The sequence below is a fragment of the Variovorax paradoxus genome (assembly GCF_009498455.1).
Lineage (GTDB): Bacteria > Pseudomonadota > Gammaproteobacteria > Burkholderiales > Burkholderiaceae_C > Variovorax > Variovorax paradoxus_H.
The window spans coordinates 5620916-5733303 of sequence record NZ_CP045644.1; the positions used below are offsets into that span (position 1 = coordinate 5620916).

General features: G+C 67.6%; 108 protein-coding genes, 5 tRNA genes, 1 pseudogene and 1 riboswitch (1 of these 115 cut by a window edge). Of the genes and pseudogenes, 56 read left to right on the forward strand and 58 right to left on the reverse strand.

The genetic code is table 11. The features are described from left to right. Positions 1-62: 62 nt before the first annotated feature. From lgt to GFK26_RS25950, 3 genes are read right to left on the reverse strand one after another with little or no spacing between them, the layout of a single operon-like run. Positions 63-893, reverse strand: coding sequence for a prolipoprotein diacylglyceryl transferase (gene lgt, locus GFK26_RS25940; protein WP_153284487.1), 831 nt, complete (start codon positions 891-893; stop codon positions 63-65). 57 nt (positions 894-950) lie between these two features. Beyond that, positions 951-1220, reverse strand: coding sequence for a hypothetical protein (locus tag GFK26_RS25945; RefSeq protein WP_153284488.1), 270 nt, complete (start codon positions 1218-1220; stop codon positions 951-953). 40 nt (positions 1221-1260) lie between these two features. Beyond that, positions 1261-2034: an SDR family oxidoreductase gene (locus GFK26_RS25950; RefSeq protein ID WP_153284489.1), complete on the reverse strand. Its 774-nt coding sequence runs from the start codon at positions 2032-2034 to the stop codon at positions 1261-1263. A gap of 150 nt (positions 2035-2184) precedes the next feature. Between GFK26_RS25950 and GFK26_RS25955 the strand changes: the two genes are divergently transcribed. Further along, positions 2185-3123 (forward strand): LysR family transcriptional regulator, encoded by a 939-nt coding sequence (locus GFK26_RS25955; RefSeq protein WP_153284490.1) that lies wholly within the window; start codon positions 2185-2187, stop codon positions 3121-3123. A 3-nt stretch (positions 3124-3126) separates the two neighbouring features. Here the strand turns inward: GFK26_RS25955 and GFK26_RS25960 are convergent, their stop codons facing one another. Further along, positions 3127-4068: a LysR family transcriptional regulator gene (locus GFK26_RS25960; RefSeq protein ID WP_099796740.1), complete on the reverse strand. Its 942-nt coding sequence runs from the start codon at positions 4066-4068 to the stop codon at positions 3127-3129. 106 nt (positions 4069-4174) lie between these two features. Between GFK26_RS25960 and ilvD the strand changes: the two genes are divergently transcribed. After that, positions 4175-5869, forward strand: a complete 1695-nt coding sequence (gene ilvD / locus GFK26_RS25965; RefSeq protein ID WP_153284491.1) for a dihydroxy-acid dehydratase — start codon at positions 4175-4177, stop codon at positions 5867-5869. Positions 5870-5876: 7 nt separating this feature from the next. Here ilvD and GFK26_RS25970 read toward each other — a convergent pair whose 3' ends face one another. Further along, positions 5877-6695, reverse strand: coding sequence for a DUF3592 domain-containing protein (locus GFK26_RS25970; RefSeq protein ID WP_153284492.1), 819 nt, complete (start codon positions 6693-6695; stop codon positions 5877-5879). 46 nt (positions 6696-6741) lie between these two features. Beyond that, positions 6742-6999: a TIGR04438 family Trp-rich protein gene (locus GFK26_RS25975; RefSeq protein WP_153284493.1), complete on the reverse strand. Its 258-nt coding sequence runs from the start codon at positions 6997-6999 to the stop codon at positions 6742-6744. Between the two features lie 106 nt (positions 7000-7105). Between GFK26_RS25975 and GFK26_RS25980 the strand changes: the two genes are divergently transcribed. Beyond that, positions 7106-7411 carry a c-type cytochrome gene (locus GFK26_RS25980; RefSeq protein ID WP_153284494.1) on the forward strand — a complete coding sequence of 102 codons (306 nt, stop codon included), beginning with the start codon at positions 7106-7108 and terminating at the stop codon, positions 7409-7411. A gap of 33 nt (positions 7412-7444) precedes the next feature. Here GFK26_RS25980 and GFK26_RS25985 read toward each other — a convergent pair whose 3' ends face one another. Both GFK26_RS25985 and acs read right to left on the reverse strand, forming a co-directional pair. After that, entirely contained in the window at positions 7445-7945 is a 501-nt protein-coding gene (locus GFK26_RS25985) for a Signal transduction histidine kinase (RefSeq protein WP_101492946.1), read from the reverse strand. 319 nt (positions 7946-8264) lie between these two features. Beyond that, the gene (gene acs, locus GFK26_RS25990) at positions 8265-10262 is read right to left on the reverse strand and encodes an acetate--CoA ligase (protein WP_153284495.1); all 1998 of its coding nucleotides are present in this window, start codon (positions 10260-10262) and stop codon (positions 8265-8267) included. A 151-nt stretch (positions 10263-10413) separates the two neighbouring features. On the opposite strand from acs, the gene GFK26_RS25995 reads away from it, so the two are divergent. After that, complete coding sequence (locus GFK26_RS25995; RefSeq protein WP_153284496.1) at positions 10414-11049, forward strand: YqhA family protein; 636 nt, start codon at positions 10414-10416, stop codon at positions 11047-11049. Between the two features lie 6 nt (positions 11050-11055). Here the strand turns inward: GFK26_RS25995 and GFK26_RS26000 are convergent, their stop codons facing one another. After that, positions 11056-11964, reverse strand: coding sequence for a LysR family transcriptional regulator (locus GFK26_RS26000; RefSeq protein WP_153284497.1), 909 nt, complete (start codon positions 11962-11964; stop codon positions 11056-11058). A gap of 108 nt (positions 11965-12072) precedes the next feature. Here GFK26_RS26000 and GFK26_RS26005 point away from each other — a divergent pair, with 108 nt between their 5' ends. Continuing rightward, positions 12073-12690 carry an NAD(P)-dependent oxidoreductase gene (locus GFK26_RS26005; protein WP_153284498.1) on the forward strand — a complete coding sequence of 206 codons (618 nt, stop codon included), beginning with the start codon at positions 12073-12075 and terminating at the stop codon, positions 12688-12690. A 65-nt stretch (positions 12691-12755) separates the two neighbouring features. On the opposite strand, the gene fumC is transcribed toward GFK26_RS26005, so the two are convergent. After that, positions 12756-14153: a class II fumarate hydratase gene (gene fumC, locus GFK26_RS26010; protein WP_153284499.1), complete on the reverse strand. Its 1398-nt coding sequence runs from the start codon at positions 14151-14153 to the stop codon at positions 12756-12758. A gap of 557 nt (positions 14154-14710) precedes the next feature. Here fumC and proV point away from each other — a divergent pair. From proV to GFK26_RS26040, 6 genes are all read left to right on the forward strand, one after another. Beyond that, complete coding sequence (proV, locus tag GFK26_RS26015) at positions 14711-15964, forward strand: glycine betaine/L-proline ABC transporter ATP-binding protein ProV (protein ID WP_099796730.1); 1254 nt, start codon at positions 14711-14713, stop codon at positions 15962-15964. Between the two features lie 21 nt (positions 15965-15985). Beyond that, positions 15986-17170, forward strand: coding sequence for a glycine betaine/L-proline ABC transporter permease ProW (proW, locus tag GFK26_RS26020; protein ID WP_153284500.1), 1185 nt, complete (start codon positions 15986-15988; stop codon positions 17168-17170). Positions 17171-17192: 22 nt separating this feature from the next. Next, positions 17193-18215: a glycine betaine/L-proline ABC transporter substrate-binding protein ProX gene (proX, locus tag GFK26_RS26025; RefSeq protein ID WP_153284501.1), complete on the forward strand. Its 1023-nt coding sequence runs from the start codon at positions 17193-17195 to the stop codon at positions 18213-18215. 103 nt (positions 18216-18318) lie between these two features. Beyond that, positions 18319-19872 (forward strand): fumarate hydratase, encoded by a 1554-nt coding sequence (locus GFK26_RS26030; protein ID WP_153284502.1) that lies wholly within the window; start codon positions 18319-18321, stop codon positions 19870-19872. After that, positions 19869-20681, forward strand: a complete 813-nt coding sequence (gene murI, locus GFK26_RS26035; RefSeq protein WP_153284503.1) for a glutamate racemase — start codon at positions 19869-19871, stop codon at positions 20679-20681. The genes GFK26_RS26030 and murI overlap by 4 nt, the downstream gene beginning before the upstream one ends. A gap of 17 nt (positions 20682-20698) precedes the next feature. Further along, complete coding sequence (locus GFK26_RS26040) at positions 20699-21487, forward strand: hypothetical protein (protein WP_153284504.1); 789 nt, start codon at positions 20699-20701, stop codon at positions 21485-21487. A 4-nt stretch (positions 21488-21491) separates the two neighbouring features. Here the strand turns inward: GFK26_RS26040 and GFK26_RS26045 are convergent, their stop codons facing one another. From GFK26_RS26045 to GFK26_RS26105, 13 genes are all read right to left on the reverse strand, one after another. Beyond that, complete coding sequence (locus GFK26_RS26045) at positions 21492-22808, reverse strand: MFS transporter (RefSeq protein WP_153284505.1); 1317 nt, start codon at positions 22806-22808, stop codon at positions 21492-21494. Positions 22809-22841: 33 nt separating this feature from the next. Continuing rightward, positions 22842-23483 (reverse strand): DUF6806 family protein, encoded by a 642-nt coding sequence (locus GFK26_RS26050; protein WP_153284506.1) that lies wholly within the window; start codon positions 23481-23483, stop codon positions 22842-22844. A gap of 23 nt (positions 23484-23506) precedes the next feature. Next, a tRNA-Leu gene (locus GFK26_RS26055) sits at positions 23507-23598 on the reverse strand. 98 nt (positions 23599-23696) lie between these two features. After that, positions 23697-23770, reverse strand: a tRNA-Cys gene (locus GFK26_RS26060). Between the two features lie 64 nt (positions 23771-23834). Then, positions 23835-23910: transfer RNA gene (locus GFK26_RS26065), tRNA-Gly, on the reverse strand. Positions 23911-23971: 61 nt separating this feature from the next. Beyond that, positions 23972-26413 (reverse strand): endopeptidase La, encoded by a 2442-nt coding sequence (gene lon / locus GFK26_RS26070; RefSeq protein WP_101492931.1) that lies wholly within the window; start codon positions 26411-26413, stop codon positions 23972-23974. 15 nt (positions 26414-26428) lie between these two features. Next, positions 26429-27697 carry an ATP-dependent Clp protease ATP-binding subunit ClpX gene (gene clpX, locus GFK26_RS26075; protein ID WP_099796720.1) on the reverse strand — a complete coding sequence of 423 codons (1269 nt, stop codon included), beginning with the start codon at positions 27695-27697 and terminating at the stop codon, positions 26429-26431. Between the two features lie 110 nt (positions 27698-27807). Next, a complete protein-coding gene (gene clpP, locus GFK26_RS26080) occupies positions 27808-28416 on the reverse strand; it encodes an ATP-dependent Clp endopeptidase proteolytic subunit ClpP (protein WP_095745077.1) in 609 nt (202 codons plus the stop codon). Between the two features lie 123 nt (positions 28417-28539). Further along, a complete protein-coding gene (gene tig / locus GFK26_RS26085; RefSeq protein ID WP_153284507.1) occupies positions 28540-29853 on the reverse strand; it encodes a trigger factor in 1314 nt (437 codons plus the stop codon). Positions 29854-29879: 26 nt separating this feature from the next. Beyond that, positions 29880-29966 (reverse strand) — tRNA-Leu (locus GFK26_RS26090). A gap of 205 nt (positions 29967-30171) precedes the next feature. After that, the gene (locus GFK26_RS26095; protein ID WP_153284508.1) at positions 30172-33336 is read right to left on the reverse strand and encodes an efflux RND transporter permease subunit; all 3165 of its coding nucleotides are present in this window, start codon (positions 33334-33336) and stop codon (positions 30172-30174) included. Beyond that, positions 33333-34535, reverse strand: coding sequence for an efflux RND transporter periplasmic adaptor subunit (locus GFK26_RS26100; protein WP_153284509.1), 1203 nt, complete (start codon positions 34533-34535; stop codon positions 33333-33335). The genes GFK26_RS26095 and GFK26_RS26100 overlap by 4 nt, the downstream gene beginning before the upstream one ends. Before the next feature lie 110 nt (positions 34536-34645). Then, on the reverse strand, positions 34646-36568 hold the full coding sequence (locus GFK26_RS26105) for a potassium transporter Kup (protein ID WP_416222574.1): 1923 nt from the start codon (positions 36566-36568) through the stop codon (positions 34646-34648). Positions 36569-36647: 79 nt separating this feature from the next. Here GFK26_RS26105 and hpnC point away from each other — a divergent pair. The 4 genes and pseudogenes from hpnC to GFK26_RS26125 all read left to right on the forward strand — a co-directional run bounded on the left by hpnC (position 36648) and on the right by GFK26_RS26125 (position 39995). Next, positions 36648-37569, forward strand: a pseudogene (gene hpnC, locus GFK26_RS26110) (squalene synthase HpnC). Then, positions 37566-38405 carry a presqualene diphosphate synthase HpnD gene (gene hpnD / locus GFK26_RS26115; RefSeq protein WP_153284510.1) on the forward strand — a complete coding sequence of 280 codons (840 nt, stop codon included), beginning with the start codon at positions 37566-37568 and terminating at the stop codon, positions 38403-38405. Before hpnC ends, hpnD begins: the two are co-directional and overlap by 4 nt. Positions 38406-38424: 19 nt before the next feature. Further along, entirely contained in the window at positions 38425-39690 is a 1266-nt protein-coding gene (hpnE, locus tag GFK26_RS26120; protein WP_153284511.1) for a hydroxysqualene dehydroxylase HpnE, read from the forward strand. After that, entirely contained in the window at positions 39687-39995 is a 309-nt protein-coding gene (locus GFK26_RS26125) for a hypothetical protein (RefSeq protein ID WP_153284512.1), read from the forward strand. The genes hpnE and GFK26_RS26125 overlap by 4 nt, the downstream gene beginning before the upstream one ends. A gap of 15 nt (positions 39996-40010) precedes the next feature. Here the strand turns inward: GFK26_RS26125 and GFK26_RS26130 are convergent, their stop codons facing one another. Then, positions 40011-40652: a LysE family translocator gene (locus GFK26_RS26130; RefSeq protein ID WP_153284513.1), complete on the reverse strand. Its 642-nt coding sequence runs from the start codon at positions 40650-40652 to the stop codon at positions 40011-40013. Positions 40653-40772: 120 nt separating this feature from the next. On the opposite strand from GFK26_RS26130, the gene GFK26_RS26135 reads away from it, so the two are divergent. Beyond that, the gene (locus GFK26_RS26135) at positions 40773-41078 is read left to right on the forward strand and encodes an NIPSNAP family protein (RefSeq protein ID WP_062475864.1); all 306 of its coding nucleotides are present in this window, start codon (positions 40773-40775) and stop codon (positions 41076-41078) included. A 12-nt stretch (positions 41079-41090) separates the two neighbouring features. Here the strand turns inward: GFK26_RS26135 and GFK26_RS26140 are convergent, their stop codons facing one another. Further along, positions 41091-41822: an HAD family hydrolase gene (locus tag GFK26_RS26140; RefSeq protein WP_153284514.1), complete on the reverse strand. Its 732-nt coding sequence runs from the start codon at positions 41820-41822 to the stop codon at positions 41091-41093. Positions 41823-41837: 15 nt separating this feature from the next. Between GFK26_RS26140 and hemH the strand changes: the two genes are divergently transcribed. After that, complete coding sequence (hemH, locus tag GFK26_RS26145; RefSeq protein ID WP_153284515.1) at positions 41838-42878, forward strand: ferrochelatase; 1041 nt, start codon at positions 41838-41840, stop codon at positions 42876-42878. Then, positions 42875-43726 carry a class I SAM-dependent methyltransferase gene (locus GFK26_RS26150; RefSeq protein ID WP_153284516.1) on the forward strand — a complete coding sequence of 284 codons (852 nt, stop codon included), beginning with the start codon at positions 42875-42877 and terminating at the stop codon, positions 43724-43726. Before hemH ends, GFK26_RS26150 begins: the two co-directional genes overlap by 4 nt. A gap of 6 nt (positions 43727-43732) precedes the next feature. Here GFK26_RS26150 and GFK26_RS26155 read toward each other — a convergent pair whose 3' ends face one another. From GFK26_RS26155 to GFK26_RS26200, 10 genes are all read right to left on the reverse strand, one after another. Then, positions 43733-44239, reverse strand: coding sequence for a DUF1993 domain-containing protein (locus GFK26_RS26155; protein WP_153284517.1), 507 nt, complete (start codon positions 44237-44239; stop codon positions 43733-43735). Positions 44240-44291: 52 nt separating this feature from the next. After that, complete coding sequence (locus tag GFK26_RS26160) at positions 44292-45164, reverse strand: alpha/beta fold hydrolase (protein WP_153286114.1); 873 nt, start codon at positions 45162-45164, stop codon at positions 44292-44294. A gap of 23 nt (positions 45165-45187) precedes the next feature. Further along, positions 45188-46255 carry a branched-chain amino acid ABC transporter permease gene (locus GFK26_RS26165; RefSeq protein WP_153284518.1) on the reverse strand — a complete coding sequence of 356 codons (1068 nt, stop codon included), beginning with the start codon at positions 46253-46255 and terminating at the stop codon, positions 45188-45190. A 13-nt stretch (positions 46256-46268) separates the two neighbouring features. Further along, the gene (locus GFK26_RS26170; protein WP_153284519.1) at positions 46269-47252 is read right to left on the reverse strand and encodes a branched-chain amino acid ABC transporter permease; all 984 of its coding nucleotides are present in this window, start codon (positions 47250-47252) and stop codon (positions 46269-46271) included. 166 nt (positions 47253-47418) lie between these two features. Continuing rightward, entirely contained in the window at positions 47419-48147 is a 729-nt protein-coding gene (locus tag GFK26_RS26175; RefSeq protein ID WP_099796705.1) for an ABC transporter ATP-binding protein, read from the reverse strand. Between the two features lie 145 nt (positions 48148-48292). After that, complete coding sequence (locus GFK26_RS26180) at positions 48293-49060, reverse strand: ABC transporter ATP-binding protein (RefSeq protein ID WP_153284520.1); 768 nt, start codon at positions 49058-49060, stop codon at positions 48293-48295. 49 nt (positions 49061-49109) lie between these two features. Next, entirely contained in the window at positions 49110-50567 is a 1458-nt protein-coding gene (locus GFK26_RS26185) for a PHB depolymerase family esterase (RefSeq protein WP_153284521.1), read from the reverse strand. 175 nt (positions 50568-50742) lie between these two features. Next, complete coding sequence (locus GFK26_RS26190) at positions 50743-51930, reverse strand: substrate-binding domain-containing protein (protein ID WP_101492913.1); 1188 nt, start codon at positions 51928-51930, stop codon at positions 50743-50745. Between the two features lie 156 nt (positions 51931-52086). Beyond that, on the reverse strand, positions 52087-52353 hold the full coding sequence (locus GFK26_RS26195; protein ID WP_153284522.1) for a hypothetical protein: 267 nt from the start codon (positions 52351-52353) through the stop codon (positions 52087-52089). Then, the gene (locus GFK26_RS26200) at positions 52350-53894 is read right to left on the reverse strand and encodes a sigma-54 interaction domain-containing protein (protein ID WP_101492911.1); all 1545 of its coding nucleotides are present in this window, start codon (positions 53892-53894) and stop codon (positions 52350-52352) included. Before GFK26_RS26200 ends, GFK26_RS26195 begins: the two co-directional genes overlap by 4 nt. 142 nt (positions 53895-54036) lie before the next feature. Between GFK26_RS26200 and GFK26_RS26205 the strand changes: the two genes are divergently transcribed. The 5 genes from GFK26_RS26205 to GFK26_RS26225 are packed head-to-tail and all read left to right on the forward strand — an operon-like array spanning position 54037 to position 61936. Next, complete coding sequence (locus GFK26_RS26205; protein ID WP_153284523.1) at positions 54037-54750, forward strand: TetR/AcrR family transcriptional regulator; 714 nt, start codon at positions 54037-54039, stop codon at positions 54748-54750. Beyond that, positions 54747-56252: an efflux transporter outer membrane subunit gene (locus GFK26_RS26210; RefSeq protein ID WP_153284524.1), complete on the forward strand. Its 1506-nt coding sequence runs from the start codon at positions 54747-54749 to the stop codon at positions 56250-56252. The genes GFK26_RS26205 and GFK26_RS26210 overlap by 4 nt, the downstream gene beginning before the upstream one ends. After that, positions 56249-57421: an efflux RND transporter periplasmic adaptor subunit gene (locus GFK26_RS26215; protein ID WP_153284525.1), complete on the forward strand. Its 1173-nt coding sequence runs from the start codon at positions 56249-56251 to the stop codon at positions 57419-57421. The genes GFK26_RS26210 and GFK26_RS26215 overlap by 4 nt, the downstream gene beginning before the upstream one ends. A gap of 20 nt (positions 57422-57441) precedes the next feature. Continuing rightward, positions 57442-60567, forward strand: coding sequence for an efflux RND transporter permease subunit (locus tag GFK26_RS26220; protein ID WP_153284526.1), 3126 nt, complete (start codon positions 57442-57444; stop codon positions 60565-60567). A gap of 16 nt (positions 60568-60583) precedes the next feature. After that, positions 60584-61936, forward strand: a complete 1353-nt coding sequence (locus GFK26_RS26225; protein ID WP_153284527.1) for a tetratricopeptide repeat protein — start codon at positions 60584-60586, stop codon at positions 61934-61936. Between the two features lie 132 nt (positions 61937-62068). On the opposite strand, the gene GFK26_RS26230 is transcribed toward GFK26_RS26225, so the two are convergent. The 3 genes from GFK26_RS26230 to GFK26_RS26240 form a co-directional block, all read right to left on the reverse strand. Then, positions 62069-63592, reverse strand: a complete 1524-nt coding sequence (locus GFK26_RS26230) for a tripartite tricarboxylate transporter permease (RefSeq protein WP_153284528.1) — start codon at positions 63590-63592, stop codon at positions 62069-62071. 13 nt (positions 63593-63605) lie between these two features. Further along, the gene (locus tag GFK26_RS26235) at positions 63606-64157 is read right to left on the reverse strand and encodes a tripartite tricarboxylate transporter TctB family protein (protein WP_153284529.1); all 552 of its coding nucleotides are present in this window, start codon (positions 64155-64157) and stop codon (positions 63606-63608) included. A gap of 145 nt (positions 64158-64302) precedes the next feature. After that, positions 64303-65262: a Bug family tripartite tricarboxylate transporter substrate binding protein gene (locus GFK26_RS26240; RefSeq protein WP_153284530.1), complete on the reverse strand. Its 960-nt coding sequence runs from the start codon at positions 65260-65262 to the stop codon at positions 64303-64305. Between the two features lie 151 nt (positions 65263-65413). On the opposite strand from GFK26_RS26240, the gene GFK26_RS26245 reads away from it, so the two are divergent. From GFK26_RS26245 to GFK26_RS26260, 4 genes are read left to right on the forward strand one after another with little or no spacing between them, the layout of a single operon-like run. After that, a complete protein-coding gene (locus tag GFK26_RS26245) occupies positions 65414-66094 on the forward strand; it encodes a response regulator transcription factor (RefSeq protein ID WP_153284531.1) in 681 nt (226 codons plus the stop codon). An 8-nt stretch (positions 66095-66102) separates the two neighbouring features. After that, positions 66103-67527: a sensor histidine kinase gene (locus GFK26_RS26250; RefSeq protein WP_153284532.1), complete on the forward strand. Its 1425-nt coding sequence runs from the start codon at positions 66103-66105 to the stop codon at positions 67525-67527. A 19-nt stretch (positions 67528-67546) separates the two neighbouring features. Further along, positions 67547-68017, forward strand: a complete 471-nt coding sequence (locus GFK26_RS26255; RefSeq protein ID WP_153284533.1) for an RNA-binding S4 domain-containing protein — start codon at positions 67547-67549, stop codon at positions 68015-68017. Positions 68018-68065: 48 nt separating this feature from the next. Further along, positions 68066-68872: a PPK2 family polyphosphate kinase gene (locus GFK26_RS26260; protein WP_153284534.1), complete on the forward strand. Its 807-nt coding sequence runs from the start codon at positions 68066-68068 to the stop codon at positions 68870-68872. 28 nt (positions 68873-68900) lie between these two features. On the opposite strand, the gene GFK26_RS26265 is transcribed toward GFK26_RS26260, so the two are convergent. After that, on the reverse strand, positions 68901-69581 hold the full coding sequence (locus tag GFK26_RS26265; protein ID WP_153284535.1) for a hypothetical protein: 681 nt from the start codon (positions 69579-69581) through the stop codon (positions 68901-68903). Positions 69582-69755: 174 nt separating this feature from the next. On the opposite strand from GFK26_RS26265, the gene GFK26_RS26270 reads away from it, so the two are divergent. Beyond that, positions 69756-70130 (forward strand): c-type cytochrome, encoded by a 375-nt coding sequence (locus GFK26_RS26270; protein ID WP_228121786.1) that lies wholly within the window; start codon positions 69756-69758, stop codon positions 70128-70130. A gap of 8 nt (positions 70131-70138) precedes the next feature. Here GFK26_RS26270 and GFK26_RS26275 read toward each other — a convergent pair whose 3' ends face one another. Continuing rightward, positions 70139-70927 (reverse strand): winged helix-turn-helix transcriptional regulator, encoded by a 789-nt coding sequence (locus tag GFK26_RS26275; protein WP_153284536.1) that lies wholly within the window; start codon positions 70925-70927, stop codon positions 70139-70141. Between the two features lie 274 nt (positions 70928-71201). Further along, complete coding sequence (locus GFK26_RS26280) at positions 71202-72227, reverse strand: AraC family transcriptional regulator (protein WP_194273957.1); 1026 nt, start codon at positions 72225-72227, stop codon at positions 71202-71204. Between the two features lie 395 nt (positions 72228-72622). Here GFK26_RS26280 and GFK26_RS26285 point away from each other — a divergent pair, with 395 nt between their 5' ends. The 3 genes from GFK26_RS26285 to GFK26_RS26295 all read left to right on the forward strand — a co-directional run bounded on the left by GFK26_RS26285 (position 72623) and on the right by GFK26_RS26295 (position 74951). After that, on the forward strand, positions 72623-73282 hold the full coding sequence (locus GFK26_RS26285; RefSeq protein WP_228121787.1) for a hypothetical protein: 660 nt from the start codon (positions 72623-72625) through the stop codon (positions 73280-73282). 158 nt (positions 73283-73440) lie between these two features. Beyond that, a complete protein-coding gene (locus GFK26_RS26290; RefSeq protein WP_153284538.1) occupies positions 73441-74151 on the forward strand; it encodes a Crp/Fnr family transcriptional regulator in 711 nt (236 codons plus the stop codon). Between the two features lie 77 nt (positions 74152-74228). Continuing rightward, positions 74229-74951, forward strand: coding sequence for an AP2 domain-containing protein (locus GFK26_RS26295; RefSeq protein WP_228121788.1), 723 nt, complete (start codon positions 74229-74231; stop codon positions 74949-74951). 13 nt (positions 74952-74964) lie between these two features. Here the strand turns inward: GFK26_RS26295 and GFK26_RS26300 are convergent, their stop codons facing one another. The 8 genes from GFK26_RS26300 to GFK26_RS26335 all read right to left on the reverse strand — a co-directional run bounded on the left by GFK26_RS26300 (position 74965) and on the right by GFK26_RS26335 (position 81112). Next, entirely contained in the window at positions 74965-75222 is a 258-nt protein-coding gene (locus GFK26_RS26300) for a hypothetical protein (protein ID WP_153284539.1), read from the reverse strand. Between the two features lie 94 nt (positions 75223-75316). Then, entirely contained in the window at positions 75317-75928 is a 612-nt protein-coding gene (locus tag GFK26_RS26305; RefSeq protein ID WP_153284540.1) for an alkylhydroperoxidase domain protein, read from the reverse strand. An 8-nt stretch (positions 75929-75936) separates the two neighbouring features. After that, positions 75937-76560: a CMD domain protein gene (locus tag GFK26_RS26310; RefSeq protein ID WP_153284541.1), complete on the reverse strand. Its 624-nt coding sequence runs from the start codon at positions 76558-76560 to the stop codon at positions 75937-75939. Between the two features lie 10 nt (positions 76561-76570). Beyond that, on the reverse strand, positions 76571-77641 hold the full coding sequence (locus GFK26_RS26315) for a putative FMN-dependent luciferase-like monooxygenase (protein ID WP_153284542.1): 1071 nt from the start codon (positions 77639-77641) through the stop codon (positions 76571-76573). 104 nt (positions 77642-77745) lie between these two features. Continuing rightward, positions 77746-78315: a hypothetical protein gene (locus GFK26_RS26320; protein WP_153284543.1), complete on the reverse strand. Its 570-nt coding sequence runs from the start codon at positions 78313-78315 to the stop codon at positions 77746-77748. A 35-nt stretch (positions 78316-78350) separates the two neighbouring features. Beyond that, a complete protein-coding gene (locus tag GFK26_RS26325; protein ID WP_153284544.1) occupies positions 78351-79109 on the reverse strand; it encodes a DUF899 domain-containing protein in 759 nt (252 codons plus the stop codon). Between the two features lie 34 nt (positions 79110-79143). Next, complete coding sequence (locus GFK26_RS26330; RefSeq protein ID WP_153284545.1) at positions 79144-79845, reverse strand: hypothetical protein; 702 nt, start codon at positions 79843-79845, stop codon at positions 79144-79146. Positions 79846-79891: 46 nt separating this feature from the next. Beyond that, the gene (locus GFK26_RS26335; RefSeq protein WP_153284546.1) at positions 79892-81112 is read right to left on the reverse strand and encodes a helix-turn-helix domain-containing protein; all 1221 of its coding nucleotides are present in this window, start codon (positions 81110-81112) and stop codon (positions 79892-79894) included. A 90-nt stretch (positions 81113-81202) separates the two neighbouring features. On the opposite strand from GFK26_RS26335, the gene GFK26_RS26340 reads away from it, so the two are divergent. The 5 genes from GFK26_RS26340 (at position 81203) to GFK26_RS26360 (ending at position 83235) form a co-directional block, all read left to right on the forward strand. Beyond that, on the forward strand, positions 81203-81409 hold the full coding sequence (locus GFK26_RS26340; protein ID WP_153284547.1) for a hypothetical protein: 207 nt from the start codon (positions 81203-81205) through the stop codon (positions 81407-81409). Between the two features lie 138 nt (positions 81410-81547). Next, positions 81548-81985, forward strand: coding sequence for a hypothetical protein (locus tag GFK26_RS26345; RefSeq protein ID WP_153284548.1), 438 nt, complete (start codon positions 81548-81550; stop codon positions 81983-81985). Between the two features lie 59 nt (positions 81986-82044). Beyond that, the gene (locus GFK26_RS26350; RefSeq protein WP_153284549.1) at positions 82045-82578 is read left to right on the forward strand and encodes a nucleoside 2-deoxyribosyltransferase; all 534 of its coding nucleotides are present in this window, start codon (positions 82045-82047) and stop codon (positions 82576-82578) included. 130 nt (positions 82579-82708) lie between these two features. Beyond that, the gene (locus GFK26_RS26355; RefSeq protein ID WP_153284550.1) at positions 82709-82984 is read left to right on the forward strand and encodes a hypothetical protein; all 276 of its coding nucleotides are present in this window, start codon (positions 82709-82711) and stop codon (positions 82982-82984) included. Between the two features lie 29 nt (positions 82985-83013). Then, a complete protein-coding gene (locus GFK26_RS26360) occupies positions 83014-83235 on the forward strand; it encodes a hypothetical protein (protein ID WP_153284551.1) in 222 nt (73 codons plus the stop codon). Positions 83236-83355: 120 nt separating this feature from the next. Here GFK26_RS26360 and GFK26_RS26365 read toward each other — a convergent pair. From GFK26_RS26365 to cysS, 6 genes are all read right to left on the reverse strand, one after another. After that, positions 83356-83448, reverse strand: a tRNA-Ser gene (locus tag GFK26_RS26365). Between the two features lie 27 nt (positions 83449-83475). Then, entirely contained in the window at positions 83476-84744 is a 1269-nt protein-coding gene (locus tag GFK26_RS26370) for an aspartate kinase (RefSeq protein WP_153284552.1), read from the reverse strand. 55 nt (positions 84745-84799) lie between these two features. After that, positions 84800-85777, reverse strand: coding sequence for a tRNA lysidine(34) synthetase TilS (gene tilS, locus GFK26_RS26375; protein ID WP_153284553.1), 978 nt, complete (start codon positions 85775-85777; stop codon positions 84800-84802). A gap of 21 nt (positions 85778-85798) precedes the next feature. Then, entirely contained in the window at positions 85799-86779 is a 981-nt protein-coding gene (locus GFK26_RS26380; RefSeq protein ID WP_101492880.1) for an acetyl-CoA carboxylase carboxyltransferase subunit alpha, read from the reverse strand. 18 nt (positions 86780-86797) lie between these two features. Beyond that, positions 86798-87469, reverse strand: coding sequence for a DNA-3-methyladenine glycosylase family protein (locus GFK26_RS26385; RefSeq protein ID WP_153284554.1), 672 nt, complete (start codon positions 87467-87469; stop codon positions 86798-86800). Continuing rightward, complete coding sequence (gene cysS, locus GFK26_RS26390; RefSeq protein WP_153284555.1) at positions 87466-88842, reverse strand: cysteine--tRNA ligase; 1377 nt, start codon at positions 88840-88842, stop codon at positions 87466-87468. The genes GFK26_RS26385 and cysS overlap by 4 nt, the downstream gene beginning before the upstream one ends. A gap of 192 nt (positions 88843-89034) precedes the next feature. Between cysS and GFK26_RS26395 the strand changes: the two genes are divergently transcribed. The 5 genes from GFK26_RS26395 (at position 89035) to GFK26_RS26415 (ending at position 92464) form a co-directional block, all read left to right on the forward strand. Then, positions 89035-89625, forward strand: a complete 591-nt coding sequence (locus tag GFK26_RS26395) for a tetratricopeptide repeat protein (protein WP_153284556.1) — start codon at positions 89035-89037, stop codon at positions 89623-89625. Positions 89626-89722: 97 nt separating this feature from the next. Then, positions 89723-90319: a peptidylprolyl isomerase gene (locus GFK26_RS26400; RefSeq protein WP_082818298.1), complete on the forward strand. Its 597-nt coding sequence runs from the start codon at positions 89723-89725 to the stop codon at positions 90317-90319. Positions 90320-90342: 23 nt separating this feature from the next. Next, positions 90343-90855 (forward strand): peptidylprolyl isomerase, encoded by a 513-nt coding sequence (locus GFK26_RS26405; RefSeq protein ID WP_153284557.1) that lies wholly within the window; start codon positions 90343-90345, stop codon positions 90853-90855. 25 nt (positions 90856-90880) lie between these two features. Continuing rightward, positions 90881-91657 carry a UDP-2,3-diacylglucosamine diphosphatase gene (locus GFK26_RS26410; protein ID WP_416222515.1) on the forward strand — a complete coding sequence of 259 codons (777 nt, stop codon included), beginning with the start codon at positions 90881-90883 and terminating at the stop codon, positions 91655-91657. A 15-nt stretch (positions 91658-91672) separates the two neighbouring features. Then, positions 91673-92464, forward strand: a complete 792-nt coding sequence (locus GFK26_RS26415; RefSeq protein ID WP_153284558.1) for a zinc-dependent peptidase — start codon at positions 91673-91675, stop codon at positions 92462-92464. Positions 92465-92548: 84 nt separating this feature from the next. Here GFK26_RS26415 and GFK26_RS26420 read toward each other — a convergent pair whose 3' ends face one another. From GFK26_RS26420 to GFK26_RS26430, 3 genes are read right to left on the reverse strand one after another with little or no spacing between them, the layout of a single operon-like run. Beyond that, positions 92549-95425, reverse strand: coding sequence for a DUF349 domain-containing protein (locus GFK26_RS26420; protein ID WP_153284559.1), 2877 nt, complete (start codon positions 95423-95425; stop codon positions 92549-92551). Next, positions 95422-95604 (reverse strand): hypothetical protein, encoded by a 183-nt coding sequence (locus GFK26_RS26425; protein WP_153284560.1) that lies wholly within the window; start codon positions 95602-95604, stop codon positions 95422-95424. The genes GFK26_RS26420 and GFK26_RS26425 overlap by 4 nt, the downstream gene beginning before the upstream one ends. Before the next feature lie 10 nt (positions 95605-95614). Next, complete coding sequence (locus GFK26_RS26430; protein ID WP_153284561.1) at positions 95615-99424, reverse strand: DUF748 domain-containing protein; 3810 nt, start codon at positions 99422-99424, stop codon at positions 95615-95617. Positions 99425-100132: 708 nt separating this feature from the next. Between GFK26_RS26430 and GFK26_RS26435 the strand changes: the two genes are divergently transcribed. From GFK26_RS26435 to GFK26_RS26505, 15 genes are all read left to right on the forward strand, one after another. Next, positions 100133-100993 carry a lytic transglycosylase domain-containing protein gene (locus GFK26_RS26435; protein ID WP_153284562.1) on the forward strand — a complete coding sequence of 287 codons (861 nt, stop codon included), beginning with the start codon at positions 100133-100135 and terminating at the stop codon, positions 100991-100993. A gap of 49 nt (positions 100994-101042) precedes the next feature. Continuing rightward, positions 101043-101169: riboswitch (ZMP/ZTP riboswitch) on the forward strand. A 38-nt stretch (positions 101170-101207) separates the two neighbouring features. Next, a complete protein-coding gene (gene glyA, locus GFK26_RS26440) occupies positions 101208-102452 on the forward strand; it encodes a serine hydroxymethyltransferase (protein WP_153284563.1) in 1245 nt (414 codons plus the stop codon). A gap of 36 nt (positions 102453-102488) precedes the next feature. After that, on the forward strand, positions 102489-102932 hold the full coding sequence (gene nrdR / locus GFK26_RS26445) for a transcriptional regulator NrdR (RefSeq protein WP_007836918.1): 444 nt from the start codon (positions 102489-102491) through the stop codon (positions 102930-102932). Positions 102933-102980: 48 nt separating this feature from the next. Then, positions 102981-104099, forward strand: a complete 1119-nt coding sequence (gene ribD / locus GFK26_RS26450; RefSeq protein WP_153284564.1) for a bifunctional diaminohydroxyphosphoribosylaminopyrimidine deaminase/5-amino-6-(5-phosphoribosylamino)uracil reductase RibD — start codon at positions 102981-102983, stop codon at positions 104097-104099. An 89-nt stretch (positions 104100-104188) separates the two neighbouring features. Next, positions 104189-104854, forward strand: a complete 666-nt coding sequence (locus tag GFK26_RS26455; RefSeq protein ID WP_153284565.1) for a riboflavin synthase — start codon at positions 104189-104191, stop codon at positions 104852-104854. Further along, the gene (ribBA, locus tag GFK26_RS26460; RefSeq protein ID WP_099796647.1) at positions 104851-106005 is read left to right on the forward strand and encodes a bifunctional 3,4-dihydroxy-2-butanone-4-phosphate synthase/GTP cyclohydrolase II; all 1155 of its coding nucleotides are present in this window, start codon (positions 104851-104853) and stop codon (positions 106003-106005) included. Before GFK26_RS26455 ends, ribBA begins: the two co-directional genes overlap by 4 nt. Before the next feature lie 6 nt (positions 106006-106011). Then, the gene (gene ribH / locus GFK26_RS26465; RefSeq protein WP_101492866.1) at positions 106012-106473 is read left to right on the forward strand and encodes a 6,7-dimethyl-8-ribityllumazine synthase; all 462 of its coding nucleotides are present in this window, start codon (positions 106012-106014) and stop codon (positions 106471-106473) included. Then, positions 106470-107000 carry a transcription antitermination factor NusB gene (gene nusB, locus GFK26_RS26470; RefSeq protein WP_099796645.1) on the forward strand — a complete coding sequence of 177 codons (531 nt, stop codon included), beginning with the start codon at positions 106470-106472 and terminating at the stop codon, positions 106998-107000. Before ribH ends, nusB begins: the two co-directional genes overlap by 4 nt. Continuing rightward, positions 106997-108184: a pyridoxal phosphate-dependent aminotransferase gene (locus GFK26_RS26475; protein WP_153284566.1), complete on the forward strand. Its 1188-nt coding sequence runs from the start codon at positions 106997-106999 to the stop codon at positions 108182-108184. Before nusB ends, GFK26_RS26475 begins: the two co-directional genes overlap by 4 nt. Further along, positions 108181-108639, forward strand: coding sequence for a tol-pal system-associated acyl-CoA thioesterase (gene ybgC, locus GFK26_RS26480; protein ID WP_153284567.1), 459 nt, complete (start codon positions 108181-108183; stop codon positions 108637-108639). The genes GFK26_RS26475 and ybgC overlap by 4 nt, the downstream gene beginning before the upstream one ends. Then, positions 108636-109358 (forward strand): protein TolQ, encoded by a 723-nt coding sequence (gene tolQ / locus GFK26_RS26485; protein WP_099796642.1) that lies wholly within the window; start codon positions 108636-108638, stop codon positions 109356-109358. Before ybgC ends, tolQ begins: the two co-directional genes overlap by 4 nt. A 34-nt stretch (positions 109359-109392) precedes the next feature. Continuing rightward, on the forward strand, positions 109393-109830 hold the full coding sequence (locus tag GFK26_RS26490; protein WP_070060386.1) for an ExbD/TolR family protein: 438 nt from the start codon (positions 109393-109395) through the stop codon (positions 109828-109830). Between the two features lie 3 nt (positions 109831-109833). Further along, on the forward strand, positions 109834-110757 hold the full coding sequence (locus GFK26_RS26495; protein WP_153284568.1) for a cell envelope integrity protein TolA: 924 nt from the start codon (positions 109834-109836) through the stop codon (positions 110755-110757). Positions 110758-110860: 103 nt separating this feature from the next. Further along, positions 110861-112108, forward strand: coding sequence for a M48 family metalloprotease (locus GFK26_RS26500; protein WP_153284569.1), 1248 nt, complete (start codon positions 110861-110863; stop codon positions 112106-112108). After that, positions 112105-112388 carry the beginning of an AAA domain-containing protein gene (locus tag GFK26_RS26505; RefSeq protein ID WP_153284570.1) on the forward strand. Its footprint extends 4933 nt past the window's final position, so only the first 284 of its 5217 coding nucleotides appear in the window; its start codon is at positions 112105-112107; its stop codon lies off the right edge, out of view. Before GFK26_RS26500 ends, GFK26_RS26505 begins: the two co-directional genes overlap by 4 nt.

A 112388-nucleotide genomic window follows, 5' to 3' on the forward strand; every position in this document is an offset into this window, starting at 1 on the left:
GGACGAAAAAAAGCGGCGCGCACCCGAGGGTGCGGCGCCGCTTTGTGCGGATGCGTGGAGGCTCAGGCCCGGGCGGTGCTGCCGGTCTTTCCGGCCCGGCCGAACCAGATCCACAGCGCGATGCCGCCGATCACCATCGGCACGCTGAGCCACTGGCCCTGGCTCAAGCTGAGTGCGCGCAGGCCCAGGAAATCGTCGGGCTCGCGGAAGTACTCGGCCACGAAGCGCAGCACGCCATAGCCGATGAGGAACACGGCGGCCACCTGCCCCTGCTTGCGCTCCTTGCGCGCGTAGAGCCACATCACGACGAACAGCAACAGGCCTTCGAGCAGGAACTGGTAGACCTGCGACGGATGGCGCGGCAGCGTCGAGCCGCTTTGCGGGAACACCATGCCCCACGGCAGGTCAGGGCTGCTGAAACGGCCCCACAGCTCGCCGTTGATGAAGTTGCCCACGCGGCCCGCGGCCAGGCCGGTCGGCACGCAGGGCGCGACGAAGTCCATCACCTGCCAGAACGGCCGCGCACGCGAGCGCGCAAACCACACCATCGCACCGATCACGCCGAGCAGGCCGCCATGGAAGCTCATGCCGCCCTGCCACACATAGAGAATTTCGAGCGGGTGCGTGAGGTAGTACTCGGGCTTGTAGAACAGGCAGTAGCCGAGCCGGCCGCCGACGATCACGCCCATGACGCCGAGGAACAGGATGTCCTCGATGTCCTTGCGTTGCCACACGCCGGCCGTGGCCAGCGAGCGGAACGGCTCGTGGCGCAGGCGGCGCGTACCGAGAAAGTAAAACAGCGCGAAGGCCGCCAGGTAGGTCAGGCCGTACCAGTGAATGGCCACCGGCCCCAGCTGCAAGGCGACGGGATTGATCTGCGGATACATGAGCATCCGACGATTGTGCCGTGGCGCGATGACGCCGCCGGCACGGGGGCATTCAGGGCAATGTCAGCGCCCGAACTTCCACCACAGCCATCCCGCCACCAGGGCCGGCACCGCGAAGACGAACAGGAAGATCGGCAGCTCCTCGGCCACCGAGTACCCGGCCTGGAGCACGCCCACGGCCATGTTGATGCCCGCGCCGACGAACCACGCCGGAATGAACCACTTGGCCGCCGCGGCCAGCGCCATCGACGAGCCGTCGCCCATGAAGCGGCCGGCCAGAAGAAACACCACCAGCAGCGCGAAGCCGCCGCCCATCACCATGACTGTGTGCATCTGCGTTGTCCTCTGAATCGATCGTGCCGATGTTGCCGGATCAGCGCGTGGTGTAGCCGCCGTTGGCGAAGATCGTCTGGCCCGTGATCCACCAACCCTCGGTGACCAGGAAGCGCACGATGGGCGCGATGTCCTCGATGTCGGTGAGGCCCTTCTTCGAGTACTTGCTGAGCGCGGCGGCGGTGCTGTGGTACGCCACGGCCTCGGGGCTTTCCTGGCCGTAGAAAAACGGCGTGTCCATCGGTCCCGGGCCGACGGCATTCACCGAGATGCCGCGCTCGCCGAACTCCTTGGAGGCCGCGCGCGTGAAGTGCTCGACCGCCGCCTTGGCCGCCGGGTAGATCGCATAGAACGGCGTGTAGGCCGCGAGCAGCGAGCTCACCAGCGTCACGATGCTGCCGCCGTCGGCCATCGTGCGGCCGGCCTGCTGGATGAAGAAGAAGGCCGCTTTGGCATTGGCGTCGAAGCTCTTGTCGTAGTCGGCCTCGGTGATGTCCAGGATCGGCTTCTTGATCACCACGCCCGCCGTGTTGATCGCCAGGTCGACCTGCCCGAAGTGCTTCACGGCCTGGTCGAACAGCCTCACGTTGTTCTCGACCACGGCGAGGTCGCCCTGCACCAGCAGCGTGTCTGCCCCCTTGGCCTTCAGCGCGGCGGCGGTCTGCTCGGCCTCGGCGCGCGAGCTGTCGCTGTTGTAGTGGATGGCGATGCCGCGCGCGCCGCCGTCGACCAGCAGATGGGCGATGAGGGCACCGAGGTTCTTGCCACCGCCGGCAATGACGGCGACCTTGTTCGTGAGCGTGCGTGCGGACATGGATGAACTCCTCTGGATGAATGAAGAACCCGAAAGACCGGGGTCGGGATGTGTGACCGAGCAGCCAGTCTATTGATCGACAAGTTGCAGATAAATCACTCATTCAAGGCTAGACTGTTCTGAAAATCACGAACAATCAGCCCCGCCGCCATGGACCGCATCGAACTCCTCCAGGTCTTCCTGCGCGTGGCCGAAACCGGCAGCTTCACGCGCGCCGCCGACCGGCTGGCGCTGCCACGCGCCACCATCTCGACCGCCATCCAGCAGCTTGAGGCCCGCCTGGGCTCGCGCCTGCTGCACCGCACCACGCGCCGCGTGGGGCTCACGCCCGACGGCGAGGTGCTGCTCGAACGGGCCCGCGGGCTGGTGGCCGACATGGAAGACATGGAGCAGCAGTTCCAGCCCGCGCACAGCAGCGTGAGCGGACGGCTCAAGGTCGATGTGCCCAGCCGCATCGCGCGCCTGCTGATCGCGCCGGCGCTGCCGGACTTCTTTGCACGCCACCCGGCGGTCGAACTGGAACTCGGTTCCAGCGACCGCGCGGTCGACCTCGTGCTGGAAGGCGTGGACTGCGCCCTGCGCGTCGGCCCGCTCGCCAGCAGCAGCCTCGTGGCCCGGCCGCTGGGGCATTTCACGCTTATCAACTGCGCGAGCCCGGCGTACCTTGCGCAGCACGGCACGCCGCGCACGCCGGCCGACCTGCCGCAGCACTTCGCGATCAACTACGCCTCGCCCACCAGTGGCCGCGCCGCGCCCTGGGAATGGCGGCTGCGCGACGGCGAGACCCAGACGTTGCGGCTGCGCAGCCGCGTGGCGGCGAACAACGCCGAGACCTACATCGCGTGTGCGTTGGCGGGGCTGGGGCTGATCCAGATTCCGGCCTACGACGTGCGCGCGCACCTGGCGGCCGGCGAGCTGGTCGAGGTGCTGCCCGACGCGCGTGCCGAGCCGCTGCCGGTGCACCTCGTGGTGCCGCACCGGCGCAATCTGTCGCGGCGCGTGCAGGCTTTCGCGGGCTGGCTTGACACGGTGCTGGCCACCTCGCTCGATGCGCCCTCTCCCGCTGGACGCGGGTCGCGCAGCCCCTGAGCCTTAGGCCGGCACGCGCCCGGCCCGCTCCCGCACGAAGGCCACGAAGCGCGCCAGCGCCGGATGCGCCGCCTGCGCGGGCCACACGAGGCTGGTCTCGCACACCGGCAAGGTCACGCGGCGGCGCCCCACCCCCTTGAACTCGTGGACCTGCCGGTAGACCACACCGGCGCGCCGGAACTGCATCACGCTGTGCGGCACCCAGGCCGCGCCGATGCCGCCCGACACGAGGTTGACGATGGTCTGCATCTGGATCGCCTCCTGCGCCACCTGCGGCGTGCGCCCGGCCGCGTGGTACAGATCGAAGATCGCGTCGTGCAGCGAGGGCACGATGCGGCGCGGAAAGATCACCAGCGGCTCGTCCAGCACCTCGGCCAGCGGCACGGGCCGCGCCTCGGCCAGCCGATGCTGGGCGGGCAGCGCGAGCACCAGCGGCTCCACCTCGACCGGCAGGCAGGCCAGCCCCGGCGGCGCGGCGCCCGGCGAATGCAGCATCAGGCCGGCGTCGATCTCGCCGCGCGCGAAGGCTTCGAGCTGCACGTCGCCGGTAGCTTCCACCAGTTCGAGCGCCACTTCGGGGCACAGCACACGGAACTCGCGCACCCAGGCCGGCAGCTGCTCGAAGCCGACCGTCGAGACAAAGGCGATGCGCACGCGCCCCACCTGCCCCGCCGCCGCCGCGCGCGCCCGCGCCGGCAGCGCCTGGGCACGCGCCAGCAGCTCGCGCACGTCGGGCAGCAGCGCCTCGCCGGCGGGCGTGAGCGCCACGCGCCTTCGGGTGCGGTCGAACAGCACCACGCCCAGCGTTTTTTCGAGCTGGGCAATGGCCTGCGTGACCGGCGGCTGCGTCATGTGCAGGCGCAGGGCGGCGCGGCCGAAGTGCAGTTCTTCGGCCACGGCCACGAACTGGCGCCAGGCGCGCAGGTCGATGAGGGCTTCATTCATACGCCAAGCATATCAATCCATGCGTCAAATTGGATTGGAACCAATCAATCAGAAGTCCGATACTTGGCGCTTCCCCTCACGATCTCCCCACGACAGAAGAGACACCATGGACACCAAGACCATCCAGATCAATCGCCGCAGCGCGAACATCACCGAAGGCAAGAGCCGCGCCCCCAACCGCTCGATGTTCTACGCCATGGGCTACGAGGAAGGCGACTTCAAGAAGCCGATGGTCGGCGTCGCCAACGGCCACAGCACCATCACGCCCTGCAACTCGGGCCTGCAGAAGCTGGCCGACGCGGCCATCGCGGGCATCGAGGAAGCCGGCGGCAACGCGCAGGTGTTCGGCACCCCCACCATTTCCGACGGCATGGCCATGGGCACCGAAGGCATGAAGTACTCGCTGGTGAGCCGCGAGGTCATTTCGGACTGCATCGAGACCTGCGTCGGCGGCCAGTGGATGGACGGCGTGCTGGTGGTCGGCGGCTGCGACAAGAACATGCCCGGCGGCCTCATGGGCATGCTGCGCGCCAACGTGCCCGCCATCTACGTCTACGGCGGCACCATCCTCCCGGGCCGCTACAAGGGCCAGGACCTGAACATCGTCAGCGTGTTCGAAGCCGTGGGCCAGAACGCCGCCGGCAACATGAGCGACGAAGACCTGCACGAGATCGAGAAGCGCGCCATTCCCGGCACGGGCTCGTGCGGCGGCATGTACACGGCCAACACCATGTCCAGCGCGTTCGAGGCGCTCGGCATCTCGCTGCCCTACTCGTCGACCATGGCGAACCCGCACGACGAAAAGGCCAACTCGGCCAAGGAATCGGCCAAGGTGCTGATCGAGGCGATCAAGAAAGACCTGAAGCCGCGCGACATCGTGACCAAGAAGGCCATCGAGAACGCCGTGGCGGTCATCATGGCCACCGGCGGCTCGACCAATGCGGTGCTGCACTTCCTGGCGATCGCGCACGCGGCCGAGGTCGAATGGACCATCGACGACTTCGAGCGCATGCGCAAGAAGGTGCCGGTGCTGTGCGACCTGAAGCCCTCGGGCAAGTACCTCGCGGTCGACCTGCACCAGGCCGGCGGCATCCCCCAGGTCATGAAGGTGCTGCTGAACGCGGGCCTGCTGCATGGCGACTGCATCACCATCAGCGGCCAGACCATCGCCGAAGTGCTGAAGGACGTGCCCGACGTGCCGCGCGCCGACCAGGACGTGATCCGTCCGATCGACAAGCCCATGTACGACGAAGGCCACCTGGCCATCCTGAAGGGCAACCTGTCGCCCGAAGGCGCGGTCGCCAAGATCACTGGCCTGAAGAACCCCGTCATCACCGGCCCGGCCCGCGTGTTCGACGACGAGCAGTCGGCGCTGCAAGCCATCCTGGCCGGCAAGATCGTCGCCGGCGACGTGATGGTGCTGCGCTATCTCGGCCCCAAGGGTGGCCCGGGCATGCCGGAAATGCTGGCGCCCACGGGCGCGCTGATCGGTGCGGGCCTGGGCGAAAGCGTCGGCCTCATCACCGACGGCCGCTTCTCGGGCGGCACCTGGGGCATGGTGGTCGGCCACGTCGCACCCGAAGCAGCAGCGGGCGGCACCATCGCGTTCGTCAACGAAGGCGACTCGATCACCATCGACGCGCACAAGCTGGTGCTCGAACTGAACGTGCCCGAAGCCGAGATCGCCAAGCGCCGCGAAGGCTGGAAGGCCCCGGCCCCGCGCTACACGCGCGGCGTGCAGGCCAAGTTCGCGTTCAACGCCTCAAGCGCGAGCTCGGGCGCGGTGCTCGACAAGTTCTAAGACGAACTCAGCCCATCATCCAAGCGCCGTAGCCGAAGGCAGCAAAGCCCAGGCCGACGATCGCGAAGATGGCCCGGACTTCGAAATCCATCGCCGGGGGAAAGCTCTGCACGACGAAGTGCAGCAGCGCCCCCGCGCCGATGGTGAGAAAACCCGCACCGAACTGCTTCATCGCGCTCTCGTCGGGATAGAGAAACACCAGCGCGAAGCCGGCGAGGAACACCACGTTCGCCAGCACCGTGCCGCGCGTGCGCCATCTCTTCTGCGTGGGCGTCGGCTCGCGCACCGGCGCCGGTTGGCCCTTGCGGCCTTCCTTGAGCGCCAGGCCGGCGAAGAACAGGCCGAACATCGTCGGAAATCCGCCGAAGAGGCCGAGCCCCCAGACGACGCCCCACATGTTCTGGAAGTCGGCCACCAAGGCCTTGGCGGGGTCGGCGGTGCTGTAGCGCACCTCGACCGCATCGCCCCACTCCTTGTCCGACAGGCTGCCACCGAGCCCTTTGACGCGGCGCTTCCGCCCATCGGCGGTGGTGTATTCGACGACGGGCGCACGCGTGGTGGTGACGTCGCCCTTGCTGTCCTTGCTGCGCTCTTCCACGAACTCGACCAGGCTGCCTTGCGTGGGGGCTGTGCCCGCGATCGACTGGTAGCGCTGCCAGCCCACCGTGACCGCGCCGTACAGGCCGGCGCAGCCGATCAGCAGTGCGCCAATGCCGGCACCCCAGAAGAAGGTCTTGAAGCGCCCGACCAGCGCGCCAACGGCCGGGCCGACCAGCAGCGACAGCCCGAAGACGAGCAAGGCATGGGTGGCGGCTTCGTCGTCCATGGCGCGCGTCCGATTGGCATGCGGCGCGGGTGACGGAGCCGCGTGGTCAGCGGCGCGGGCGCTGTTGCCCGTTGCTGGTGCGAAGGCCCATGTTGGTCTTCTGGCGGTCGATGCGCGCCTGCTTGCGCGCCTCTTCGCGCTCGATGACCTTGCGCTTGGTGTAGCCCGACGAATCGGCCCAGGCCCACCATGCCAGGGCCAGCGCGAACGGGCTCAGCACGATCCACCAGCTCCAGCCGGCGACCATGCCCACTTCGAAATATTTGAGGGCTATACCAAGCAGGCCCAAGAGCAGAAACCACATCGCGAATCCCCTCAGAGTTGGTCGGTATCGCCGCCGGTGCGTGTGCACCGCGCTACCTACAATCGCGTTGGATCGAATGTAACTCAGCCCTTACGAAAACAGTCCCATGAAAAGAACGATGTTGATGGCAGTCCTGGGCCTCGGCCTCGCGGCGCCCGCCTTTGCCGACCTGGCCCTCGCCACGTCGAAGAACTGCATGAGCTGCCACGCGGTCGAACGCAAGGTGCTCGGGCCCTCGTTCAAGGACATTGCGGCCAAGTACAAGGACGACAAGGGCGCAGCCAACACGCTGGCCACCAAGATCATCAAGGGCGGCTCGGGCGTGTGGGGCCCGGTGCCGATGCCGGCCAACAACCAGGTCAGCGAAGCCGATGCGAAGAAGCTCGCGGCCTGGGTGTTGTCGACGAAGTAATCAGCAGAGAAACGAAGCGCGCGGCGCGCCCGGTCAGATGCTCGGGTTGATGTCGCTGGGCACCGGACGGCGCTCGATGCGGTCCTCGAGCTGCCCGATGTGCGCGGCCACCGTGTTGTCGGTCTGGTCCGAACGCGCCTTGACCGCGCGTTCCAGTTGCTCCATCCGCGCCAGCAGCGCGGTGTGCCGGTCGGCGTTGTGCGACATGTGCTGCTTCTCCTGCGCTTCCAGGAAGTTGCGCAGTTCGGTGAAGCGCGAAGCCTCGGCCTTGTCGGCGAGGTCGCGCTGGGTCTGCATTTCCTTCGTGTGGCGTTTGGTCTCCAGCAGCACCGAGCTGTGCAGGTACAGCACGTACACGAGGAAGAAGGCCGCGAGCACGGCCGTGAGCCCCAGCATGATGAGCCCCAGCGGCGCCGACACGCTCATGAAGCCGAGCCACACGTCGGTGGGGGCCGACAACGTGCCCCAGTTCAGCGCGGCAAGCCCCGCGATGAGCAGCACGATGACAAAAAGAAAAGCGGATCTCACGCCCATGTGGCGCCTCCTTGCAAAAGACCGACAAAAGCCGCACGCCTGTGATGGCGCGCGGTGACGGCATCGGTTTTACCTCAGCAAGGAGCCCGCTTTGGTGCGCATGGCCGCACAAACGGCCATGTCCTACACCTCTCCACAGCCAGTTCGTGACAACTGTTCCGAATCGGTAGGCGATGGCCGCGTTTGCGGTCAGTTCGTTTCCGACAACTGATCGAGGATCGCCGGGTTCTGCCGGACACATCACATCGCTGCGCGATATGAGTGCCGTCTTCACCGGCCCCGCGCTGTGCGCTCACCGGCCTTGCGGCCGGCTCCTCGATCAGTTTGTCTCCGACAACTGATCGAGGATGGCCGGGTTCTCCAGCGTCGACGTGTCCTGCGTGATCGCCTCGCCCTTGGCAATGCTGCGCAGCAAACGCCGCATGATCTTGCCGCTGCGCGTCTTGGGCAGGTTGTCGCCGAAGCGGATGTCCTTGGGCTTGGCGATGGGGCCGATTTCCTTCGCGACCCACGCGCGCAGCTCGTTGGCGATCTGCTTGGCCTCTTCACCGGTCGGGCGCGAGCGCTTGAGCACGACGAAGGCGCACACGGCCTCGCCGGTCACGTCGTCGGGACGGCCCACCACCGCAGCCTCGGCCACGAGGTCGGTCTTGGACACCAGCGCCGATTCGATTTCCATCGTGCCCAGGCGGTGGCCCGACACGTTGAGCACGTCGTCGATGCGGCCCGTGATGCGGAAGTAGCCGCGGTCGGCACTGCGCACCGCGCCATCACCGGCCAGGTAGATCGTGCCGCCCATCTCTTCGGGGAAGTAGCTCTTCTTGAAGCGCTCGGGGTCGTTCCAGATGGTGCGGATCATCGAGGGCCAGGGCCGCTTGATGACCAGCATGCCGCCCGCGCCGTTGGGCAGGTCTTTCCCCGTCTCGTCGACGATGGCGGCCATGATGCCCGGCAGCGGCAAGGTGCACGAGCCCGGCACCAGCGGCGTGGCGCCCGGCAGCGGCGTGATGACGTGGCCGCCCGTTTCGGTCTGCCAGAAGGTGTCGACGATCGGGCAGCGCTCGCCGCCGATATTGCGGTGGTACCACATCCACGCTTCGGGATTGATCGGCTCGCCGACCGAACCGAGGATGCGCAGGCTGGTCAGGTCCCAGTTCTTCGGGTGCACTTTTTCGTCGCCTTCGGCCGCCTTGATGAGCGAGCGGATCGCGGTGGGCGCGGTGTAGAACACGCTGACCTTGTGCTTCTCGATCATTTCCCAGAAGCGGCCCGCATGCGGGAAGGTGGGGATGCCTTCGAACACGACCTGCGTGGCGCCGGCCGCGAGCGGGCCGTAGGCGACGTAGGTGTGGCCGGTGATCCAGCCGATGTCGGCGGTGCACCAGAACATGTCTTCGGGCTTGATGTCGAAGGTCCAGTCCATCGTGAGCTTGGCCCACAGCAGGTAGCCGCCGGTGGCGTGCTGCACGCCCTTGGGCTTGCCGGTGGAGCCCGAGGTGTAGAGGATGAACAGCGGGTGCTCGGCATTGACCGGCACCGGCGCGCACTCGGTGCTCTGCCCTGCCTGCGCTTCGGTGAAGGTCTTGTCGCGGCCCTCGACGCGGTTCCACGCGGTGGGGGTGCGCTCGTACACGAGCACGGTCTTGAGGGTGTCGCAGCCGCCCAGCGCAATGCCGTCGTCCACGATGGCCTTCAGCGGCAGTTCCTTGCCGCCGCGCAGCTGGTAGTTGGCCGTGATGACGGCCACGGCGCCCGCGTCGATGATGCGTTCCTGCAGCGCCTTGGCCGAGAAGCCGCCGAACACCACGCTGTGGGTGGCGCCGATGCGCGCGCAGGCCTGCATGGCGACCACGCCTTCGATGGTCATCGGCATGTAGATGATGACGCGGTCGCCCTTCTGGATGCCCTGCGCTTTCAGCGCGTTGGCGAACTGGCTCACGCGGGCCAGCAGTTCCTTGTAGGTGACGCGGGTGACGGCGCCGTCGTCGGCTTCGAAGACGATGGCGGTCTTGTTCTCGACGGGGGTGCCGATGTGCTTGTCCAGGCAGTTGGCGCTGGCATTGAGCTCACCGTCACCGAACCATTCGTAGAACGGCGCCTTCGATTCGTCGAGGGTGCGGGTGAAAGGCTTGGACCACTGGAGGTTGTCCTTGGCCAGCCGGGTCCAGAAGCCTTCGAAGTCCTGTTCGGCTTCCTTGCACAGCGCCTCGTAGGCGGCCATGCCGGCAATGCGGGCGCCTTCGGTGGCGCGGGCGTCGGGCGGGAACACACGGTTCTCGACGAGGACGGATTCAATGTTCTTCGATGCGCTGCTCATGCTCTTGTCTCCTGATTGAATGCGGCCGTAATGTCGGGGCACGCACTTACGGGCCACTGACGGGGTCGATGTTAGTTCGCAGGGTTATCACGAGTGCGTCACTGGGAGACCTCTAAAATCGCCCGACTTTTTACATCCGTCTTCTTACTTCATGTCCGCCCCCGATCCTTTCGACGCCCGGAACGCGCCCGTACCAGCGCGCAGTTCCCCGCTCAAGCCCCTGCCCCGGCTCATCTTCGCGAGCCGCTGGCTGCAGCTGCCGCTGTACCTGGGGCTGATCGTGGCCCAGGGCGTGTACGTGGTGCACTTTCTGGTCGAGCTGCTGCACCTGGTCGAAGCCGCCTTCGGCAACAAGGACGCGCTCCAGGCCCTCATCGCGAGCATCGGCTACAAGACCACCGCCCCGGTCGGCACCCTCAACGAGACGGTGATCATGCTGGTGGTGCTGGCGCTGATCGACGTGGTGATGATCTCCAACCTGCTGATCATGGTGATTGTGGGCGGCTACGAGACCTTCGTGAGCCGCATGGACCTCGAAGGCCACCAGGACCAGCCCGAGTGGCTGAGCCACGTGAACGCCTCGGTGCTCAAGGTGAAGCTGGCCACCGCCATCATCGGCATCAGCTCGATCCACCTGCTCAAGACCTTCATCAACGCGGACAACTACACCGACAAGGTGCTGATCGCGCAGACCGTGATCCACATCGCGTTCCTGTTCTCGGCCATGGCCATCGCCTACACCGACAAGCTGATGAACGAGGCGGCCGCCGCCAGCACGCGCCACTGAGCCCCGCTAGGGCGTATCCCAGGCCGGCACTTCGGTGAAGCGCTCGGCCAGAAAATCGAGCAAAGTGCGCAGCGCAGACGGCATGTGCTTGCGCGAGGCGTACACCGCGTACACCCCCAGCACCTGCGGCTCGTGATCGGGAAAGAGCGACACCAGCTCGCCCGACTGCAGCAACCCCGACGTCAGATAGGTGGGAAGCATCGCGATGCCCGCCCCGGCCCGCGCCAACGCCATCAGGCTGGACGCGTCGTTGGTCGAGAGGTTGCCGGCCACGGCCACCGAGACCGGCTGGCCGTCGGCCTTGCGCGTGAAGTTCCAGAGGCTGCGGCCGAAATACGAATGCGTGAGGCAGTTGCGCTGCGCCAGCTCTTCCACGCGCTGCGGCTGGCCGTGCGCCTTCAGGTAGGCCGGCGTTGCGCAGACCACCGAGCGGCACACCGAGAGCCGCCGCGCAATGAGGTTCGGGTCGATCTCGGCCGACACGCGGATCGCGAGATCGATGCGCTCGTCCACCAGGTTCACCGCGCGATCGAGCAGCACCAGGTCGACCGCCACGCCCGGGTAGCGCCGCACGTAGTCGGCCACCGCGCGGGCCAGTTGCGCCTGCGCGAACGAGGTGCTGGCGGTGATGCGCAACTGCCCGCTCGGCGCCTCGGCCGGATGGCGCACCGCCGCCTGCATGTCGCCCGCAAGCTCCAGCACCTGGCGGCAGCGCGGCAGCAGCTCTTCGCCCGCGGCCGTGAGGCTCAGGCGGCGCGTCGTGCGGTGCAGCAGGCGTGCGCCGGTCCATTGCTCCAGTTCGGCCACGTAGCGCGTGACGACCGGGCGAGACATGTCGAGCTTGTCGGCCGCGGCTGAAAGGCTGCCCGCGTCCACCACGGTGACGAACACCCGCATTGCATTCAATCGGTCCATTCGAACGATTTTAGGAATAAAGAAGCGCGGAATTCGAGGTATTTCTTTCGAAACCAGAAACCTAAGATGCGGTTCATCCCCTTCCGAACCTTTTGACTGGAGTCCCTCATGAGCCACATCGCCATCATCGGAGCCACCGGACGCGCCGGCAGCCGCCTTCTCGAAGAAGCACTGCGCCGCGGCCATACCGTCACCGCCATTGCGCGCAAGGCCAGCGAGAAGCTGTCGGGCCGCGCCAACGTGAAGGCCGTGGATGTCGACGCGCTCGACGCCGCCGCCCTCGAAAAGGCCGTGGCCGGCCATGACGCCGTGTTCAGCGCCGCGCATTTCGCCACCGTGCCGCCTGCGGCCATCATCGAGCCCGTGAAGCGCGCGGGCGTAAAGCGCCTGCTGGTGGTCGGCGGCGCCGGCAGCCTGTTCGCGGCGCCCGGTCTGAAGGTGATCGACACGCCGAACTTCCCCGATGCCTACCGCGCCGAAGCCACGGCCGGCGGCGTGTTCCTCGATGCGCTGCGCAACGAGAAGGACCTCGACTGGACCTTTCTGTCGCCCTCCGCCGAATTCGTCGAAGGCGAGCGCACGGGCAAGTTCCGCCTCGGCACCGACGACCTGCTGGTGAGCGCCGAAGGCCGCAGCTGGATCAGCTTCGAGGACTACGCGATCGCGTTCATCGACGAACTCGAGAAGCCCGCACACTCGCGCCAGCGCTACACGATCGGCTACTGATCGATCGATCAAGCGCCAACGAAAAAGGACCCTCGCGGGTCCTTTTTTCATGGGGGCTGAACGGATCAGCGACCGGTCATGTTCTCCGGCACCACCCACTGGTCGAACTGCTCGGCCGTGAGATGACCCGACGCAATCGCCGCCTCGCGCAGGCTCGTGCCTTCCTTGTGGGCCTTCTTCGCGATGTAGGCCGACTTGTCGTAGCCGATGTGCGTGTTCAGCGCCGTCACCAGCATCAGCGAGCGCTGCACCAGCTCCGTGATGCGCTCGCGGTTCGGCTCGATGCCCACGGCACAGTGGTCGTTGAAGCTCACCATGCCGTCGGCCAGCAGGCGCACGCTCTGCAGGAAGTTGTGCGCCACCATCGGGCGGAACACATTGAGTTCGAAGTTGCCCGAGGCGCCGCCGATGTTGATGGCGACGTCGTTGCCGAACACCTGCGCGGCCAGCATCGTGACGGCTTCGCTCTGGGTCGGGTTGACCTTGCCCGGCATGATCGACGAGCCGGGTTCGTTCTCGGGAATGCTCAGTTCGCCGATGCCGCTGCGCGGGCCGCTCGCGAGCCAGCGCACGTCGTTGGCGATCTTGTTCATGCTGGCGGCGAGCGTCTTGAGCGCGCCGTGGGCATGCACCAGCGCATCGACGCTGGCCATGGCTTCGAACTTGTTCGGCGCGGTGACGAATGGCAGGCTCGTGAGCTTCGCCAGTTCGGCGGCGACCTGCTCCGCATAACCCTTGGGCGCGTTGAGGCCCGTACCGACAGCCGTGCCGCCCAGCGCCAGTTCGCACAGGTGCGGCAGCGCGGCGCGCACATGCGCTTCGCCGTGCGCCAGTTGCGCGACGTAGCCCGAGAACTCCTGGCCCAGCGTGAGCGGCGTGGCGTCCTGCAGGTGGGTGCGGCCGATCTTCACGATGTCGGCGAAGTCTTCGGCCTTCTTCGCCAGCGTGCCTCGCAGCCTGGCGATGGCGGGCAGCAGCTTGTGCGTGATGGCCTCGACGGCGGCCACGTGCATGGCGGTCGGGAACACGTCGTTGCTCGACTGGCTGCGGTTCACGTCGTCGTTCGGGTGCACCAGGCGCCCTTCCCCGCGCTCACCGCCGAGGATTTCGCTCGCGCGGTTGGCCAGCACCTCGTTGACGTTCATGTTGCTCTGCGTGCCCGACCCGGTCTGCCAGACCACGAGCGGGAACTCGCCCCGGTGCTTGCCGGCGATGACTTCGTCGGCCGCGGCCACGATGGCCTGCGTCTTCTTCTCGTCCTGCAGGCCCAGCGCGTGGTTCACCACGGCCGATGCGCGCTTGACCTGGGCCAGCGCCTTGATGATCTCGCGCGGCTGCTGCTCGCCGGAGATGTCGAAGTTCTGCAGCGAGCGCTGCGTTTGCGCGCCCCACAGCTTGTCGGCCGGCACGTCGATCGGGCCGAAGGTGTCGCGCTCGGCACGGGTCTTGGGAGAAGTCGTCATGAGAAAAAGGGCTCCGCAGTCTTGGATGGTTGCGCCCGCTCACCGGACGCGGTGCCGAGTATCGGCTCGATAAGAATGGCTCGCATCTGACGAGGCCTTTCGCCCGGGTCCCACAGACACGATACGCCTGCGGGTTGACTCGCGTCATGCCAAAAAGTTATAATCATGGGCTTCCGACGACCAACAAGTCATGTTGGTCACCCTTGCACTACTCGCGGATCTGTGAATCCCGTCGCGGTGCAAGGTCCTCCACGCCGGGCCCAGCCCGGCAAACCGGCCGGATCTTTTTCCGGCCCCATTGCCACGTCACGCTCATCCAGGCGGCGCCCCTCGACCAGGCCCGTTGTCTGCGAATGAAGCATCCGGCGGGCACTGGCTTCGTCGCCACGTCGTTTTCAGTGCCTGTCGGCAGCCCTCGGGGCTCGCCGGGCCATTGCATGCGCATGCGCAAACTTCATGCGCGCTGTCGGGCAGCTCCCTCATCGGGCTGATGGCGTGGCCGTTGCCGTCCTTCGGGGCGGTGCTGTGTCCACCCTTCACTCAAGGAGCCCCGGCATATGGCCAAAGGAATTCTCATCGACCATGTCTTCAAGGTGTTCGGCGATTCGCCCGAGCAAGCCCTGGAGCTGGTCCGCCAAGGTTTTTCCAAGAAGGAAATCCTGGCGCAAACCGGCCAGTCGATCGGCGTGTTCGATGCCACCTTCGAGATCCAGGCCGGCGAGATCTTCGTGATCATGGGCCTGTCGGGCTCGGGCAAGTCGACGCTGGTGCGCCTGCTCAACCGCCTGATCGAGCCGACCGCCGGGCGCATCGTGATCGACGGCGCCGACATCAACGAGCACTCCGACAGCAAGCTGCGCGCGCTGCGCCGCAAGGACATCAGCATGGTGTTCCAGTCGTTCGCGCTGATGCCGCACATGACGGTGCGCGAGAACACCGCCTTCGGCCTGGAGCTGTCGGGCACACGCAAGAAAGACCGCCTCGCACAGGCCGACCTGGCGCTGGCGCAGGTGGGCCTTTCGGGCTGGGGCGACAGCTACCCCGACGAGCTCTCGGGCGGCATGCAGCAGCGTGTGGGCCTGGCGCGCGCGCTGGCGTCTGACCCGTCGATCCTGCTGATGGACGAGGCCTTTTCGGCGCTCGACCCGATCATCCGCACCGAGATGCAATCGGAACTGCTGCGGCTGCAGCAGGTGCAGCGCCGCACCATCGTCTTCATCTCGCACGACCTGGACGAAGCCATGCGCATCGGCGATCGCATCGCGATCATGAAGGACGGCCACGTGATCCAGGTCGGCACGCCCGACGAGATCCTGCGCAGGCCGGCCGACGACTATGTGCGCAGCTTCGTGCGCGGCGTCGACGCGGCGGCGGTGTTCAAGGCGGCCGACATCGCGCGCAAGTCGCTCACCGTGGTGTGCGAGCACCCCGAGCGTGGCGCGCACGCGGCGCTCAAGCTGCTCGAAGACCAGGACCGTGACTTCGCCTACGTGACCAGCCCGACCAAGCGCTTCCTGGGCGTGGTCTCGGCCGACACGCTGCGCGGTGCGCTCGACGGGCATTCGGGCCCGCTCGGACTGCATCACGCCTTTCTCGACGAGCTGCCGCGCATCGACGCCGAAGCCCCCGTGGCCGGCCTCATTGGCCAGCTCGCGCAGGCGCCGTGCGCGCTGCCGGTGGTGGCCGGCGACGGCCGCTTCTGCGGCGCGATCAGCAAGACGACGCTGCTCAAGTTCCTCGACCGCGACACGCCGCCGATCGAACCCGTCTCGCCGCACGCCGCCCCCGCACTCGCCGCCGAGCCGCACTGAATTCACGAAGGACCTTGAACGATGAACGACACCACATTGCCTTCCGACCTGAACGCGCCCCTGATGGACGCCCCCGTCCTGGACACGCCCGCGGCGCCCCCCGCCCTCGATCCATGGGAAGCGATCTCCGCCGCGCCTGACACCTCGACCGCCAGCGCCTGGCTCGACGCGCCGGCGAACACCGCGCACGCCCTCGCCGGGCAGGCCGACACCGCCACCGGCGGCTTCGCATTGCACCGCCTGTGGGACGGCTCGCTGCCCGTCGAGGCCTGGATCAACCAGGGCCTGGGCTGGGTGGTGGAGCATTTCCGCCCCTTCTTCCAGACCGTGCGCCTGCCCATCGACAGCACGCTCAACTCGGTGCAAAGCCTGCTCACCGCCCTGCCCGCGCTGCCGATGATTGCGATCATCGGCTTGCTCGCCTGGCAGTTCGCCGGCCGCGCGCTGGCCATCGGCACCGTCGTGTCGCTGATGCTGGTGACCCTGCTCGGCATCTGGCCCGAAGCCATGGTCACGCTGTCGCTGGTGCTGACCTCGCTGGTGTTCTGCATGGTCATCGGCCTGCCGCTGGGCGTGCTGCTGGCCAGCAACGACCGGGCCCAGCGCGTGATGCGCCCGGTGCTCGACGCGATGCAGACCACGCCGGCCTTCGTGTACCTCGTGCCGGTGGTGATGCTGTTCGGCATCGGCAACGTGCCGGGCGTGATCGTGACGATCGTCTTCGCGCTCGCCCCGCTGGTGCGCCTGACCAACCTCGGCCTGCGCCAGGTGCGGCCCGACCTCATCGAGGCCGCACGCGCCTACGGCGCCTCGCCCTGGCAGATGCTGCTGAAGGTGAAGCTGCCGCTGGCCATGCCGTCGATCATGGCCGGCATCAACCAGGCGCTGATGCTGTCGCTGTCGATGGTGGTGATCGCCTCGATGATCGCCGTGGGCGGCCTGGGCCAGATGGTGCTGCGCGGCATCGGCCGGCTCGACATGGGCCTGGCCACCGTCGGCGGCCTGGGCATCGTGCTGCTGGCGATCACGCTGGACCGCCTGACGCAGGCCATGGGCAAGTCGCGCCGCAGCGCCGGCCACCGCTGGTGGTACACGGGCCCGGCCGGCCTCGCGCTGCGCACGCTGCAGCGCCTCGTGGGCACGCCTTCACGCAGCCAGCCGCATGCCGACGACGCCGTGCCCGCCCTTTCCACACAAGCGCACTAACGATCACGGAGGACATCCACGCATGAAGACAACCCGCCTCTTCTTCGCCCGCGGCCTCCTGGCGCTGGGCCTTGTCGCCTTCGGCACCTTGGGTGCGGCCGCGCAAACCGCCGCCGCCGAACTGCCCGGCCAGGGCATCACCGTGCAACCGCTGAAAAGCTCGCTCGCCGAGGAAGCCTTCCAGACGCTGCTGGTGATGCGCGCGCTCGAAAAGCTCGGCTACAAAGTCGAGCCGATGAAGGACCTCGAGCCCGCCACCGAGCATCTGGCCATTGCCAATGGCGACGCCACCTTCATGGCCAACCACTGGAGCCTGCTGCACGCCGACTTCTACAAGAACAGCGGCGGCGACGCCAAGCTGTGGCACCAGGGCGTGTACTCCGACGGCGCGGTGCAGGGCTACCTGATCGACCGCAAGACCGCTGAGCAGTACAACATCACCAACCTCGCGCAGCTCAAAGACCCGGCCATCGCGAAGCTGTTCGATGCCGACGGCGACGGCAAGGCCGACCTCACCGGCTGCAACCCCGGCTGGGGCTGCGAGCTGGCCATCGAGGGCCACCTGAGCGCCTACCAGTTGCGCGACAGCGTGACCCACAAGCAGGGCAGCTACGCCGCGCTCATGGCCGACACTATTGCGCGCTTCAAGCAGGACAAGCCGATCCTTTACTACACCTGGACGCCCTACTGGGTCAGCGCCGTGCTGCGTCCGGGCGCTGACGTGGTCTGGCTGCAGGTGCCGTTCTCGCCGCCACAGGCCGGCGAGCCGGTGAACACGCGGTTGTCGAACGGCCGCAACTACGGCTTCCTGGCCAACCAGCAGCGTATCGTCGCCAACCGCGCCTTCATCGAGAAGAACCCCGCCGCCGGCCGCCTGTTCGAAGTGATGAAGCTGCCGATCGCCGACATCAACGCACAGAACCTGCGCATGAGCGAAGGCGCGAACAGCATGCAGGACGTGACGCGCCACGCCGACGGATGGATTCGCGTGCACCAGGCGACCTTCGATGGGTGGATTGCCGAGGCGCGCGCCGCCGCCCGGTAACGCCGACTCACACCCGTGCCGGCGCCCTTTCGCCCGGCGCCGGCCTGCGGTATTGGTGGCTGAGATAATCGAGGGCGTTCCCCCTCCAAGAAGACTCCCCACCATGACGACCACGATCCAGCAGGCCGACCTGATCGAATCGATCAGCGCCGCGCTCCAGTACATCAGCTACTACCACCCCGCGGACTACATTGCCCATTTGGCCAAGGCCTACGAGCGCGAGCAGAGCCCCGCCGCCAAGGACGCCATTGCGCAGATCCTCACCAACAGCAAGATGAGCGCCACGGGCCACCGCCCGATCTGCCAGGACACCGGCATCGTCAACGTGTTCCTCAAGGTCGGCATGGACGTGTGCTGGGGCGGCTTCACCGGTTCGCTGGACGACGCCATCAACGAAGGCGTGCGCCGCGGCTACAACCACCCCGACAACACGCTGCGCGCCTCGGTCGTGGGCGACCCGCAGTTCGATCGCAAGAACACCAAGGACAACACGCCCGCGGTGATCTTCACCGAGATCGTGCCCGGCAACACCGTCGAGGTGACGGTGGCCGCCAAGGGCGGCGGCAGCGAGAACAAGAGCAAGCTGGTCATGCTGAACCCCGGCGACAGCGTGGTCGACTGGGTGCTCAAGACCGTGCCCACCATGGGCGCCGGCTGGTGCCCGCCCGGCATGCTGGGCATCGGCATCGGCGGCACCGCCGAGAAGGCCGCGCTGATGGCCAAGGAAAGCCTGATGGACGACCTGGACATGCACGAGCTGCAGGCCAAGGCCGCCTCGGGCGCCGAGCTGAGCAAGGTCGAGGCGCTGCGCCTGGAGCTGTTCGAGAAGGTCAATGCCCTGGGCATCGGCGCGCAGGGCCTGGGCGGCCTGGCCACCGTGCTCGACGTCAAGATCAAGATGTACCCGACGCACGCGGCCAGCAAGCCCGTGGCGATGATCCCCAACTGCGCGGCCACGCGCCACGCGCACTTCGTGATGGACGGCAGCGGCCCGGTCTACCTCGATCCGCCGTCGCTCGACCTGTGGCCCGACGTGAACTGGGCGCCCGACGAAAAGAAGAGCAAGCGCGTCGACCTGAACAAGCTCACGCCCGCCGAAGTCGCCAGCTGGAAGCCGGGCGACACGATCCTGCTGAACGGCAAGATGCTCACCGGCCGCGATGCCGCGCACAAGCGCATCCAGGACATGCTGGCCAAGGGCGAGAAGCTGCCGGTCGATTTCACCAACCGCGTCATCTACTACGTCGGCCCGGTCGATCCGGTCGGCAACGAAGCCGTGGGCCCCGCCGGCCCGACCACCGCCACGCGCATGGACGGCTTCACCGAGATGATGCTGGCCCAGACCGGCCTGATCGCCATGATCGGCAAGGCCGAGCGCGGCCCGGTCGCCATCGAGGCGATCAAGAAGCACAAGAGCGCCTACCTCATGGCCGTGGGCGGCGCCGCCTACCTCGTGAGCAAGGCCATCAAGACCGCCAAGGTCGTGGGCTTTGCGGACCTGGGCATGGAAGCCATCTACGAATTCGACGTGGTCGACATGCCCGTGACCGTGGCAGTCGATGCCGGCGGCACCAGCGCGCACATCACCGGCCCGGCCGAGTGGCAAAAGCGCATCGCCAGCGGCGAGTTCAAGACCATTCCGCTGGAAGTCGCTTGAACCCGGTCGGCGTGTTCGACAGCGGCGTCGGGGGGCTGAGCACGCTCGCCGCGCTGCAGGCCGAGCTGCCGACCGAACGCTTCGTCTACTTCGCCGACACCGCGAACGCGCCCTATGGCGAGCGCGGCGACGCCTACGTCATCGCGCACTCGCGCCAGGTGGTCGAACACCTGCTGCGCGCGCACGGCATCAAGGCGCTCGTGGTGGCCTGCAACACGGCCACCACGGCGGCGATCCACGTGCTGCGCGCCGAATTCCCCTCGCTGCCCATCGTGGGCCTGGAGCCGGCGCTCAAGCCGGCCGTGGCGACGAGCCGCACGGGTCACATCGCGGTGCTGGCCACGCGCGGCACGTTGGCCAGCGCCCGGTATGCGGCGCTGCGCGATTCCTTTGCAGGCACGACGACCGTGCGGCCCGTGCCGTGTGACGGCCTCGTGAAGGCCATCGAAGGCTTCGACAGCGCCACCATCGCCGCGCTCTGCGCGCGCTACATGGCGGAGGCCGGCCCCTTCGGCGATCGCCCGGGCCAGGTCGACACCGTGGTGCTCGGTTGCACGCACTACCCGCTCGTGAAAGACGAACTGCAGCGCCACGCACCGTCGACGCTGCGCTTCATCGACACCGGTGCACCGGTCGCGCAGCAGACGCGCCGCGTGCTGACGTCGCTCGGCCGGCTGGCAGATGACAACAGCGAAGGCGGGCTGGTCCTCGAGAGCAGCGGCGTCCTGGCGGTGCTCGAAGCAGCCGCCGCGCGTTGGCTGCCCGCGCGTTCGCAAAGCGCCGCGGTGCCTGCGGCAAACGTCGCCTGACCTCATCACGATTGGCAATGCGCGCCCTCTTCTTCCTGCGTCATGCACTGCTCCTGCTGGGCCTGGCTTCGGCCGTCGGCCTGAGTCACGCCGCCTGCGAAAGCGGCTTGGCCGAGCGCATGCATGCCAAGCTTTATCCCAGGCAACCGCTCGACGAGCGGCTCGCGGCCTGCAAGGTCTGGCCGGCGTTCCCCGGCCGCAGCATCGTGGTGCTGCCGATGCCGCGCGAGACCACCGACAAGGGAGCCAAGGTCTTCGACCTGGCGCTGCTGCTCATCCAGCGGCCCGACAACGGCAACACCGACCGCGACACGGTGATCGGGCGGATCTTCCTGCCCGAAGCGCTCGACGAAGACGCCACCACCGCGATCCAGGAGATCCGCGTCGACACCTCGCGCTACGTGCTGTCGCCCGACACGCGCGCCTTCGGCCTGCGCGTGCGCTACCGCGGCAACAGCCCGACCTCCGGCCCGCAGGCCAGCGAGACCGTGCGCCTGTACGTCCAGCATGGCAACAAGCTGCGCCAGGTGCTGCAGGAGGTCGAGCTCGACCACGACAACGGCGGCTGGGACGCCACCTGCACCGGCCACTTCGAGAAGCTGCGCACGATGCTGTCGGTCGCGCGCACGACGAGCAACGGCTTCGCCGACCTGCAGCTGTCGCGCACGCTGGTGCAAAGCCGTGCGCAGGAACAGGAAGACCAAGGCTGCGTCGAGAAAGCGCTGCCGGCGAAGTTCAGCACCGTGACGCTGCGCTATGACGGCGAGCGCTACAAGGTGCCGAAGTCGCTGCAGCAGATGCCCTGACGGGCTACGACGCGGCGGGCTTTTCGCGCAGCGCTGCGGCCCGACCTCGCGCCATATCGATCGGCAGCAACAGCACGAGCCCGGCCACGAACAGCACCGCGGTCGAGAGGATCGCGATGCGTTGGTTGCCGCCGGTGGCCCAGGTGATGGCACCGAAGCTCAGCGGGCCGATGATGCTGGCCAGTCGCGTGGCGAAGGTCCAGAGCCCGAAGAACTCGGCAAGCTGCTGCGGCGGCGCGAGGTAGCCCGTCATCGCGCGGCCGGCAGATTGGCTCGAGCCCATCGCCAGCCCCGCGATGGCGGCGGCCCACCAGAAGCCGCCCTTGGTCGTGACCCATGCGGCGATCACGCAGACCGCGATCCACGCGAGCAGCGTCGCGGCCAGCGACAGCTTGTGGCCGACGCGGTCCTGCACGTAGCCGAAGGCGAAGGCGCCGAGCGCGGCCGCCAGGTTGAGCACGAAGATCAGCACCATCGTCTCGCTCGCGACGAAGCCGATCACCTGCTCTGCGTAGATCGCCGCCAGCGTGATCGCCACCGCCACGCCGCCCTGGTAGCAGACGGTGCAGACCAGCAGCCACATGAAGTCGCGGTAGGCGCGGGCCTGCTGGAACGTGGCGCGCAGCTGCTGCCACGCGCTGTTCTGGCCGCAGCTGGCCTGCGGCGCAGCGCGCTCGGGCAGCAGCGCAAACGTCGCGCAGGCGGCAGCGCCGTAGAGGGCCGCCGTGATCAGCATCGTGACCGGCACGAAATGGGCCGCCGGTAGCCCGCGGGCCTGCGACCACAGCACGTAGGCCAGGCACAGCCCCAGCGCCAGCATGCCGCCGACATAGCCAAAGGCCCAGCCCCAGCCGCTCACCTTGCCCATGCCTTCGGCTGTCGCCAGCTCAGGCAGGAAGGCGCCGGTCAGCGACTCGCCGTAGGAATAAAACGCATTGGAGACGATCACCAGCGCCATCGCGAGCGCAACGCCCATCGCGCCGCCCGCAAAGCCCGGCGTGAGCGCGAGCGCCGCGGTGGCGAACACGCAACCTGTGGTCGTCATGACCAGCACGCGCTTCTTGGCACCATGCAGGTCGGCCCAGGCGCCGATGGCGGGCATCGTGAGCATCACGATGGCGTACGAGGTGCTGAGGGCCGCGGTCCACGCGAAGGTGGCCCATGGCGCGCCCTTGGCGATGCCGCCGACGAAGTAGGCGGCGAACACCGCCGTGATCACGACCGTGGTGTAGCCCGAGTTCGCGAAGTCGTACATCGCCCAGCCGAACACCTCGCGCTTGCGCACGCCGGGGCGCAACGCGGAGGCTGGGAACAGGGCCATGCGGCCTTGGGACCGGGCGGAGAAGTGAGCGGGTTAGTGCAAGTGGCGCGGACGACGGCCACCGCCGTGACCACCACCGCCGCTGCCGCCGCCAGCGCCACCGGCACCGCGCGGACGCTTGCCGATTTCGAGCGAGTTCACGAGTGCGTCGAAACGGTCGCTGAAGAGGCGATCGATTTCGGAGACCACGCCACCCAGCTCGGCGCCGTCGAAGTGGCGTTCCATGAGGTTGACCACGTCTTCGACCAGCAGGTCGCGCTGCACCTGCATGATCGCGGCCGGATTGGGGCCCACGAACAGCATCAGGAAGTCGTCGCGCGACTCTTCGTCGGGGTCACCCTCTTCTTCGTCGAAATCGGTGTCGTAGAAGGTGACTTCAATCGCGGCGCCGCGCTCGGAGAGTTCGTTCAGGGCCATGCACATCTCGTCGAGCGCCTGGCGGAAGTCTTCATCGCCCGGCACGGTCCAGCAGATCTGCAGCGTGTGGTCTTTTTGCTCGAAGCGGATGCCCGGCTCTTCTTCGTAGGTGCTGGTGGCACCGTCGGCCAGCGATTTGGCGCCCGCGTATTTCCAGAGCGGCTTCAGCGCCTCCTGGATTTGCTCGAAGCTCGCGTCCGCGCGCAACGGCACATCGCCGTGCACATGGATCTCAAATGGAGCGTTGTAGCGAGGCATCAAATACTCCCTTGTAAATATGGTGGTACCCGGAACGGGGGTCGAACCCGTATGCCCCGATCAAGGAAGCGGCGGATTTTAAGTCCGATGTGTCTACCAATTTCACCATCCGGGCCACAGGTTGAACATCGACGATACCCCAAATGAAACAAGCCCCGGCAACGTCGGTTGGCGGGGCTTGCGTATCGGAGCCGATCGGTCTTGATGAGAGGGTGGAGGCGCGACCCGGAGTCGAACCGGGCTACACGGATTTGCAATCCGTTGCATAACCGCTTTGCTATCGCGCCACGCTGAATAACGAAATCGAACTGCGAAAAAAAGGGAAGCTGGTTGCTTCCCTTTTTCAAAAACTGGAGCGGGAAAAGAGTCTCGAACTCTCGACCTCAACCTTGGCAAGGTTGCGCTCTACCAACTGAGCTATTCCCGCGTTTCGAGCCTCAAATTATATACCAGTTTTTCGAGGCTTCACAAGTTCTGCAATCAATCGATCAATGCTTGACCGAGCCTTCGGAAGCCGGTGCCCCAGCACGCTGCTTGGCCAGTTCGGCCACCGCAGCAGCCGATGCGGCCACCTCTTCGTCGGACAGCGGCTCGGGCATCTTCTCGAGTGCGATCTCGAGCACCTTGTCGATCCACTTCACCGGGACGATCTCGAGGCCGTTCTTCACGTTCTCGGGAATGTCCTGCAGGTCCTTGGCGTTCTCTTCGGGAATCAGCACGGTCTTGATGCCACCGCGCAGGGCGGCCAGCAGCTTTTCCTTCAGGCCGCCGATGGCCGTGACTTCGCCGCGCAGCGTGATCTCGCCGGTCATCGCGACGTCGGCACGCACCGGGATGCCCGTGAGCGCCGACACGAAGGCCGTCGTCATCGCTGCACCCGCGCTCGGTCCGTCCTTCGGCGTGGCGCCATCGGGCACGTGGATGTGGATGTCGCGCTTCTCGAACACCTCGTCCTTGATGCCCAGGCGGCGCGAGCGGCTGCGCACCACGGTGCGCGCGGCCTCGACCGATTCCTTCATCACGTCGCCGAGCGAACCCGTGCGGCTGATCACGCCCTTGCCTGGCATGGTGACCGCCTCGATCGTCAGCAGGTCGCCGCCGACCTCGGTCCACGCAAGGCCGACCACCTGGCCGACCTGGTTCTGCTTCTCGGCCAGGCCGAAGCTGTACTTGCGCACGCCGAGGAACTCGTTGAGGTTCTCGCCGTCGACCGTGACCTTGGGCGTCAGTTGCTTGAGCAGCAGGCCCTTTACCACCTTGCGGCAGATCTTGGACAGCTCGCGCTCCAGCGAACGCACGCCGGCTTCCCGCGTGTAGTAGCGCACGATGTCGCGCACGGCGGATTCGGTGACGGCCAGCTCGTCGTCCTTCACGCCGTTGTTCTTCAGCTGCTTGGGCAGCAGGTACTTGATCGCGATGTTGGTCTTCTCGTCCTCGGTGTAGCCCGACAGACGAATGACTTCCATGCGGTCCAGCAGTGCGGGCGGGATGTTCATCGAGTTCGAAGTGGCGACGAACATGACGTCGCTCAGGTCGAAGTCGACTTCCACGTAGTGGTCGCCGAAGGTGTGGTTCTGCTCGGGGTCGAGCACCTCGAGCAGCGCGCTCGACGGGTCGCCCCGGAAGTCCGTGCCCAGCTTGTCGATTTCGTCGAGCAGGAACAGCGGATTGCGCGTGCCGATCTTGCTCAAGCCCTGCAGCACCTTGCCCGGCAGTGCGCCGATGTAGGTGCGGCGGTGGCCGCGAATTTCAGCTTCGTCGCGCATGCCGCCCAGCGCCATGCGCGTGTACTTGCGGCCGGTCGCCTTCGCGATCGACTGCCCCAGCGAGGTCTTGCCGACACCCGGCGGGCCCACGAGGCACAGGATGGGTGCCTTCACCTTGTCGACGCGTTGCTGCACCGCAAGATATTCAAGGATGCGGTCCTTGACCTTCTCGAGGCCGTAGTGGTCGGCGTTGAGCACGGCCTCGGCATTGGCCAGGTCGTGCTTGATCTTGGTCTTCTTGCTCCACGGCAAGGCGATGAGCACGTCGATGTAGTTGCGCACCACGGTGGCTTCGGCCGACATGGGCGACATGAGCTTGAGCTTCTTGAGCTCGCCCTCGGCCTTCTTCAGGCCTTCCTTGGACATCTTGGCGAGCTTGATCTTCTTCTCGATCTCCTCGATGTCCGCCCCCTCTTCGCCTTCGCCGAGCTCCTTCTGGATGGCCTTCACCTGCTCGTTGAGGTAGAAGTCGCGCTGATTCTTCTCCATCTGGCGCTTCACGCGGCCACGGATCTTCTTGTCGACATTGAGGATGTCGACCTCGCGTTCGAGCTGGCCGAACAGGTTTTCCAGGCGCGCCTTGACGTCGTCGAGGTCGAGCACGGCCTGCTTGTTGTCGAGCTTGAGCGGCAGGTGGGCGGCGATGGTGTCGGCCAGGCGGCCGGCGTCGTCGATGCTCGAGATCGAGGTCAGGATCTCGGGCGGAATCTTCTTGTTCAGTTTGACGTACTGGTCGAACTGCTGCATCACCGCGCGGCGCAGCGCCTCGACCTCGGTGCCCTTCTCGCCGCCTTCGAGCGCCTCGACGGGCGTCACGTTGGCCGAGAAATGGGTTTCGCCGTCATCGATGCGGTTCACGCGGGCGCGCTGCTGGCCTTCGACCAGCACCTTCACGGTGCCGTCGGGCAGCTTGAGCATCTGCAGGATGGTCGAGACGCAGCCGACCTCGAACATGTCCTCGACCGAGGGCTCGTCCTTGGCGGCGGCCTTCTGGGCCACCAGCATGATGCGGCGCTCGGCTTCCATCGCCAGCTCGAGCGCCTTGATGCTCTTCGGGCGACCCACGAAGAGCGGGATCACCATGTGGGGAAACACCACGACGTCGCGCAGCGGCAGCAGCGGCAGGTCGAGGGCTTCGGGGGGCAATGGGGTATGACCAGACATGAGCGTCCTTGTCCTTTAGGCCTTTTTCGCCGTTTCGCGGTACACGAGCAGCGGGGGCTTGTTTTCGTCGATGGTCGATTCCTCGACCACCACCTTGTCGACATTGGTCGCGTTCGGCAATTCGAACATGGTGTCGATCAGCGACTGTTCAAGGATCGAGCGCAGGCCGCGCGCACCGGTCTTGCGGGCCAGCGCCTTGCGTGCGATCGCCTTGAGCGCCGCGGGACGGATTTCGAGGTCCACGCCTTCCATCTGCAGCAGCTTGGTGAACTGCTTCACGACCGCATTCTTGGGCTCGGTCAAGATCTGCACCAGCGCGTCTTCGCTCAGCTCGGCCAGCGAGGCGACCACGGGCATGCGGCCCACGAGTTCGGGGATCAGGCCGAACTTGATCAGGTCTTCGGGCTCGACTTCGCGGAACACCTCGGTGATGCTGCGCTGGGCCTTGCTCTTGACCGCGGCACCGAAGCCGATACCCGAGGCCTCGGTGCGGTTTTCGATGACCTTCTCGAGGCCCGAAAAGGCCCCGCCGCAGATGAACAGGATGTTGGTCGTGTCGATCTGCAGGAAGTCTTGGTTGGGGTGCTTGCGCCCGCCCTGGGGCGGCACGCTGGCCATGGTGCCTTCGATGAGCTTCAGCAGTGCCTGCTGCACGCCCTCGCCCGACACGTCGCGCGTGATCGAGGGGTTGTCTGACTTGCGCGAGATCTTGTCGATTTCGTCGATGTAGACGATGCCGCGCTGGGCGCGCTCGACCTCGTAGTTGCAGCTTTGCAGCAGCTTCTGGATGATGTTCTCGACGTCCTCGCCCACGTAGCCGGCTTCCGTCAGCGTGGTGGCGTCGGCCATCACGAAGGGCACGTCGAGCATGCGCGCGAGCGTTTGCGCGAGGAGCGTCTTGCCCGAACCCGTGGGGCCGATCAGCAGGATGTTGCTCTTGCTGAGCTCGACCTCGTCGCCCTTGGTGTTCTTTTCCTTGTGGCGCAGGCGCTTGTAGTGGTTGTAGACCGCCACCGACAGCATGCGCTTGGCCGGCTCCTGGCCGATCACGTAGTTGTCGAGGTTGGTCTTGATCTCCAGCGGCGTGGGCAGGTCGCTGCGCGCGTCGCGCGCTTCCTCACCGGCCGGCAGCTCGTCGCGGATGATCTCGTTGCACAGGTCGATGCATTCGTCGCAGATGAAGACCGAAGGGCCCGCGATCAGCTTCTTGACCTCATGCTGGCTCTTGCCGCAGAACGAGCAATAAAGCGTTTTTTCGCTGGAGGTGCCTTTTTTTTCGGCCATGGACTTTTGCCTCGTGACAGGGTATGGACAATGATAACTAAACAAAAACGGCGTTTCCCGTGTGGAAAACGCCGTTTTTGCCTTTTGGGCGCCCGAGGCGCCGGGCGGCTTTAACCGCGCTGGGCGACGACCTGGTCGACCAGGCCGTAATCCTTGGCCTCGTCGGCCGTGAGGAAATAGTCGCGTTCGGTGTCCGACTTGACCTTTTCCAGCGGCTGGCCGGTGCGCTCAGCCAGGATGCGGTTCATCTGGTCCTTGGTGCGCAGGATGTCGCGCGCATGGATTTCGATGTCGGTGGCCTGGCCGCGTGCGCCGCCGAGCACCTGGTGGATCATGATCTTCGAATTGGGCAGCGAGAAACGCTTGCCCTTCTCGCCGGCTGCCAGCAGGAAGGCGCCCATGCTGGCCGCGAAGCCCAGGCACATGGTCGACACCGACGGCTTGATGAACTGCATGGTGTCGTAGATCGCCATGCCGGCGCTCACGCTGCCGCCCGGGGAGTTGATGTAGAACGAAATGTCCTTGTCCGGGTTCTCGCTCTCGAGGAACAGCAGCTGGGCCACCACGAGGTTGGCGGTCTGGTCGTTGACCTCGCCCACCAGGAAGATGATGCGCTCCTTGAGGAGACGCGAGTAGATGTCATACGACCGCTCGCCGCGGCCCGACTGCTCGACGACCATCGGGATCATGCCGAGGCCTTGAATTTCCTGTGCGCTCATGAATTTGCTCTCCGGAAAATGGATTCGTTCGCTCTGATTGAACTGTACGCCTGAGTGAAATGGGGCTCGTGCCGCAAAGCACAAGCCCCATCGGCGTTGCTGCATGCAGCGACGGAAACCAGCTTACTGCTGCTGCGCCATCAGTTCGTCGAACGACACCGACTTTTCGTTGACCTTGGCCTTGCCGAGCACGAAGTCGGTCACGTTGTTTTCGATGACCACGGCTTCGACTTCCGCCAGGCGGTTGTTGTCGCTGAAGTACCAACGCACGACGTCTTGCGGCTTCTCGTAGCTGGCGGCCAGCTCGTCGATGTGGGCCTTGATCTGCTCGGGCTTGGCCTGCAGTTCGTTGGCACGCACCAGCTCGGCGACCACCAGGCCCAGGCGCACGCGGCGCTCGGCTTGCGGGCGGAACACTTCTTCGGGGATCGGCGCCTTGTCGGCGTCCTTGATACCGCGCTGCTTGAGCTCGGCGCGGGCGCCTTCGATCATGCGGGCGACTTCCGACTGCACGCTGGCGTTCGGCAGGTCGAGCTCGGCGTTGGCCACCAGGGCGTCCATCACGGCGTTCTTGTTGCGGGCCAGCAGGCGGAACTTCACTTCGCGCTCGAGGTTGCGCTTGATGTCGGCGCGCAGGCCTTCCACGGTGGCTTCGGCGATGCCGAGCGACTTGGCCAGCTGTTCGTTGACTTCGGGCAGGTGCGACGCTTCGATCTTCTTCACGGTGACCATGAAGTCGGCTTGCTTGCCGGCCACGTCCTTGCCGTGGTAGTCGGCCGGGAACGACAGCGGGAAGGTGCGGCTGTCGCCGGACTTCATGCCGCGCACGGCGTCTTCGAATTCCTTGAGCATCTGGCCTTCGCCGACGACGAACTGGAAGTCTTCGGCCTTGCCGCCCTGGAAGGGCTCGCCGTCGATCTTGCCTTCGAAGTCGACCGTCACGCGGTCGTTGTCTTCGGCCACGGCGTCTTGGGCGCGCTGGGCGAAGGTACGGCGCTGCTTGCGCAGGATGTCCAGGGTCTTGTCGATGGCTTCGTCGCCGACTTCGGCCGACAGCTTCTCGACTTCAGCGCCCGACAGGTCGTTGATCTTGACTTCGGGGAACACTTCGAAGACCGCGTCGAAGGCGAGCTGGCCTTCGGGCGACTCTTCCTTCTCGGTGATGCGGGGCTGGCCGGCGACGCGCAGCTTGGCTTCGTTCGCGGCTTGCGAGAAGGCCTCACCGACCTTGTCGTTCATGACTTCGTAGTGCACCGAGTAGCCGTAGCGCTGGGCCACGACGTTCATCGGCACCTTGCCGGGACGGAAGCCGTCCATCTTGACGGTGCGCGCGAGCTTCTTGAGGCGCGAATCGACTTCGTTCTGGATGGTGCCGACCGGCAGGGTCAGCGTGATCTTGCGTTCGAGCTTCTCGAGAGTTTCAACGTTCACGGTCATGGTGTCTTCCTTGTGAGGGGTGTGGCTGGTGCGCGGGGCCGGACTCGAACCGGCACGTTCTTGCGAACGTCAGGACCTAAACCTGGTGCGTCTACCAATTTCGCCACCCGCGCGATGCCAAATTTCAGGTGAATGCAAAGGCGGACGGCCTCGGCGCTGCGGAAAAACCGCTGGCCCAAGACCGTCCGCCTGAAATCGGTCAACCGCGCATTTTAAACGCAAGAATGGGGGCCTTCCGGCTTCCCCCTTTCGGGGATTTCACCCACTCTCGCGCAAGGGATACGGACCGCGCGAAAACGGCCCGTGGAAAGCGCTTTTTCAGGCCGCTTGCGGCTCCCGCTTGATGCGGAAGGCCGCGGCATACATCGCCGGCAGCGCCAGCAGCGTCAGCACGGTGGCAACAATCAGCCCGCCCATGATGGCCACGGCCATCGGCCCCCAGAACACGCTGCGCGACAGCGGAATCATTGCCAGCACAGCCGCCGCGGCGGTCAGCACGATGGGGCGCAAGCGCCGCACGGCCGATTCGACGATCGCATCCCAGGCCGGCACGCCGGCCGCCCGATCGCTCTCGATCTGGTCGATCAGGATCACGGCGTTGCGCTGGATCATGCCCATCAGCGCGATCACGCCGAGCAGCGCGACGAAGCCGAAAGGCCGGTTCAGCAGCAGCAGCGCGGCGGCCACGCCGGCGATGCCCATCGGGCCGGTGATGAACACCAGCAGCGAGCGGCTGAAGCTGTGCAGCTGCAGCATCAGCAGCGTGAACACCAGGAACAGCATGATCGGCACGCCCGCCACGATGGAGGCCGAGCCCTTGCTGCTTTCCTCGACCGCGCCCGCCACCTCGATGCGGTAGCCGCCCTGCCCGGCCGCATGCCAGCCGGCCTCGAGCTTGCGCAATTGCGGCAGCAGTTGCTCGGTCACGGTGGCGCCCTGCAGGCCTTCCACCACGTCGCCCTGCACGGTGATCGCGTAGTCGCGGTTCTCGCGCCACATCACGCCGGGCTCCCAGGTGAACACCGGTCGGGCGATCTGCGTGAGCGGGATCGAACGGCCCGTGGTCGTCGGGATGTAGGCGTTGCCGATGTCCGAAATCGCCTCGCGCTCGTCGGCCGACTGGCGCAGCACGATGTCGATCAGCAGGTCGTTCTCGCGGTACTGGCCGACCGTGGTGCCGCTGAACATCGTGCGCGATGCCTGCGCGATGGCCTGGCTCGTCACGCCGAGCGCGCGCGCCTTGGCTTGGTCGATCTCGAGGCGGATCACCTTGACCGACTCATTCCAGTTGTCGTTCACGCCGATGAGGTTCGTGTTCTCGCGCAGCACGGCCTTCACCTCGTCGGCGCGCTCACGCAGCTGGCCGGGCTCGGTGCCGACCACGCGGAACTGCACTGGGTACGGCACCGGCGGGCCGTTGGGCAGCAGCTTGACGCGGCCGCGCACCTCGGGAAACTCTTCGGCGAGCACCGCGGGCAGGCGCAGGCGCAGGCGCTCGCGCACCTTCAGGTCCTGGGCCAGCACGATGAGCTGCGACACGTTGGTCTGCGGAAACACCTGATCGAGCGGCAGGTAGAAGCGCGGCACGCCGGAGCCGATCCAGGTGCTGACGGTCTTCACGCCCTCTTCCTTCATCACGCGCTGTTCGACGCGCCTGGCCACCTCTTCATTCGCGGCGAACGACGTGCCCTCGGGGAACCAGAGGTCCACCATGATCTCGGGCCGGCTCGAATCGGGGAAGAACTGCTGCTGCACCTTGCCCATGCCGACGATGCCGAGCGCAAAGATCAGCACGGTGGCGCCGATGGTCAGCCAGCGGTGCTGCACGCACCAGTTCACCGCGCGGCGAAAGCGGTTGTAGAACGGCGTGTCGAACAGCTCGTGCGGCGGCGCGTCGGGGTCGTGCGGCTTCACCTTGAGCAGCAGCGTGCCCAGGTACGGCACAAAGTACACCGACACGATCCACGACAGCACCAGCGCAATCACCGTGACCGCGAAGATCGCGAAGGTGTATTCGCCCGTCACCGACTTGGCGATGCCGATCGGCAGGAAGCCCGCCGCCGTGATGAGCGTGCCCGTGAGCATCGGCTTGGCCGTCACGTCGTAGGCGAAGGTGGCGGCGCGGACCTTGTCGTAGCCCTCTTCCATCTTCCGCACCATCATCTCGACCGCGATGATCGCGTCGTCGACCAACAGGCCGAGCGCGATGATCAGCGACCCCAGCGATATCTTGTGCAGCCCGATGCCGAAGTAGTTCATGGCCAGGAAGGTCACGGCCAGCACCAGCGGAATGGTGATCGCCACCACCAGCCCCGGGCGCATGTCGATGTACCAGCCGAAGCGCCCGCCCTTGTGCAGGCCGAGCGCGATGATGCTCACGGCCAGCACGATGGCCACGGCCTCGATGAGCACGCCGACGAATTCGTTGACCGAGCTGGCCACCGACACCGGCTGGTCCTGCACCTGCGCCAGCTTCACGCCGGCCGGCAGGCGCTGGTCGATAGTCGCGGTGGTGGCCTTCAGCGCCTTGCCCAGGGCGATGATGTCGCCGCCCTTGGCCATGGAGACACCGAGCGCGATCACTTCCTTGCCCTGGTGATGCACCTTCACGGCCGGCGGATCGACATATCCGCGGCGGATCTCGGCGATGTCGCCGAGCTTGATCTGGTTGCCCGAGCTGCCGCGAATCGGCATCTCGCGCAACTGCTCGACGCTGGTGAACTGGCCGCCCACGCGCACCTGCACCACGTCCAGCGGCGACTGGATCGTGCCGGCGCTTTCGACCGCGTTCTGCGAGCCGAGCTGCGCCAGCACGGCGTTGAAGTCGAGCCCCAGCTGGGCCAGGCGCTTCTGCGAAATCTCGATGAAGACTTTTTCGTCCTGCACGCCGAACTGGTCGACCTTGGCCACGTCCTTCACGCGCAATAGCTGCTGGCGCACGTCGTCGGCCAGCGTCTTCAATTCGGCGTAGCTGAAGCCTTCGCTCTCCAGCGCGTAGATCACGCCGTAGACGTCGCCGAAATCGTCATTGAAGAACGGCCCCTGCACACCCGCGGGCAAGGTGCCGCGCATGTCGCCGACCTTCTTGCGCACCGTGTACCAGACGTTGGCCACCTCGGCGGCCTTCGACGAATCCTTGATCTGGAAAATGATCTGCGACTCGCCGGGCTTGGAGTAGCTGCGGATCTTGTCGGCGTACGGCGCTTCCTGCAGCGTGCGCTCGATCTTGTCGGTGACCTGCTCGGCCACCTGCTGCGCGGTCGCGCCAGGCCAGTAGGTGCGCACCACCATCGCGCGGAAGGTGAACGGCGGGTCTTCGTCCTGTCCGAGCTGGAAGTACGCAAACGCGCCCAGCACCATCAGCACCACCATCAGGTAGCGCGTGAGCGGCGCGTGGTCGAGCGCCCATTTGGAAAGATTGAAGCCGGCGGGTTTGTGTCCGGGAGTTTCAGGGTTCGCGGGGGTCGCAGGGCCTTCCGTCATTTGGCGGCACCCGCTGCGATCTCCTTCTTCGTCGCGGCCACGGCCTCGACGGCCCGTTGCTGCGCCTGCGCCTGTTGCTGGCCGTTGGCGGCGGCCGCCATGGCCTCCTTCGACTGGTAGACCGTGACCTTCTGCCCCGGCGACAGCACGTGCACGCCCGCGGCCACGACCATCGCGCCGGGCGCCAGGCCCGCGCCGATCACCGCTTCATTGCCGTCGGCCGTGACCACCTGCACCGGCTGCGAGCGCACGGTCATGCTGTCCTTGTCGAGCACCCAGACCGCCGAGCCCTTGCCTTCCTGGCGCAGCGCGCTGGTCGGCAGCTTGATCACCGCGACATCGGTGCGCGCCAGGGCCTGCGGCCGGGCGTAAACCGTGGCGCCGAGCGCCGGCGACGTGGCCGCGTCGATCGACACCTTGACCGAATAAGTGCGCGTGACCGCGTCGGCACTGGCCGCCACCTCGCGCACCTTGCCTTGCAGCACCTCGCCGCCGGACCAGCCGCGCACCGCGACCGGCGAGCCGGTCTTGATCAGCGCGGCGCGGTCTTCAGGCACCGCGAACACCACATCGCGCGCGCCGTCCTGGGCGATGCGCACGACCGGCGTGCCGGCCTGCACCACCTGGCCCGGCTCGGCCTCGATGGCGGTGATGACACCCGCCACGTCGGCCACCAGCGTCGTGTAGCTGGCCTGGTTGCCTTGCGAGGCCAGTTGTGCCTGCGCCTGCTCGAGCTGCGCCTGCGCGGCCTTCCAGGTGGTTTCGCGGCGTTCCAGTTCGGCGCCGCTGATGAAGTTCTGCGAGCGCAGCTCGGTGTAGCGCTTCAGGTCGGCAGCCGCGAGGTCGCGGTTGGTCTGCGCGGCGGCCTGCTGGGCACGGGCGGCCTCGGCGGCGAGGCGGTAGTCCTGCGGATCGAGCTGCGCCAGCACCTGGCCGGCCTGCACGTGCTGGCCGAGTTCGGCCTGGCGCTTGGTGATTTTTCCGGCGACGCGGAAGCCCAGGCGCGATTCGACGCGGGCCCGCACCTCGGCTGAGAACTCGGGCTGGGCGTCGTAGTCGCTGGTGCCGACGGTCACGAACTTGACCGCCCTCACGGGCTCGGGGGCAGGTGGTTTCGGCGAACAGCCGGCCAGAAGTATGGCGGGAAGCAGCAGCCAGGCGGCGCTGCGGGCACGGAGTGAGGCGGCGGAGGCGGTCATGAGACACCCAAGAAGAGAGGAACCGGGTCATTAATGACCCACCGGTTAGTAATCTAGGGTAAACGTTAAACAGTGTCAATGACCCGCGGGTCAGTTGAGCAAATGTTGCGCTAAGTTCTCTGCCCCATCTCGACCAGCCGGTTGTCAGGAAGCTCGAAGTAATCGGATGCCCGGCCCGCGTTGCGCTGCAGCCAGCCGAACAGCACCCGTCGCACCGGGTTCATGCCCGGCAGGTTCTCCTCGCCCACCGAGGCGCGGGAGACAAAGTACGAGGTCTTCATCGAGTCGATGGCCAGCGTCTTCTGGTAGGCCAGGATGCGGATGAACTCGGGCACGTCGGGCCGCTCCATGAAGCCGTGCCGCGCGGTGACCACCCAGATGCCGTCCATGAGCTGGTCGGCCTCGATGCGCAGGCGCGCGTCCACGCGCGGCGTGTCGCACGAGAGCACGCGCAGCACGATCACCTGCTCGTGCAGCACCTGGTTGTGCTTGAGGTTGTGCAGCAGCGCGTGCGGCACCGCCGTGGCGTCGGGGTTCAGGAACACCGCCGTGCCGCTCACCCGGTGCGGCATGTGGCGCCCCAGCGACTCGATGAACGGGCGCAGCGGCAGGCTGTCGGCCGCCGCCGCTTCCAGGCCCAAGCGCCGGCCCTTGGCCCAGGTGGTGAACAGCACCATCACCCCGGCCGCCACCGCCAGCGTGAGCCAGCCGCCCTCGGCCACCTTCAGGCTGTTCGATACCACGAAGGTCAGGTCGACGACCGCGAAGGCCAGCACGCCGACCACCACCGCCACCCTGTTCCATCGCCACAGGCCCCAGGCGACGACGCCAGCCAGCAGCGTGGTGGTCACCATCGTGATCGACACCGCGATGCCATACGCCGCCGACAGCGCCCCCGAGCTGCGGAAGCCCAACACCAGCAGCAGCACGCCGACCATCAGCAGCCAATTGACTGCTGGCACGTAGATCTGCCCGATGGCCGTGCCCGATGTCTGCACCACGCGCATGCGCGGCAGGTAGCCCATGCGCATCGCCTGCGCAGTGAGCGAGAAGGCGCCCGAGATCACCGCTTGGGACGCAATCACCGTCGCCATCGCGGCCAGCACCACCATCGGCAGCACGCCCCAGGACGGAAAGAGCCGGAAGAACGGGTTGTCGATGGCCGCCGGGTTCGCCAGCACCAGCGCGCCCTGCCCGAAGTAGTTGAGCACCAGCCCCGGCAGCGCAATGAAGATCCACGCCAGCCGGATCGGCCTGGCGCCGAAGTGCCCCATGTCGGCATACAGCGCCTCGCCGCCCGTGAACGCCAGGAACACCGCGCCCAGCACCGCCAGCGACTGCGCCCGGTGCTCGACCAGGAAGCCCACCGCCCGGCGCGGGTCGAGCGCCGCTAGCACCTGCGGCTGCTGCAGCACCTGCCAGAGACCAGACAGGCCCAGCACCAGGAACCACAGCAGCATCACCGGCCCGAAGATCTTGCCGACCACGCCGGTGCCCTTCTTCTGCACCATGAACAGCCCGATGAGGATGGCCACCGTGATCGGGATCACCGCGCGCTGCAGCACCGGCGCCTGCACCTCCAGGCCCTCGACCGCCGACAGCACCGAGATCGCCGGCGTGATCAGGCTGTCGCCATAGAACATGGCCGCGCCCACCAGGCCCAGCAGCCCGATCCCGCGCCACACCCAGGGCCGGGTCTTCGAGCCCGCGACCGCGTTGCGCGCCAATGCCTGCAACGCCAGGATGCCGCCTTCGCCGTCGTGGTCGGCGCGCAGCACGAACACCACGTACTTGAGCGTCACCACGAACATCAGGCCCCAGAAGATCAGCGAGAGCAGGCCCAGCACCGCGTCGGGCGAGAACGGCACCCCGTGCTCGGGGTTCATCGTCTCCTTGAAAGCGTACAGCGGCGAGGTGCCGATGTCGCCGAAGACGACGCCCAGCGCCGCGATCATCAGCCCCGGCCCGGCCGGATGTGCGGTGTCGCCCGAAGCGGGAAGCGAGGTCCCGGAAGCCGCGGCAGTTGCTTTCATCGTCATGGGCGAAAGAGAGATGGAAAGTGGCGACGCCGCCAGCATAGTGCCCGGACATGACGTCGCGGACAATCGTGGCGTGTCCGCCACTCCCCGCCAACCCCGTCACGCCGCCGCGCCGGCCCATTACGAAAACTTCCCGTGGCCTCGTGGCTGTGCCCGCCGCACCTGCGCCCCCGATCGCCGCGATCTACCACTTCGCCCGCACCGCCGACGACATCGCCGACGAAGGCGACGCCTCGCCCGATGCGCGGCTGGCCGAGTTGCGCGCCTACCGCGAGGAACTGGCCGCCGCCGCGCGCGGCGAAGCACTGCCCGACTCGCGCTGGCCCCACGTGTTCGGCCCGCTGGCCTGGGCCATCACCGAGTACCGACTGCCCGAAGACCTGCTCGCCGACCTGCTCAGCGCCTTCATGCAGGACATCGAGAAAACCCGCGATCGCGGCACCTACGCCGACCGGGCCGAGCTGCTCGACTACTGCCGCCGCTCCGCCAACCCGGTCGGCCGGCTGCTGTTGCACCTGTACGGCGTGACCGACGCGCAGGCGCTGGCCCAGAGCGACGCGATCTGCAGCGCGCTGCAACTCATCAACTTCTGGCAGGACCCGAGCGTCGACCTGCCGCGCGGGCGCTTCTACTTTCCGCGCACCGATTGCGATCGGCGCGGGCTGACGCCGGAGCATTTCAAGGTCTTCGAGCCGATGTCGCCGGCACCGCCGCCGCAGGAAGCGATCAACCTGATCGCCGTGGTGGCCTTCTGGGCGCGCGAGCTCATGACCGAGGGCGCCCCGCTCGTGCACCGCCTGCCGGGCCGGGTGGGCTGGGAGCTGCGCCTCGTCGTGCAGGGCGGCCTGCGCATCCTCGACAAGATCGAGGACCTGGGCTTCGACACCTTCACGCAGCGCCCCACCGTCGGCAAGGCCGATGCGCCCCTGCTGCTCTGGAAGGCATGGCGGATGCGGAGACAATCACGGCCCATGAAAGCAGCGCCTCCCCGATGAATCCCGAGCAATACGTGCAAGACAAGGCCGCCGCTTCGGGCAGCAGTTTCTATTACGCCTTCCTGTTCCTGCCCAAGCCGCGCCGCGCCGCGATCACGGCGTTCTATGCCTTCTGCCGCGAGGTCGACGACGTGGTCGACGAGGTCTCCGACCCCGGCGTGGCCGCCACCAAGCTCGCCTGGTGGCGCACCGAGGTCGCCCAGGCCTTCGCCGGCACGCCGCGCCATCCGGTCATGCAGGCGCTCATGCCGCATGCCGCGGCCTACGGCATCGAGGCGCGCCAGCTCCACGAGGTGATCGACGGCTGCCAGATGGACCTGGACCAGACCCGCTACCTCGACTTCCCCGGCCTCGCGCGCTACTGCCATCTGGTGGCCGGTGTGGTGGGCGAAGTCGCGGCGCGCATCTTCGGCCAGACCGATCCGCAGACCACCGCCTACGCCCACAAACTCGGCCTGGCGCTGCAGCTCACCAACATCCTGCGCGACGTGGGCGAAGACGCGCTGCGCGGTCGCATCTACCTGCCGGTCAACGAGCTGCAGCAGTTCGACGTGAAGGCGCACGAGATCCTCAACCGCGTGCACTCCGACCGTTTTGTCGCGCTCATGAAGTTCCAGGCCCAGCGCGCGCACGCCGCCTACGACGAGGCACTGGGCATGCTCCCGCTGGCCGACCGCCGCGCCCAGAAGCCCGGCCTGATGATGGCCAGCATCTACCGCACGCTGCTGCGCGAGATCGAGCGCGATGACTTCCAGGTGCTGAACCAGCGCGTCAGCCTGACACCCGTGCGCAAGCTGTGGCTCGCATGGAAAGTCCAGGCGCTGGGCCGGATATGACGCCCCACCCTTCGTGCCGATGAGGCTCGCCGTCATCGGCGCCGGCTGGGCCGGCCTCGCCTGCGCTGTCGAGGCCACGCGCCTCGGCCACGCCGTCACCTTGTTCGAAGCCGCGCCGATGGCCGGCGGTCGCGCGCGGCGCGTCGATCACATGCACGGCATGGCGCTCGACAACGGCCAGCACATCCTGATTGGCGCCTACACCGCCACGCTGGCGCTCATGCGCGACGTGGGTGTGGATGTCGACGCCGCCCTGCAGCGCCTGCCGCTCTCGCTGCGCTTTGCCGACGGCGGCGGGTTGCAGCTGCCCGCGGGCCGGCCGCCGCCGCTCGACCTGCTCATCGGCATCTTCACCGCGCGCGGCTGGCGCTGGCGCGACAAGGCCGCGCTGCTGTCCACCGCCGTGCGCTGGCGCCTCGCGGGCTTTCGCTGCGCGCCCGGCACCAGCGTGGCCACGCTCTGCACGGGCCTCACGCCGCGCGTGATGCAGGAGCTGATCGAGCCGCTGTGCGTTTCGGCGCTCAACACGCCCGTGTCGCAATCCAGCGGCCAGGTGTTCCTGCGCGTGCTGCACGACGCGCTGTTCAGCGGGCGCGGCGGTGCCGACCTGCTGCTGCCGCGCGTCGACCTCGGCGCGCTGCTGCCCGACGCCGCGCTGGCATGGCTCGCCCAGCACGGCGCCACCACGCGCATCGGGCACCGTGTGCGCGCCATCGCACCCGAGGGCGACCAGTGGCGCGTCGACGACGAACTCTTCGACCAGGCCGTGCTCGCCGGCGCGCCCTGGGACGCCGCACGACTCGCCCGCGCCACCGGCCTGCCCGCGGCATCGCGCTGGTGCAACATCACCGAGTCGCTGCGCTTCGAGGCGATTGCCACGGTCTACGTGCGCGGCGCGTCACCGCTGGCCGAACCCATGCTCGCGCTGCGCAGCCAGCCGGGCAGCGCACCGGCCCAGTTCGTGTTCGATCGCGGCCAGCTCGGCGGCCCGGCAGGCGTGCTCGCCTTTGTCGTGAGCGCCAACGAAACGCCGCGCGAGACGCTCGAGAAGCAGGTGCTCGCCCAGGCCGGCACGCAGCTCGGCCAACCGGGGCTGACGCCGATCCAGACCGTGGTCGAAAAACGCGCCACCTTCGCCTGCACGCCCGGCCTGGCCCGCCCGCCGGCCATCATTGCGCCGGGGCTGCTGGCCTGCGGCGACTACACCGAAGGCCCCTATCCCGCCACGCTCGAAGGCGCCGTCCTCAACGGACTGGCCGTCGCGCGCTCGCTTGCCACCCCATGACCACGACCCTGCGCTACCTCGATTTCGACTACAGCGAAGACACCGAAGACCACGGCACCTTCGACGCCATGGCCTCGACCCCGCCCGAGCGCACGCCCGAGGTGGAAGCCGAGATCGCGCTGGTGCTCGCCTGGGCCGACGCCACCTTTCCGGGCGCGCGCGGCGCGCTCGACGAAGGTGCGATGTGGGACTGCGACGTGCAGCGCACGCGGGAAGAGAACCCGCGCCTGGACACCCTCACGCTCTCGCTCAGCGGCACCGCCGATTTCTGCGCGGCGCTGCGCGAGCGCTTCGGGCTCGACTGAAAAACTACGGCCGACTCAGGCCGTCTTGTTGCGCAGCCGCAGCAGGCTCAACCCCAGCAGCACGAAAGCGCCGCCCGACACGCGGTTGAAGAGCTTGGCGCGCTTCGGGTTCGCGAACTGCTTCTTCAGCAGGCGCGCGAGCAGCACGTACGACCCATGCGCCAGCACCGAGCCGACCACGAAGGTCGTGGTGAGCACAGCGAACTGCGTGAGGATCGGCGCGTCGTGCGTGAGGAACTGCGGGAACAGCGCCGAGAAGAACAGGATGCCCTTGGGGTTCGTCAGCGCCACCGTCACGCCATGCCCGAACAGCCGGCGCGCGGAACGCGAAGGTGCCGGTGCACCCGAAGGCTGCAGTTCGGCGAACACGCTCGTGCGGCTGCGCCACTGCCGGATGCCCAGGTACACGAGGTAGCCCGCACCCGCCACCTTCAGCACCATGAAGGCCGTGGCCGAGGTGTTGAGCACCACGCCCAGCCCGCCCATCGCGGCGGCCGACACCAGGAAGAGCCCGCAGGCGTTGCCCAGCGAACTGATCATCGCGCGGCGCGGGCCGACGGTGATGGCGTTGGAGACCGCGAGCAGCACGGCCGGGCCGGGCGTGAAGGCGACGAGCAGGGTCACGCCGCAAAAGAGGAGCCAGGTGGAGAGATGCATGGGAGGAAATTCGCGCGGACGCGACGAAGAAAGCAGTGAAAGAAGGCAGCCGCAAAACTATAGTCCGGGCAGCCGCGTGCCGCTCGGGCCGTGCCGATAGTCCCTAGACCCCCGTCACCCATGATCACCTGCTACCTGCGCTACATCGTCGATCCCTTCAAGCTCAAGGAATTCGAGCACTACGGCAAGCTCTGGATTCCGTTGGTCGAGAAGTTCGGCGGCCAGCACCACGGCTACTTCCTGCCGTCCGAAGGCGCGAACAACGTCGCGCTCGCGATGTTCAGCTTCCCCAGCCTGGCCGCGTACGAAACCTACCGGGCCGACTCGATGCAGGACGCCGACTGCCAGGCCGCCTTCCGCTACGCCGAAGAGACCCGCTGCATCGTCAGTTACGAACGCAGCTTCTTCCGACCCGTGTTCCGCTGACCCGAAGAAAGTTCAGGCGCCCAGCGCGATGCACAGCGCGTGCAGGTTGGGCACGATCAGCTGCGGACGCGCGCCGTGCTCCCACGGGCGCTCGTCGCGCACCAGCCACGCGGCCTGCATGCCGGCGTTGAGCGCGCCCACCACATCGAGCGCGGCGTCGTCGCCCACGTGCAGCACGTCTTTCGGGAGCAGGCCGACCGAGGCCGCCGCGGCACGGAAGATCGGCGCGTGCGGCTTGCCGCTGCCGAAGGCGCGCGCATTGAAGGCGGTGCGGAACCACCGGCCGACGCCGGTCTTGTGGATGTCGGCGTTGCCGTTCGACACCGCCACCAGCGGGTAGCGCTCGCTGAGCCACTTGAGCGCCGGCAGCGCGTCGTCGTACAGCGTGACGCGCTGGCGCTCTTCAAAGAAGGCATCGAAGGCCGGGTCGGCCAGCGCCGGGTCTTCGCCCGCGCGCGTGAGCGCCGTTCGGATCGACTCGCGGCGCAGCGCGCTCAGATCGTGCGCGAGGTCGGAGCGCTCCTTGGCGGTGGCTTCGCGCAGCTCGCGCAGCACGCCCGGCGTGAGCAGCAACGAGGCCGTCTTCGGCGCCTCGCGCAGCAGCCACTCGTGCAGCACGCGCTCGGCGCGCTCGATGGTCGGCCAGATCGGCCACAGCGTGTCGTCGAGGTCGAGCGTGATCGCCGAAATGCGTGAGATGTCGAGCGGCGTGGCGCCGCCGGGCGCCGGGGAAGCGGAAGTCATGCCCGAGAATATCGCATGCCTCTCACGCCCCCAGACAGCAAGAACAGCAGCAACGACCGCACCGCCGTGCTCTGGTGCAACCTCGGCTCGCCCGACGCGCCCACCGCCGCCGCGGTGCGCCCCTACCTCGCCGAATTTCTGGGCGACCCGCGCGTGGTCGAGATTCCCAGGGTGCTGTGGGCGCTGATCCTGCACGGCATCATCCTGCGCACGCGGCCCGCGAAGTCGGCCGCGAAGTACGCGAGCATCTGGCTGCCCGAGGGCTCGCCTCTCAAGGTCTGGACGCAGAAGCAGGCCACCTTGCTGGCCGGCTGGCTCGGCGAACGCGGCCACCGCGTGACGGTGCGCGACGCGATGCGCTACGCCAACCCGTCGATCGCCTCGCGGCTCGACGCACTGCAGGCCGAGGGCGCCACGCGCGTGCTGGTGCTGCAGGCCTACCCGCAGTACTCGGCCACGACCACCGCGAGCGTGATCGACGCGGTGAACGACTGGAGCCGGAAGCAACGCCGCATTCCCGAATTCCGCTTCGTCAACCAGTACCACGACGATCCCGCCTACATCGATGCCCTGGCCCAGGGCATCGAAAAGCACTGGAAGACCGAGGGCCGCGGCGAGCTGCTGGTGATGAGCTTCCATGGCATTCCCGCGCGCAACATCGCGCTCGGCGATCCCTACGAGGCGCAGTGCCTCGAGACCGCGCGCCTGCTCGCGGCGCGGCTGGGCCTGGCGTCCACGCAGTACCGCACGACCTTCCAGTCGCGCTTCGGTCGCGCCAAGTGGCTGGAGCCCTACACCGAACCGACCCTGCGCGAACTCGGCGCCAGCGGCGTGAAGCACGTCGACGTGGTGTGCCCGGGTTTTCCGGCCGACTGCCTCGAAACGCTCGAAGAGATCGCCATGGAAGGCCGCGAAGCCTTCCTGCACGCGGGCGGCGAACGCTTCAGCTACATCCCCTGCCTCAACGACAGCCCGGTGTGGATCACCGCGCTCGCGGGCATCGCCGAACGCCATCTGGCGGGCTGGCCGACCCGACCCCACACGACCACGCCATGAAGAAAGACCTGCACGAAGCCAACCGCCAATCGTGGAACGCGGCCACGGTCGCACACAACAGCCACAAGGGCGACCAGGCCGCCTTCTTCCGCGCGGGCGGCTCCACGCTGTTCCCCGAGGAAAGCGCCCTGCTCGGCGACGTGAACGGCCTCTCGGTGCTGCACCTGCAATGCAATGCGGGTCAGGACAGCCTGAGCATCGCGCGCCGCGGCGCACGCGTGACGGGCGTCGACATTTCCGATGAAGCCATCGACTTCGCCACCCGGCTCTCGGCCGAGTCGGGCGTTGCGGCGCGCTTCGAGCGTGCGGACGTCTACGACTACTTCGAGGCCGCCGCCGCACGCGGCGAGCGCCACGACCTCGTGTTCTGTTCGTACGGCACGCTGTGCTGGTTGTCGGACCTCGGTGCGTGGGCGCGCGGCGTGGCGCAGTTGCTCCAGCCCGGCGGGCGCTTCGTGATCGTCGAATTCCACCCGTTCGCGCTGGTGTTCGACCCGCAGTGGAAGTTCCACTACGACTACTTCAACGATGCGCCCGTGCCCGAGGAAGGCGTGGGCGACTACGTGGCCGAATCGGGCGACGGCCTTGTGCCCGACGACCGGCCGATGCCCGGCGTGCAGGGCTTTCGCAACCCGCACCCGAGTTTCGAGTTCACCTGGGGCGTGGGCCAGGTGACGACCGCGCTCGCGCAGGCGGGCCTGGCCATCGAGCGCTTCGAGGAGTACCCGTACACCAACGGCTGGAAGCCCTTCGAGGGCATGCGCGACATGGGCGGTCGGCGCATGGCCCCGCCCGAAGGCATGCCACGCATTCCGCTGATGTACGCGCTGGCGGCACGCCGCGCCTGAACGGACTCAGAAGCGGCCGAGGTAATCCATCTTTCCGACGGGCACGCCCTTGTGGCGCAGCACGTCGTAGGCGGTGGTCACGTGGAAGAAGAAGTTCGGCAGTGCGAACTGCAGCAGGTAGCGCTGCGCGGTGAAATGCGCCTCGCCTTCGCGCGCCTTGATGGTCACGGGGCGTTCTTCCTGGCCGTCGATGAGCGCACGGTCCACGGTCGCCAGGAAATCCTGCGTCTTCGCGATGCGCGCCAGCAGGTCGTCCCAGGTCTTTTCCTCGTCGGGAAAGCTCGGCGCGGTGATGCCCGCGATGCGCGCCGTGCCCAGCTTCGAGGCGTCGCTCGCACGCTGGATCTGACCGGCCAGCGTGAGCATGTCGGGCGCGAGGCGCGCGTCGACCAGCGTCGCCGGGTCGATGCCCTGGGCCGTCGCGTGCACGAGGCCCTTGTCGAGCAGGTGGGCGAGTTGGCCGAGTCCGCGGGTGAAAACCGGCACGGACAGGTCGTACATCGAGAGGGCCATGGCGAGGTGATCTTGGAGTTGAAGTCGGCCGGATTGTGATCCGGCCGTGCCTTCAACGACCGGCCGCGCGAATAAACCCTTCGATCGGGTCCAGTTGTTCGGGCACGTTGAGCGCAGGCGCGTGGCCGCACCCCTGCACCTCGATCACCTGCAGGCGCCCGGCCGCGCCCGGCCCGCGCCGGTGCATCTCGTCGATCACCTCGGGCAGCACCAGGTCGGACTCGGCGCCGCGCAGGCACAGCACCGGCGCCTCGATCACGTCGTAGTGCGGCCAAATGAGGTAGTCGTTGTCGTGCGCGCTGAACTGCCGGACCATCGCCGGGTCGTAGTGCGGCGTGACACGGCCGTCGGCCAGGCGGCGCGTGGAGCTTTCGGTCAGGCGGCGCCACTGCGCGTCGCTGAGCCAACCGTAGGGCTTGTAGACGGTGCGGAAAAAAGCCTCGAGCTCGGCGACCGTGTCGAAGGCCGGCGGATCACCAGCATAGGCGCGGATGCGCTCGATGGCGGCCTGCGCGAGCTGCGGTGCGTTGTCGTTGAGCGTGAGGCTGGCGATGCGCGCCTTCATGCGCGGCTCGAACAGGCCCGACGCGCAGACCGTGCCGATCGCACCGCCCATCGACGTGCCCACCCAATGCACGCGGCCCAGCCGCAGTTCATCGCACAGCGCGTTGGCCAGGCGCGCGTAGAACGCGAGCGTGTATTCGTCGTCGGGCGCCGGGCTCCACTGGCTCAGGCCGCGCCCCAGCGTGTCGGGGCAGATCACGCGGAAGCCGCGCGCCGCGAAGTGCTGCGCCAGCTCGTCCATGTCGCGGCTGGTGCGCGCCAGGCCGTGCCAGGCGATGACGACGGGCGCGTTGGCAGCGCCCCAATCGAGCCAGTGGATTTCACGGCCACAGAGTTGCGCGTAGTGCGATGACGGCGTCATGGTGCTGTTGTTGTTGCCGTCGCTCATTTCGCCGCCCTCGCCCTCAACTTGCCGACGATGCCCGTGGGGAAGTAGTAGACCGACAGCACGAACAGCACGCCCAGCCACAGCAGCCAGCGGTCGGGCGACAGCAGCGCCGCGAGCCACGGCAGGCCGCTGGCGGCTTCGCTGCCCATGCGCAGCAGGTCCTGCAGGTAGCTCTGCGCCACCACGAACAGCACCGCACCGATGGCCGCGCCGTAGATCGTGCCCATGCCGCCGATCACCACGATGAGCAGCACGTCGATCATGATTTCGAAGCTCAGCGAGGTGTCGGGCCCGTTGTAGCGCAGCCAGATGGCCAGCATCGCGCCGCCCAGCGTGGCGAACAGCGCCGACAGCACGGCCGCCGTCGTGCGGTACACGACCACGCGGTAGCCGATGGCCTCGGCACGGAACTCGTTCTCGCGGATGGCCTGCAGCACGCGGCCGAAGGGCGAGTTCACGATGCGCAGCATCGCCAGCACCAGCACCACCGCCGCCACGAACAGCAGGTAGTAGCACAGCAGCCGCCCGTCGAGCGAGACGCCGAGGAACGGCTCTTCGGCGAACTCGAAGCTCGGCGAGATCAGCTCGGGCAGCTTGAAGGTCAGGCCGTCTTCGCCGCCGGTGAAGTCCGACAGCTGCGAAGCCAGCGTCTGGAACGCCGAGGCCACGGCCAGCGTGATCATCGCGAAGAAGATCGCGCGCACCCGCAGCGAGAACAGGCCGATGGCCAGCGAGAGCACCAGCGAAATGGCGAGCGAAGCGCCCAGCCCCACCAGCACCGCGCCCCAGTTGGGCCCGAGCCGCGAGGCCGAGATGGCGATGCCGTAGGCGCCGATGCCGAAGAACATCGTGTGCGCGAAGCTCACGATGCCGGTGTAGCCCAGCAGCAGATCGAAGCTCGCGACCAGCACCACGAACACCAGAATCTTGGCCGCGACGCTGAGCGCCTTCACGCCCGGGAACAGGAACGGCGCAAAGGCCAGCGCCAGGAACAGTGCCACCAGCAGCAGCGCCAGCAGGCGACTGCGCGGCATGTCGTTGGAGAGAAGTCGTTTCAGGAACATGACGGCTTTCTCCTCAACGGTTCGCCACGGGGTACACGCCCTGCGGGCGCCACAGCAGCACGGCCACCATGAGGAAGATGCTCGCGAACTGCGTGAGCGTGGGCAGCAAAAAGCCGATGTAGTTGGTCATGAGCCCCACGAGCACCGCGCCGAGCAGCGCCCCGCCGGTCGAGCCCAGCCCGCCGATGATGATCACGATGAAGATCAGCACGTTGACCTGCGCGCCCATCTGCGGCACCAGGTTCTGCTGGAACAAGCCCCACATCACGCCGCCCAGGCCGGCCAGCGCGCTGCCCACCACGAACACGCCGACGAACAGGCGACCGATGCGGTAACCCAGCGACTCGACCATCTCGCGGTCTTGCACGCCGGCGCGGATGAGCAGGCCGATCTTGGTGCGGCCCAGCGTCCAGGCGAGCACGCCGAACACCACCACGCCCACGGCCACCGCGAGCAGCCGGTACTTGCTGATGGCCGCGTCGCCGATCAGCAGCGAGCCGCGCAGCGCCTCGGGCAGCGGCAGCGGAATCTGCGCCGGGCCCCAGATCACCTTGATGAGCTCCTCGCCGATGATCATGCCGCCCATCGTGATGAGGATCTGCTTCAGGTGCTGGCCGTACACCGGCCGCACGATGAAGCGCTCGAACGCCAGGCCGATGGCGCCGGCCACCGCCATCGCGGCGAGCATGGCCGGGAACACCGCCACGAGGTTGCGCCACAGCTCGCCCGAGCCGGTCCAGTCGCCCATGAGGCCGAGCACGCTGCTGGCCACGAAGGCGCCCAGCGCAATGAACACGCCGTGGCCGAAGTTGAGCACGTCCATCAGGCCGAACACCAGCGTGAGGCCCGAGGCGATGATGAAGATGATCATGCCCATCGCCAGACCCGCCACGGTGAGCGTGAGCCAGGTCGAGAAGGAGCCCGTGAGCGGCAGCGCGACGAGCGCGAGGATGGGGGCGAGAAGCAGTGGCTTCCAGTCGAAGTCGATCTTGGTCATGAGCGCGCGCCCTCTTGGACTTGGTCTTGGTCTTGGTCTTGCTCCTTCCCCCTCTGGGGGAAGGCGGGGATGGGGGCTGACGGCGCTTGCCAGGCCGCGCTGTATCGAAGGCCGCGAGCCCCACCCCAACCCTCCCCAGCGGGGAGGGAGACATGCATCGAATACTTCATAGCGCGAGACCCAGGAGAGATTGCTGCAATTGCGCATCGGCAGAAAACGCAGCCATCGAGCCGCTGTGCACCACGCGGCCGTTGTCCATCACCGCGACGGTGTCGCCCAGGCGCTGGGCGAAGTGGATGTTCTGTTCGACCAGCAGGATCGTCACGCCGCTCGCCTTGAGCTCGCCGAAGGCCTCGATCATGTTGTTGATCATCACGGGCGCCAGGCCCTTGCTGGGCTCGTCGATGATGAGCAGCTGGCGCGGCTCGACGATGGCGCGCGACACGGCCAGCATCTGCTTCTGTCCGCCCGACAGCTTGCCGGCCGGGTGGTTCCAGAATTTCTCGACCGCGGGGAAGAGCTTGAAGATCCACTTCAGCCGCGTGTCGTCGATGGCGTCGGCGTTCTTGGCGCCGCGCGCGGCCAGCACCATGTTCTCCTTCACCGTGAGGTCGGAAAAGATGCCCATGTTCTCGGGCACGTAGGCCACGCCGAGTCCGGCGATCTGCGGCGTGTGCATGGCCGTGATGTCCTTGCCATCGAACTGCACCCTGCCCTGCGACGCATGCCACAGGCCCATGATGGTTCGCAGCGTGGTGGTCTTGCCCGCGCCGTTGCGGCCCAGCAGCATGGTGAGCTGGCCCCTGGGCACGGCGAGGTCGACGCCGTGCAGGATGTGGTACGCCCCGATGTGGGTCTGCACGCCTTCGAGGGTCAACAAGTTCGGAGTGCTCATAGGTCTTGCTCCTTCCCCTTCCGGGGGAAGGTGGGGATGGGGGCAAGCGGCGCTTGCAAGGCCGCGGTGGTGTGGAGGCCGCGTGCCCCCACCCCGGCCCTCCCCCGGGAGGGGAGGGAGAAATTCAGATTCATCGGGGCCGTCTTCATGCCGCGGCCTCCTTCGCGATGCCCAGGTAGGCCTCTTGCACCACGGGCGAGGCGATCACCTCGGCCGGTTCGCCGTCGGCCACGAGCGTGCCGTTGTGCAGCACGATGATGCGGTCCGCGAGTTCGCGCACCACGTCCATCTTGTGTTCCACCAAGAGGATGGTCTTGGTCTTGTCCTGCTTCAGCTTGCGGATCAGGTCGAGGATGACGGGCGCCTCGGCCGCGTGCATGCCGGCCGTGGGCTCGTCGAACATGAAGACCTTGGGCTCGAGCGCCATCAGCAGCGCCACCTCGAGCTTGCGCTGGTCGCCGTGCGGCAGGCTGGCCACGGTGGCGTGGGCGCGCGGCTCGAGCGCCACGTCGGCCAGGATCTGGTCGGCGCGTTCGGTCAGCGCCTTGTGGTCGCTCCAGATGCTCCACAGATTGAGCCCGTGGCGGTGCGCGCCGGCACGCGTGGCCTGCACGGCGAGCCGCACGTTCTCCAGCACCGTGAGGTTCGGGAACAGGTTCGTGAGCTGGAACGCGCGCCCCAGCCCGGCGTGCGTGCGCGCCGACGGCGACAGGTGCGACAACGGTTGCCCGTCGAGCGACACCGTGCCGGCCGTGGCCTTGAGCTGCCCGGAGATCAGGTTGAAATAAGTGGTCTTGCCCGCGCCGTTGGGGCCGACGATGGCCGTCAGCGTGCCTGGCGCGAATGCGCAGCTCACGCTGTTGACGGCCACGTGCCCTCCGAAGCGGATGGTCAGATCCCGGGTCTCAAGCATTGTGAAAAGGTCCTTGCGAATCGAAAAAATCAGCGGTGGGTGAGCGGCCTCAACAGGTGCCGATCACGTAGTAGTTGGTGCCCGTCTGCTTCAGCGTGGTCATGGCGTAGATGTTCCACAGGCCCATCGACTGGCCCGAGCCGTTGGCATAGGTCAGCCCCCACAGCGCATAGGCGCGCCCGGCGATGGTGTGCGTGTAGTTGCTCGCGGTGTAGCAGGTTCCGCCGCCACCCGAACCCGCCGTGGTCGCGCCGGTGGCGGCCGTCGACATCGCGCCCTCGACGTTGCTCGCGTTCAGTGCGGCCACGGTCCAGCTGTAGGTGGTCGACGCGGTCAGGCCGGTGTCGGTGTAGCTGGTGCCGGCCACCGGCGAGGCGTTGACCTTGCTGCCGCCGCGGTACACGTTGTAGCCACTGGCACCCGAGACGCCGGCCCAGCCGACGACCATGCTGCTGCTGGTCGCGCCCGAGGTGCCCACGCCCGTGGGCGCCGGCAGCCCGCCGCCGCCGACCGAACCGGTCACGCGGTCGATCATCGCCTTCATGGCGGCCATCTGCGGGCCCGACTTCTTGGCGTAGTTGGCGCTGTCGTAGCCCCACCAGTCCCAGCAGCTGTTGGTGGCCGCGGTGCTGGTCTGCGGGTAGATCAGGATGATGTTGTTGGTGTCGGCCCAGCGGTTGTAGCCCGTCTTCCTGACGTACTGGTCGCTCACGTCGGTGTAGTTCTGCTTGCAGCCGTGCAGCACCAGGTGCACGCGGCACGAGGTGGTGGTGCAGGCCTGCGGCACGTAGAGCCAGCCGGTGGCGGCCACGCCGTGGCCGGTGACGAACTCCGACTGGTTGAACTCGGTGAACGTGCCACCCAGCGTGCCGTTGTTGCGCGGGTTCAGCGGGCCGTACAGCTGCGTGAGGATCTCGCCCGCGAGGTCGAAGCCGCAGTTGTTGATGTACGGCGCGGCCGTGGTGCTGCAGGCGCCGCCGTAGTCGTCGGTGACCATCGCGTGGCCCGCGCCGAGGTTGTTCTTGTAGACCGTGTTGGCGGCCGGCACAAAGCTCTGGTAGTAGGTCTTCAGGTCGTCCATCACCGCCTGCTTGACGGTGTTGTCGGAGGTGCCCGAGAACAGGTACACCTTGGAGTTGGTGAGGTTCGACACCGGGTCGATCGCACCGCTGGCGGCCCAGCTGTTGGTGGTGTTCACGAGCGTCGACACCGGAATGCTGGTGCTGTGCGTCATGCAGCGCCCGGTGGCATTGAGCACCGAGCCTTCGGCGCAGTAGTACGGACCGCCGGCGACCACGCCCGCGCCGCGCTTGAAGGTGGCCGAGTAGGCCACGTGCAGCTGCACCGCCATGAAGCCACCGGCCGACAGGCCGGACACGCTCACCTCCGCCGGGTTGGCGCCGAGCGCCGGCAGCGGCACGGCCGCCGTGGCGGCCTGCGCGGCCCACGCCATGACCGCCGCGGCGGCCCACCCCTTCCACATCGCATTCCTTCGCATCGCTGGCATCGCTGTCTCCTATTGGTTTATGTATCGAACGCTTGCTTGCAGACTGACGAATCGACCGTGGAGCACGCTGGCGTGCGCGGACGCAGGCTGGCGCGTCGCCCGGCGGCCATCCGGGGCGAAAAGGGGGCGGCGCCTGCATGCGCGCCGCGGGTTCAGGGGGCGATCAGCGCCGTGTTCAGCGCTTGTTTTTGATGGGGATGTCCATCTCTTCAGGCTTGATCTCGTGCACCAGCTCCGGCACACCCCACGCGAAGGCGGGGTCGGCCTTGATCTTGAAGTGGTACATCGACTGCATCGCCTGATGGTCTTCCTTTCGGAAGGTCATCTTGCCCTTGGGCGTGTCGAAGCTCATGCCTTCCATCGTGCTGATGAGCTTGTTGGTGTTGGTGTCGCCGTTGGTCTTCTTCAGCGCCGTCACCACCGCCATCGCGGCCGAGAAACCGCCGGCCGTGAAGAAGTCCGGCGGCGTCTTGAATTCCTTGTAGTGGGCAGCGACCAGCGCCTCGTTCACCGGGTTCTTCGGGATGCCGAAGTAGTAGTAGGCCGCGCCTTCCATGCCCGGCAGCGACTTGTAGGCCGCCATGGCCGGCAGGATGTTGCCGCCCGTGGCGATCTCGATGCCGTAGCGCTTCAGGTCGAGGTCGACGATCTTGAACGGGTTGCCCGCGCCGGCCCAGACGATCCAGATGATCTTGCGGCCCGGCTGGTCCTTCAGCTTGTCGATCAGGCGCTGCGCGCCGGCCGTGAAGTCGGTGGTCGTGGGCGGCAGGTATTCCTCGTGCGCGAGCTTGGCTTTCTTCAGCGCGGCGCCGAAGGCCTTCACGCCGTCACGGCCGAAGGCGTTGTCTTGTGCGAGCGTGGCGACGGTGACGCCGGCCTTGTCGATGGCCACGGCGTTCGAGATGGCGTCCTGGCTCGAGTTGCGGCCGGTGCGGAAGATGTACTTGTTCCACTTGTCGCCGGTGATCGAGTCGGCCACGGCGGGCTCGACGATCAGGATCTTCTTGTATTCCTCGGCCACCGGCAGCATCGCCAGCGCCACGCCCGAAGCGGTCGGGCCGACCGCGAGCGCGGCCTTGTCGTCGGAGTACGCAGCAGCCAGCAGCGACTTGCCCAGGTCGGGCTTGCCCTGATCGTCCTTCTCGAGGACCACGAGCTTCTTGCCGTTGACCATCATCGTGCCGCCGGTGGCGTAGTTCAGGCCCATCATCAGGCCGGTCTGCGTCTGCTTGCCGTAGGCCTCCAGCGCGCCGGTCTTGCTGTAGACGTGGGCGATGCGGATCTCGTTCGATTGGGCCCAGGCGGGCAGGGTTGCGGCGGTGGCGCCCAGGGCGGCCAGGGCGATGAGGTGGCGACGGTGCATGTCTTGTCTCCTGATAATGGTGACTGAATATTGCACAGTTCGTGCCACCCACCTAAGCCATTGATAACAAAGGCTTCTTCATTCGGGCGCAACCGGTTTCGCCTGATTTCAGTGCATTCGCTTTGTCTTGTTTTCAGACAACTGTCTGTTGATCAGTCAGGGTTTCCCAGCAGATTCGCGACGCGCCGCAAGCCAGCTTTCAAACTGGCGTTCGGCCTGCATCCGCAGCGCGTTGCGCGTGTGGTTGCACACCGCGTGCGCGAGGCGCCGGTGCTTCTGCTGGCGCACGCCGCCCAGCGTGGCGTCGAGCAGGTGTTCGATGGTGGCCGACTCGGGCCGCCCATGCGGTTCGTCGAAGTCCATCGGCAGACCGCACCAGTGGCAGTTCGGGCCGAAGGTGGAACGCAATGCCTTCACGCTCATGACAAGCCCATCCCGGTCATGCGCTCGTACAGCGTGGCGCGCGAAATGCCGAGCAGCCGCGAGGTCGCGAGCTTGTTGCCGCCGGTGCTTTCGAGCGCGGCGGCGATCGCCTTGCGCTCCAGCTCGGCCACCTGCTGCGACAGCGGGCGCAGCAGCGCCGCCTCCTGGTCGACATCGCGCAGGCTGTGCGAGGTGTCGGGCGCCTCGATCTGCTCCAGGCCCGCCTCGCGCAGGATGCGTTCGAGCTGCGCCGCATCGATGCGCTGCGAGTCGCTGCGCATCGTCACCTGCTCCAGCACGTTGCGCAGCTCGCGGATGTTGCCGCGCCAGTGCTGGCCGGCCAGCAGCGCGAGCGCGTCGGGCGTGAGTTCGGGCGGCGCCTCGCCGCTGCGCAGCGCCATGTCTTCGCCCAGCGCCTCGACCAGCGCCGGGATGTCGCTGCGCCGCTCGCGCAGCGGCGGCACGCGCAGCGGCAGCACGTTGAGGCGGTAATACAAGTCTTCGCGGAACAGGCCGCGCCGCACCAGCTCGGGCAGGTCGCGCGAGGTGGCGGCGATCACGCGGGCATCGAACGGGATCAGCTTGTTGGAGCCCAGCGGCTCGATCTCGCCCTCCTGCAACGCGCGCAGCAGCTTGGCCTGCAGGCCGAGCGGCATATCGCCGATTTCGTCGAGGAACAGGCTGCCGCCGTCGGCCAGCTTGAACTTGCCTTCGCGCCCTCGCTTGTCGGCGCCGGTGAAGGCGCCAGGGGCGAAGCCGAAGAACTCGGCCTCGAGCAGCGTGTCGGGCACGGCCGCGATGTTGACGCTGACGAACTGGCCCTTGGCGCGCGTGGACGACGCGTGGATCGCATGCGCCAGCAGCTCCTTGCCGGTGCCGGTCTCGCCGAGCAGCAGCACCGGGCTGGTGGACTGCGCGGCGCGGCGCGCGTGGCGCTTCACTTCCACGGCCGCCGGGCTGCTGCCGATGAAACTCGCGAAGGTGTACTTGGAACGGCGCTGGCCGTCGGGCGCGTGCTGGTACAGCGGGTTGTTGCGCTGGCTGGCCAGCTCGCGCCGCGCGTCGTCGAGGTCGCGCTGCAGCAGCGCGAACTTGCTGATGAGCGGCTGCAGCGTGGTCTCGGGCTGGTCGAACAGCACGATGCCGATGGCGCCGATCACTTCGCCCAAACCACGGTCGCCGTCCTCGCGCTCTTCGCGCAGCGGGATGCGGCTCACGACAAACGTGCCGGCCTTGTTGGTCAGCAGGTCGATGAGGATCGGCTCGCCGGTGTCGAGCACGCGGCGCATCATGGTGTTGGGAATCACGTCCTCGACCATGTGTCCCATGAACTCGTCGATGGACGAAAAACCCAGCGCCGGCAGGAAGCGGCGGTAGCCCTCGTTCACCCAGACGATGCGCCCGCTGCGGTCGACCAGGAACATGCCCTGGCTGATGCTCGAAAACAAATGAAACATCGAGCGCGCGGCGAGCGCGAGGATGCCTTCGGCATCCAGGGGCAAGGCGGGCGGCGGTGCGGCGGCGGAGGGAGCAACGGGCATGCGCGGATCGTACTGTGTGCGGCGCCCCGCCCTGCAGCGCGCCGGCGCCTCGCGAGCCTGCGACATGCAACCAAAAACAAAAGCCTTCAGCAATCCTTAAGTAAATCAATCGTTTGATTTCGACCGTGCTCTAATCGCGCCGATGAACGCCCGGGACCCCTCACGCCAGCCCCACGCCGCCCCCGCGCCGCGCCCCCGCGCCGACGGCGCCGAGGCGCGCCACCGCCTGCTGCACACCGCGCTGCGACTGTTCGCCCAGAACGGTTTCGCCAAGACCTCGATCCGCGAGATTGCACGCGAGGCCGGCGTGAACGTGTCGGCCATCAGCTACTACTTCGGCGACAAGGAGGGGCTGTACGGCGCCACCTTCAACGAGCCGATGGGCAGCGATTCGAACGACCTCGTGGCCGCCTGCAACGTGCCCGGCCAGTCGCTCGAGGACACGCTGCGCATCTGCATGGCGGCCATGATCGATCCGCTCAAGCAGGGCGAGATCGTGCGCCAGTGCATCCAGCTGCACATGCGCGAGATGCTGGAGCCCACCAGCCAATGGGCCAAAGAGCTGGAGCGCGACATCAAGGGCCCGCACCGCGCCATCGTCGAGCTGCTGTGCCGCCACCTGCAGGTGGCGCGCGCCGACGACGACATCCACCGCCTGACCTTCGCGATCACAGGGCTGTCGATGCAGCTGTACGTGAGCCAGGATTTCATCGAGGCCCTGCGCCCGTCGCTGCTGCGCACGCCGCGCGCGATCGACACCTGGGCCGACCGGCTCACGGGCTACGCGATGGCGCTGGTCCAGGCCGAAACCGCACGCCGCCGCCAGGTGGCCGCCGAGCAAAGAAAGAAGCCATGAGACGACTCCGACGGATTGCCCTTGTTCTGAGCCTGCCGCTGGGCCTTGGCCTGGCAGGCTGCAGCCTCACGCGCCCGCCCGCCTCGGTGCAGGCGCCCTTCCCCGCGCAGTGGCACGCGCCCCTGCCCCACGGCGGCTCGCTCACCGCGCTGGCCGACTGGTGGCGCCAGCTCGACGACCCGCTGCTGGTCGAGCTGATCGCCGCCGCCGAAACCGCCAGCCCCAACCTCGCGAGCGCCGCGGCGCGCGTGGCCGAGGCGCGCTCCACGCGCGTGCAGGCCGGCGCGGCGCTGCTGCCCAACCTGGACGGCACGGTGTCGGCCAGCCGGGGCGTCTCGGGCTCGTCGTTCGGTTCGGGTGGTTCTTCGAGCAGCAGCAGCAGCAGCAGCGCCAGCACCGCCATCGCGCCGGTCACCACGCTGCAGGCCGGCCTGCAGTCCCGGTGGGAGATCGACCTGTTCGGCCGCCTGCGCGCCGACCGCGACGCGGCCCAGCAGCGGCTGGACAGCGCCACGGCCAAGTGGCACGACGCCCGCGTGGCCGTGGCGGCCGAAACGGCCAACGCCTACTTCGCCGAACGCGCCTGCCAGCTGCAATTGACCGTGTCCGAATCGGATGCCAAGTCGCGCGGCGAAACGGCGCGCCTCACCGACCTGTCGGCGCGCGCCGGCTTCACCGCACCGGCCGACGCCGCACTCGCACGGGCCAGCGCCTCGGACGCCTCCGGCCGCCTCACGCAACAGCGCGCCCTGTGCGCGGTGCAGCGCAAGGCGCTGGTCGCGCTCAGCGGGCTCGACGAACCCACGCTCGTGCAGAAGCTCGCGGCCTCGCCCGCGCAGCGCGCGCTGCCGGTGGTCGGCGCCATCGCCAGCGTGCCGGCGCAGGCGCTGTCGCAGAGGCCCGATGTGTACGCGGCCGAACTCGGCGTGGCTTCGGCCAGCGCCGAGGTGGGTTCGGCCGAGGCCGAGCGCTACCCCAAGCTCACGCTCTCGGGCTCGATCGGCCGCATGCAGATCCGCACCAGCGGCTTCCGCGAATCGCTCGACACCTGGACGGTCGGGCCGCTGTCGCTCACCGTGCCGCTGCTCGACGGCGGCGCGCGCGCGGCCAACTCCGAGGCCGCCAAGGCGCGCTACACCGAGGCCGTGTCGCTGTACCGCGCGAACGTGCGCCAGGCGGTGCGCGAGGTGGAAGAAGCGCTCGTGAACCTCGACGCCACCACCGCACGCAGCACCGACGCCGACAGCGCCGTGAAGAACTACCAGGCCTCGTTCGACGCCACCCAGGCCCGCTTCAGCAGCGGCCTGGCCAGCCTGTTCGAACTCGAAGATTCGCGGCGCACGCTGTTCGCCGCGCAGACCGCGCGCGTCTCGCTGCAGCGCGAGAGCACCGAAGCCTGGGTTTCGCTGTACCGCTCGATGGGCGGCGGCTGGAACCGCCCCGCCGAAGCATCGTCCCCAATGACCTCCACCCCGGCCGCCAAGGTCGCGACGTCGCCATGAAAACAATGAAGCGTTCCACCCTGTTCATCGCGCTGCTGGCGCTGATCGTCGTCGTTGCCGCAGGCCTGTGGCTCACGCGCAAGCCGGCCGACGACAAGGCCGCATCGGCCGCCAAGACCCCGGCCCAGCGCCCCGCGCTGACGGTCTCGGTCGCCAAACCCGAAGCCACCGAACTGACCGTCACACTGGCCGCCAACGGCAACGTCGCGGCCTGGCAGGAGGCAGTGATCGGCTCCGAGTCGAATGGCCTGAAGCTGGCCGAGGTGCGCGTCAACGTGGGCGACACCGTGAAGAAGGGCCAGGTGCTCGCGGTGTTCTCGCCCGAGACGGTGCAGGCCGACATCGCGCAGGCACGCGCTTCGCTCGCCGAAGCCCGCGCCTCGGCCGCCGACGCGGCCGGCAACGCCGCGCGCGCCCGCACGCTGCAGGCCACGGGCGCGCTGAGCCAGCAGCAGATCAACCAGTACCAGACCACCGAACAGACCGCCAAGGCGCGCGCCGAAGCGGCCGAGGCCGTGCTGGCCGCGCAGCAGGTGCGCGGTCGCAACACGCAGGTGCTGGCGCCCGACGACGGCGTGATCTCCGCGCGCACAGCCACGGTCGGCAGCGTGGTCGGTGCCGGCACCGAGCTGTTCCGCCTGATCCGCCAGGGCCGGCTCGAATGGCGCGCCGAAGTCACCTCGGCCGAGCTGGGCCGCATCGCCGTGGGCACGCCCGCCTTCGTGGTCAGCGCCAGCGGCGCGCAGGTCAAGGGCACCGTGCGCAGCATCGCGCCCACGGTCGATCCGCAGACGCGCGCGGCGCTGGTCTACGTCGACCTGCCCAACGTGCAGCAGAACACCGGCGTGAAGGCCGGCATGTTCGCGCGCGGCGACTTCGAGCTCGGCCGCAGCTCCGCACCGACCGTGCCGCAAAGCGCGATCGTGCCGCGCGACGGCTTCAACAACGTCTTCACGCTGCTGCCCGACGGCCGCGTGGCGCAGCTCAAGGTGCAGACCGGCCGCCGCCTGAAGGACCGCGTGGAAATCACCAGCGCCCTGCCCGAGGGCGTGCAGATCGTGGTGCAGGGCGCGGGCTTCCTCAACGACGGCGACCTGGTGCGCGTGGTGGATGCCACGCCCACGGCGACGCCAGCGAAGACGGCGGCATCTGCCCCGTCCCCTAAATAAGCAAGCACAAAGGACACGCCATGAACGTTTCCGCCTGGTCCATACGCAACCCCATTCCGGCGGTGATGCTGTTCGTGCTGCTCACCTTCGGGGGGCTGCTGTCGTTCAACGCCATGAAGGTGCAGAACTTCCCGGACATCGACCTGCCGACCGTCACCGTCTCGGCCTCGCTGCCCGGCGCCGCGCCGTCGCAGCTCGAAACCGACGTCGCGCGCAAGCTCGAGAACTCCATCGCCACCATCCAGGGCCTGAAGCACATCACGACCAAGGTGCAGGACGGCGCCGCCACGCTGATCGTCGAGTTCCGCCTCGAGAAGCCCGTGCAGGAAGCCGTCGACGATGTGCGCTCGGCCGTGCAGAAGGTGCGCGCCGACCTGCCCGCCGACGTGCGCGACCCGGTCGTCACCAAGCTCGACTTCGCGGCCCAGCCGGTGCTGGCCTTCACCATCGCGTCGTCGCGCATGGACGGCGAGGCGCTGAGCTGGTTCGTCGACAACGACATCACCAAGAAGCTGCTCGCGCTGCCCGGCGTGGGCGCGGTGAACCGCGTGGGCGGCGTCACGCGCCAGGTGCACATCGACCTCGACCCGAGCAAGCTGCAGGCGCTGGGCGCCTCGGCCGCCGACATCTCGCGCCAGCTGCGCCAGGTGCAGACCGAAAGCGCGGGCGGGCGCATCGACCTGGGCGGCAGCGAACAGCCGGTGCGCACCATGGCCACCGTGCAGTCGGCCGACCAGCTCGCCGACATGCAGATCGCGCTGAGCGACGGCCGCCGCATCCGCCTGGACCAGGTGGCGCGCATCAGCGACACCATCGCCGAGCCCCGCGCCGCTGCATTGCTCAACGGCAAGCCCGTGGTGGGCTTCGAAGTGGCCCGCAGCCGCGGCGCCAGCGAGGTGGAAGTGGGCCGCGCCATCCAGAAGGCGCTGGCCGACCTGCGCGTGCAGCGCCCCGACATCGAGCTGACCGAAGCCTTCAACTTCGTCGACCCGGTGGAAGAAGAGTACGACGGCTCGCTGCACCTGCTGTACGAGGGCGCCATCCTCGCGGTGATCGTGGTGTGGCTCTTCTTGCGCGACTGGCGCGCGACCTTCGTCTCGGCGGTGGCGCTGCCGATGTCGGTGATTCCGGCCTTCATCGGCATGCACCTGCTGGGCTTCTCGGTCAACGTGATCTCGCTGCTCGCGCTCTCGCTGGTGGTCGGCATCTTGGTGGACGACGCCATCGTGGAGGTCGAGAACATCGTGCGCCACTTGCGCATGGGCAAGTCGCCCTACCAGGCGGCCATGGAGGCGGCGGATGAAATCGGCCTGGCCGTGATCGCCACCACCTTCACGCTGATTGCGGTGTTCCTGCCCACGGCCTTCATGAGCGGCGTGGCCGGCAAGTTCTTCAAGCAGTTCGGCTGGACCGCGTCGCTCGCGGTGTTCGCCTCGCTGGTGGTGGCGCGGGTGCTCACGCCGATGATGGCGGCCTACATCATGAAGCCCATCCTCACGCAGGAGAAGGAGCCGGGCTGGCTGCGCTGGTACATGCGCGCCGTGGAGTGGAGCACCCACCACCGCTTCAAGACGATGGTGATGGCCACCCTCTTCTTCTTCGGCTCGCTGGCGATGATCCCGCTGCTCAAGACCGGCTTCATTCCGGCCGACGACAACTCGCAGACGCAGGTCTACCTGTCGCTGCCGCCGGGCTCCACGCTGGCGCAGACCACGGCCGCGGCCGAGGAAACGCGCCGCCGCGTGATGCAGATCAACCACGTGAAGAGCGTCTACACCACGGTGGCGGGCGGCAGCGCGGGCGGCGACCCGTTCGCGAACTTCGGCACGCCCGAGACGCGCAAGGCCACGCTGACGATCCAGCTCGACCCGCGCGGCGACCGGCCGCGCAAGCAGCTGATCGAGAAAGAGATCCGCACCGCGCTCGAAACCCTGCCCGGCGTGCGCAGCACCGTGGGCCTGGGCGGTTCGGGCGAGAAGTACATCCTGGTGCTCACGGGCGAAGACCCGGCGGCGCTGTCGGCGGCCGCGGGCGCGGTCGAGAAAGACCTGCGCACCATTCCCGGCCTGGGCAACATCACCTCGACCGCGAGCCTGATCCGCCCCGAGATCGCCGTGCGCCCCGACTTCGCACGCGCCGCCGACCTGGGCGTGACCAGCGCGGCCATCGCCGAGACGCTGCGCGTGGCCACGCTGGGCGACTACGACCAGGCACTGGCCAAGCTCAACCTCGCACAGCGGCAGGTGCCGATCGTGGTGAAGCTCGAAGACTCGGCGCGGCAAGACCTCGACCTGATCGGTCGCCTCTCGGTGCCGGGCGCGCGCGGGCCCGTCATGCTGAGCCAGGTGGCCTCGCTCACGATGGAAGGCGGCCCGGCCGTCATCGACCGCTACGACCGTTCGCGCAACGTCAACTTCGAGATCGAGCTGTCGGGCGTGGGCCTGGGCGACGCCAAGACCGCGGTCGAGGCCCTGCCCTCGATCCAGAAGCTGCCGCCCGGCGTGCGCATCGCCGAGGTGGGCGACGCCGAAGTGATGACCGAGCTGTTCGCCAGCTTCGGCCTGGCGATGCTCACGGGCGTGCTGTGCATCTACATCGTGCTGGTGCTGCTGTTCAAGGATTTCCTGCACCCGGTGACCATCTTGTGCGCGCTGCCGCTCGCACTGGGCGGCGCCTTCGTGGGCTTGCTGATCGGCCAGAAGGCGCTGTCGATGCCGTCGCTGATCGGCCTGATCATGCTGATGGGCATCGCCACGAAGAACTCGATTCTACTGGTGGAGTACGCCATCGTGGCGCGCCGCGACCACGGCATGAGCCGCTGGGACGCGCTGCGCGACGCCTGCCACAAGCGCGCGCGCCCCATCATCATGACCACGCTCGCCATGGGCGCCGGCATGCTGCCGATTGCCGTCGGCTTCGGCGCCGCCGACTCGAGCTTCCGCTCGCCGATGGCGATGGCAGTGATCGGCGGGCTCATCACCTCCACGGTGCTGAGCCTGCTGGTGGTGCCCGCGGTGTTCACCTACGTGGACGACATCGAGCACTGGATTCGCCGCACCGTGCGCAAGCTGCGCGGGCAGCCGGCCGATCCGCACATCGACGACGACCTGGTCGAGGACGGCAAGCCTGCGCAAAGCCACGCTTGAGGAAAGACCAGACATCTTGAAAAGAACGACAACCGCCTGGCTTGCCGCTGTCCTATTCGCCTGCGGAAATTTCGCCCACGCCGCAGACGAGCTTCGGACGCTGTTCGACCAAGGCGCCTGGCCGGAATTTCTCGAACGGGCGGAACCAGCCGCCAAGGCAGGCGATGCCGAAGCGCAGTTTCTTCTCGGCAAGGCCTACCAGGGCGGCAACGGTGTAGCGGTCGATCTCGACCGCGCGGCTGAACTCTACGAGCAAGCAGCAGGCCAGAACAACGCACGCGCGCTGAACAATCTGGCAGTGCTGATGTTGAGACACGATTCACGCAACGGTCCATCGCTCGACCCCTACAAGGCCAGAAAGAACCTCGAACGTGCGCTGACACTCGGGCTCAAATTGCCCACGCTCTTCAATCTCGGCACGGCCGAGAACGAACTGGAGCACTTCACCGCGGCGGGCGACTGGTACATCCTCGCCTACGAGGCCGGCTTCGGCGACCAGGCGCTGGAACGGGCAGTTCGCGCCTATGTCACCTCGTTGCACGATCCTTTTCGCAGCGATACCGTGGAGACGCGCGCTCAGGTACGCGAAAAAGCACTGAAATGGGGCCTGCTTGCCGCGGGCAAGGGCATGCGCAGTGCCATGCAGAACCTGGGGGCGCTTCATCACCAGGGGGCTGAATACGATCAGGCGTTGGTCTGGTTTCATCGCGCCGCCGAAAAGGATGAGCCGACCGCGTTCTATGCGCTCGGCCAGATGCACGAAGAGGGCCAGGGCGTGCCCAAGGACGCGACCCAAGCCGAACGCTGGTATGCACGCGCCGCCGCGGCCAATCACCCTTTGGCCGTGGGACGGATCAAGGAGCGCCTGTACGCGCAACTCGATGAAGCAACGGACGCTGAAGAGATCCGTCGTATCGCCGAGGAGTTGCGCAAGCTTTTGCCCGCCGCGACCTCGTCCATCGACGCATCGATCGCTCCCAAACTGGCGTTCATCGCCAAGCTCGATGCGAACGCCAAGTCGTTTCCCTCGCTCGCCAAAGGCCCGGTGAACCTGTCTATCCGATACAGCGGTGGCCGACGCCTCGACCCCGGGGCTGCTTGGCATTTGTTCAGTGTACGCACGCTGGCCGAGTACCGAGGCCTCTACATGGCGCCTGAGCTGAGCCAGACACAACGCATTGCCAGCGGGAAAGCCGATGCCAAAGGCAACCTGCAACTGGACCCGCAATTCACGGCGCGGGTACACGCCGATTTGAAAGCCGGTCGATCGCTGGCCTTTCGCTCGATCAGTATCCACGAACTGTTGCTGCCCTTCCCTGGGCCACACGGCGGAATGACCTGGGCGCTGCCTCCGTTGGGCCCGCCCTGATCAATTGACGCAGGCCCAGGGGAAATCGCGAAGGACGAGCACATCCGTCAAGCTTCTCTGCATCGCCGGCAAAAAAATGCCGCGGGCGCCAATCGCCCGCGGCACATGAACCGAAAAAGAAGGTCTGGCGCGTCAGGCGTCCAGCTGCGCCAATCGCTTCAGCTTGCGTTCGCTCATGCGCTTGGCCAGGCGCGGCAGCACCAGCACGGCGACGATGACGACGATCACGACGATCGACTCGGGACGCTGGAAGAACACGACCGGGCTGCCCTGCCCCATGGCGATGGCGTTGCGCAGGTTGGCTTCGGCGAGCGGGCCGAGGATCATGCCGACGACCACGGGGGCGGTCGGGAAGTCGAAGCGCCGCATCACCACGCCGAGCAGGCCGATGCCGAACAGCAGGAACAGGTCGAAGGTGTTCTGGCGCATGCCGTACGCACCCACGGTCGCGAAGATCAGGATGCCGGCGTACAGCTGCGGCTTCGGAATCTTGAGCAGCTTGACCCACAGGCCGACCATCGGCAGGTTGAGCACCAGCAGCATCAGGTTGCCGATGTACAGCGAGGCGATGAGCGCCCAGACCAGCGCGGCCGAGGTGGTGAACAGCTGCGGGCCCGGCTGGATGCCGTAGTTCTGGAACGCACCCAGCATGATGGCCGTGGTGTTCGACGTGGGAATGCCCAGCGTGAGCAGCGGGATCAGCGCGGCGGTCACGGTGGCGTTGTTGGCGGCCTCGGGGCCGGCCACGCCTTCGATGGCGCCGGTGGTGCCGAACTCGGCCTTGGCGTCCTTGTCCTTGGCCAGCTTCTTCTCGGTCGCGTAGCTCAGGAAGGTCGGGATCTCCGTGCCGCCGGCCGGAATGCAGCCGAAGGGCGTGCCGATGGCCGCACCGCGCAGCCACGCGGGAATCGAGCGCTTCCAGTCGCGCGACGTCATGTGCACGCGGGTCAGCTTGTTCTGGCCCTCGACCACACGGCCTTCGTACAGCACGGCGTACAGCACCTCGGCCACGGCGAAGAGGCCCACCGCCACCAGCACGATCTCGATGCCGTCGAGCAGCTCGGGCATGTTGCCGGTGTAGCGGCCCTGGCCGGTGATCTGGTCCAGGCCCACGCAGCCCATGGCCAGGCCGACGAACAGCGCCGTCATGCCGCGCAGCGTGCTCTTGCCGAGCACCGCGCTCACCGTGGTGAAGGCCAGCAGCATCAGCAGGAAGTACTCGGGCGCCGCGAGGCGCACCGCGTAGTCGGCCACGAACGGCGCGAACAGCGTGACGACCACGGTGGCGATGGTGCCGGCCACGAAGGAGCCGATGGCCGCGGTGGCGAGGGCTGCGCCCGCGCGGCCGCTCTTGGCCATCTTGTTGCCCTCCATCGCCGTGACCATGCTGGCGGTTTCGCCGGGCGTGTTCAGCAGGATCGAGGTGGTCGAGCCGCCGTACATGGCGCCGTAGTAGATGCCCGAGAAAAAGATCATCGAGGCCGTGATGTCGACCTTGCCGGTGATCGGCAGCAGCATCGCCACGGCCACCGCGGGGCCGATGCCGGGCAGCACGCCCACGGCCGTGCCCAGGGCACAGCCGATGAGGCACCACAGCAGATTGATGGGGGTGATCGCGGCCGCGAAGCCGGCCATCAGTGCGTTGAAGATATCCATGACGGGGCTCCGATCAGATCCAGCCGGTGCTGGTGAGACCCGGCAGGCTGATGGCCAGGAACTTGGTGAACAGCCAGAAGACCGGCGCCGAGATCGCCAGACCTGTCACGAAGTCGGTGCCCCAGGTGGCCGGCGCGTTGACCTTCGCCTGCCCTGCGGCGCGGCGCAGGCCCTGCACAGCCAGCAGGTAGCACAGCGTGCAGCTCAGGATGAAGCCGATGCTGGTGATGAGCGCCGCGTTGAGCAGCAGGCCCGCCGCCACCCAGATGAAGCCGGGCCAGTAGCCCTTGTCGGCGCCCGAGGGTGCGTCGAGTTCGCGGAAGCCGCCACTGAACGCTTCCCAGGTGATCCACGCGCCGCAGACCATCAGGACGATCGAGACCATCCACGGCAGGAAGTTGGGGCCGACGCCGCCGTAGCCGGCTTCGGAAGAAATGTCGATGGCGCCGTAGGCCAGCGCAGCGCCGGTCAACAGCACGCCGAGGCCGACGAGGTATTGCGGCCAGGGGGCCGCGCCCGGGGTGGCCTCAGCGGAACGCGAGACCGAGGATTCTGGAGTTGTCATTTTTTGCTCCCGCAGTCGTGGGGAAAAAGAACTGCCTCCTTCCAGAAACACCGCGGAACCGGCGCTGCCAGGCCGCAGGTGTTGTCCCCGGAAGGAGGTTGGCGCGCGCGACACGAAATGCGCGCGGCCGGGGGGCGAACCAAACTCAGACCATGCCGGACTTGACCATGATGGCGCGCAGCGCGGCGAAGTCGTCGTCGACGAACTTGGCGAAGGCGTCGCCCGACAGCACGGCCGGCGTCCAGGCGTTCTTCTTGAGCGATTCGGCCCACGAGGCGCTCTTGAGCGCGGCCAGCACCATCTCGGTCAGGGCCTTGCGCTGCTCGGCCGAGATGCCGGGTGCGCCGTACACGCCGCGCCAGTTGCCGATCTCGACGTCGATGCCCTGCTCCTTCAGCGTGGGCACGTTGATGCCCGGCAGGCGCTGGGCCGAGGTGACGGCGATGGCCTTCATCTTGCCGGCGGCGATGTACTCGGCGAACTCGCTGTAGCCGCTGCCGCCGATGGTGACGTTGCCGCCCAGGATGGCGGCGGTGGCTTCACCGCCTCCGCGGAAGGCCACGTAGTTGATCTTCGACGGGTCGGCGCCGACCTTCTGCGCGATCATGGCCGCGGCGATGTGCTCGGTGGAGCCGCGCGAACCGCCGCCCCACTTCACGCTGCCCGGGTCCTTCTTGAGCTGCTCGACCACGTCCTTCATGGACTTGAAGGGCGAGTTCGACGGCAGCACGAACACGTTGTATTCGGTGGTCAGGCGCGCGATGGGCGTGGCCTGCGACAGGTTGACCGGCGGCTTGCCGGTGATGATGCCGCCCAGCATGACGGAGCCCATGACCATGAGTGCGTTCGGGTCGCCCTTGGAGCCGTTGACGAACTGGGCCAGGCCCAGCGCACCGGCGGCGCCGCCCTTGTTGTCGTAGGCGACGGTGTCGGCGGCCTTGGCGTCGGTCAGGGCCTTGCCCAGCGCACGGCCTGTGGTGTCCCAGCCGCCGCCCGGGTTGGCGGGGATCATCATCTTGACGTTGGCGGCAGCGCGCGCCGACAGCGGCAAGGCGCCGGCAGCGGCCAGTGCGGCCAGGGACTTCAAAAAGGTATCGCGACGCATCGTTGGTGTCTCCTGAAAACTTGGGAACGGGTGGAACCTGACTTGGACCTGAGCCGCTATCATGCGCCGCCCCGCTGTCAGTTGGCTGTCCACCAGACTGGGGAAAACACCGAAGCAGCACCCACCGACCACCCACCGATCCGCGCCCCGCATGAAGCTGCTCCTCGTCGAAGACGACCCCTCGATGCAACTCACCCTGCAGCGCACGCTCGGGCGCCGGCACATCGACGTGCGCATCTGCGGCGACGGTGCGCAGGCCCTCACGCAGTGGCGCGCCATCGAGCCCGACGTGGTCGCGCTCGACCTGAGCCTGCCCAACGTCGACGGCCTGCAGGTGCTGGCGCAGGCGCGCGCCGAGGGCCTGCGCACGCCGGTGCTGCTGCTCACCGCGCGCGGCACGGTGGGCGACCGGATCATGGGCCTGAACGCCGGCGCGGACGACTACCTGCCCAAGCCCTTCGACCTGGACGAACTCGAGGCCCGCATCCGCGCGCTGCGCCGGCGCAGCCAGAGCGCCGGGCCCGAGGCAACGATGAACCCGATGGAGGTCGGCGGCCTGCGCTTCGAGCCCGACAACGGCGCCATCTACCACCGCGCCGAACTGCTCGAGCTCACGCCGCGCGAGCTCGCGCTGCTCAAGGCGCTGATGCTGAAGCCGGGCCACGCCGTCACGAAGGAGCGCCTGTTCGAGCTGGTGTTCCCGGGCGAGGCCAACGTGCAGTACGAAGCGATCGAGGTGGTCGTGTACCGCCTGCGCAAGAAGCTGGTGGGCACGGGCACGGTGCTGATGACGATGCGCGGCCTGGGCTACCTGCTGCGGGCCGAGACTTGACGGTGGGCATGCGGCAGATGATGTCGTCCTTGCGCGCCCGGCTGCTGCTCGGCATCCTCGTGCCGGTGGCGGTGTTCGTCGTGATCAACAGCGTGAGCCTGTACCGCCAGAGCCTCGCGGCCGCCACCACGGCCTACGACCGCACGCTGCTGGCCTCGGCCAAGACCATCGGCGAACAGCTCGACGTGGAAGGCTACGACGACATGGCGCGGCTGCGCGCGATCGTGCCCTACTCCGCGCTCGAGGCCTTCGAGGCCGACAACCGCAGCCGCCTGTTCTATCGCGTGTCGGCGCTCGACGGCGAAATGGTCTCGGGCTTTGCAGAGCTGCCGTTCTGGCGCGGCCGCATCCCCGACCGCGGCGCGTATGCGGCGCTGGTCGATTTCTACGACGCCGAGTTTCGTGGCCAGCCGGTGCGCGTCGCCGTGATGCTGCAGCCCGTGGCCAGCGCGCGCGGCCGCGGCATGGCCGTGGTGCAGGTCGCCGAAACACTGGAGCTGCGCGAGACGCTGGTGCGCAAGCTGCTGCTCGACATGCTCTGGCGCCAGCTGCTGCTGATGGGCGTGATCGCGCTCGTCACCGTGGTCGTCGTGCAGCGCGCCACGCGGCCGGTGCGCGAGCTCGGGGAAGCCATCGAGCGGCGCCCGGAAGACGACCTCTCGCCCATCGACGCGCCCGGCGCCCCGGCCGAACTGCGTCCGCTCATTGATGCCACCACCGAGGTCATGGGCCGCCTGCAGCGCCTGCTCGATCACCAGAAGCGCTTCGTGCGCGACAGCGCGCACCAGTTGCGCACGCCGCTGGCGGTGCTCAAGGCGCAAGTGCAGTCGGCGCGCCGCGGCGACGTGGCGCCCGAGCAGGCGCTGGTCGAGATCAGCCAGACCGTCGAGCGCGCGACCGCGCTGGCCAACCAGATGCTGTCGCTGGCGAAGGTGGAGCAGCTGCGCCAGCAGCCCGAGTCGGCGCTGCTCGACCTGGGCGACGCGGTGCGCCACATCGCGCTCGACCTGTCGCCGCTCGTGGCCGACAAGGCGCTCGACTTCGAACTGGCCACCGACGACGCCGTGACCGTGCGCGCGCACCAGTGGATGCTGCAGGAGCTCACGCGCAACCTGCTGCACAACGCGATCAAGCACAGCCCCGTGGGCGCCCCGCTCTCGGTGCGCGTGCACGCCGAGGGCGACGAGGCGGTGCTCACCGTGCGCGACGACGGCCCGGGTATTTCGACCGAGCTGCGCCAGCGCCTGTTCGCGCCGTTCGCGGCGGGCAACACCTCGAGCGGCTCGGGTCTGGGCCTGGCGATCTGCCGCGAGATCGTTCTGGCGCTGGGCGGGCGCATCAGCTTGGACAACCGCACCGCGCCCGGCGCCGGCGGCACCGTGACCGGGCTCGACGCCGTGGTGCGGCTGCCGCTGTCGCGCCACAATGGCTGACCTTTCTTTTCCGACCTTCATGGACCGTCTGCGCATCGACAAGTGGCTCTGGGCCGCCCGCTTCTTCAAGACCCGTTCGCTGGCCGCGGACGAAATCGGCAAGAACCGCATCCAGGTGAACGGCGACGTCGCCAAGGCCTCGCGCGAGGTCAAGGCTGGCGACACGGTCGCGATGCGCATGGGCCCGCTCACGCGGACCGTGACGGTGCGCGGCCTCAGCGGCCAGCGCGGCCCGGCGCCCGTGGCCCAGCAGCTGTACGAGGAAACGCCCGAGAGCCTGGCGGCGCAGGCTGCCTTCCGCGAACAACGCCGCATGGGCAGCGAGCCGGCACTGGCCATCGAGCAGGGCCGGCCCACCAAGCGCGACCGGCGCGAGATCGACGGCGTGCGTCACCAGGCCGAGTGGGACAACCGCTGGAGTGCGTCGATCGACGACAGCAGCGACAGCGACGACGACCACCCGCCGCCGCGCGGCCGCCCGCAGCGCTGATTCGCGTACCCTGCGGGCTTCGTTTCTTTTTTGACGGAGCGCTCGCAGATGTCCAAGTTCAAGAAGTACCGCGTCGGCAGCAAGTTCAGGCTCTCGCGCATCGATCCCGACGACACGTCCTTTCTCGTGGGCGACGAGGCGGCCGAGCGCGACGCGCTCGATGCCATGTCGCTCGAACTCGACGAGTTGCAGGATCTGCTGCACGCCGAAGGCCGGCGCAAGCTGCTGCTGGTACTGCAGGGCATGGACACCAGCGGCAAGGACGGCACGGTGCGCTGGGTGTTCGCGCGCACCTCGCCGCTGGGCGTGCGGGTGACGGCCTTCAAGGCACCGAGTGAAGACGAACGCGCGCGCGACTACCTCTGGCGCTGCCACGCGGTCGTGCCGCGCACCGGCGAGATCATGGTGTGGAACCGCAGCCACTATGAAGATGTGCTGGTGCCCGTGGTCGAAGGCTGGATCGACGGCGACGAAACCCGCCGCCGCTACGCGCAGATCAACGATTTCGAGCGGCTGCTCACGGAGACCGGCACGGTCGTCGTCAAGTGCATGCTGCACATCGACAAGGACGAGCAGCGCGAGCGCCTGCAGGCCCGCATCGACACGCCCGGCAAGCAATGGAAGTTCAGCATGGGCGACCTTGAGGTGCGCACCAAGTGGGCCGACTACCAGAAGGCGTATCAGGACGCGCTGGCCGCCACCTCGACCGACCACGCGCCGTGGCACGTGATTCCGGCCAACAGCAAGCGGCACCGCAACATGGTGATCGCGCAGCTGCTCGTGAAGACGCTGCGTGACATGAAGCTGAAAGCCCCGCCGCCCAACCCCGCGCTCAAGGGCATGGTCGTGAAGTGAGCCGACCCGCCTGGCGGGTGGTGCGGGCTCAGGAGCGGCGCACGGGCGCCGTGGAGCGCATCGGCGTCTGCGCCAGCACGCGGCAGTTGCCGAACTCGCAGCGCACGGCCCAGGCCACGCCGTTCGCGCACGGCACGCTGTAGTTTTCGTAGCCCGGCCCCTTGGCCGTCATCTCGGCGCGCGGCTGCACGTTGCAGCGGCCGGCCTTGGCCAGTTGCTCGACGTTGTAGGTGTCGACACCCGTGCGGCGCGGCTTGAGCGCGAGCACGGGGTTGAAGGTGTTGCCGTAGAACGTGTCCTGCACGTTCGGGTCGAGGTTGCGGTAACCGCGCTTGGCCATGCAATGGACGATGGCGATCTGCTGGTGTTCGGCAATCAGCGCGCCGCTGGGGCGGCTGTTCCAGTCGATGACGGCGGCGGTGACGCCGGTGTACGAAGCCGCGGCGACGATGCCCTGGCCATGCACGGTGATGAGGCCGAGGCCCAGTGCGGCCCACATCGCGTCGCCGGATTCGCTGCGTGCGGTGATGCGGGTCGCTGCGGTGCGGCAGTCGGCCACGTCGCTGTCGTAGCGCGCCTTGTCCACGCCTTCCATGGCGACCATCGGCATGTACGACATGCCGGTTCCCTTCCCGGGTCCGGTCGGCGGTGCGCTGGCGCATCCGGCCAGAACCACGGTGGCCAATGCCATGCTGAGCAGCAACTTCATGGGATTCCCTCGTCCTCTTCGCGGTAGTTGCGAGGGATTTAACCATACATATAGTTACTTCTGAATCGACTTGTCGCGGATGAGCGACGCCCTCCGTGCGGGGATTTCGGCGCGCGATCCGGGGCGCGCAAAGGGGCAAGGTACAGTTTTCACCCGCTCCGCGTTCCCCCGTCCATGCACCGCACTTCCCGGCTTTCCGTTTCCCACCTGCTCCCGCTCGCACTGGCGGGCCTTCTGGCCACCGCATCCTTCGGCGCCGCGGCCCAGCAGGCGCAACCGTCCCCCGTGGATCTGGCGCGCAAGAACGCCTGCATGGCCTGCCATGGGCTGGTGCACAAGCAGGTCGGCCCGGGCTTTGCGCAGATCGCCGACCGCTACCGCAACGACGCCGCCGCGCCCGCGCGCCTGGCCGACAAGATCCGCAACGGCAGCGTCGGCACCTGGGGCCGCGTGATCATGCCGCGCCAGTCGCTGGTCTCGGAGGCCGACGCGCAGGTGCTCGCGCGCTGGGTGCTGGCACAGCCGCAACAGCAAGCGCCCGCGCGCTGAATCGCCGCTCAGGTCGACAGCTGCGACGGCGTGGCCGACTCCACCCGGAAGTCCGTCGGGAACGTCCAGGTGCCGGGCGCGTCGCGCTTGCCCAGTTGGCTGAGCTGGTAGCCCATGCCCCAGACCGCGTGCAACGACAGGCCGTGCGGCTGGTCGACGTACAGCCCCAGCTTGCGCCGCAGCTTCGACACGTTGGCGTCCAGCGTGCGCGAACCGGCGGCCACGCCGCTTTGCCAGCCGATCATTTCCAGGTGCTCGCGGCCCAGCGGGCGGTTCATGTGGCGGAAGAATTCGGCCGCCAGATCGAATTCGATCGGCGTCAGGCGAATCTCGGTGCCAGCCACGTCGACCATGTCGAACGGCGACAGCAAGCTGAATTCCTGCCATTCGAGGCTGCGCGGCACGACCGGCCGATTGCGCTGCCGCAGGAAGAACTCGAGCATGAAATACATCTCTTCGAAGGTCGACGGCTCCGGCAGCACGGCGTCGTCGGGGCCGGCATGCAGCAGCGACAGCCCGCGAATCTGCCGCTTGCGCGCACTCATGATCAATGGGGTGTTGTAGCGCAGCGTTTCACGCACCTGGCCCACGAGTTTTTGCACATCGTCGGGCGCCGACGGAATTGAAAGCAGCAGCGCCTCGAAACTGCCGGAAGGGGCAACCTGCGAAATCAATTCGTCGATATGCGAAAAGGCGACGGGCGTATAACCCAGCATCTTTACGGCACGGCTGGCATGCCACCGCGTTCGGGGAGAGGGGTCCAACACTGCAATGTGCGGGGAGTTTTGCTCAAACATTGAAAATTACCTTGCACACCGTGGCGTTACAAACTTCTATTTTTGCCTCGATGGCCGAAGAATTACCCTTGTTCATTCAAGCTCCCCGCAATAAATTGCTTTGAATTGTTTGGGATGGATTCATTTTTTTACAAATGAATTTCTATTCGCCTGAATTCCTTGAGAAGTGAATTTATTCCCAAATAAAGTTCACAGGTATGAGTGAAGTGAACAGAAATATGAGGATCGGGCACAGCGGCAGCGCCGTGCCCGAAATGCGCCGGCAGCGCGCCGGTCAGTGGGCGAGCAACGCCTTGCCTGCCCCGGCCAGCTCTCGCTGCAAGGCAAAGGCACGCGGCGTACAGCCGTACTTCTTGCGGAAGACGAGGCCGAAGTAGGCCGGGTCGGCAAAGCCGCAGTCGTAGGCGACCTGGGCGACGAACTTGCGCGCGCCTTCGGGGCTGCGCAGCATCCGGGCCGCGGCGTCCAGGCGGTCGCCCTGCAGGGTTTCCAGGAAGGTCATGCCGCGGCCGGCCTTGGCAAACACCTTGTGCACATAGCGCACCGACACGTTGAAGCTGGCGGCCAGCTTCTGCGCGTCGATCCCGGTGTCGGCATGGTGGTCGCGAATCCAGCGCCGCATGCGGGCGTGCAGGTCACCATCGCGCGGCGATACGCGCTCGCCCAGCGCGCCCGGCCGCGCTGCCAGTCCGTTCTGTTCCAGCGCGAACGACAGCATCGACATCAGGTGCTCGCCGAGCAGCTGACGCTCGGCCGGACTCCGGATGCTGCACAGGTGTTCGACGTTCAGCGCGCGCAGGTAGCCCGACAGCATCCCGGCCCAGCCCTTGCCGGCCGCCAGCCGCAGATCGGTGGACTGGTCCGCATGGGGCAGCCAGCGGTTCACCACCGCTTCCGGCAGTCCGAGCGTCCACGAATTGGTGACCTCGGTCGAGCGCAGGCGCAGCGGTTGCCACGAGTCGATCAGCACCATGTCCCCGGTGCCGAGCTCGACGCGCCCGCGCTGCTCGCTGATGGCCAGGCCGCCTTCGAGCTTGATCAGCAGGTGATAGGGGTACACCTCGGCCCCGAGCATCTGGCTCGGCCCGGTGCGCGCGATGCTCGCGCCGCTGCCATGCACCCGCATGAAAGCCAGCCCGGCCGTGTCGACGATGGTGAGTTCCTGCTGGAAGTCGGTGCGATGGGTGCTGTCCAGCGACCCCACATGCGGACCGATTTCATCGGCCCAGAAGGCGAACCCGTCCTTGCGCGACACCATGCCGGTGTGAACGCGCTGGACGCGACTGTCGGTCTCGGACATGCGGCTCGCCTTCCTCCATGCAGCCCGGCGCAACGCCAGAAGCCGCGGGTCACGAACGGGGACTCCCAGATTTTTTTTCCTGACAGGTCCGCGTGGACCTCGGATAATTTTTACAAACGATAACAGAGATAACAGCCCGGGTGTTCGGGGGGATGGAGCGGCGCACCAACCGGCGCAAGCTGCTGACGCACCACGCTCTCGGGCCGCGCCAAGGGCCGAATCGGCGCATCGATCCGGGCCCGTTTCCCCCTTCGGCCGAGGCGTCTGCCGGGCAATTGCATCTGAATGTGAATCACGACACATCCGTGCCGCGAAAGCGAATGTCAAAGAAGGGCGCGATTCGTAGCATTCATTCGAATCGAACGTCAACCGGAACTTTCTCTACTGGGGATGAAATGGCTGCTCTGTATTTCACGGAAATCGAACCTTTCGGCGCACGATGGCGCGCGGCGCTGGCGTCCTGCCTGCCGGGCCCGCGCCGCGATGCCGACGTGGTGCGGTCTTCTTCTCCCCTGCCGCCGACGGACCGGGTGTGTGCGCTGGTCTTCATCGCCAACCTCGCGCAACTGGCCGACACCGACGGCCCCGAGGTGGCGGCGGGCGTGAGCCGCGAGATCCGTCGCCGGCTCTTCGCGGCCTTTCCGCCATCGGGCGACACCGACCTGAGCTGCCTGCGCGACGACTGCTTTCTGCTGCGCACCCGCCACGCACAGCTCGACGACCTGCTGGCAGCCCTCGGTCGCGAGCCGATCTTCGTGAAGGGCATCGCCGCGCAGCCGCAGCTGCACGCCGACTGGATCGCGCTGCGCGACAGCGGGCCGATGAGCCCGGCCGAGATCGAACTGGCGCTGTGGGCCGCCCAACCGCATCCCGCGCCCGCGCCCACGGCCAGGGCGCGGCCTGCGAGCGACGTCGTGGTGGATGACATCGAGCACGTCTACGACCTGCGCATCGCGCGGCAGGGAGATGCCCTGTGGCTGCGCGAGCGATGTCTGCGAGGCGCCGAGGAACGCGCCCGGATCGACACGCTGTTCGCGCAACTCCAGCCCGGCTGACATGGCGTCGTTGCCTGCAACCTGTCGCAGCCCGGTCCGGCGAAGGGGCGCTCGATGGCGAGCTGCCCCGGGGACGCCGCACCGTCCTGCGCCTTGACCGCCGCCCGTGGATTCGCGCATGCGCATGAACCGCCGCCGGTCTCGCAACCGCCCTGGCCATGTATCTCCATCCCCTGATCGCCAGCGTGCCGCCCGACGAGCGCGCCGCCCTGATTCGCAGCAGCGCGCTGCATTCGTACCGGCGCAACGAGATCGTGCTGCAGTCCGACACGCACACCGACCGCATCTACTGCGTGGCCACGGGCCTGCTGCGCGCGGTCGACCGCGACGTGACAACCGACTTCATCCGCCGCGGCGATTTCTTCCTCGGCCCCTCGCTCGGCGAGAACAGCTACCAGGCCACCTCGACGCTCGTGGCCGCCCTGCCCTCGTCGGTCTACCACCTGCCCGTGGCCGCCGTGCGCCGGCTGTGCGCGCTGTACCCCGAGGTGACCATGGGCCTGCTGGAGATCGCGATGAAGCGCGTTGCCATGGTGCGCGGCCAGCTGCGGCGCATCTCGTCGCTGTCGTCCGAAAGCCTCGTGAGCCGCGTGCTGCACGAGCTCACGCAACTGGCGCCCGCGGCCACCGGCGGCTACGACAAGCGCATCACGCAGGCGGTGATCGCGTCGTACTCGGGGCTGTCGCGCGAGGTCGTCAACAAGACGATGCGCGACATGGAAAGCCGCGGGCTGGTGCGCCGCGACGACCAGGGCGTGCACGTGCCGCCGACCTTCGCCTCGACCGATTTCGGCAGCCTGCCGCCCGAAGCGCGCGCGCTGTCCGACGAGCTGTGCGCTTGGGACGGCGACAGCCCCCCAATGCCATGACACGCCACGTTCATCGCGCCCGTGGGGCGCGCCGGCTTCCTGCAAACTCGCCGTAGAAAAGAAGTACCGAAGCCACGATGCCCAAAGGAATTCCGAACCCCGCCGACATGTACGGCATCTCGCCGCGCCCCTGGGGCTTCGAGGTGTCGCTCATGCGAAACGGCGTGCGCTACGCGCGCCTCTTCGGCCACGCCAGCTACGGCGGTCCCCAGCAGGCGCTGCGATGCGCACAGGCCTGGCGCGACACCATCGTGAAGGAGCACCCGCCCATCGCACGCAAGGAACGCGCGCAGACCCTGCGCAGCAACAACAAGACGGGCGAGCCCGGCGTCTCCCCGCGGCTTTCCGCACAAGGCAAGCCCGTGGCCTGGCTGGCCAAGACCTACCTCGGCCACGAAGAGATCCTGCGCGCCGAATTCGAACTCACCGACTGGGGCCACGCCGCCCGTGCGCAAGCCGTCGGCGAACGGCAACGCCAGCTTGGCCGCATGGTCGGCCTCGCGCGGGTGCATCCCGCCGAGGAAGCCATCCGCCAACGCCCACCGCCCGGCGACGAAACGGCGCTGCCGCGCAAGCGCTCGAAATCGGAGATCGTTCGGCGCAACAACACGAGCGGTGTCAGCGGCGTGCAATTCAAGACACCGCGCCCCGGCCATCCCGGGTACTGGGTGGCGATCACCTACACGGCGGGCAAAGGCAGCGTGAGCAAGTCGTTCTCGGTGCGCACGCTGGGCCACGACGTGGCGCGCGAAATGGCGATCGCCGAGCGCCAAAAACAATTGCGCGCCAAGAGCTCCTGAGTTGCCGCGGACCTCAGCGCTCGGACTGCCCACTCCTGCGCGCGATGACCGCGTCGCGCACCGCGCGCTTCGACGCCAGCTGCGCCTTGCCGCAACGGCTGCAGCGATAGAAGCGCAGGCTCGGAAACAACTTCATCCACGGCCGCCGATGGATGCGCTCCAGGCGAGCCAGTCCGCACCGGCAGCGCACGAACGGGTTGCCGAAAGCAAAGCCCAGCGCCGAAGCGCGGCCGTGGTGTGTGATTGCGTACCCAGGAGCGTCGGTGTGCATGGGGGTCATCGTGCCGGCACGAAGGCACGCCGCGCGCCCGACTGTGATCCCCGTCACTTGCCGCCGCAACAAAGCGGCGTGCGGTGATCCGCGCCTAGGCGGCAGCAAGCTCCTGCGGCTCACCCAGCGACAGCATCAACCGGTTGGCCCAGTTGAAGAACGCCGCGCCATGCACGACATCGGCAATCGCCAGATCGTCCAGCCCCTGCGCGCGCAGTGCGTCGACGTGCGCGGGCCCGAAGGTCGATGGCGTGGCCGACAGCGCGACCGACGCTTCGACGATCGCATTCCAGCGCGCACCCAGATCGGCCTGCACGCCCTCGTCGAGCAGCCGCTGCACATCGTCCGTGCGCTGCGAGAAGTGCGAGGCAAAGCGCGCATGCACCGACGCGCAGTAGATGCAGCCGTTGAAGCGCGACGCGGCAGCGGCCGACAGCTCGCGCTCGGCGCGCGGCAGGCCGGCCTCGGGGTTGTAGAAGATGTCCTTGTCGGTGCGTGTGCGCGCGCCGAGGATGTCGGGGTCGCGTGCCAGCAATCGGAAGTACGGCGACCTGGCGCGCGACGCATCGACGAGGCCTGCGAAGTGGCGCTCGGTCAGTTCGTCCTCTCTCAGCGGCTCTAGCCAGGGCCGCCATTCGAGCTGCGCCTGCGTGAAGGTGCGCGGGTGCGTGTTGCCGGGATGGTTCAGGGTCGATTCAGTGCTCATGGGGGCGCTCATGCGGAAGTGGTGACCAGCGCGCGCAGGCCGATGACGACGCGGATCTGGAACGCGAGGAACGCCACCAGCTGCGACAAGGTGACGATCTCGGTGGTGCGCCATCCCGCATCGAGCAGCGCCTGCAGTGCCGCCGGGCTGGCATCGCGCGGATGGAAGACGAGCAGGTGCGCATGCGCCAGGCCTGCCGAGAGCCGCTCACCGAACACGGCGCGGTGCGCGTCGTCGACAGCGTAGACCGGGCCGACGTCGTCTTCCACGCTGAGCGGACCTTCCGGATAGCGGCCATACGGCCCTTGCGCGGCGCCGCGTGCGACTTCGGTTTCGATGGCCTGCGCCACGCCCTTCCCCGCCAAGGTCTCGCGATAGAAGCGCGCCACGTCAGGCTGCCTGTGCAAGCCGGCGACGAAGGCCGCGACGGCGAAACGGTCCGCGATCTCGAAGTGCCCGGCCACGGAGTCGGTCGGCGCGAACAGCGCGAGATAACTCTGTTGCGCCTGCGTGCGCGCTTGCTCGCGCTGCGCGCGCAGTTGGTCGAGCGCACTGCCGGGCGCAATGCCCACCAGCTGGTCGATCACGTCGACGGGCTGGAGAACGGGAGGAGAAGAGACAACAGCATTCATGAGAAGCAGCCTAGAGAAGCGCAAGCGATTGAAGGTCCGGCACGCCCGCATCGCGCGTCCAGCCCAGGGCGGGCGCAACGACGGTGGCGGTCAGTTCGATGGAACGCAGGATGGCCGCATGCGGCGGGTCGACCGAATGCACCTGGCACACGAGGTCGGTCACGCGCGCGAGCGTGCGGTCGGCGTGCAGCGAGGCGATGACGTCGTCGGGCGCGCCGACATGCACGTCGTACGCGGCAATCAGTTCGTCGAGTGGCGCGTCGGCGCGGACGCGGTCAGCAAGGCCAACCTGCCCTGTGGCAGCGGCTTGCACCACCGCGCGGCGCAACCCGATCTCGGCGAGGCGCAGCGCCTCCTTGCGGGTGTCCGCCACGAAGACGCTGCGCGAGCCCACGATGCGCGGCGTGCGGCCCAGCGGCAGCGCGGCGAGGTAGGCGTCGACGATCGGGTCCTGCAGTTCGGCCAGCGATGCATGGGGCGCCTGCGCAGCGCGCGGTTGCGTGCGCGAGAGCATCAGCCCGTCGCCGGCTGTGCCCGCGCGCGTACCGCCGCTCACCGAGAACGTGGCCTGCCAGAGCCGCCCGAGCAGTTGCGCGCCCGCCGGATACAGCGTGTCGCCGCCGGGCAGCGGCCGGCCGGCCCAGGCATCGCGCACCGTGGCGAGTTGTCGCTCGAACAGCGCCGCGCGGTCGTCGCTGTCCAGCCCGAAGGCCGCGAAAGACGCCGGCGTGCCGCCCGTGCCGACGCCCACTTCGAGCCGGCCGCCCGAGAGCAGGTCGAGCACGATCGCGTCTTCGGCGGTGCGCACGGCGTTCTCCAGCGGCAGTGTGACGATGCCCGTGCCCAGGCGGATGCGCCGCGTGCGCGAGGCCACGTGGGCGAGGAACACGAAGGGCGACGGCAGGCCGCCCTCGTGTTCATGGAAATGATGCTGCGCCACCCATGCCGAATCGAAGCCGAAGGCCTCGGCGTGGGCGATCTGCGCGGCAACGAGGCGGTAGCGCTCGGCGGCGGGGGCATCGTCGAGCAACCGGCTGAAAAAGCCGAGCCGCTTGCGCGGGGAAGTGAAGGTACCGGGCATCCGAAGGCCTGCGTGATCGAGAGCCTTCGAGTGTTGCGCCGCAAGCCGGTCGAATGGAAATCCGGTTTTCGCGCTTGCTTATGCGCTTTGCGCGCATCGCGCGTTCAATGCGGCACCGCGGGCGATCGCCGTGCGAGGCGCCGCAACCAGCCGACGCCCGCACCGACGCCCACGGCCATCAGCCCGGTGGTGGCGAGCATCGCTGCCGTGTGCAGCGCAACAGCCGCAAACGCCAGCAGCAGCGAGCCATTCATCGCACCCGTCGATGCATCGCCCATGCACAACGGGATCAGCGCCGGCACGAGCATCAGGCCGGCGCCATGTGCGGTGGACATCATGAAAGACCACAGCGCCAGCCCCGCATGCCCCGCCGGCGCACGCGCCATGGCAGGCAGTCGGCCCGACAGGTGAACGAGCGCGACCACCGCGAACAACCCACCGGCGAGCCACTGCAGCAGGCCCCGGTCCATCGACAGGCCGAGAGCCACCGCGACGACCACCAGCGCGACCGAAGCCACATGCCCGACCGCGATCGGCCACAGGGCCCGCAGCGCCTGCGCCTTGTCGTGCGCGCGCAGGCCCCACGCGGCGGCGAACATCCAGCCGGTGGTGGGGTTCAGGCCGTGCAGGACGCCCATTCCCGCCACCACCAGCCAGGGCCAGAGGCTTGCCATGATGCTGACCGTTCAACACGCCAGGTCGCGCGCTTTTACGACTTCGCGTGACAGCAGCCACCGGCGCTAGCAGCAGGCGCGGGTTCGTAGCGATCGTGGTGACGGAGCCACTCCATCGTGTAGGACGCGTTGTGCTCGTCGCGGCCCTTGGGCACGAGGTCGAGCATGTTGTAAGTGCCCATCATCACTTCCACGCCGCGACCGTAGGTCGAGTAGGTGTGGAACACGTCGCCGGCGTCGTCCTTGAAGAACACGCTGACGCCGGGTGCTTCTTCGCTCGGGAACGGCTGCTTCACGTAGTTGTAGGCGACCGCGCCGCTGGCCATTTCGTCGGCCGTGAAGCTCACGCCGAAGTCGTGGTTGAAGTCGTTGTCGTGCGACGAGACCCAGGTGAACTCCCAGCCCATGCGCCGGCGGAAGGCCTCGATGCGGGCCAGCGGCGCGCGCGAGACGGCCAGCAGCGTGACGTCGCGGTGTGCGAGGTGCACGCGCATGCCATCGGAATGGTCGGCCATGAACGAGCAGCTCTTGCAGCCCTGCTCCCAGTCGGGGCCGAACATGAAGTGCTGCACCAGCAACTGGCGGCGGCCCTCGAACAGGTCGGCGAGCGAACGGCGGCCTGTGGGGGTCTCGAAGATGTAGGCCTTCTCGACGCGCGTCCACGGCAGCGAACGGCGCTCCTCGGCGATGCGGTCGCGCAGCTGGGTCAGCTCCTTCTCGCGCGCCAGCAAGGCCTTGCGCGCGTCCATCCAGCGGTCGGGGGTCACGACGGGGTGATTCACGGTGGTGTTCATGGTGTGTGTGCTCCTTGGCTTGTGTGTCGTTCGTTCAGGCCGTGGCGGCCTTCGGGCGGCGCACCGCGCGGACCTTGCTGGCCCGGCCGTCGCCGGCATAGAAGAGCCCCGCGCCGTCGGACTCCAGGCCGCTCACGCCGACGCCGTTGGGCATTTCGAGCCGCGCGATCACGTCGCCATTCGCGGGGTCGATGCGGCGGATGTCGCTCTGGTCGCTTTCCCAGGTGCCGTGCCAGAGTTCGCCGTCGACCCAGGTCACGCCGGTGACGAAGCGGTTCGATTCGATGGTGCGGCGGATCGCACCGGTCGCCGGGTCGATCTGGTGGATCTTGCGGTCGCGGTACTCGCCCACCCAGAGGCTGCCCTCGGCCCAGGTGAGGCCCGAGTCGGAGCCGTTGCCGGGTGCGGGAATCGACGCCAGCACCTTGCCGGTGGTGGCATCGATCTTGTCGATGCGCGCCTCGACGATCTGATAGAAGCAGGTGCCGTCGAAGGCGGTGCCGGCATCGCAGGCGACGTCGATGCGGCGTGTCGCTTCGCCGCTAGCGGGGTCGAAAGCGACCAGCTGCCCGCCGGTGGCGGCCCACACCTGGTGGCCGTCGTGCGTCACGCCGTGGATGCGCTCCACGCCTTCGAACGGGCCGTATTCGCGCACGATCTCCGCGGCCTGCACCGCGCCTTCGAACCGGTCCTTGCCTGCTGCCTTCCTGCTCTGACTGTTGTTGCTGCTGCTCATGGGGGGCTCCTGTAGGTGCGCCACGGGGCAGCGCATGAGCCCGACTCTATTCAATCGGCAGTGCGGCGGGGAGTAACAAGATCGTCGTGAATCCCGCCAGCGGTGGGGCCAGCCAGCGGCGCGCCCGCGTCTGCCCGATGGCACGCACGCGCCGCTGCGCCTCGAGTTCGACCAGCGCGCGCTGCACGGTGCGCTGGCTCGCGCCCAGGGCCAGCGCGAGGGCCGAGGTCGACCAGGCGGCGCCGTCCGACAGCAGCGCCACCAGCGAGGCCTGGTCGCCGTCGATGGGCGGCGCCAGCACCACGATCGGTCGCGCATCGTGCGGCGTGAGGATGAAGCCCTGCGGTGTCGCCTCGATGCGCGCCATCGGCTTGACGAGCGCGCGCAGCCGGCCGATCTCGACGCGCAACCGCGCGCGGTGCGTTTCGTCGGGGTCGCGGGTGCGGAAGGCGTCGGCGATCAGCGCGTCGCGGTCGACATCACCGGGCCAGGCCGCAGCCAGCGCACGCGCCAGCGAGAACAGCACGGGCCGTCGCGCGAGCGAACGCCAGGTGTCGCCGCCGCCGACACCGCGGCGGCAGGCATCGACGACGAGCGCATCGGATGCAAGCAGCGCCTCGACCTCGTCCAGCCGCAGGGCCTGTTCGCCGTCCGCGGCGATGCGCCGGGCGGCGGGACGTTCGAGCGCGGCGCGTGCCTCCGCCACCTCGGCCAGCAACGCCGGCACGCGCGCCCGCAGGGCCGCGTCATGCGCGCGGGTGAGCGCTGCCCGTGCCGTGCCGGTACGCAGCGAGCGCAAGGCGAGTTCCGCCGACGCCAGCTCGGCCACCGCCGCGAGCGACGGCGGCAGGCTGTGGCCGTCGAGCAGCGACAGCGCGGCGGCGGCCTCGTCGAGCCGGCCGAGCAGCAGCAGCCGGCGCGCCGCGATGAGCCGCGCCTGCAGCGCATTGGCCAGATCGTCGCGCGCCTCCAGCGTGACGGCCGCCGCGATCAGCGCGCGCGGCGAACCGCCCAGGTCGCGCATCGCGAGCGCCACCTCGGCCTCGGCCACGATGCAACGCGCGCGCGCCAACTCTTCATGCGCCCCGAAGCCGCGCGCCGCGTGCCGCAGCAACTCGCGTGCACGCGGATGCTCGCCCAGCTGGGCCATGGCGATGCCGCGCAGCGCGAGCGCCGGCGGGTCGTCGCGCAGGGCCACGCGCTTGAGGGCACCCAGCGCGTCGCCGGCAGCGAGCGCACGCGCGGAGGCGGCAATGAGGGAATCCATGGGGCGACAGGCTACAACACCGCCGGTGCGCCCGGCATCGGTCGCCCTTCGCCTACAGACAGCCGCCGTGCGAGCGGACATGGTGGGGTCATGACACATCCGATCGAACTCATCATCGACGAGCCGGCTCCCGGATCCTTTGTCTGGCGGCTGCTCGAAACCGACACCGACGGTGCGCACCCCACCGTCCTTCGCTGCGCCTTCGACCCGGTCGAGAGCTACGAGCTCGCACTGGCCTCGGGACAGCGCGCCCTGCACAGCGAGATGCGCACGCACACTACAACGCAAGGCCACTGAGCGTCAGCATGCGCTGACGGCGGCTTCGCGAGGCGTCCTACCGCCCGGGCGCCATCGCTTCCTAGGATGGCTTTCGGGCGCCGGCTCTCTTGCGCTTGTTGCAACGAGACAACCGCCGGCGTCTTCAAGGAGATGACCATGCAAAGAAAGCTCATGTGGATGTGCGCCGCCGCCGTGTCCTGTGTCACGGCTGTCTCTGTGCAGGCGCAAGTGAACACGCCGCCCCCTGCCCCCGTCGATCCGGCGGTGGCCGAGTTCAAGGCAGCCCGCGACAAGATCTCGGCCGACTACAAGGCAGACCGCGCCGCGTGCGATGCCATGAAAGACAACGCCAAGGACGTCTGCGTGGAGGAAGCCAAGGGCAAGGAAAAAATCGCCAAGGCCGAACTCGATCAGAAGATGAAGCCCAGCGACGGCAATGCCCGCAAGGTGGCCGAAGCCAAGGTCGAAGTGGCCTACAGCGTCGCCAAGGAAAAATGCGACGACCAGAAGGGCGAAGCCAAGTCGACGTGCGTGAAGCAAGCCAAGGCCGACGAAAGCAAGGGCATGGCCGAAGTCAAGGCGATGAAGAAGTAACCCACCGGGCCGGCCGCCCTTCCCGTGGGTCTTGACGGGGGTGGTCGCATACTCGACAGATGCCCTCCTCCCCCACGCGTCCACGGGTCTACCTCGCGGGCCCCGACGTGTTCCGGCCCGACGCCGCGCAGTACTTCGCCGCGCTGGCACTGGCCTGCGACGCCCTCGGCATGACGGCCGTGCCACCGTTCGACGGCAAGGAGGCCGGCCCCGACCCGGCGCGCCGGATCTACGAAGAGAACATGAAACTGCTGCGGTCGGCGGACGGCGTCATTGCCAACCTCGCGCCGTTCCGCGGCCTGGAGCCGGACTCGGGCACGGTGTTCGAGGTCGGCGTGGCCATCGCCCTGGGCCTTCCGGTGGCCGCCTACGGCATCCCGCCGGGCACCTATGCGCAACGCGCCGGCACCGCGGGCCTCGTCGGCCGCGATCCGGATGGCTCCTTACGCGATCCCGAGGGCACGCTGATCGAAGATTTCGGGCTGCCACTGAACCTCATGCTCGCCTGCTCGGTCCGCTGTTCGGACCTGGCGACCGACGCGTTGCGAGTGCTGGCCGAGGTGTGGGGGTCTGCCCCCGCCAAGCGGCAGTGAGCCAAAATTCGTGACATAAGTCACGAATAGAAGGCCAGACATCCCCAATTTTGGGGAGTTTTTCTTCAAAAGTAATCCTTTAAGCCTCTTTTCACGTTGGACATTCCAACGCCCCAAAAAGGAGGCCAAGATGCCCCCCTCAGACCAACAAGCAGTTTTCGAAGCGGCGGGCCGCCTGGGTTCCATGGAAGTCCTGACCACGCAGATCAGCGCCATCGTCTCGATGCTGCGTGCCCTGTACGCCGCGCACCCCGAGCCGGCGAAGGTCCGCTTCCACTTCGACCGGCTGATCGGCCAGTTGATGACCAGCCCCTACCTCAGCCACGACCCGGACCACGCGTTGATCCTTCAAGACACGGCCGCGACGCTGGTCCGGCCTCCGATCGAATCCGACACTTCGCGCTGAGCATCGGATGCACTCCAGGAGACTCTGAAATGAGCTTTGAAAAAATCAGGCTTCGCTTCGGCCGAACATTCCATCGCGGGGATCGCGTCATCAGCGAAGGCCGCCCGGGCACGATCACTGGAGCGACCTATCCGCATGTGCGCGTGCGCTTCGACGGGCGGCAGATTGCCGTGCCTTGCGATCCTTGCGAATTGCATGTGGGCACAGCGCCGATCGCGACGCTGTCCGCGCTGGTACCGCAGCCGTCCTGAAGACATCGCCTCGCCTTTTTGGCGGGAGTGACGTGCGTTGCGAGCAGACGCAAAAAAGCCCCGACTGGCGGGGCTCTTAAGGGCTGTTTGATCACTGCAAAGTGATCAGGAAGCCAATCCTGGCGGAACCGGAGGGATTCGAACCCTCGATGAGGCTCTACACCCCATACTCCCTTAGCAGGGGAGCACCTTCGGCCACTCGGTCACAGTTCCTGAAAGCAACCGCAATTATGCCATTACTTAAGCGGTCGGTTGGTCGAGATCGAACGCTTTATGCAGCGCGCGCACGGCCAATTCCATATATTTTTCATCGATCACGACCGAGGTCTTGATTTCGCTCGTCGAGATCATCTGGATGTTGATGCCCTCTTCGCTCAACACACGGAACATCTTGCTGGCCACACCCACGTGGCTGCGCATGCCGATGCCCACGATGCTGACCTTGCAGATCTTGGTGTCGCCCACGATTTCGGTGGCGCCCAACGAAGGCATCACCTTCGACTCGAGCAGCTCGACCGTGCGCGCGAACTCGTTGCGATGCACCGTGAAGCTGAAGTCGGTCTTGCCGTCCTTGCTGAGGTTCTGGATGATCACATCGACCTCGATGTTGGCGTCTGCCACGGCACCGAGGATGTGATACGCGATGCCCGGCTTGTCGGGCACACCGAGCACCGAGATCTTGGCTTCGTCGCGATTGAATGCGATGCCGGATACGACGGCTTGTTCCATGTTTTCGTCTTCCTCGAAAGTGATCAGCGTGCCGGACTTGGCCTCTTCATTGATGTCGATGTCCCACGGCGTGAAGCTCGAAAGCACGCGCAGCGGCACCTTGTACTTGCCGGCAAATTCCACCGAGCGGATTTGCAGCACCTTGGAGCCGAGGCTGGCCATCTCGAGCATCTCTTCGAAGCTCACGGTGGTCAGGCGGCGCGCATCGGGCTCGACGCGCGGGTCGGTGGTGTAGACGCCATCGACGTCGGTGAAGATCAGGCACTCGCTGGCCTTCATGGCCGCTGCGATGGCCACGGCCGAGGTGTCGCTGCCGCCACGGCCGAGCGTGGTGATGTTGCCCTCGTCGTCCACGCCCTGAAAGCCGGTGATGACCACGACGCGGCCGGCCTCAAGGTCGGCGCGCACCTTGGCGTCGTCGATGCTCTCGATGCGGGCCTTGGTGTACGAGTTGTCGGTGCGCACCGACACCTGCCAGCCCGCGTAGCTCACCGATTCCACGCCCTCGGCCTGCAGCGCCATCGCCAGCAGCGCCGACGAGGCCTGTTCGCCGGTGGAGGCGAGCATGTCGAGTTCGCGGTGATAGGCCACGCCGGGTTTGCCCGGTGAGAGCTCCTTGGCAAGACCGAGCAGGCGGTTGGTTTCGCCGCTCATGGCGCTGGGCACCACGATCATCTGGTGGCCCGCACGCGCCCATTTGGCGACGCGCTTGGCGACGTTGCGGATGCGCTCGGTCGAGCCCATCGACGTGCCGCCATATTTGTGAACGATCAATGCCATGGATGAAATCAGAGAAAGATAAAGGGCCGCTTGGACAGCGGCGCCCTGCAAGCCGTCAGAGCGAAGTCTTCAGCGAGGGCGGGGCATTGTACCAATGCAGCTGGTCGCCCCTTCGCTCGACAAAGCCTGCGCCCACCTTGAGGTGGATGCGGTGGCCGCGCGTGGTGCAGGCACGGACCTGGCCCAGCAGTTGGTCGAGCTGCGCCGCGCTCGGTGCGCAGCCATGCGACCGCATCAGCCAGTGGCGCAGCACGTTGGCCTGCCGCGCGCGGGACAGCGACTGCAGCGGCCGGATCTGCGGCGGCTCGCCCACGATGGCGAGGTCTTGCGCCGCCAGTTCGCCCAGCAGTTGCTGCGCTTGCGCCGCGTGGCCGATGCTGCGCGCGAAAGTGGCACGGAACTGTGGAAAAGCCTCTGCTAATGCGGGAAGCAGCACGGCGCGAATGCGATTGCGGGTGTAGCGCGCATCGGCATTGCTCGGGTCTTCGATCCACGGCAGCTGCTGGTGCGCAAGCCAGCCTCGGATGTCGGCCGCCGGCACTGTGAGCAGCGGTCGGTGGATGTTCAATCCGTCGCGCACGGCATGCACGGGCATGGCAGCCAGGCCCGGCAGGCCGGCGCCGCGGGACAACGCCAGCAGCAGCGTTTCGATCTGGTCATCGGCATGGTGCCCCAGCGCGATGGACGACACGGCAGGCCGCGCCCCATCAGCTTGCGCCATGGCTGCATAGGCTTGGTAGCGTGCGCGTCGCGCCGCATCCTCAGGACTGTCGCCTGAGGCATGCCGCGCGTCGACCCGGTGCGTCACCAACGGCACACCGAGTCGTTCACAGACCTGCGCGCATTGCCGCTCGAAGTCGTCGGCCGCGGCCTGCAGGCCGTGGTGCACGTGAAAGGCGATCACCTGCCCCGGCCAACGCGCCGCGCAGGCTGCGAGCAAGGCGGTCGAATCTGCACCGCCGCTGAAGCCGACGGCCAGCGGCAGGCAGGCCGGTTCGAACGCGGCCATGGCGCGTTCGAAGGCTTCGCTCATGATCGAAAAAGGAAAAGCCGCTCAGCGGCTGATGTCGGCCTTGGTGTCGTTGAACCGGCCATAGCTCTGCAGGCGCTCGTAGCGGCGGTCCAGCAGTTCCTTCGTCTTCAGGTCGCTGACCTGGCGGAAGGCGTCGTTGAGCGCGCGCTTGAGGAACGCGGCCATCTGGCGATGGTCGCGGTGCGCGCCGCCGACGGGTTCGTTGACGATCTTGTCGACCAGGCCCAGCGCCTTCAGGCGGTGTGCCGTGATGCCCAGTGCATCCGCGGCTTCCTGCGCCTTGTCGCTGGTCTTCCAGAGAATGGACGCGCAGCCTTCGGGGCTGATCACGGAGTAGATCGAGTACTGCAACATCACGAGCTGGTCGCCGACCGAAATGGCCAGCGCGCCGCCCGAACCGCCTTCACCGATGATGGTGACGATGATGGGTACCTCGAGCTGCGCCATCTCGAAGATGTTGCGGCCGATGGCTTCCGACTGACCGCGCTCTTCCGCGTCGATGCCGGGGTAGGCACCGGGCGTGTCCACGAAGGTGAACACCGGCAGCTTGAATTTTTCGGCCGTCTTCATGAGGCGCAGCGCCTTGCGGTAGCCCTCGGGCTTGCTCATGCCGAAGTTGCGCGCGGTGCGCTCCTTCGTGTCGCGGCCCTTCTGGTGACCCAGCACCATGCAGGGCACGCCGTTGAAGCGCGCCAAGCCACCGACGATCGACAGGTCGTCCGAGAAATGACGGTCACCATGCAGCTCGACGAAGTCAGTGAAGATTTCGTTGACGTAGTCGAGCGTGTACGGGCGTTCCGGATGCCGCGCGATCTTGGTGATCTGCCAGGGCGTCAGGTCGCTGTAGATGTCCTTGGTGAGCTGCTGGCTTTTCTTGCCAAGCTGATCGATTTCTTCCGAGATGTCGACCGCCGATTCGGTCTGTACATAGCGCAGTTCTTCGATTTTTGTTTCGAGTTCAGCAATGGGCTGCTCGAAGTCGAGGAAGGTTCGTTTCGCCAACGTCTTCTCCTGTTTTGTTCAATATGCGACCGGCACGGGGTCCAGCGATCGCCAAATATACCAAGTCGCCACGCTGCAATACGGCGCCCAGGCCACGGCGACGTCACGGGCATCGCTGCGGCTGACCGGGTCGCCCGAAAAATAATTCACGCTGATGCCATTGAGCAGGCCCTGGTCGTCGACCGGCAGCACGTTCGGGCGCATCAGGTGGAAGATGAGGAACATCTCGGCAGTCCAGCGGCTGATGCCGCGGATGGCCACGAGTTCTTCGATGATGAGCTCGTCCGACATGTCTTGCCAGCGGTCGACATGCACGGTGCCCGAATCGAAATTCAGGGCCAGGTCGACCAGGTACTCGATCTTGCGCGCCGACAGCCCGGCGCCGCGCATGTCGTCGACCTTGAGCTTGAGCACGTTGGCCGGCGTCAGCTTGCGCGGCAGCGTGGCGAACTTGTCCCAGGTCGTCTGCGCGGCCTTCACCGAGATCTGCTGGCCCACGATGCTGCGCGCCAGCGTGGTGAAGGCGTCGCCGCGCGACTCGAGGCAGGCCTCGCCGAACTTCGGAATGAGCCGCTTCATCACGCGGTCTTTCTTGGCCAGGTGCTTGCAGGCTTCCTCCCAATAGTCCGGCGTGTAGATGCGCACGCTGGTCTGCTGGGTTGCGGGTACGGGGTTGGTCGTTCCGTTCACTGTGCAGCCGCCCAGGTCGTTCCCGTGGGCGAATCCTTGAGCACGATGCCCTGCTCGAGGAGTTCCTGGCGAATGCGATCGGCCTCGGCGAAATTCTTCGCCGCCTTGGCCGCCGCACGTGCGTCGATCTTCGACTGGATGGTGGCTTCGTCGAGCGTGGTGCCGGCTTGCAGAAACGCCTTCGGGTCGCCTTGCAGCAGCCCCAACGTGCCGGCCAATGCCTTCAGCAGGCCTGCGGTGTCGGCGGACTTCGTGCGATTGACTTCGCCGGCCAGCTCGAACAGCACGGCGATGGCTTCGGGCGTGCCGAAGTCTTCGTCCATCGCCGCCTTGAAACGTGCGGCGTGGGGCTGCGTCCAGTCGATGGCCACGGTCGCGGGCGCCACCAGGTCGAGCGCGGTGTACAGGCGCTTGAGCGAGTTGCGCGCGTCGTCGAGGTGCGCGTCGCTGTAGTTCAGCGCGCTGCGGTAATGCGTGCGCACCAGGAAGAAACGCAGGCTTTCGGCGTCGTACTTCTGCAGCACTTCGCGGATGGTGAAGAAGTTGCCCAGGCTCTTGGACATCTTCTCGTTGTCCACGCGCACGAAGCCGTTGTGCACCCAGAAGCGCGAGAGCGGCTTGCCGTTGGCGCCTTCGCTCTGCGCAATTTCGTTCTCGTGATGCGGGAACTGCAGGTCGGCGCCACCGCCGTGGATGTCGAAGGTTTCGCCGAGCGTGGCGCAGCTCATGGCCGAGCACTCGATGTGCCAGCCCGGACGGCCGGTGCCGAAGGGGCTCTCCCACTTGGCGTCGTCGGGCTCCGTCGGCTTGGCGGATTTCCAGAGCACGAAGTCGAGCGGGTCTTGTTTGCCGTCGAGCACCGCGACGCGTTCGCCCGCGTGCAGTTCGTCGAGCGACTTGCCCGAGAGCTTGCCGTAGCCGGGGAACTTGCGCACCGCGTAGTTCACGTCACCGTTGTCCGAACGGTAGGCCAGGCCCTTGCGCTCCAGTGTCTCGATGATGCCGAGCATCTGCGGCACGTATTCGGTGGCGCGCGGCTCGATGGTGGGCGGCTCGATGCGCAGCGCACCGATGTCCTCGTGCATGGCCGCGATCACCTCGTCGGTCAGCGCGCGGATCGTGATGCCGCGCTGGACCGCGCGGGCAATGATCTTGTCGTCGATGTCGGTGATGTTGCGCACGTAGGTCACGGCATAACCGCTGGCACGCAGCCAGCGCTGCACCACATCGAACGCCATCATCATGCGGGCATGGCCGATGTGGCACAGGTCGTAGACCGTCATGCCGCATACGTACATGCGAACCTGCCCAGGTTGCAGGGGGGAGAATTCCTCCAATTCACGCGACAGCGTGTTGTAGATGCGCAGACTCATGGGACTCGGAAAGCGTTGATTCGCGCACGTGCGGTACGGGCGAGCAACGGTGTATTTCAGGGGTGACGGGGGGCGTGGCTACGAGGGGTTCGACGTGGCCCCTCGGCTACAATGCGACGCAGTATAAACGGCTGCCGCCGCGCAGCACCCGGGTGTTCTCCAGGCCCGCTCCCCCCATCCTGCCGAGACTTCATGAAGCACGCCGTGTTCTCCAAACTCCCCCTCGCCTTTGCACTGCTGTTCGGTCTGTGGGGCTTTGCCGCGCACGCCAACGACTACGACGACGTCAACCTGTTGCTGCGCCAGGGCAAGGCCGCCGAGGCGCTCGCCAAGGCCGACACCTACATCGCCGGCAAGCCGCGCGACCCGCAGATGCGTTTCCTGCGGGGCGTGATCCTCACCGAGCAGAACAAGGCCGCCGAGGCGATCACCGCGTTCACGCAGCTCACGCAAGACTTCCCGGAACTGCCCGAGCCCTACAACAACCTCGCGGCGCTGTACGCCTCGCAGAGCAAGTTCGACCAGGCCCGCGCCGCGCTCGAAACCGCGCTCAAGCTCAGCCCCAACTACGCCACCGCGCACGAAAACCTCGGCGACGTGTACGCACGCCTGGCAGCCCAGGAATACCAGCGCGCCCAGCAGTTCGCCACCACCAACGCAAGCGTGGCGCCCAAGCTCTCGCTGATCCGCCAGATCTTCACGCCCAAGGCCGCGGCCGACGCGGCCGTGCTGCCGGCGGCGCCGCCCGAGGTGCGCAAGCCTGTGGGCCGTACGACGAAGTAACCACCTCTTGCAATCCGGTGGTGCGCACACAGTTGCCTCCCAACCTGCGCCATCGCAGGCCCACTGCCCTCCCCTCCACCCGCACACGGAGCCTCATTTGACGACCTCTGCACTTTCCCGTTTCAGCCGCCGCGGCGCCCTTGCCCTGGCTGCCGCCCTGGCCTTCGGTGCCGCCGCCGGCGCGCACGCCCAGCAGGCCGCGCCGCGCGTCAAGCTCGCTACCTCGGCGGGTGACATCGTGGTCGAGCTCGATGCGGCCAAGGCCCCCAAGACGGTCGAAAACTTTTTGCAGTACGTCAAGGACAAGCACTACGACGGCACGGTGTTCCACCGCGTCATCGACGGCTTCATGATCCAGGGCGGCGGCTTCACGGCCGACCTGCAGCAAAAGCCCACGCGCCCGCCGATCCCGCTCGAGGCCAACAACGGCCTGAAGAACGACAAGTACACGATCGCGATGGCCCGCACCGGCAACCCGAATTCGGCCACCTCGCAGTTCTTCATCAACGTGAAGAACAACGACTCGCTGAACGCACCCAACCCCGACGGCTACGGCTACACCGTGTTCGGCAAGGTCGTCGCCGGGACCGACGTGGTCGACAAGATCCGCGCCGTGCAGACCGGCAACAAGGGCGGCATGCAGAACGTGCCCGTCGAAACCCTCACCATCAAGTCCGCCACGCTGGCGAAGTAAATTTCCGTAGAAGGAGCTATCCCATGAGCAATCCCCAAGTCGAACTGCACATCAAGAACTACGGCGTCATCACGCTCGAACTCGACGCCGAAAAGGCACCGAAGTCGGCCGCCAACTTCATCGAGTACGTGAAGAAGGGCCACTACGACAACACGGTGTTCCACCGCGTGATCCCCGGCTTCATGGTGCAAGGCGGCGGTTTCGAGCCCGGCATGAGGCAAAAGCCCACCGGCGCCGAGATCGAGAACGAAGCCAACAACGGCCTCAAGAACGCCAACTACACCGTGGCCATGGCCCGCACGAGCGCACCGCACTCGGCCACCGCCCAGTTCTTCATCAACGTGGCCGACAACGGCTTCCTGAACCACACCGCCCCTTCGGCCCAGGGCTGGGGTTACGCGGTGTTCGGCAAGGTCACGGGCGGCACCGATGTCGTCGACAAGATCAAGGCCGTCAAGACGGGCCGCAAGGGCTTCCATGACGACGTGCCGCTCGAAGACGTCGTGATCGAAAAGGCCGTTGTCACCGCCGAATGACACGCTTCAGGCACGGCGGCGCGGCATGACCCCGATGGCGAACCCGGCTTTCTCCGAGCTGGTGGCGCCGCCCGCGTGGCGCACCGTCGACCTGATCTCCGACCTGCACTTGCAGGCCAGCGAACTGGCCACCTTCGAGGCCTGGCAGGGCTACCTGCAGACCACGCCGGCCGATGCACTGGTCATCCTCGGCGACCTGTTCGAGGTGTGGGTGGGCGACGATGCCGCCGACCAGCCGGGCTTCGAGGCGCAATGCGTCGAGTTGCTCCAGCGCGCGGCGCAACGCATGCCCGTGTTCTTCATGCACGGCAACCGCGACTTCCTCGTCGGCAAGGCCTTTGCCGCGCAGTGCGGTCTCACGCTGCTCGACGACCCCACAGTGCTGGTGCTGCACGGCGAACGATGGCTGCTGAGCCATGGCGACGCCCTCTGCCTCGACGACACCGAATACCTCCAGTTTCGCGCCCAGGTGCGCACGCCCGAATGGCAGGCCGCGTTCCTCGCGCGCCCGCTCGAAGAACGCCGCGCGCTCGCCCGCGCCATCCGCACGCAAAGCGAAGACCGCAAGCGCGACCCTTCGGCCCTCTGGGCCGACGTCGACGCCAACGCCGCGCGCGAATGGCTGCAGCGTGCGGGCGCCAGCGCGCTGATCCACGGCCACACCCACCGCCCCGCCGTGCACGACCTGGGCCACGGCCTGCGTCGCATCGTGCTCAGCGACTGGGACGTCGCCGCCCATCCGCCGCGTGCGCAATTGCTTTGCCTCTCGGCCGCCGGCGCGCAGCGCGTCGACCTGCGCTAGGCGCACCGCCCGCCGATGTTCAAGTGGCTGCGCCGGCTGCGCACCCTGCCCCCGATTCCCGACGCCGCCTGGCGCGCCACGCTCGCGCGCTACGCTTTCCTCGGCGAACTGCCGCCCGCAGACCAACTGCAGCTGCGCACGCTGGCGGCCGAGTTCCTGCGCGACAAGGAATTCCACGGCACGCAAGGCTTCGTCATCACCGACGAGGTCGCACTGGCCATCGCGGCGCAGGCCGTGCTGCCGGTGCTGCACTTGAAGGACGGGCTCGACTGGTACGACGATTTCGTCGGCATCGTGGTGCATCCGTCCGAAGTGGTGGCGCCGCGCAAGGTCGTCGATGACGCCCTCGTCGTGCACGAGTACGAAGAGGTCGTCGCCGGCGAGGCGATGGACCAGGGCCCCGTGATGCTCAGCTGGCAGGACGTGCTCGCGAGCAGCGTCACCAGTGAGGGTGGCTACAACGTCGTGATCCACGAGTTCGCCCACAAGATCGACATGCGCAACGGCATCGCCGATGGCTGTCCGCCGCTGCCGGCCGGCTTCATGGGCCGGCGCAGTGCGCGCGAGGCCCGCGCAGCCTGGCTGGCGGTGCTGCAGCCGGCTTACGACGACTTTCGCGAGAAGACCATCCTCGCCGAGCGCTTCGGCGTCGAGCCGCCCTGGCTCGACGACTACGGCGCAACCTCGATCAGCGAATTCTTCGCGGTGGCCTGCGAGGCCTACTTCGTGAACCGGCCGAACTTCGCACGCGACTTTCCGCAGGTCCTCGCGTTGTTCGACGCATTTTTCCTTCCCGCGAAGTCCTGAACTGACGCGGTTCGGACAAAGAAAAAGGCGCCTCGATGAGGCGCCTTTTTCATGGATGCGGCTGCATCGCCGCATTGCTCTGTCTTACTTGCGCAGCAGCGCTTTCAGCGCGTTCTGCAGACGGCGCGCGGTGGCGGCGTCGTGCGCAGCAGCGAGCACCTTGCCGGCGTCCTGGCCCCAGGTCTGGGCCGGCGTCGGGTCGCCGCGCTTCGTCAGCAGCTTGAGCTGCAGCGCGCGGCGTGCGTCGAGTTGCTCGGCGGGCGTCGGCACTTCGGCTGCCATTTCGAGGCGCAGCAGCGCTTCGGCGGCATCGCTCGTGGCAGCGGTCGGTGCGGCACCCACGGCCTGCGACCACTGGCTGCGCACGGCCGGCGTCACTGCACGACCCAGTTCCTGCGCGCTCGGCAGACGGGCGGCGTCGCGCTGCTCCCAGGCGCCGAGCACCTGCGTGAGCGCCTCGCCATGGGCCTGCGCGGCCAGCTTGCGCAGCGCAAAGTCGGCGCGCTCGAGCGCTTCGCGCTGCGCACGGAAGGCGGCATCGCCCAGGCGCGGGCCGCGGTCTTCGCGCGGCGGACGGTCGCCGAAACGGCCACCGCCACCGGGCGCGCCGCGATCGCCACCGCGGGCATCGGGGCGCGGGCCGCCACGGTCGTTCGGGCGGCCAGGGCCGCCGGCACCGGGACGGCCAGCGTCGCGTCGATCGCCGAAACGGCCCGTGCCGCGAGCGGCTGGTGCGGCTTCGCCCTTCTTGCTGCTGGGCCGATCGTCGCCACGCATGGCCACCACAGGCTTGGGTGCGGGCTTCGGCGGCGCGGCCGGTGCGGGCGCCGGGCTGTCGACGCTGGCGGCCTCGCCAGCTTCGTGTGCGGTGCTGTCGCTGCGGGCCGAGGCATCGGCACCGTCTGCGGGTGCGACCAGATCGGGCGCATCGGCCGCTGCCGCCGCGGGTGCGGACGGCGTGGCTTCGGCATCGCTCGAACCCGGCGTCTGCTCGGCGCTTTCACCGAACTCGGCGGCGGCCTGGCCGGGGGCTTCGACACCGGTCGCGCCGACCGCGGGGCCGTCGCTCGTGGTGGCAGGCGCCGGTGCGGGCGCAGGTGCCCGCGCAGGCGCTTCACCGCGCAGCGCGGCTTCGAGGCCGGCGATGGCGGCACGGATCTTCTGTGCGTCGCCACCGGCATTGGCCGCATCGAGCGCCTTGGACGCGTCGAGCACATAGCGATCGTGCTCGCTCATGGCCGACGACGCCTTCTCGCGCTCGGCGGTCTTGCGGTTGAAGGCTTCGTCGATGGGCGCGCGGAAGGCGTCCCACAGCTTCTGTTCGTGACGGCGGTCGAGCGGCACGCTCTGCGCCTCGGCCTGCCAGCGCTGCTGCAGCGCCTTCACGGCGTCGATGCGCAGCATCGGCTGGGCGCCCAGTTCGGTGGCTTCAGCGATCATGGCCTGGCGGCGCTCGACGCTCGCCTTCTGTGCCGTTTCGAACGGGGCACGGGCGGCGCCGAAGGCTTCGTTCCACAGCGGTTGCAGCTCGGCGAACACCTTCTCGCCCACGTGGCCGGCATCGCGCCAGCGGTCGGCGAACTGGTGCAACGCGCGGTTGTGCGCCTTCAGGTCGGTGGCGCCGGCATGCTCGGCAGCCCAGGCCTTGACCTCTTCGATCAGCGCGACACGCAGGCCGCGGTGCTCGGCGGCATCGGCGCGCACCTTCTCGAGCCACGCCTCGACGACCTTGTGGGCTTCGTTGCAGGCTTCGTCGAAACGCTTCCACAGCGCGTGGTTCGGCACGCCGCCCTGGTCGGCCTGCTTCCACTGGTCGCGCAGGGCGCGCAGGGTTTCCTGCATCTTGCGGCCACCGAGGGCCTGGCCTTCGGGGCGCTTGAGCAGGCCTTCGGCCTTGGCGACGAGGTCTTCGCGGACCTTGTCGGCGCTCCAGCGCTGCCAGCCTTCGAGTTCGCCGGCGGCGACCAGTGCAGCGTGCACACGGGCTTCGAGCGGCGCGTCGACCAGCTTGCCGTGCTCCTTGAGCACGGCGCGCAGTGCCGCGGCGGCGCCGGCACTGGCCTTGCCGTGGCCTTCGGCGGTTTCCTGTTCGAGCTTGGCGAGGGCGGCCTGCACGGCGTCTTGCGCCGCAGCGCGCACGGCCGGGTCAACCTTGGGTGCGGCGGGGCGTGCGGGTGCGGCGGCCTTGGGCGCCACCACTTCGCCGCGTGCGGCGCGCAGTTCGTCGGCCCAGACAGGCACGGGCGGCAGCGGTGCGGCGGCATCGGCCGCGGCGGCAATCGCCTGCGCCAGCGCGCCGTGGAACGAGTCGGACACCACGAGCAGCTGCGACTTGGAGGCGTCGAGCTGTGGTGCGAACTTGGCGTCGAGGCTGTTCCAGTTGGCATCGGCCACGATGTCGGCAGCCTGCTGCTGCCAGTGGGTCACGTCGGCGCGCAGCGATTCCTCGGCGGCCTGGGCGTCTTTCCAGCCCTTGGTGGACAGCACTTCAAAGCGCTGCGCCAGCAAGACGGCGGCTTCGCGGTGGACCTGCGCGCGGTGCTGCAGGTCTTCGATACCCTTGACGCGCTCGGCCAGCTGGGCCTTGAGGCCAGCCAGCGGTTCGCGCGACAGCGGCGCGCCGGCCTTGGCGGCGTCACGCTGCCAAGCCAGTGCGTCGGCGATGTTGAGCTTGGACTGGGCCAGCAGCGTCTCGGCCTTTTGCGCCCATTCGGCGGCAATGGCCTCCTGGCCCTTGGCGCGTTTGATTTCGTCGAGTTTTTCGCGCAGCAGGCGCGCCGCGCCCTTGTCGCGGCCGCTCAATTCCTTGAAGACCTCTTGCATCTGCTCGGACGTGGGGTTGCCCGCGAGCCAATCGCGGATGCGCGCGGAACGCTCGCCCGAGGTTGGCGCGGTGAAGGCGCCACCGGTGAGGGTGTCGAGGGCCTGGAGGTCGTGTGGCTTGGAAGAAGTAGAGGTCACTGCGCGAAATCGTTGTCTTGGTAGAGAAAGCGAAGGCGCCGGCAAAGGCCGGCGCACATCGACATTTTCACCCAGTTGGCGAACGGCCCGCCGAATTCCGTATCGGAACCGCGGCGCGCACCGTTCGACGGGCTGGAAAGGGCCCGCTGGATATATGGCAAGGCGAGGCGAAAAGCCAAGCCCCGCCGGCTATTTCATGGTCAGGCTCAGCTCGGCGCCGGGCTTCCAGTCGTTGCCGCTGGCGGTGGTGCGCACGGCCCCCAAGAACAGGCGCTCGCTCGGCAGCTTCTGCGCCAGCAGGTAGTCGCGCACCACGGCGCCGCGCTCGACCGCGAGCTGGCGCATCGACTCTTCGTCGACCGGCACGCTGGCCAGCAGCAGGTTTTCCATTTCCTTCACCGGCAGGTCCTTGGCCAGGCCGACCATGTTGCGCGGCTTGGTGATGTCGGAGCGCTTGTACACGGCCGTGAGCAGCGCGGGGTATTCGGCGTCGGTCACCGGCGGCACCTCGGTGCCGGTCTGGCCGCCGCGCACCGCGACCCGGCGCTTCTCGGCCTGGGTCAGCTGGCGCAGGCGCTGGCGCTGGTAGGCGTCGCGTTCCTTTTCGAGGCTGGAGGTGCCCACTACGGTCATCTGCAGCGTCGGCCGCTCGGTCAGGGCCTTCACGACCTTGTCCAGGCTTTCCTTGGCGCCGGCACTGAGCGTCGAACTGCCGGGCTCGAAGGTGATCGCGCTCGAATCGCCGCTGCCGCCACCGCCTAGCCCGCCGGTCAGCAGGCTGAACGGCGCGGTCACGGCCTTGACGATCAGGTTGACCACGGCCTTCCAGATCAGCGGGCCGATGCTGAACTGCGGATCGTTGAGCGAGCCGCTGAGTGGCAGGTCGACGTCGATCACACCGTTGCGGTCGGCCAGCAGCGTCACGGCCAGGCGCACGGGCAGGCTGTTGGGCGCGCCGGCCACCTCGTCGCCGAACTTCAGCTGGTTGAGCACCAGCTTGTTGGTGGCAGTGAGCTGACCGTCGGGCGCGATCTTGTAATTGACGTCCATGCTCATCTTGCCGCGCTCGATGCCGTGGCCCGCGTAGCGCACCGAGTACGGCGACAGCGGGGCCAGGTCGAGGTCGCGCATCTTGGCGGTGATGTCGAGTTCGAGCGGCTTGGCCAGCGGGTTGAGCTTGCCGGTGATTTCCAGCGCCGCAGTCTGCTGCGCCTTGCCACGCAGTTCGAGGTCGGCCAGCGCCGGGCGGCCGCCCTGCCCGTTCGGCGGGTTCGACGAGAACGAACTGAGCTTGCCGGTCAGCTCGCTGAGGTCGGCCGAATAGTTGGGCTTGACGAACAAGTCGGTGAAGTCGATCTTGCCGTTGACCAGGCTCATCGGACCGAAGTTGATGACCGGCGCCGGGCCGCTGTCGGCTGCGGGCGCTGCAGCCACGGCCGGCGCGGAGGCGACAGGCGCAGGCTCGGGGGCGCCACCGACCATGGCTTCGGCCGACACCGGCGCACCGCCCGAGGCCCGCTGCGGCGCCGAAGTCGGTGCGCGGGTCGTGGTGGTGGTGCCGCCCGGGCCCTTCTTCGTGCTGGCTTCGGTGGCGGCAGCGGCCTTCGAGGCCTCTTCGCCCTTCTTGGTCAGGCTCAGCAGGTTGAGGCGGCCCGTGGGATCGACGATCACGCGGGCGAAGAAGTCGGTCAGCGTGGTCTCGCGCACGTCGACGGTCGGGGCGGCATTGGGCGCCAGGCTGACCTGCAGGCCGCGCAGGCTCAGGGTCTTCCAGCTCAACAACTGGCTGTTGCCACGGTCGAAGCCCGGCGATTGGGTCAGCGAGACGCTGTTGGCGCGGAAATCGTCCAGCGCGGTATCGCCGGCCAGCTTGACGTTCATGCCGGCCGGCGTGGTCGCGTAGCGCACCGTGCCGCGGTAGCTCGCGAAGGCGCGCCGGATGTCCACGTTGAGCGCGTCGGCGTAGTAGGCCTTGAAGGCATGCGCCGGGAACGACGCCACCTCGAGCCGGCCCTCGGCCGCGAGCGGCTTGAGCACGACGGTGCCCTTGTAGTCGAAGCGCCCCGGGTCCGCACGGCGGCCCGCGCCGATGCGGCCCGACACCTGCAGCGGCGAGACGGTGTGGGTGTCGGGTGCGATCTTCTGGGCGTGGAGCTTGAAGGCCGTGACCTCGATCGCCACCGGCGCCGAGCCGGCCTTGTCCGCATAGGACAGGCTGCCGTTGTCCACGGCCAGCGTGCCCAGCGTCAGCGCCCAGGGCTTGGTGTTGGCATTGGCGCGCGCCGCACCGGCGTCGGCCGGCTTGGGCGCCGCCGCCTTGGCGTTGCCGGCGGGGGTCTTGAGCCAGCGCTCGAACATCCAGCGCTTCTCGTTGTCGCGCTCGATGCTCACCTTGGGGTTGGTCGCGGTGAACGACGCGATGTTCAAGGTGTGCTTCGTCATGTCGACCTCGGCATCGACCAGCTCGAAGCGGCCGACGCTGGCCAGCGCGGTCTTGGCCTGGGTCAGCGCCAGACCGTCGGCGGCCAGGCGGCGCGCCTTGAACTTCAGGTCGGGCTGGGCCCAGGACACGTCGATCTGGCCGCTGAGCTTGCCGTCGAGCGTGGGTTCCAGGCTCTGCGCCAAGTACGGCGCGGCCAGCGACAGCGGCAGCGCGTCGACCTCGGTCTGCACGTCGGCGACCTTGTCGGTCGCCGTGCCCTTGAACTTCAGCGTGGCGCCGGAAACGGCGGTGCTGCCGTCGAACTGCGCGGGCTTTTCCATGGGCCAGGTGACGGCCGTGAGGTTGATGCCGAGGTCGGTGAGGTCGATGGATGCGCCGGGCTTGACGGTCTCGTCGCGCCAGCCGATGCGTCCGCCGTCGAGCGCGATCTTGTCGACCTGCACCTTGAGCTTGGGCTTCTCGGCCACCGGCTTTCCGTTCGGCGCGCTGGCGGCGGGTGCGGGCAGTGGCGCCACCTTTTCGGCCGCGCCGGTCGCAGGGTTCGTGGCCATCAGGTTGAGCTGGCCGGACGCGTCACGTGCCACCACCAGCTGCGGCTTGACCAGCGCGACCTCGCTCAGGTGGAACACCGACTCCAGCGGGCGCACGTCGGCCAGCGCCAGCTTGAGCGAGTCGAAGGCCAGCAGGTCGCGTCCGCGGGCGTCGCCCAGCTTGGCGCCGTGGGCTTCGACGGTGCCGGTGATCTTCAGGCCGACGGTGCCCGTCTGCTGGAAATCGATCTTCAAATCAGCATCGAGACTGCCGGCCTGCAGCTTCACCGGCAGGCCGCCGGGGATGTAGCCCAGGTACGGCACGAGGTCGAGCCCCTTGAACTGCACGTGGGCGTCGGTCTTGCGGCTTTGCGCGAACGGCGTCGTGAAGGCGGCCGAGTCGAACTGGCTGCCGTTGAGCGCGAAGGCCAGCTTGGGCTCGGTCTTGATCTCGCGCTGGGACGCGAGGTTGCTCAGGAACGGCACATTCAGCGTGAAGCCGCGCAGTTCGTGCCGGCGCTTGACGGTCTGGTCGTCGAAATCGACCGCACCGTCCTTGATCGAGATGTTGTAGATCGCGAAGCGCGCGGGCTCGGCGTTCGGGTCGGGCGGCGGACCCGAGGCCAGCTTGGCCAGGATGTCGTCGATGTCGTACTTGCCGTCGGCCTGGTGCGTGAGCAGCACCGCGGGCGCCTCGACCGTCACCGCGTCGATCACCGGCGCCAGGCGGAACAGCGATTGCAGTTCGGCATCGGCATAGATGCGCTTGATGGCCACCTGCGGCAGCTTGCCGTCGGCGGTGGCAATGCGCAGGTCATTCAGTGCGAGCTCGAGCGTCCAGGGCTTGAAGTCGATCTTGCCGACGGTGACCTGCCGGCCCAGTTTTTCGCTCGCAATCTTCTGGAGCTGGCTCTTGGCAATCGGCGGCACCGCCAGCCAGGCAATGACCCACAAGGCCAACAACACCAGCAACGCGACAACCCCACGCCGCACCCATTTGTTCTGTTTGATCGAAGCAGCATCCATTCGCAGAAGTGTGCCGCAAACAGATGCCAACAAAGTCTGCTGAAACGTGAATGCGTTCCCATTTGGCGAAGCATTGCGATGCCCGCGCGGCCCTCGACAGGAGCGGTAGGCCGAAAGTGTGAACGCCACAAACAAGAAAGCCCGGTGAGTCGACGAATTGTCTTGTCACCGGGCTTGATGGCGGGCCCAAAACCCATGCCATCGATTCGCACGACCGGAAGTAATGGTTCCCACCGTGCTGGCAGCAAGAGATTGCCGCCGTGGAGTCCTCCATCGTTCGAGTCCTTGACTTGCACCTCGGACTGCCTGACTTCGGAAAAACGCCTGAAACCTCAGGCCCGTTCAGATTAGGCGTCCCTCCCTTTCTTTGCAAATGTCTTTTTCCAAGGGATTTCCCGTAGGCGCGCCCCCTGGCGCACCCCTAGGACGAGGGGATTCTTCAAGCACTTATTAACATATGAAATCAAATCCTTATGCTTGACCGTGTATTTAGCCACGCTAGAATCCGCCTGCCCTCGCTGCCGGACGCAGCAGGGCCTCCCTGAATCCGCTGCCGAATTCCACCGGCGTGATCAGGCCGCCGCGCTCCCACCCCCACCCCTCCATGCGCGGAGCCTGATTCGTACATACCAATCCAAGCGCCGCTGCCTTCATCCATCGCCCTTCCGGCGCTGCATGCCAGGTGCCGCACAGAAAGGAAAAAAAGCGATGAGCAAGGCGTTTGATGCCACAGCCCGCGGGCTACGGACCTTCGTGTCCGATGTGGCAGACGGCTTTTTTGAAATCACCCACAACGGGTTTGCACTGGTCGGTCTGGCCATCGTGTTCGCGGCCCTCGCCCTCGTGGCGCGTCCCGACCTGCGCAAGACCGGCGAGGAACAACTGATGGGCTGGCTGGAGTCGCGCAAGCCCGCGCCCGAAGCCACCGACCTCGAGCCGACCGCCATCGAGCGCACCACGGCCGCGAGCCCCGACGATCTGCCCAAGCAGCAGGCGGCGGTGGCCTACTGGCTCAGCAAGAAGTACCGCGTCGCGGCCGAGCCGCTGAGCGTGCTGGTCTCCGAGGCTTACCAGATCGGCAAGCGCACCAAGCTCGACCCGACGCTGATCCTGGCCATCATGGCCATCGAGTCCAGCTTCAATCCGTTCGCCCAGAGCCACGTCGGCGCCCAGGGCCTGATGCAGGTCATGACCCGCGTGCACGGCGACAAGTACGAAAGCGCGGGCGGCACGCTCACCGCCTTCGACCCCGTGACCAACATGCGCGTCGGCGTGAAGGTGCTGCAGGAATGCATCGCCCGTGCCGGCTCGCTCGAAGGCGGCCTGCGCTACTACGTGGGCGCTGCCAACCTGGACGACGACGGCGGCTATGCCGCGAAGGTGCTGGCCGAGCACGAGCGCCTGCGCCAGGTCGCCGCCGGCCGTGCGCCGTCGACGATCGCCGTGCCGCCGCCGACCACGGCGCGCGCGCAGCCGATTCCCGTCGTGGCCCCCGCCAAGCCGGCAGGCGAAGAGCCTGCCACCGGCAGCGAGCCGGCCAAGGTCGCCCTGCTCTCCGCTGTTTCCTGAGGCCTTGCCAACCCTACAGGCCCGGAAGCCTCCGGGCCTGCGCTACACTCGGCCTGTACGCGACTGGCGATAGGCGCAGCACCCTGAAAAAGGTGCCACGCGCTGACGTGGAATACCACTGGGAAGCGTGCCGCCTGACCACAACAGGCGTTCAGCCGTTCGCCTGGGCAGCCCTTGTTTGGTTGAACAAGGACCTCGTCTTCAAAGGACTGCCATGTACCACCGCAACATCCTGGTCGAACAGACCGATCCCGAAATCTGGGCCGCGATTCAAGCCGAAAACGCGCGCCAGGAACACCACATCGAGCTGATCGCCAGCGAGAACTACGCCTCGCCGGCCGTCATGCAGGCCCAGGGCTCGCAGCTCACCAACAAGTACGCCGAAGGCTACCCGGGCAAGCGCTACTACGGCGGCTGCGAGCACGTCGACGTGGCCGAGCAACTGGCCATCGACCGCGTCAAGCAGATCTTCGGCGCCGACGCCGCGAACGTGCAGCCGCATTGCGGCGCCTCGGCCAACGAAGCCGTGATGCTCGCCTTCCTGAAGCCCGGCGACACGATCATGGGCATGAGCCTGGCCGAAGGCGGCCACCTGACCCACGGCATGCCTCTCAATATGAGCGGCAAGTGGTTCAACGTGGTGAGCTACGGCCTGGACGCCAACGAAGCCATCGACTACGACGCCATGGAACGCAAGGCGCATGAGCACATGCCCAAGCTGATCATTGCGGGCGCCTCGGCCTACTCGCTGCGCATCGACTTCGAGCGCTTCGCCAAGGTGGCCAAGGACGTCGGCGCGATCTTCATGGTCGACATCGCCCACTACGCCGGCCTCGTGGCTGCGGGCGTGTACCCCAACCCGGTGCCGCACGCCGACATCGTGACCTCGACCACGCACAAGAGCCTGCGCGGCCCGCGCGGCGGCATCATCCTGATGAAGTCGCAGCACGAAAAAGCCATCAACAGCGCCATCTTCCCGGGCCTGCAAGGCGGCCCGCTGATGCACGTGATCGCCGCCAAGGCCGTCGCGTTCAAGGAAGCCATGACGCCCGAGTTCAAGGCCTACCAGCAACAGGTGGTCAAGAACGCCCAGATCGTGGCCGACACCCTCACCGAGCGCGGCCTGCGCATCGTGAGCGGACGCACCGAGAGCCACGTCATGCTGGTCGACCTGCGCGCCAAGGGCATCACCGGCAAGGAAGCCGAAGCCGTGCTGGGCGCCGCCCACATGACGATCAACAAGAACGCGATCCCCAACGATCCGGAAAAGCCGATGGTCACCAGCGGCGTGCGCATCGGCACCCCCGCCATGACCACGCGCGGCTTCAAGGACGAAGAGGCCCGCCTCACGGCGAACCTGGTGGCCGACGTGCTCGAGAATCCGCGCGACGCGGCGAACATCGACGCGGTGCGCGCCAAGGTCCATGCCTTGACGAGCCGCTTCCCTGTCTACCGTTGATTTCGTAAGCAACAGAAGAAGAGAAGCACTGGCCGCATGAAATGCCCTTTTTGCGGTCATCTCGAAACGCAGGTCGTCGAGACCCGCGTTTCGGAAGACGCCGACTTCGTCCGCAGGCGCCGCCAGTGCAGCGCCTGCGACAAGCGCTTCACCACGTATGAGCGCCCGGACGTCAATTTCCCCGTCGTGGTCAAGAAGGACGGCAGCCGCGCCGACTTCGACTCGACCAAGGTCCGCGCCTCGATGATGCTGGCGCTGCGCAAGCGCCCCGTGAGCATCGAGCAGATCGACAACGCCCTGCTGCGCATCGAGCAGAAGCTGCTGGCCAGCGGCCTGCGCGAAATCGATTCGACCAAGGTCGGCGAACTCGTGATGCGCGAACTCAAGAAACTCGACAAGGTCGCCTACGTGCGCTTTGCCTCGGTGTACCGCAGCTTCGAGGACGTGGACGAGTTCCGGCAGTTGCTGCGCGATATCTGAGCGGGGCGCCGCCTCGCGCCGCCCTCGCCTTTTTTCCCGCTTCGCTCCATGCCCTCCTCCGAACACATCGCGACCGCACTGCGGCTCGCCGCTTCCGCGATCCGCCTGACCGACCCGAACCCGCGCGTCGGCTGTGTGCTATGCGACGCCGACGGCCGCGTGATCGGCCAGGGCCATACCCAACAGGCCGGCGGCCCGCACGCCGAGGTGATGGCGCTGCGCGACGCGCAGGCCCAGGGCCATTCGACCGCGGGCGCCACCGCCTACGTCACGCTCGAACCCTGCTCGCACCACGGCCGCACCGGCCCCTGCTGCGACGCACTCATCGCCGCCGGCGTGCGCCGCGTCGTGGCCTCGCTGGCCGATCCGAATCCGCTCGTGGCGGGACAGGGCTTTGCGCGCCTGCGTGCGGCAGGCATTGAAGTCGAAGTCGGACCAGGCGCTGGCGAATCCCGCGAGCTCAACATCGGCTTCTTCAGCCGCATGATCCGCCAGCAGCCCTGGGTTCGAATGAAGATCGCCGCGTCGCTCGACGGCCGCACCGGCCTGCAGAACGGCGTGAGCCAATGGATCACCGGCGAGGCCGCGCGCACCGACGGCCATGCCTGGCGGGCCCGCACCGGCGCGGTGCTGACCGGCGTCGGCACGCTGCTCGAAGACAACCCGCGCCTGGACGTGCGTTTGGTCGACACACCGCGCCAACCCCACCTCATCGTGGTCGACAGCCACCTCCAGACCTCGCCCGACGCTCACATTTTCATAGCTGGCCGCGCCGTCTGGATCTACGCTGCCAGCCGGCACAACGAAGAAAAGGCGGCCGCGCTCGAAGCCCGCGGCGCCACCATCACCTGCCTGCCCAACCTGCACGGCAAGGTCGACCTGCCCGCGATGCTCAAGGACCTCGCGGCGCGCGGCGTCAACGAGCTGCACGTCGAATCGGGCCACAAGCTCAACGGCTCGCTGCTGCGCGAGGGCTGCGTGGACGAGCTGCTGGTGTACCTCGCACCCAAGCTGATCGGCAGCGGGCTCGACATCGCCAGCCACCTGCATGCCGAGGGCCCGCTCACGTCGCTCGCGGGCGCGCTGCCGCTCGAATTCAAGTCGGTGGACATGCTCGGGCCCGACCTGCGCATCGTCGCGCGCGTCGCTGGCCGCGACCGCTTCTGAGCCACCGCCGCGGCGGCGCGGCACATTCGCTGCCGCAACAAACCGGCCCTTCGGGCCGAAGACCCCTCGATGTCTGCGAAAATGTGCGAATGTTCACCGGAATCATCACCGGCGTGGGGCGCATCGCCGCCATCCACGACCTCGGCACCTCCTCCTCCTACGGCAAGCGACTCAGCATCGAGGTGCCCGACGGCTACCTCGACGACGTCGGGCTCGGCGACAGCATCGCGCTCAACGGCGCCTGCATGACGGTCACCACGCTCGCACCTGAACGCGGGCAATTCACCATCGACATTTCCGCGGAGTCCCTCGACAAGACGGCCGGCCTGACCGACGAAGGCAGCCGCATCAACCTCGAGAAGGCCCTGCGCGCGAGCGACCGCCTTGGCGGCCACATCGTCTCGGGCCACGTGGACGGCATCGGCACCGTCAGCTTCTTCGCGCCGGTCGGCGAAAGCTGGGAGCTGCGCGTGGTCGCACCGCCCGCGCTCGCACGCTTCCTGGCCTACAAGGGATCGATCACTATCAACGGCGTGAGCCTCACCGTCAACAGCGTGAGCGACATTGCCGATGGCGCCGAAGTCAGTATCAACCTGATCCCGCACACCGTGGACAACACCTCCCTCGGCGGCCTGTCGGCCGGCTCGAAGGTCAACCTCGAAATCGACACCGTGGCGCGCTACGTGGAGCGCATGCTCCAGGCCGGCGTCCTGGTGCCCCAGACTTCCACGTATTCCAAGGACACCGCCGAATGAACGCCTCCGTCACGCCGATCGGCGCCTCCCGCGCCGACCGTGCGCCCGCACCGATCTCCCCGGTCGAAGACATCGTGGCCGAGCTGGCCGCCGGCCGCATGGTCATCCTCGTGGACGAGGAAGACCGCGAGAACGAAGGCGACATCGTCATCGCGGCCGACCACATCACCGCCGAATCCATCAACTTCATGGCACGCCACGCGCGCGGCCTGATCTGCCTCACGCTCTCGCGCGAGATGTGCGAGCGGCTGCAGCTGCCGCCGATGGTCCAGCGCAACGGCGCCAAGCATTCGACCGCGTTCACCGTCTCCATCGAAGCGGCCGAAGGCGTGACCACCGGCATTTCGGCCGCCGACCGCGCCCGCACCGTGCAGGCCGCCGTGGCACGCAACGCCGTGGCCGCCGACCTGGTGCAGCCCGGCCACATCTTTCCGCTGCAGGCGGTGGACGGCGGCGTGCTCATGCGCGCCGGTCACACCGAAGCCGGCTGCGACCTCGCCGCCATGGCCGGCTGCTCGCCCGCCTCGGTGATCTGCGAGGTGATGAACGAAGACGGCACGATGGCCCGCCTGCCCGACCTGCAGATCTTCGCGGCCGAGCACGGCCTGAAGATCGGCACCATCGCCGCGCTCATCGAGCACCGCAGCCGCGTCGAATCGCTGGTCGAAAAAGTCGGCTGCCGCGAAATCCAGACCAACTGGGGCACCTTCACGGCCCACGCCTTCATCGACAAGCCCAGCCGCGGCGTGCACCTGGCACTGGTGCGCGGCCAGTGGGCGCCCGAAGACACGGTGTCGGTGCGCGTGCACGAGCCGCTGTCGGTGCTCGACGCGCTCGAAGTCAACCGCCCGATGCACTCCTGGAGCCTGGACGCCAGCCTTTCGCACATCGCGAACGAAGGCAAGGGCGTGGCCGTGCTGCTGAACTGCGGCGAAAGCGCGGCCGAGCTGCTGTCGCAGTTCGACGGCACCGCGCGCCCTGCGCAGGCGCCCGAGCGCGGCCGCATGGATCTGCGCAACTACGGCATCGGCGCGCAGATCCTGCGCGAATGCGGTGTGCACAAGATGAACCTGCTCGGCGCGCCGCGTCGCATGCCGAGCATGGCCGCCGGCTTCGGCCTCGAAATCGCCGGTTACCTCACGAAAGACTGAACGACCATGCAAGGTTCAAACAAGGGCGCGACCACGCTCAACGGCAAAGGCCTGCGCATCGGCATCGTGCAGGCCCGCTTCAACGCCGACATCACCGACGCACTGGCCACGGCCTGCCTGTCGGAGCTCGAAGCGCTCGGCGTGGCTGCTTCCGACATCCATCATGTGCAGGTGCCCGGCGCGCTCGAAGTGCCCGTGGCGCTGCAGGCACTCGCCGAGCGCGGCGGCTACCACGCGCTCGTGGCGCTGGGCTGCATCATCCGCGGCGAGACCTACCACTTCGAACTGGTGGCCAACGAATCGGGCGCGAGCGTGAGCCGCGTCGCGCTCGACTACCGCCTGCCCATCGCCAACGCGATCCTCACGACCGAAAACCTCGAACAGGCCGTCGCCCGCCAGACCGACAAGGGCCGCGACGCAGCCCAGGTGGCGGTCGAGATGGCACAACTGCTGGCCACCCTTTCATGACCGAAGACACCTCCAAGTCCGCCAAATCCCGCCAGTCGCGCACCGGCCTCACGAGCACGGGCGTTCGCAAGGCCGCGGCCAAGTCGAACCGCAGCCGCGCACGCGAGTTTGCGTTGCAGGCGCTCTACCAGCACCTGGTGGGCCGCAACGACCCGACCGACATCGACCATTTCACGCGCGACCTCGCGGGCTTCCACAAGGCCGACGCCGCGCACTACGACGCGCTGCTGCACGGCTCGATCAACGGCGCCGAGCAGCTCGACGCGCTGATCCTGCCGCTGCTGGACCGCAAGTTCACGGAAATCTCGCCCATCGAGCACGCCGTGATGTGGATCGGCGTGTACGAGTTCCAGAACTGCCCCGACGTGCCCTGGCGCGTGGTGCTCAACGAGTGCATCGAACTCGCCAAGGAATTCGGCGGCACCGACGGCCACAAGTACGTGAACGCCGTGCTCAACGGCCTGGCGCCGCAGCTGCGTCCCCTCGAAGTCGAAGCCGACCGGGCGTCGGGCAAGGCGCGCCCATGAGGATCTCGACGCGCGCGCAGCGCATCGAACCGTTTTACGTGATGGAGGTGGCGAAGGCCGCCGGCGTGCTGGCCCGCGAAGTGGCCCACACCGACCGTCCGATGATCTTCCTGAACATCGGCGAGCCTGACTTCACCGCCCCGCCCCTCGTGCAGGAAGCTGCCGCCCGCGCCGTGCGCGCCGGCGCCACGCAGTACACGCAGGCCACCGGCCTGGACCACCTGCGCGAACGCATCAGCGGCTGGTACAAGCAGCGCTTCAACGTCGACGTGCCGGCCCGCCGCATCGTCGTCACGGCCGGCGCTTCGGCTGCGTTGCAGTTGGCCTGCCTCGCGCTGATCGAATCGGGCGACGAGATCCTGCTGCCCGACCCGAGCTACCCCTGCAACCGCCACTTCGTGAGCGCGGCAGACGGCAAGGCCGTGCTGGTGCCGACCACGGCCGAAGAGCGCTTTCAGCTCACCGCCGCCAAGGTCGAGGCCGCCTGGACCGTCAAGACGCGCGGCGTGCTGCTGGCCTCGCCGTCGAACCCTACCGGCACCTCGATCGCGCCCGACGAACTGCGCCGCATCCACGAGGTGGTGTCGCAGCGCGGCGGCATCACGCTGATCGACGAGATCTACCTGGGCCTGTCGCACGACGACGCCTTCGGGCAGACGGCACTGGCCATCGACGACAACGTCATCAGCATCAACAGCTTCAGCAAGTACTTCAACATGACCGGCTGGCGCCTTGGCTGGCTGGTGGTGCCCGACGTGCTGGTGCCGGTGGTCGAGCGCCTCGCGCAAAACCTCTTCATCTGCGCGAGCACGGTGTCGCAGTACGCCGCACTGGCCTGCTTCGAGGACCAGAGCATCACCGAGTACGAACGCCGCCGCGCCGAGTTCAAGGCGCGCCGCGACTGGTTCATTCCGCAGCTCAATGCGCTCGGACTGAATGTGCCTGTGGTGCCCGACGGCGCGTTCTACGCCTGGGCGGACTGCACGAGCGTGGCCGAAAAACTCGGCATCTCGGGCAGCTGGGATTTCGCCTTCGAGACCATGAAGCGCGCCCACCTCGCCGTGACGCCCGGCCGCGACTTCGGCACGGCCGAAACCGCGAAGTTCGTGCGCTTCTCGACCGCCAGCTCGATGGCGCACCTGCAGGAATCGGTCGAACGCCTGCGGGCCATGATCGCGCAATGAGTTTCGAGTTTCCGATCCGCGTCTACTGGGAAGACACCGATGCCGGCGGCATCGTGTTCTACGCCAACTACCTGAAGTTCATGGAGCGCGGTCGCACCGAGTGGCTGCGCTCCCTGGGCGTCGAGCAGCGCAAGCTCAAGGAAGCCACCGGCGGCCAGTTCGTGGTGAGCGAAACGCAGCTCAAATACCATCGGCCCTCGCGGCTGGACGACGAACTGCTGGTTACAGCCGAGCTCCGACAATTGGGCACCGCGTCGTTGATAATCGGTCAGCGCGTGCTATCAAAAACAGAGCAAGAACGCACCGGGGCCGCGGCACCGGTCTTGCTGTGCGAAGGCACGATCCGCATCGGCTGGGTGGACGCCTCCACCTTGCGCCCTGCGCGCATTCCGGCCCAAGTTTCGGGAACCCTCGAGCACTCCAGCGGCTCCATGACTCAACCTTTCAAGCCATGAACCAAGATCTCTCCATCATCAATCTCCTGCTCCACGCCAGCTTCGTGGTGCAACTGGTCGTGCTACTCCTGGTGATCGTGTCGGTCGCCAGCTGGGCCGCCATCATCCGCAAGTACTTTTCCCTCAAGCGCATCCGTGTGCTCAATGAAGACTTCGAGCGCGAGTTCTGGTCGGGCACCAGCCTGAACGAGCTGTTCGCCTCGGCGGCACAGAACGCCAAATTCGCCGGCCCCATGGAGCGCATCTTTGCCTCCGGCATGCGCGAGTACCAGAAGCTGCGCGAGCGCCACGTGACCGACGCACCCACGCTGCTGGACGGCGCCCGCCGCGCGATGCGCGCGAGCTTCCAGCGCGAGTTGGATGCAGCCGAGCAGAACCTGTCGTTCCTGGCCACCGTCGGTTCGGTGTCGCCGTACGTGGGCCTGTTCGGCACGGTTTGGGGGATCATGCATGCCTTCACCGGCCTGGCCGCCCTCACGCAGGTGACGCTGGCCACCGTGGCGCCCGGCATTGCCGAAGCGCTGGTGGCCACCGCCATCGGCCTGTTCGCCGCCATTCCCGCGGTGGTCGGCTACAACCGCTTCGCGCGCGAGATCGACAAGATCGCCATCGCCCTGGAGACCTACATCGAAGAGTTCTCCAACATCCTGCAGCGCAACCTCTCGGCCAACCCCGGCGCCGTGACGCCCGCCGCCTCGGTCACCGCCGCGAACCGCTAAGCAGCGGCGCGCACAAGACAAAGGACGCGACGACATGCCCGCCGTTTCATCCCGGGGCCGCGGCCGCCGCACGATCAACGAGATCAACATGGTCCCGTTCATCGACGTGATGCTGGTGCTGCTGATCATCTTCATGGTCACTGCCCCGCTCATCACGCCGAGCGTGATCAACCTGCCGACGGTCGATCGTGCCAACAAGCAGCCCGACAAGCCCATCGAGATCGTCATCAAGAGCGACGACGAAGTGCAGATCAAGAAAGACCCGTCCACCGGCACCGGCGGCGCGTCGATTCCCATGACGCAGATCGGCTCGGCCGCCAAGGCCGCGCAAGGCGGCGACGCCCAGCGCCCCGTGGTCATCAGTGCCGACAAGTCGGTGAAGTACGAAACCGTCGTGAAGGCGATGAACCAGCTCAAGCGCAGCGGCATCGAGCGCGTGGGGCTGTCGGTCACGACCACGGGCGGCAAATAAGGCATGTCGCTCGCCCTGGATCGCCCCGAGTTCGCGCCGCCACCGCAGCGCGGCACGCCCCGCGCGGTGGTGCTCGCGCTCATTGCCCACGCGCTGCTGATCGCCGCCCTCACCTGGGGTGTGCGCTGGCGCAGCGAAGCCGACGACGGCGCGGTCGATGCCGAGCTGTGGTCCACCACGGTGATGCAGGCCGCCCCGCGCCTGTCGGTGCCGGAGCCGCCGGCCCCGTGCCCGCACCACCGCCGCCCGCACCCGCGCCGCCCCACCGCCTCCCCGGCCGTCAAGCCGCCCGAGCCGGCGCCGGCGCCTGCGCCCGACATCGCGCTGGAGCGCGAGAAGAAGCTCAAGGAACAGAAAGCGCAGAAGGAGCGCGAACTCGAACAGCAGCGCCAGCAGCAACAAAAGAAGAAAGAGCTCGAGGCCAAGGAACGCGCCGAAGACGAAGCCGAGCGCAAGAAAGAGCAGCAGAAGAAACTGGCCGAGCAGAAGAAGCAGCAGGAAGCCGAGGCCAAGCAGGCCGAAGCGAAGAAGGCTGAAGCGGCCGCCAAGCAGGCGGCTGCCGACCGCGCCGCGACGCTCAAGCGCATGCAGGGCATGGCCGGTGCCAGCGGCAGCGACGATGCCAAGGGCAACGCGCTGCGCTCGTCCGGCCCGTCGAGCGGCTATGCCGGCCGCATCGCGGCCGCCGTGCGCCCGAACATCACCTTCCCCGATGCAGACAGCGTGAACGGCAACCCGGAAGCCGAGTTCGAAGTGAGGCTCGCACCCGACGGCACCATCGTCGGCGTCAAGCTCGCCAAGTCCAGCGGCCTGCCGGCCTGGGACGAAGCCGCCGAGCGCGGTCTTCGCAAGACCGACAAGCTGCCGCGCGACACGGACGGCCGCATCTTCCCGTCGCTCATCGTCACGCTCAAGCCCAAGCGCTGATCCAAGCGCTGGGGCCGCAATCACCCACATCGTGGGTGATTGCAAGCGACGTCACCCGCTCGTTTAGGATCGTCGGCAACTCATTGTTGCTGGCGCTCCTGACATGGTCGACTCTTTCCCTGCCGTTCGCCTCCAAGACCTGACGCCGCTGCCCTACCAGCAGGCACTGGCCGCCCACCTTCAGGCGAACGAACCCGAGGCCTGGCGCTGGGCCGCCTCCGCCGAAGCGCGCGAAGAACACACGGCCGCCATGCGTGCCGAATTGCTGCGCAGTGCCTACCGGCTCAACGCGGACGCGCACCCCGATCTGCATGCCGACGCCACCCTGGCCGCGCAGCGGCTGGGCGTCACCGCGCGCATCACGCTCTACCAGGCCCCATCCGGCGACGGCGCGGCGATGAATGCGGCCATCTACGTCGTGCCGGGCGAAGCGCACATCGTGCTCTCGGGCCCGCTGCTCGAACGGCTGCAGGGCCCGGAGCGCCAGGCCGTGCTCGGCCACGAACTCGCGCACTACCTGCTGTGGGAACGCGACGGCGGCAAGCACCACGTCGTCGACCGCCTGCTGCACGCCACGGCGGCCGACCCGCGCGCCGACGCGAGCCACCTGCAGGCCGCGCGGCGCCATGCGCTGTACACCGAGGCGTTCGCCGACCGCGGCGGCTGCGTGGCCTGCGGCGCGCTCGAACCCGCCGTGAGCGCGCTCATCAAGATCGAGACCGGCCTCACGCAGGTCAACGTGGCGAGCTACCTCGCGCAGGCCGAGGAGATCTGCGCCGACCCCAACAACAAGGCGCTGCAGACGCGCGGCGTGAGCCACCCCGAGGTGTTCGTGCGCGCCCGCGCGCTGCGCCTGTGGACCGGCCGCGAGCACGACGCCGACGAATGGCTGGCCGCCGCGCTCGAAGGCCCGCTCGACCTGGGCACGCTCGACATGCTCGGCCAGCAGCGCGTGAGCGCCCTCACGCGCGCCACCCTCGCGCAGCTGCTGCAACGGCCCGTGCTGCAGTCGGAATCGCTGCTCGCGCATGCGCGGCGCTTCTTCCCCGACTTCGCGCCGCCCACGTCGGCGATGCCGCCGCCCGAGCCCGCGCCCGCCGGCCTGCACGGCTACCTGGCCAGCGTGCTGGTCGACTTCGTCGCCGCCGATCCCGAGATGGACGACGTCACCCTCGCCGCCACGCTCGGCCTGGCCGATGCGCTGGACTGCGCCCAACCCTTCGAACAGCGCGTGCTGAAAGACCTGGGTCTTTCCAAGCGCAACTTCACCCGCGTCAAACGCGACGCCGCCGCCCTGCTCGACAAGGCCGCCACCACCCCGTCGTCTTCTTCGCAGGCCGCCGCCGCATGACCCTCGCCCCCGCCCCGCTCCTGCAACTGCTCGCCACCGCCGAGGCCCACGGCGGCCTGCAGACCGACGACGTGCTCAAGCTCGTGCTGCCGCTGCTGTGCGAGGTCTCGGCCCTGCACGAACTCGGCAACGTCGCCGCGCTCGGCAGCGCCTTCGCCTACCGCGTGACCGACGCGCCCGCCGAACCCGCGCTGGCGCTGGCCCAGCCCGACGGCACCGCGCCGCGCCGCCACCCCGAGGCCATCGCGCCGCTCGAACAACCCGCCGCCTCCGTGCTGCG

Excerpts from the sequence above, each read along its gene's own strand:
- GFK26_RS26495 (WP_153284568.1), top strand. The coding sequence starts at position 109,834 with ATGTCGCTCGCCCTGGATCGCCCCGAGTTCGCGCCGCCACCGCAGCGC.
- GFK26_RS26395 (WP_153284556.1), top strand. The coding sequence starts at position 89,035 with ATGAAGCACGCCGTGTTCTCCAAACTCCCCCTCGCCTTTGCACTGCTG.
- GFK26_RS26040 (WP_153284504.1), top strand. The coding sequence starts at position 20,699 with ATGCGCGCCCTCTTCTTCCTGCGTCATGCACTGCTCCTGCTGGGCCTG.
- GFK26_RS26265 (WP_153284535.1), bottom strand. The coding sequence starts at position 69,581 with ATGAAGTTGCTGCTCAGCATGGCATTGGCCACCGTGGTTCTGGCCGGA.
- glyA (WP_153284563.1), top strand. The coding sequence starts at position 101,208 with ATGTACCACCGCAACATCCTGGTCGAACAGACCGATCCCGAAATCTGG.
- GFK26_RS26215 (WP_153284525.1), top strand. The coding sequence starts at position 56,249 with ATGAAAACAATGAAGCGTTCCACCCTGTTCATCGCGCTGCTGGCGCTG.
- ilvD (WP_153284491.1), top strand. The coding sequence starts at position 4,175 with ATGGACACCAAGACCATCCAGATCAATCGCCGCAGCGCGAACATCACC.
- GFK26_RS26130 (WP_153284513.1), bottom strand. The coding sequence starts at position 40,652 with ATGCATCTCTCCACCTGGCTCCTCTTTTGCGGCGTGACCCTGCTCGTC.
- GFK26_RS26475 (WP_153284566.1), top strand. The coding sequence starts at position 106,997 with ATGAGGATCTCGACGCGCGCGCAGCGCATCGAACCGTTTTACGTGATG.
- GFK26_RS26405 (WP_153284557.1), top strand. The coding sequence starts at position 90,343 with ATGAGCAATCCCCAAGTCGAACTGCACATCAAGAACTACGGCGTCATC.
- GFK26_RS26155 (WP_153284517.1), bottom strand. The coding sequence starts at position 44,239 with ATGGCCCTCTCGATGTACGACCTGTCCGTGCCGGTTTTCACCCGCGGA.
- GFK26_RS26050 (WP_153284506.1), bottom strand. The coding sequence starts at position 23,483 with ATGCCTCGCTACAACGCTCCATTTGAGATCCATGTGCACGGCGATGTG.
- GFK26_RS26150 (WP_153284516.1), top strand. The coding sequence starts at position 42,875 with ATGAAGAAAGACCTGCACGAAGCCAACCGCCAATCGTGGAACGCGGCC.
- GFK26_RS26235 (WP_153284529.1), bottom strand. The coding sequence starts at position 64,157 with ATGACAACTCCAGAATCCTCGGTCTCGCGTTCCGCTGAGGCCACCCCG.
- ribH (WP_101492866.1), top strand. The coding sequence starts at position 106,012 with ATGCAAGGTTCAAACAAGGGCGCGACCACGCTCAACGGCAAAGGCCTG.
- GFK26_RS26205 (WP_153284523.1), top strand. The coding sequence starts at position 54,037 with ATGAACGCCCGGGACCCCTCACGCCAGCCCCACGCCGCCCCCGCGCCG.
- GFK26_RS26160 (WP_153286114.1), bottom strand. The coding sequence starts at position 45,164 with ATGACGCCGTCATCGCACTACGCGCAACTCTGTGGCCGTGAAATCCAC.
- GFK26_RS26190 (WP_101492913.1), bottom strand. The coding sequence starts at position 51,930 with ATGCACCGTCGCCACCTCATCGCCCTGGCCGCCCTGGGCGCCACCGCC.
- GFK26_RS26430 (WP_153284561.1), bottom strand. The coding sequence starts at position 99,424 with ATGGATGCTGCTTCGATCAAACAGAACAAATGGGTGCGGCGTGGGGTT.
- proV (WP_099796730.1), top strand. The coding sequence starts at position 14,711 with ATGGCCAAAGGAATTCTCATCGACCATGTCTTCAAGGTGTTCGGCGAT.
- GFK26_RS26000 (WP_153284497.1), bottom strand. The coding sequence starts at position 11,964 with ATGGACCGATTGAATGCAATGCGGGTGTTCGTCACCGTGGTGGACGCG.
- GFK26_RS26305 (WP_153284540.1), bottom strand. The coding sequence starts at position 75,928 with ATGAGCACTGAATCGACCCTGAACCATCCCGGCAACACGCACCCGCGC.
- GFK26_RS26200 (WP_101492911.1), bottom strand. The coding sequence starts at position 53,894 with ATGCCCGTTGCTCCCTCCGCCGCCGCACCGCCGCCCGCCTTGCCCCTG.
- fumC (WP_153284499.1), bottom strand. The coding sequence starts at position 14,153 with ATGACGACTTCTCCCAAGACCCGTGCCGAGCGCGACACCTTCGGCCCG.
- tilS (WP_153284553.1), bottom strand. The coding sequence starts at position 85,777 with ATGAGCGAAGCCTTCGAACGCGCCATGGCCGCGTTCGAACCGGCCTGC.
- GFK26_RS26435 (WP_153284562.1), top strand. The coding sequence starts at position 100,133 with ATGAGCAAGGCGTTTGATGCCACAGCCCGCGGGCTACGGACCTTCGTG.
- GFK26_RS25945 (WP_153284488.1), bottom strand. The coding sequence starts at position 1,220 with ATGCACACAGTCATGGTGATGGGCGGCGGCTTCGCGCTGCTGGTGGTG.
- hpnE (WP_153284511.1), top strand. The coding sequence starts at position 38,425 with ATGAGGCTCGCCGTCATCGGCGCCGGCTGGGCCGGCCTCGCCTGCGCT.
- GFK26_RS25975 (WP_153284493.1), bottom strand. The coding sequence starts at position 6,999 with ATGTGGTTTCTGCTCTTGGGCCTGCTTGGTATAGCCCTCAAATATTTC.
- GFK26_RS26295 (WP_228121788.1), top strand. The coding sequence starts at position 74,229 with ATGCCCAAAGGAATTCCGAACCCCGCCGACATGTACGGCATCTCGCCG.
- GFK26_RS26315 (WP_153284542.1), bottom strand. The coding sequence starts at position 77,641 with ATGCCCGGTACCTTCACTTCCCCGCGCAAGCGGCTCGGCTTTTTCAGC.
- hemH (WP_153284515.1), top strand. The coding sequence starts at position 41,838 with ATGCCTCTCACGCCCCCAGACAGCAAGAACAGCAGCAACGACCGCACC.
- cysS (WP_153284555.1), bottom strand. The coding sequence starts at position 88,842 with ATGAGTCTGCGCATCTACAACACGCTGTCGCGTGAATTGGAGGAATTC.
- clpX (WP_099796720.1), bottom strand. The coding sequence starts at position 27,697 with ATGGCCGAAAAAAAAGGCACCTCCAGCGAAAAAACGCTTTATTGCTCG.
- GFK26_RS25955 (WP_153284490.1), top strand. The coding sequence starts at position 2,185 with ATGGACCGCATCGAACTCCTCCAGGTCTTCCTGCGCGTGGCCGAAACC.
- GFK26_RS26140 (WP_153284514.1), bottom strand. The coding sequence starts at position 41,822 with ATGACTTCCGCTTCCCCGGCGCCCGGCGGCGCCACGCCGCTCGACATC.
- GFK26_RS26270 (WP_228121786.1), top strand. The coding sequence starts at position 69,756 with ATGCACCGCACTTCCCGGCTTTCCGTTTCCCACCTGCTCCCGCTCGCA.
- GFK26_RS26325 (WP_153284544.1), bottom strand. The coding sequence starts at position 79,109 with ATGAACACCACCGTGAATCACCCCGTCGTGACCCCCGACCGCTGGATG.
- clpP (WP_095745077.1), bottom strand. The coding sequence starts at position 28,416 with ATGAGCGCACAGGAAATTCAAGGCCTCGGCATGATCCCGATGGTCGTC.
- GFK26_RS26360 (WP_153284551.1), top strand. The coding sequence starts at position 83,014 with ATGAGCTTTGAAAAAATCAGGCTTCGCTTCGGCCGAACATTCCATCGC.
- GFK26_RS26310 (WP_153284541.1), bottom strand. The coding sequence starts at position 76,560 with ATGAATGCTGTTGTCTCTTCTCCTCCCGTTCTCCAGCCCGTCGACGTG.
- GFK26_RS26045 (WP_153284505.1), bottom strand. The coding sequence starts at position 22,808 with ATGGCCCTGTTCCCAGCCTCCGCGTTGCGCCCCGGCGTGCGCAAGCGC.
- GFK26_RS26335 (WP_153284546.1), bottom strand. The coding sequence starts at position 81,112 with ATGGATTCCCTCATTGCCGCCTCCGCGCGTGCGCTCGCTGCCGGCGAC.
- GFK26_RS26220 (WP_153284526.1), top strand. The coding sequence starts at position 57,442 with ATGAACGTTTCCGCCTGGTCCATACGCAACCCCATTCCGGCGGTGATG.
- GFK26_RS26255 (WP_153284533.1), top strand. The coding sequence starts at position 67,547 with ATGGACCGTCTGCGCATCGACAAGTGGCTCTGGGCCGCCCGCTTCTTC.
- GFK26_RS26105 (WP_416222574.1), bottom strand. The coding sequence starts at position 36,568 with ATGAAAGCAACTGCCGCGGCTTCCGGGACCTCGCTTCCCGCTTCGGGC.
- GFK26_RS25980 (WP_153284494.1), top strand. The coding sequence starts at position 7,106 with ATGAAAAGAACGATGTTGATGGCAGTCCTGGGCCTCGGCCTCGCGGCG.
- GFK26_RS26125 (WP_153284512.1), top strand. The coding sequence starts at position 39,687 with ATGACCACGACCCTGCGCTACCTCGATTTCGACTACAGCGAAGACACC.
- GFK26_RS26285 (WP_228121787.1), top strand. The coding sequence starts at position 72,623 with ATGGCTGCTCTGTATTTCACGGAAATCGAACCTTTCGGCGCACGATGG.
- GFK26_RS25995 (WP_153284496.1), top strand. The coding sequence starts at position 10,414 with ATGTCCGCCCCCGATCCTTTCGACGCCCGGAACGCGCCCGTACCAGCG.
- proW (WP_153284500.1), top strand. The coding sequence starts at position 15,986 with ATGAACGACACCACATTGCCTTCCGACCTGAACGCGCCCCTGATGGAC.
- tig (WP_153284507.1), bottom strand. The coding sequence starts at position 29,853 with ATGACCGTGAACGTTGAAACTCTCGAGAAGCTCGAACGCAAGATCACG.
- GFK26_RS26290 (WP_153284538.1), top strand. The coding sequence starts at position 73,441 with ATGTATCTCCATCCCCTGATCGCCAGCGTGCCGCCCGACGAGCGCGCC.
- nrdR (WP_007836918.1), top strand. The coding sequence starts at position 102,489 with ATGAAATGCCCTTTTTGCGGTCATCTCGAAACGCAGGTCGTCGAGACC.
- GFK26_RS26345 (WP_153284548.1), top strand. The coding sequence starts at position 81,548 with ATGCAAAGAAAGCTCATGTGGATGTGCGCCGCCGCCGTGTCCTGTGTC.
- GFK26_RS26370 (WP_153284552.1), bottom strand. The coding sequence starts at position 84,744 with ATGGCATTGATCGTTCACAAATATGGCGGCACGTCGATGGGCTCGACC.
- GFK26_RS26175 (WP_099796705.1), bottom strand. The coding sequence starts at position 48,147 with ATGAGCACTCCGAACTTGTTGACCCTCGAAGGCGTGCAGACCCACATC.
- hpnD (WP_153284510.1), top strand. The coding sequence starts at position 37,566 with ATGAATCCCGAGCAATACGTGCAAGACAAGGCCGCCGCTTCGGGCAGC.
- nusB (WP_099796645.1), top strand. The coding sequence starts at position 106,470 with ATGACCGAAGACACCTCCAAGTCCGCCAAATCCCGCCAGTCGCGCACC.
- GFK26_RS26185 (WP_153284521.1), bottom strand. The coding sequence starts at position 50,567 with ATGCCAGCGATGCGAAGGAATGCGATGTGGAAGGGGTGGGCCGCCGCG.
- ybgC (WP_153284567.1), top strand. The coding sequence starts at position 108,181 with ATGAGTTTCGAGTTTCCGATCCGCGTCTACTGGGAAGACACCGATGCC.
- GFK26_RS25970 (WP_153284492.1), bottom strand. The coding sequence starts at position 6,695 with ATGGACGACGAAGCCGCCACCCATGCCTTGCTCGTCTTCGGGCTGTCG.
- GFK26_RS26355 (WP_153284550.1), top strand. The coding sequence starts at position 82,709 with ATGCCCCCCTCAGACCAACAAGCAGTTTTCGAAGCGGCGGGCCGCCTG.
- tolQ (WP_099796642.1), top strand. The coding sequence starts at position 108,636 with ATGAACCAAGATCTCTCCATCATCAATCTCCTGCTCCACGCCAGCTTC.
- lon (WP_101492931.1), bottom strand. The coding sequence starts at position 26,413 with ATGTCTGGTCATACCCCATTGCCCCCCGAAGCCCTCGACCTGCCGCTG.
- GFK26_RS26195 (WP_153284522.1), bottom strand. The coding sequence starts at position 52,353 with ATGAGCGTGAAGGCATTGCGTTCCACCTTCGGCCCGAACTGCCACTGG.
- GFK26_RS26165 (WP_153284518.1), bottom strand. The coding sequence starts at position 46,255 with ATGTTCCTGAAACGACTTCTCTCCAACGACATGCCGCGCAGTCGCCTG.
- GFK26_RS26280 (WP_194273957.1), bottom strand. The coding sequence starts at position 72,227 with ATGTCCGAGACCGACAGTCGCGTCCAGCGCGTTCACACCGGCATGGTG.
- GFK26_RS26135 (WP_062475864.1), top strand. The coding sequence starts at position 40,773 with ATGATCACCTGCTACCTGCGCTACATCGTCGATCCCTTCAAGCTCAAG.
- proX (WP_153284501.1), top strand. The coding sequence starts at position 17,193 with ATGAAGACAACCCGCCTCTTCTTCGCCCGCGGCCTCCTGGCGCTGGGC.
- GFK26_RS25985 (WP_101492946.1), bottom strand. The coding sequence starts at position 7,945 with ATGGGCGTGAGATCCGCTTTTCTTTTTGTCATCGTGCTGCTCATCGCG.
- GFK26_RS26005 (WP_153284498.1), top strand. The coding sequence starts at position 12,073 with ATGAGCCACATCGCCATCATCGGAGCCACCGGACGCGCCGGCAGCCGC.
- GFK26_RS26500 (WP_153284569.1), top strand. The coding sequence starts at position 110,861 with ATGGTCGACTCTTTCCCTGCCGTTCGCCTCCAAGACCTGACGCCGCTG.
- GFK26_RS26490 (WP_070060386.1), top strand. The coding sequence starts at position 109,393 with ATGCCCGCCGTTTCATCCCGGGGCCGCGGCCGCCGCACGATCAACGAG.
- GFK26_RS26030 (WP_153284502.1), top strand. The coding sequence starts at position 18,319 with ATGACGACCACGATCCAGCAGGCCGACCTGATCGAATCGATCAGCGCC.
- GFK26_RS26250 (WP_153284532.1), top strand. The coding sequence starts at position 66,103 with ATGCGGCAGATGATGTCGTCCTTGCGCGCCCGGCTGCTGCTCGGCATC.
- GFK26_RS26410 (WP_416222515.1), top strand. The coding sequence starts at position 90,881 with ATGACCCCGATGGCGAACCCGGCTTTCTCCGAGCTGGTGGCGCCGCCC.
- GFK26_RS26300 (WP_153284539.1), bottom strand. The coding sequence starts at position 75,222 with ATGCACACCGACGCTCCTGGGTACGCAATCACACACCACGGCCGCGCT.
- GFK26_RS26170 (WP_153284519.1), bottom strand. The coding sequence starts at position 47,252 with ATGACCAAGATCGACTTCGACTGGAAGCCACTGCTTCTCGCCCCCATC.
- GFK26_RS26320 (WP_153284543.1), bottom strand. The coding sequence starts at position 78,315 with ATGGCAAGCCTCTGGCCCTGGCTGGTGGTGGCGGGAATGGGCGTCCTG.
- GFK26_RS26180 (WP_153284520.1), bottom strand. The coding sequence starts at position 49,060 with ATGCTTGAGACCCGGGATCTGACCATCCGCTTCGGAGGGCACGTGGCC.
- GFK26_RS25950 (WP_153284489.1), bottom strand. The coding sequence starts at position 2,034 with ATGTCCGCACGCACGCTCACGAACAAGGTCGCCGTCATTGCCGGCGGT.
- ribD (WP_153284564.1), top strand. The coding sequence starts at position 102,981 with ATGCCCTCCTCCGAACACATCGCGACCGCACTGCGGCTCGCCGCTTCC.
- GFK26_RS26095 (WP_153284508.1), bottom strand. The coding sequence starts at position 33,336 with ATGACGGAAGGCCCTGCGACCCCCGCGAACCCTGAAACTCCCGGACAC.
- GFK26_RS26210 (WP_153284524.1), top strand. The coding sequence starts at position 54,747 with ATGAGACGACTCCGACGGATTGCCCTTGTTCTGAGCCTGCCGCTGGGC.
- GFK26_RS26245 (WP_153284531.1), top strand. The coding sequence starts at position 65,414 with ATGAAGCTGCTCCTCGTCGAAGACGACCCCTCGATGCAACTCACCCTG.
- GFK26_RS26340 (WP_153284547.1), top strand. The coding sequence starts at position 81,203 with ATGACACATCCGATCGAACTCATCATCGACGAGCCGGCTCCCGGATCC.
- GFK26_RS26415 (WP_153284558.1), top strand. The coding sequence starts at position 91,673 with ATGTTCAAGTGGCTGCGCCGGCTGCGCACCCTGCCCCCGATTCCCGAC.
- GFK26_RS26455 (WP_153284565.1), top strand. The coding sequence starts at position 104,189 with ATGTTCACCGGAATCATCACCGGCGTGGGGCGCATCGCCGCCATCCAC.
- acs (WP_153284495.1), bottom strand. The coding sequence starts at position 10,262 with ATGAGCAGCGCATCGAAGAACATTGAATCCGTCCTCGTCGAGAACCGT.
- GFK26_RS26230 (WP_153284528.1), bottom strand. The coding sequence starts at position 63,592 with ATGGATATCTTCAACGCACTGATGGCCGGCTTCGCGGCCGCGATCACC.
- lgt (WP_153284487.1), bottom strand. The coding sequence starts at position 893 with ATGCTCATGTATCCGCAGATCAATCCCGTCGCCTTGCAGCTGGGGCCG.
- GFK26_RS26100 (WP_153284509.1), bottom strand. The coding sequence starts at position 34,535 with ATGACCGCCTCCGCCGCCTCACTCCGTGCCCGCAGCGCCGCCTGGCTG.
- GFK26_RS25960 (WP_099796740.1), bottom strand. The coding sequence starts at position 4,068 with ATGAATGAAGCCCTCATCGACCTGCGCGCCTGGCGCCAGTTCGTGGCC.
- ribBA (WP_099796647.1), top strand. The coding sequence starts at position 104,851 with ATGAACGCCTCCGTCACGCCGATCGGCGCCTCCCGCGCCGACCGTGCG.
- GFK26_RS26350 (WP_153284549.1), top strand. The coding sequence starts at position 82,045 with ATGCCCTCCTCCCCCACGCGTCCACGGGTCTACCTCGCGGGCCCCGAC.
- GFK26_RS26330 (WP_153284545.1), bottom strand. The coding sequence starts at position 79,845 with ATGAGCAGCAGCAACAACAGTCAGAGCAGGAAGGCAGCAGGCAAGGAC.
- GFK26_RS26240 (WP_153284530.1), bottom strand. The coding sequence starts at position 65,262 with ATGCGTCGCGATACCTTTTTGAAGTCCCTGGCCGCACTGGCCGCTGCC.
- GFK26_RS26260 (WP_153284534.1), top strand. The coding sequence starts at position 68,066 with ATGTCCAAGTTCAAGAAGTACCGCGTCGGCAGCAAGTTCAGGCTCTCG.
- GFK26_RS26275 (WP_153284536.1), bottom strand. The coding sequence starts at position 70,927 with ATGTTTGAGCAAAACTCCCCGCACATTGCAGTGTTGGACCCCTCTCCC.